The sequence below is a fragment of the Congzhengia sp. genome (assembly GCF_037235575.1).
Classification (GTDB): domain Bacteria; phylum Bacillota; class Clostridia; order UBA1381; family UBA9506; genus Congzhengia; species Congzhengia minquanensis.
The window spans coordinates 57,672-172,564 of sequence record NZ_JAXUNN010000030.1 but is presented as its reverse complement, the minus strand read 5'-3'; the positions used below and the strand labels follow the sequence as shown (position 1 = coordinate 172,564).

At 46.0% G+C, this 114,893-nt stretch carries 110 protein-coding genes, 2 tRNA genes, 1 other RNA gene, 1 riboswitch and 1 other annotated feature (2 of these 115 cut by a window edge); of the genes, 62 read left to right on the top strand and 51 right to left on the bottom strand.

What is annotated here, in order from left to right; translation table 11 throughout:
- The 3 genes from WIG73_RS06865 to WIG73_RS06855 form a co-directional block, all read left to right on the top strand.
- Window positions 1-530, top strand: partial view of a septum site-determining protein MinC gene (locus tag WIG73_RS06865; RefSeq protein WP_337399843.1) — the 3' portion only. Its footprint begins 94 nt before the window's first position; the window shows 530 of its 624 coding nt (coding positions 95-624); the start codon falls outside the window, past its left edge; it ends in the stop codon at window positions 528-530.
- Window positions 531-669: 139 nt separating this feature from the next.
- Window positions 670-1,074, top strand: a complete 405-nt coding sequence (gene mgsA, locus WIG73_RS06860) for a methylglyoxal synthase (RefSeq protein ID WP_337399842.1) — start codon at window positions 670-672, stop codon at window positions 1,072-1,074.
- Between the two features lie 27 nt (window positions 1,075-1,101).
- The gene (locus WIG73_RS06855; protein WP_337399841.1) at window positions 1,102-2,136 is read left to right on the top strand and encodes a cellulase family glycosylhydrolase; all 1,035 of its coding nucleotides are present in this window, start codon (window positions 1,102-1,104) and stop codon (window positions 2,134-2,136) included.
- 107 nt (window positions 2,137-2,243) lie between these two features.
- Here WIG73_RS06855 and WIG73_RS06850 read toward each other — a convergent pair whose 3' ends face one another.
- Entirely contained in the window at window positions 2,244-4,652 is a 2,409-nt protein-coding gene (locus tag WIG73_RS06850; RefSeq protein ID WP_337399840.1) for an S-layer homology domain-containing protein, read from the bottom strand.
- A 151-nt stretch (window positions 4,653-4,803) separates the two neighbouring features.
- On the opposite strand from WIG73_RS06850, the gene WIG73_RS06845 reads away from it, so the two are divergent.
- Window positions 4,804-5,745: an aldo/keto reductase gene (locus tag WIG73_RS06845; protein WP_337399839.1), complete on the top strand. Its 942-nt coding sequence runs from the start codon at window positions 4,804-4,806 to the stop codon at window positions 5,743-5,745.
- A gap of 42 nt (window positions 5,746-5,787) precedes the next feature.
- On the opposite strand, the gene WIG73_RS06840 is transcribed toward WIG73_RS06845, so the two are convergent.
- Window positions 5,788-7,566 carry a hypothetical protein gene (locus tag WIG73_RS06840; RefSeq protein ID WP_337399838.1) on the bottom strand — a complete coding sequence of 593 codons (1,779 nt, stop codon included), beginning with the start codon at window positions 7,564-7,566 and terminating at the stop codon, window positions 5,788-5,790.
- A gap of 103 nt (window positions 7,567-7,669) precedes the next feature.
- Here WIG73_RS06840 and WIG73_RS06835 point away from each other — a divergent pair, with 103 nt between their 5' ends.
- A complete protein-coding gene (locus tag WIG73_RS06835; RefSeq protein WP_249313455.1) occupies window positions 7,670-8,479 on the top strand; it encodes a helix-turn-helix domain-containing protein in 810 nt (269 codons plus the stop codon).
- A gap of 45 nt (window positions 8,480-8,524) precedes the next feature.
- Here the strand turns inward: WIG73_RS06835 and rplL are convergent, their stop codons facing one another.
- The 9 genes from rplL to hprK all read right to left on the bottom strand — a co-directional run bounded on the left by rplL (window position 8,525) and on the right by hprK (window position 14,122).
- Window positions 8,525-8,899: a 50S ribosomal protein L7/L12 gene (rplL, locus tag WIG73_RS06830; RefSeq protein ID WP_177677577.1), complete on the bottom strand. Its 375-nt coding sequence runs from the start codon at window positions 8,897-8,899 to the stop codon at window positions 8,525-8,527.
- A gap of 54 nt (window positions 8,900-8,953) precedes the next feature.
- Window positions 8,954-9,454 (bottom strand): 50S ribosomal protein L10, encoded by a 501-nt coding sequence (gene rplJ, locus WIG73_RS06825; RefSeq protein WP_177677579.1) that lies wholly within the window; start codon window positions 9,452-9,454, stop codon window positions 8,954-8,956.
- Between the two features lie 19 nt (window positions 9,455-9,473).
- Window positions 9,474-9,602 (bottom strand) — a sequence feature (ribosomal protein L10 leader region).
- 36 nt (window positions 9,603-9,638) lie between these two features.
- Window positions 9,639-10,334: a 50S ribosomal protein L1 gene (gene rplA, locus WIG73_RS06820; protein ID WP_177677581.1), complete on the bottom strand. Its 696-nt coding sequence runs from the start codon at window positions 10,332-10,334 to the stop codon at window positions 9,639-9,641.
- A 64-nt stretch (window positions 10,335-10,398) separates the two neighbouring features.
- Window positions 10,399-10,824 (bottom strand): 50S ribosomal protein L11, encoded by a 426-nt coding sequence (gene rplK, locus WIG73_RS06815; RefSeq protein ID WP_249313457.1) that lies wholly within the window; start codon window positions 10,822-10,824, stop codon window positions 10,399-10,401.
- Window positions 10,825-11,003: 179 nt separating this feature from the next.
- The gene (gene nusG / locus WIG73_RS06810) at window positions 11,004-11,525 is read right to left on the bottom strand and encodes a transcription termination/antitermination protein NusG (protein WP_249313645.1); all 522 of its coding nucleotides are present in this window, start codon (window positions 11,523-11,525) and stop codon (window positions 11,004-11,006) included.
- An 88-nt stretch (window positions 11,526-11,613) separates the two neighbouring features.
- A complete protein-coding gene (gene secE, locus WIG73_RS06805) occupies window positions 11,614-11,826 on the bottom strand; it encodes a preprotein translocase subunit SecE (protein WP_177677585.1) in 213 nt (70 codons plus the stop codon).
- A 36-nt stretch (window positions 11,827-11,862) separates the two neighbouring features.
- Window positions 11,863-12,012, bottom strand: coding sequence for a 50S ribosomal protein L33 (rpmG, locus tag WIG73_RS06800; RefSeq protein ID WP_177677587.1), 150 nt, complete (start codon window positions 12,010-12,012; stop codon window positions 11,863-11,865).
- A 250-nt stretch (window positions 12,013-12,262) separates the two neighbouring features.
- Complete coding sequence (murB, locus tag WIG73_RS06795) at window positions 12,263-13,171, bottom strand: UDP-N-acetylmuramate dehydrogenase (RefSeq protein WP_337399836.1); 909 nt, start codon at window positions 13,169-13,171, stop codon at window positions 12,263-12,265.
- Window positions 13,172-13,198: 27 nt separating this feature from the next.
- Window positions 13,199-14,122: an HPr(Ser) kinase/phosphatase gene (gene hprK / locus WIG73_RS06790; RefSeq protein WP_249313459.1), complete on the bottom strand. Its 924-nt coding sequence runs from the start codon at window positions 14,120-14,122 to the stop codon at window positions 13,199-13,201.
- A gap of 392 nt (window positions 14,123-14,514) precedes the next feature.
- On the opposite strand from hprK, the gene WIG73_RS06785 reads away from it, so the two are divergent.
- The 12 genes from WIG73_RS06785 (at window position 14,515) to WIG73_RS06730 (ending at window position 26,956) form a co-directional block, all read left to right on the top strand.
- Window positions 14,515-14,784: an ACT domain-containing protein gene (locus WIG73_RS06785; protein ID WP_177680704.1), complete on the top strand. Its 270-nt coding sequence runs from the start codon at window positions 14,515-14,517 to the stop codon at window positions 14,782-14,784.
- 11 nt (window positions 14,785-14,795) lie between these two features.
- Window positions 14,796-16,154: a PFL family protein gene (locus WIG73_RS06780; RefSeq protein WP_337399833.1), complete on the top strand. Its 1,359-nt coding sequence runs from the start codon at window positions 14,796-14,798 to the stop codon at window positions 16,152-16,154.
- Window positions 16,155-16,181: 27 nt separating this feature from the next.
- Window positions 16,182-16,493, top strand: coding sequence for a hypothetical protein (locus WIG73_RS06775; RefSeq protein WP_337399832.1), 312 nt, complete (start codon window positions 16,182-16,184; stop codon window positions 16,491-16,493).
- Window positions 16,494-16,507: 14 nt separating this feature from the next.
- Complete coding sequence (locus WIG73_RS06770; RefSeq protein ID WP_337399884.1) at window positions 16,508-17,560, top strand: V-type ATPase subunit; 1,053 nt, start codon at window positions 16,508-16,510, stop codon at window positions 17,558-17,560.
- Window positions 17,561-17,578: 18 nt separating this feature from the next.
- Window positions 17,579-19,513 carry a V-type ATPase 116kDa subunit family protein gene (locus WIG73_RS06765; RefSeq protein WP_337399831.1) on the top strand — a complete coding sequence of 645 codons (1,935 nt, stop codon included), beginning with the start codon at window positions 17,579-17,581 and terminating at the stop codon, window positions 19,511-19,513.
- Between the two features lie 29 nt (window positions 19,514-19,542).
- Entirely contained in the window at window positions 19,543-19,965 is a 423-nt protein-coding gene (locus WIG73_RS06760) for an ATP synthase subunit C (protein ID WP_337399830.1), read from the top strand.
- Between the two features lie 13 nt (window positions 19,966-19,978).
- The gene (locus tag WIG73_RS06755; RefSeq protein ID WP_337399829.1) at window positions 19,979-20,287 is read left to right on the top strand and encodes a V-type ATP synthase subunit F; all 309 of its coding nucleotides are present in this window, start codon (window positions 19,979-19,981) and stop codon (window positions 20,285-20,287) included.
- Between the two features lie 17 nt (window positions 20,288-20,304).
- On the top strand, window positions 20,305-20,895 hold the full coding sequence (locus WIG73_RS06750) for a V-type ATP synthase subunit E (RefSeq protein WP_337399828.1): 591 nt from the start codon (window positions 20,305-20,307) through the stop codon (window positions 20,893-20,895).
- 18 nt (window positions 20,896-20,913) lie between these two features.
- Complete coding sequence (locus WIG73_RS06745; RefSeq protein WP_337399827.1) at window positions 20,914-22,683, top strand: V-type ATP synthase subunit A; 1,770 nt, start codon at window positions 20,914-20,916, stop codon at window positions 22,681-22,683.
- A gap of 12 nt (window positions 22,684-22,695) precedes the next feature.
- Window positions 22,696-24,072 carry a V-type ATP synthase subunit B gene (locus WIG73_RS06740; RefSeq protein ID WP_337399826.1) on the top strand — a complete coding sequence of 459 codons (1,377 nt, stop codon included), beginning with the start codon at window positions 22,696-22,698 and terminating at the stop codon, window positions 24,070-24,072.
- A gap of 24 nt (window positions 24,073-24,096) precedes the next feature.
- On the top strand, window positions 24,097-24,723 hold the full coding sequence (locus WIG73_RS06735) for a V-type ATP synthase subunit D (RefSeq protein WP_337399825.1): 627 nt from the start codon (window positions 24,097-24,099) through the stop codon (window positions 24,721-24,723).
- Window positions 24,724-24,826: 103 nt separating this feature from the next.
- The gene (locus tag WIG73_RS06730) at window positions 24,827-26,956 is read left to right on the top strand and encodes a right-handed parallel beta-helix repeat-containing protein (RefSeq protein WP_337399824.1); all 2,130 of its coding nucleotides are present in this window, start codon (window positions 24,827-24,829) and stop codon (window positions 26,954-26,956) included.
- A 37-nt stretch (window positions 26,957-26,993) separates the two neighbouring features.
- Here the strand turns inward: WIG73_RS06730 and WIG73_RS06725 are convergent, their stop codons facing one another.
- From WIG73_RS06725 to WIG73_RS06695, 7 genes are all read right to left on the bottom strand, one after another.
- On the bottom strand, window positions 26,994-27,689 hold the full coding sequence (locus WIG73_RS06725; protein ID WP_337399823.1) for a DNA alkylation repair protein: 696 nt from the start codon (window positions 27,687-27,689) through the stop codon (window positions 26,994-26,996).
- Between the two features lie 13 nt (window positions 27,690-27,702).
- On the bottom strand, window positions 27,703-28,230 hold the full coding sequence (locus tag WIG73_RS06720; RefSeq protein WP_337399822.1) for a GNAT family N-acetyltransferase: 528 nt from the start codon (window positions 28,228-28,230) through the stop codon (window positions 27,703-27,705).
- Between the two features lie 182 nt (window positions 28,231-28,412).
- Window positions 28,413-28,487, bottom strand: a tRNA-Glu gene (locus WIG73_RS06715).
- A 28-nt stretch (window positions 28,488-28,515) separates the two neighbouring features.
- Window positions 28,516-28,592, bottom strand: a tRNA-Met gene (locus tag WIG73_RS06710).
- A gap of 125 nt (window positions 28,593-28,717) precedes the next feature.
- Window positions 28,718-29,623, bottom strand: a complete 906-nt coding sequence (locus WIG73_RS06705) for a hypothetical protein (RefSeq protein ID WP_337399821.1) — start codon at window positions 29,621-29,623, stop codon at window positions 28,718-28,720.
- 134 nt (window positions 29,624-29,757) lie between these two features.
- Entirely contained in the window at window positions 29,758-30,873 is a 1,116-nt protein-coding gene (locus tag WIG73_RS06700) for a Gfo/Idh/MocA family oxidoreductase (protein WP_337399819.1), read from the bottom strand.
- A gap of 32 nt (window positions 30,874-30,905) precedes the next feature.
- A complete protein-coding gene (locus WIG73_RS06695) occupies window positions 30,906-31,643 on the bottom strand; it encodes a TIM barrel protein (RefSeq protein WP_337399818.1) in 738 nt (245 codons plus the stop codon).
- 230 nt (window positions 31,644-31,873) lie between these two features.
- On the opposite strand from WIG73_RS06695, the gene WIG73_RS06690 reads away from it, so the two are divergent.
- The 13 genes from WIG73_RS06690 (at window position 31,874) to WIG73_RS06630 (ending at window position 41,819) form a co-directional block, all read left to right on the top strand.
- Window positions 31,874-32,716 (top strand): sulfide/dihydroorotate dehydrogenase-like FAD/NAD-binding protein, encoded by an 843-nt coding sequence (locus WIG73_RS06690; protein WP_177680740.1) that lies wholly within the window; start codon window positions 31,874-31,876, stop codon window positions 32,714-32,716.
- Between the two features lie 2 nt (window positions 32,717-32,718).
- Complete coding sequence (gene gltA / locus WIG73_RS06685) at window positions 32,719-34,116, top strand: NADPH-dependent glutamate synthase (protein ID WP_177680742.1); 1,398 nt, start codon at window positions 32,719-32,721, stop codon at window positions 34,114-34,116.
- A gap of 51 nt (window positions 34,117-34,167) precedes the next feature.
- Window positions 34,168-34,605, top strand: a complete 438-nt coding sequence (gene aac(6') / locus WIG73_RS06680) for an aminoglycoside 6'-N-acetyltransferase (protein ID WP_337399816.1) — start codon at window positions 34,168-34,170, stop codon at window positions 34,603-34,605.
- Window positions 34,606-34,669: 64 nt separating this feature from the next.
- Complete coding sequence (locus WIG73_RS06675; RefSeq protein ID WP_337399815.1) at window positions 34,670-35,212, top strand: GNAT family protein; 543 nt, start codon at window positions 34,670-34,672, stop codon at window positions 35,210-35,212.
- A 14-nt stretch (window positions 35,213-35,226) separates the two neighbouring features.
- The gene (locus WIG73_RS06670) at window positions 35,227-35,646 is read left to right on the top strand and encodes a VOC family protein (RefSeq protein ID WP_337399814.1); all 420 of its coding nucleotides are present in this window, start codon (window positions 35,227-35,229) and stop codon (window positions 35,644-35,646) included.
- 139 nt (window positions 35,647-35,785) lie between these two features.
- Window positions 35,786-35,885, top strand: an RNA gene (gene ffs, locus WIG73_RS06665) — signal recognition particle sRNA small type.
- Between the two features lie 20 nt (window positions 35,886-35,905).
- Complete coding sequence (gene dnaX / locus WIG73_RS06660) at window positions 35,906-37,672, top strand: DNA polymerase III subunit gamma/tau (protein ID WP_337399813.1); 1,767 nt, start codon at window positions 35,906-35,908, stop codon at window positions 37,670-37,672.
- 21 nt (window positions 37,673-37,693) lie between these two features.
- A complete protein-coding gene (locus tag WIG73_RS06655; protein ID WP_337399812.1) occupies window positions 37,694-38,038 on the top strand; it encodes a YbaB/EbfC family nucleoid-associated protein in 345 nt (114 codons plus the stop codon).
- A gap of 21 nt (window positions 38,039-38,059) precedes the next feature.
- Window positions 38,060-39,184 (top strand): glycosyltransferase, encoded by a 1,125-nt coding sequence (locus tag WIG73_RS06650; RefSeq protein WP_337399811.1) that lies wholly within the window; start codon window positions 38,060-38,062, stop codon window positions 39,182-39,184.
- A 78-nt stretch (window positions 39,185-39,262) separates the two neighbouring features.
- Window positions 39,263-39,592 carry a cyclic-di-AMP receptor gene (locus tag WIG73_RS06645; RefSeq protein WP_177680755.1) on the top strand — a complete coding sequence of 110 codons (330 nt, stop codon included), beginning with the start codon at window positions 39,263-39,265 and terminating at the stop codon, window positions 39,590-39,592.
- Window positions 39,593-39,594: 2 nt separating this feature from the next.
- Window positions 39,595-40,611 carry a DNA polymerase III subunit gene (locus tag WIG73_RS06640; RefSeq protein WP_337399810.1) on the top strand — a complete coding sequence of 339 codons (1,017 nt, stop codon included), beginning with the start codon at window positions 39,595-39,597 and terminating at the stop codon, window positions 40,609-40,611.
- Window positions 40,583-41,467 carry a stage 0 sporulation family protein gene (locus WIG73_RS06635; RefSeq protein ID WP_337399808.1) on the top strand — a complete coding sequence of 295 codons (885 nt, stop codon included), beginning with the start codon at window positions 40,583-40,585 and terminating at the stop codon, window positions 41,465-41,467. Before WIG73_RS06640 ends, WIG73_RS06635 begins: the two co-directional genes overlap by 29 nt.
- Window positions 41,468-41,498: 31 nt before the next feature.
- Entirely contained in the window at window positions 41,499-41,819 is a 321-nt protein-coding gene (locus WIG73_RS06630) for a hypothetical protein (RefSeq protein ID WP_249313479.1), read from the top strand.
- Window positions 41,820-41,842: 23 nt separating this feature from the next.
- Here WIG73_RS06630 and WIG73_RS06625 read toward each other — a convergent pair whose 3' ends face one another.
- Entirely contained in the window at window positions 41,843-42,664 is an 822-nt protein-coding gene (locus WIG73_RS06625; protein WP_337399807.1) for an AraC family transcriptional regulator, read from the bottom strand.
- A 117-nt stretch (window positions 42,665-42,781) separates the two neighbouring features.
- On the opposite strand from WIG73_RS06625, the gene WIG73_RS06620 reads away from it, so the two are divergent.
- Complete coding sequence (locus WIG73_RS06620; protein WP_337399805.1) at window positions 42,782-44,476, top strand: glycoside hydrolase; 1,695 nt, start codon at window positions 42,782-42,784, stop codon at window positions 44,474-44,476.
- A gap of 206 nt (window positions 44,477-44,682) precedes the next feature.
- Window positions 44,683-45,339 (top strand): hypothetical protein, encoded by a 657-nt coding sequence (locus tag WIG73_RS06615; protein WP_337399804.1) that lies wholly within the window; start codon window positions 44,683-44,685, stop codon window positions 45,337-45,339.
- A gap of 53 nt (window positions 45,340-45,392) precedes the next feature.
- Here WIG73_RS06615 and WIG73_RS06610 read toward each other — a convergent pair whose 3' ends face one another.
- The 4 genes from WIG73_RS06610 to WIG73_RS06595 form a co-directional block, all read right to left on the bottom strand.
- Window positions 45,393-46,271, bottom strand: a complete 879-nt coding sequence (locus WIG73_RS06610; protein ID WP_337399803.1) for a choline/ethanolamine kinase family protein — start codon at window positions 46,269-46,271, stop codon at window positions 45,393-45,395.
- Between the two features lie 64 nt (window positions 46,272-46,335).
- Window positions 46,336-47,343 carry a UDP-glucose 4-epimerase GalE gene (gene galE, locus WIG73_RS06605; RefSeq protein WP_337399801.1) on the bottom strand — a complete coding sequence of 336 codons (1,008 nt, stop codon included), beginning with the start codon at window positions 47,341-47,343 and terminating at the stop codon, window positions 46,336-46,338.
- 29 nt (window positions 47,344-47,372) lie between these two features.
- Window positions 47,373-48,899, bottom strand: a complete 1,527-nt coding sequence (locus tag WIG73_RS06600) for a WG repeat-containing protein (protein WP_337399799.1) — start codon at window positions 48,897-48,899, stop codon at window positions 47,373-47,375.
- A gap of 34 nt (window positions 48,900-48,933) precedes the next feature.
- Window positions 48,934-50,028: an ATP-dependent 6-phosphofructokinase gene (locus WIG73_RS06595; protein WP_177679878.1), complete on the bottom strand. Its 1,095-nt coding sequence runs from the start codon at window positions 50,026-50,028 to the stop codon at window positions 48,934-48,936.
- 137 nt (window positions 50,029-50,165) lie between these two features.
- Between WIG73_RS06595 and WIG73_RS06590 the strand changes: the two genes are divergently transcribed.
- From WIG73_RS06590 to mltG, 4 genes are read left to right on the top strand one after another with little or no spacing between them, the layout of a single operon-like run.
- Window positions 50,166-51,191, top strand: coding sequence for an L-threonylcarbamoyladenylate synthase (locus WIG73_RS06590; RefSeq protein ID WP_337399797.1), 1,026 nt, complete (start codon window positions 50,166-50,168; stop codon window positions 51,189-51,191).
- On the top strand, window positions 51,179-51,640 hold the full coding sequence (gene rimI / locus WIG73_RS06585) for a ribosomal protein S18-alanine N-acetyltransferase (RefSeq protein WP_249313488.1): 462 nt from the start codon (window positions 51,179-51,181) through the stop codon (window positions 51,638-51,640). Before WIG73_RS06590 ends, rimI begins: the two co-directional genes overlap by 13 nt.
- Window positions 51,628-52,635, top strand: coding sequence for a tRNA (adenosine(37)-N6)-threonylcarbamoyltransferase complex transferase subunit TsaD (gene tsaD, locus WIG73_RS06580; RefSeq protein ID WP_337399795.1), 1,008 nt, complete (start codon window positions 51,628-51,630; stop codon window positions 52,633-52,635). Before rimI ends, tsaD begins: the two co-directional genes overlap by 13 nt.
- A gap of 29 nt (window positions 52,636-52,664) precedes the next feature.
- Complete coding sequence (gene mltG / locus WIG73_RS06575) at window positions 52,665-53,993, top strand: endolytic transglycosylase MltG (RefSeq protein WP_337399794.1); 1,329 nt, start codon at window positions 52,665-52,667, stop codon at window positions 53,991-53,993.
- A gap of 48 nt (window positions 53,994-54,041) precedes the next feature.
- On the opposite strand, the gene WIG73_RS06570 is transcribed toward mltG, so the two are convergent.
- From WIG73_RS06570 to WIG73_RS06535, 8 genes are all read right to left on the bottom strand, one after another.
- Window positions 54,042-57,092: a glycoside hydrolase family 38 C-terminal domain-containing protein gene (locus tag WIG73_RS06570; protein WP_337399793.1), complete on the bottom strand. Its 3,051-nt coding sequence runs from the start codon at window positions 57,090-57,092 to the stop codon at window positions 54,042-54,044.
- Window positions 57,093-57,110: 18 nt separating this feature from the next.
- A complete protein-coding gene (gene recA / locus WIG73_RS06565; RefSeq protein WP_283245457.1) occupies window positions 57,111-58,184 on the bottom strand; it encodes a recombinase RecA in 1,074 nt (357 codons plus the stop codon).
- Between the two features lie 62 nt (window positions 58,185-58,246).
- The gene (locus tag WIG73_RS06560) at window positions 58,247-59,473 is read right to left on the bottom strand and encodes a competence/damage-inducible protein A (RefSeq protein ID WP_337399791.1); all 1,227 of its coding nucleotides are present in this window, start codon (window positions 59,471-59,473) and stop codon (window positions 58,247-58,249) included.
- Window positions 59,474-59,542: 69 nt separating this feature from the next.
- A complete protein-coding gene (locus tag WIG73_RS06555; RefSeq protein WP_249313493.1) occupies window positions 59,543-60,043 on the bottom strand; it encodes a DUF6106 family protein in 501 nt (166 codons plus the stop codon).
- Window positions 60,044-60,070: 27 nt separating this feature from the next.
- On the bottom strand, window positions 60,071-60,613 hold the full coding sequence (locus WIG73_RS06550; protein ID WP_337399790.1) for a 5-formyltetrahydrofolate cyclo-ligase: 543 nt from the start codon (window positions 60,611-60,613) through the stop codon (window positions 60,071-60,073).
- Complete coding sequence (locus tag WIG73_RS06545; RefSeq protein WP_337399789.1) at window positions 60,610-61,392, bottom strand: TIGR00282 family metallophosphoesterase; 783 nt, start codon at window positions 61,390-61,392, stop codon at window positions 60,610-60,612. Before WIG73_RS06545 ends, WIG73_RS06550 begins: the two co-directional genes overlap by 4 nt.
- An 11-nt stretch (window positions 61,393-61,403) precedes the next feature.
- On the bottom strand, window positions 61,404-62,552 hold the full coding sequence (locus WIG73_RS06540; protein WP_337399788.1) for a cysteine desulfurase family protein: 1,149 nt from the start codon (window positions 62,550-62,552) through the stop codon (window positions 61,404-61,406).
- Window positions 62,553-62,567: 15 nt separating this feature from the next.
- A complete protein-coding gene (locus WIG73_RS06535) occupies window positions 62,568-63,077 on the bottom strand; it encodes a folate family ECF transporter S component (protein WP_337399787.1) in 510 nt (169 codons plus the stop codon).
- Between the two features lie 74 nt (window positions 63,078-63,151).
- Window positions 63,152-63,258, bottom strand: a riboswitch (THF riboswitch).
- A 284-nt stretch (window positions 63,259-63,542) separates the two neighbouring features.
- Between WIG73_RS06535 and WIG73_RS06530 the strand changes: the two genes are divergently transcribed.
- The 4 genes from WIG73_RS06530 (at window position 63,543) to WIG73_RS06515 (ending at window position 69,616) form a co-directional block, all read left to right on the top strand.
- Window positions 63,543-64,757 carry a copper amine oxidase N-terminal domain-containing protein gene (locus WIG73_RS06530; RefSeq protein ID WP_337399786.1) on the top strand — a complete coding sequence of 405 codons (1,215 nt, stop codon included), beginning with the start codon at window positions 63,543-63,545 and terminating at the stop codon, window positions 64,755-64,757.
- Between the two features lie 63 nt (window positions 64,758-64,820).
- A complete protein-coding gene (locus WIG73_RS06525; RefSeq protein ID WP_337399785.1) occupies window positions 64,821-65,648 on the top strand; it encodes a carboxypeptidase-like regulatory domain-containing protein in 828 nt (275 codons plus the stop codon).
- A gap of 156 nt (window positions 65,649-65,804) precedes the next feature.
- Window positions 65,805-67,067 (top strand): glycosyltransferase, encoded by a 1,263-nt coding sequence (locus WIG73_RS06520; RefSeq protein WP_177679037.1) that lies wholly within the window; start codon window positions 65,805-65,807, stop codon window positions 67,065-67,067.
- 38 nt (window positions 67,068-67,105) lie between these two features.
- Complete coding sequence (locus WIG73_RS06515) at window positions 67,106-69,616, top strand: GDSL-type esterase/lipase family protein (protein ID WP_337399784.1); 2,511 nt, start codon at window positions 67,106-67,108, stop codon at window positions 69,614-69,616.
- Between the two features lie 108 nt (window positions 69,617-69,724).
- Here WIG73_RS06515 and WIG73_RS06510 read toward each other — a convergent pair whose 3' ends face one another.
- Window positions 69,725-69,973 carry a helix-turn-helix transcriptional regulator gene (locus tag WIG73_RS06510; RefSeq protein WP_177679033.1) on the bottom strand — a complete coding sequence of 83 codons (249 nt, stop codon included), beginning with the start codon at window positions 69,971-69,973 and terminating at the stop codon, window positions 69,725-69,727.
- 105 nt (window positions 69,974-70,078) lie between these two features.
- Here WIG73_RS06510 and WIG73_RS06505 point away from each other — a divergent pair, with 105 nt between their 5' ends.
- Window positions 70,079-70,414 carry a TM2 domain-containing protein gene (locus tag WIG73_RS06505; RefSeq protein ID WP_249313502.1) on the top strand — a complete coding sequence of 112 codons (336 nt, stop codon included), beginning with the start codon at window positions 70,079-70,081 and terminating at the stop codon, window positions 70,412-70,414.
- A 409-nt stretch (window positions 70,415-70,823) separates the two neighbouring features.
- On the opposite strand, the gene WIG73_RS06500 is transcribed toward WIG73_RS06505, so the two are convergent.
- Genes WIG73_RS06500 through WIG73_RS06485 form a run of 4 tightly spaced genes read right to left on the bottom strand, consistent with a single transcriptional unit; the run spans window position 70,824 to window position 74,021 of the window.
- Window positions 70,824-71,285 carry a pyridoxamine 5'-phosphate oxidase family protein gene (locus tag WIG73_RS06500; protein WP_337399783.1) on the bottom strand — a complete coding sequence of 154 codons (462 nt, stop codon included), beginning with the start codon at window positions 71,283-71,285 and terminating at the stop codon, window positions 70,824-70,826.
- A gap of 16 nt (window positions 71,286-71,301) precedes the next feature.
- A complete protein-coding gene (locus tag WIG73_RS06495; protein ID WP_337399782.1) occupies window positions 71,302-71,958 on the bottom strand; it encodes a pentapeptide repeat-containing protein in 657 nt (218 codons plus the stop codon).
- Between the two features lie 17 nt (window positions 71,959-71,975).
- A complete protein-coding gene (locus tag WIG73_RS06490; RefSeq protein WP_337399781.1) occupies window positions 71,976-72,482 on the bottom strand; it encodes a DNA-3-methyladenine glycosylase in 507 nt (168 codons plus the stop codon).
- Window positions 72,483-72,494: 12 nt separating this feature from the next.
- A complete protein-coding gene (locus tag WIG73_RS06485) occupies window positions 72,495-74,021 on the bottom strand; it encodes a lipopolysaccharide biosynthesis protein (RefSeq protein WP_337399780.1) in 1,527 nt (508 codons plus the stop codon).
- 212 nt (window positions 74,022-74,233) lie between these two features.
- On the opposite strand from WIG73_RS06485, the gene WIG73_RS06480 reads away from it, so the two are divergent.
- From WIG73_RS06480 to WIG73_RS06455, 6 genes are all read left to right on the top strand, one after another.
- Entirely contained in the window at window positions 74,234-75,052 is an 819-nt protein-coding gene (locus WIG73_RS06480) for a transporter substrate-binding domain-containing protein (protein ID WP_337399779.1), read from the top strand.
- Between the two features lie 78 nt (window positions 75,053-75,130).
- Entirely contained in the window at window positions 75,131-75,826 is a 696-nt protein-coding gene (locus WIG73_RS06475; protein WP_177680188.1) for an amino acid ABC transporter permease, read from the top strand.
- 21 nt (window positions 75,827-75,847) lie between these two features.
- Window positions 75,848-76,648, top strand: coding sequence for an amino acid ABC transporter ATP-binding protein (locus WIG73_RS06470; RefSeq protein WP_337399778.1), 801 nt, complete (start codon window positions 75,848-75,850; stop codon window positions 76,646-76,648).
- Entirely contained in the window at window positions 76,648-76,938 is a 291-nt protein-coding gene (locus WIG73_RS06465; RefSeq protein WP_337399777.1) for a YerC/YecD family TrpR-related protein, read from the top strand. Before WIG73_RS06470 ends, WIG73_RS06465 begins: the two co-directional genes overlap by 1 nt.
- A gap of 156 nt (window positions 76,939-77,094) precedes the next feature.
- Window positions 77,095-78,003: an ABC transporter permease gene (locus WIG73_RS06460; RefSeq protein WP_177680186.1), complete on the top strand. Its 909-nt coding sequence runs from the start codon at window positions 77,095-77,097 to the stop codon at window positions 78,001-78,003.
- A gap of 5 nt (window positions 78,004-78,008) precedes the next feature.
- Entirely contained in the window at window positions 78,009-78,806 is a 798-nt protein-coding gene (locus tag WIG73_RS06455; protein WP_337399883.1) for an ATP-binding cassette domain-containing protein, read from the top strand.
- 49 nt (window positions 78,807-78,855) lie between these two features.
- Here the strand turns inward: WIG73_RS06455 and nifJ are convergent, their stop codons facing one another.
- From nifJ to aroQ, 3 genes are all read right to left on the bottom strand, one after another.
- Window positions 78,856-82,371 (bottom strand): pyruvate:ferredoxin (flavodoxin) oxidoreductase, encoded by a 3,516-nt coding sequence (nifJ, locus tag WIG73_RS06450; RefSeq protein WP_337399776.1) that lies wholly within the window; start codon window positions 82,369-82,371, stop codon window positions 78,856-78,858.
- A 392-nt stretch (window positions 82,372-82,763) separates the two neighbouring features.
- On the bottom strand, window positions 82,764-83,474 hold the full coding sequence (locus WIG73_RS06445) for a ComF family protein (protein ID WP_337399775.1): 711 nt from the start codon (window positions 83,472-83,474) through the stop codon (window positions 82,764-82,766).
- Complete coding sequence (gene aroQ, locus WIG73_RS06440) at window positions 83,464-83,904, bottom strand: type II 3-dehydroquinate dehydratase (protein ID WP_249313510.1); 441 nt, start codon at window positions 83,902-83,904, stop codon at window positions 83,464-83,466. The genes WIG73_RS06445 and aroQ overlap by 11 nt, the downstream gene beginning before the upstream one ends.
- 175 nt (window positions 83,905-84,079) lie before the next feature.
- On the opposite strand from aroQ, the gene WIG73_RS06435 reads away from it, so the two are divergent.
- From WIG73_RS06435 to WIG73_RS06425, 3 genes are all read left to right on the top strand, one after another.
- Window positions 84,080-85,696, top strand: a complete 1,617-nt coding sequence (locus WIG73_RS06435; protein ID WP_337399774.1) for a CTP synthase — start codon at window positions 84,080-84,082, stop codon at window positions 85,694-85,696.
- A 264-nt stretch (window positions 85,697-85,960) separates the two neighbouring features.
- On the top strand, window positions 85,961-88,819 hold the full coding sequence (locus WIG73_RS06430; protein ID WP_337399773.1) for an S-layer homology domain-containing protein: 2,859 nt from the start codon (window positions 85,961-85,963) through the stop codon (window positions 88,817-88,819).
- 148 nt (window positions 88,820-88,967) lie between these two features.
- The gene (locus tag WIG73_RS06425; RefSeq protein WP_337399772.1) at window positions 88,968-90,530 is read left to right on the top strand and encodes a hypothetical protein; all 1,563 of its coding nucleotides are present in this window, start codon (window positions 88,968-88,970) and stop codon (window positions 90,528-90,530) included.
- 46 nt (window positions 90,531-90,576) lie between these two features.
- Here WIG73_RS06425 and queA read toward each other — a convergent pair whose 3' ends face one another.
- The gene (gene queA / locus WIG73_RS06420; protein ID WP_337399882.1) at window positions 90,577-91,602 is read right to left on the bottom strand and encodes a tRNA preQ1(34) S-adenosylmethionine ribosyltransferase-isomerase QueA; all 1,026 of its coding nucleotides are present in this window, start codon (window positions 91,600-91,602) and stop codon (window positions 90,577-90,579) included.
- A 1-nt stretch (window position 91,603) separates the two neighbouring features.
- On the bottom strand, window positions 91,604-92,461 hold the full coding sequence (locus WIG73_RS06415) for a MurR/RpiR family transcriptional regulator (protein ID WP_337399771.1): 858 nt from the start codon (window positions 92,459-92,461) through the stop codon (window positions 91,604-91,606).
- Between the two features lie 264 nt (window positions 92,462-92,725).
- On the opposite strand from WIG73_RS06415, the gene WIG73_RS06410 reads away from it, so the two are divergent.
- From WIG73_RS06410 to WIG73_RS06375, 8 genes are all read left to right on the top strand, one after another.
- Window positions 92,726-93,049 carry an OadG family transporter subunit gene (locus WIG73_RS06410; RefSeq protein WP_177680269.1) on the top strand — a complete coding sequence of 108 codons (324 nt, stop codon included), beginning with the start codon at window positions 92,726-92,728 and terminating at the stop codon, window positions 93,047-93,049.
- Between the two features lie 36 nt (window positions 93,050-93,085).
- Complete coding sequence (locus WIG73_RS06405; protein ID WP_177680288.1) at window positions 93,086-93,451, top strand: biotin/lipoyl-containing protein; 366 nt, start codon at window positions 93,086-93,088, stop codon at window positions 93,449-93,451.
- Window positions 93,452-93,935: 484 nt separating this feature from the next.
- Window positions 93,936-95,117, top strand: a complete 1,182-nt coding sequence (locus WIG73_RS06400) for a sodium ion-translocating decarboxylase subunit beta (RefSeq protein WP_249313651.1) — start codon at window positions 93,936-93,938, stop codon at window positions 95,115-95,117.
- Between the two features lie 77 nt (window positions 95,118-95,194).
- On the top strand, window positions 95,195-96,652 hold the full coding sequence (locus WIG73_RS06395; RefSeq protein WP_337399770.1) for an oxaloacetate decarboxylase subunit alpha: 1,458 nt from the start codon (window positions 95,195-95,197) through the stop codon (window positions 96,650-96,652).
- A gap of 61 nt (window positions 96,653-96,713) precedes the next feature.
- Complete coding sequence (locus WIG73_RS06390) at window positions 96,714-97,487, top strand: GNAT family N-acetyltransferase (RefSeq protein WP_337399769.1); 774 nt, start codon at window positions 96,714-96,716, stop codon at window positions 97,485-97,487.
- A gap of 76 nt (window positions 97,488-97,563) precedes the next feature.
- A complete protein-coding gene (locus WIG73_RS06385; protein ID WP_337399767.1) occupies window positions 97,564-98,268 on the top strand; it encodes an SDR family oxidoreductase in 705 nt (234 codons plus the stop codon).
- 6 nt (window positions 98,269-98,274) lie between these two features.
- On the top strand, window positions 98,275-99,138 hold the full coding sequence (locus WIG73_RS06380; protein ID WP_337399765.1) for an AraC family transcriptional regulator: 864 nt from the start codon (window positions 98,275-98,277) through the stop codon (window positions 99,136-99,138).
- Window positions 99,125-100,498 carry an FAD-dependent oxidoreductase gene (locus WIG73_RS06375; protein ID WP_337399763.1) on the top strand — a complete coding sequence of 458 codons (1,374 nt, stop codon included), beginning with the start codon at window positions 99,125-99,127 and terminating at the stop codon, window positions 100,496-100,498. The genes WIG73_RS06380 and WIG73_RS06375 overlap by 14 nt, the downstream gene beginning before the upstream one ends.
- Window positions 100,499-100,521: 23 nt before the next feature.
- Here WIG73_RS06375 and WIG73_RS06370 read toward each other — a convergent pair whose 3' ends face one another.
- The gene (locus WIG73_RS06370; protein WP_337399761.1) at window positions 100,522-101,166 is read right to left on the bottom strand and encodes a Crp/Fnr family transcriptional regulator; all 645 of its coding nucleotides are present in this window, start codon (window positions 101,164-101,166) and stop codon (window positions 100,522-100,524) included.
- A 162-nt stretch (window positions 101,167-101,328) separates the two neighbouring features.
- Here WIG73_RS06370 and nrdD point away from each other — a divergent pair, with 162 nt between their 5' ends.
- From nrdD to dut, 3 genes are read left to right on the top strand one after another with little or no spacing between them, the layout of a single operon-like run.
- Window positions 101,329-103,455, top strand: a complete 2,127-nt coding sequence (gene nrdD, locus WIG73_RS06365) for an anaerobic ribonucleoside-triphosphate reductase (RefSeq protein ID WP_337399760.1) — start codon at window positions 101,329-101,331, stop codon at window positions 103,453-103,455.
- A gap of 21 nt (window positions 103,456-103,476) precedes the next feature.
- Complete coding sequence (gene nrdG / locus WIG73_RS06360) at window positions 103,477-104,004, top strand: anaerobic ribonucleoside-triphosphate reductase activating protein (protein WP_337399759.1); 528 nt, start codon at window positions 103,477-103,479, stop codon at window positions 104,002-104,004.
- A gap of 23 nt (window positions 104,005-104,027) precedes the next feature.
- Window positions 104,028-104,474 carry a dUTP diphosphatase gene (gene dut / locus WIG73_RS06355; protein ID WP_177680278.1) on the top strand — a complete coding sequence of 149 codons (447 nt, stop codon included), beginning with the start codon at window positions 104,028-104,030 and terminating at the stop codon, window positions 104,472-104,474.
- Window positions 104,475-104,530: 56 nt separating this feature from the next.
- Here the strand turns inward: dut and WIG73_RS06350 are convergent, their stop codons facing one another.
- From WIG73_RS06350 to WIG73_RS06310, 9 genes are all read right to left on the bottom strand, one after another.
- Window positions 104,531-105,400: a glycoside hydrolase family 43 protein gene (locus tag WIG73_RS06350; RefSeq protein ID WP_337399758.1), complete on the bottom strand. Its 870-nt coding sequence runs from the start codon at window positions 105,398-105,400 to the stop codon at window positions 104,531-104,533.
- Between the two features lie 14 nt (window positions 105,401-105,414).
- Complete coding sequence (locus tag WIG73_RS06345; protein ID WP_337399757.1) at window positions 105,415-106,149, bottom strand: DUF4886 domain-containing protein; 735 nt, start codon at window positions 106,147-106,149, stop codon at window positions 105,415-105,417.
- A 31-nt stretch (window positions 106,150-106,180) separates the two neighbouring features.
- Window positions 106,181-106,447: a pro-sigmaK processing inhibitor BofA family protein gene (locus WIG73_RS06340; RefSeq protein ID WP_337399756.1), complete on the bottom strand. Its 267-nt coding sequence runs from the start codon at window positions 106,445-106,447 to the stop codon at window positions 106,181-106,183.
- On the bottom strand, window positions 106,444-106,746 hold the full coding sequence (locus tag WIG73_RS06335) for a DUF2508 family protein (protein ID WP_249313526.1): 303 nt from the start codon (window positions 106,744-106,746) through the stop codon (window positions 106,444-106,446). Before WIG73_RS06335 ends, WIG73_RS06340 begins: the two co-directional genes overlap by 4 nt.
- A gap of 66 nt (window positions 106,747-106,812) precedes the next feature.
- Window positions 106,813-108,057, bottom strand: a complete 1,245-nt coding sequence (locus WIG73_RS06330) for a metallophosphoesterase (RefSeq protein ID WP_337399755.1) — start codon at window positions 108,055-108,057, stop codon at window positions 106,813-106,815.
- 129 nt (window positions 108,058-108,186) lie between these two features.
- Window positions 108,187-108,357, bottom strand: coding sequence for a 4Fe-4S binding protein (locus WIG73_RS06325; protein ID WP_177680284.1), 171 nt, complete (start codon window positions 108,355-108,357; stop codon window positions 108,187-108,189).
- Window positions 108,358-108,449: 92 nt separating this feature from the next.
- Window positions 108,450-109,364, bottom strand: a complete 915-nt coding sequence (locus tag WIG73_RS06320) for an LCP family protein (RefSeq protein ID WP_337399754.1) — start codon at window positions 109,362-109,364, stop codon at window positions 108,450-108,452.
- Window positions 109,365-109,391: 27 nt separating this feature from the next.
- Window positions 109,392-110,465 (bottom strand): LCP family protein, encoded by a 1,074-nt coding sequence (locus tag WIG73_RS06315; protein WP_177680286.1) that lies wholly within the window; start codon window positions 110,463-110,465, stop codon window positions 109,392-109,394.
- A gap of 283 nt (window positions 110,466-110,748) precedes the next feature.
- Window positions 110,749-113,166 (bottom strand): glycoside hydrolase family 38 C-terminal domain-containing protein, encoded by a 2,418-nt coding sequence (locus tag WIG73_RS06310; RefSeq protein ID WP_337399753.1) that lies wholly within the window; start codon window positions 113,164-113,166, stop codon window positions 110,749-110,751.
- A 135-nt stretch (window positions 113,167-113,301) separates the two neighbouring features.
- On the opposite strand from WIG73_RS06310, the gene WIG73_RS06305 reads away from it, so the two are divergent.
- A protein-coding gene (locus WIG73_RS06305) for a lectin like domain-containing protein (protein WP_337399752.1) crosses the window boundary here: on the top strand, window positions 113,302-114,893 show its 5' portion. Its footprint extends 910 nt past the window's final position; 1,592 of the gene's 2,502 nt are visible here — the first part of the coding sequence; its start codon is at window positions 113,302-113,304; its stop codon lies off the right edge, out of view.

Genomic DNA, 114,893 nt, shown 5'->3' with positions numbered 1-114,893 from the left:
CTGCCTCGAAAGAGTTTTTTAAAGACATTGCGCTGGAGGTCTTTTTAACCAGCAACTCCCTTACCGAAGCTGAGGTTTATCTGCTTCAGCCCGCGGTGCGCGAGGCCCTGTGCGAAACAGACGTTACGTTTATTGAAACAGAACCGAAAATGATTCCGAAAAAGCATTCTCCCTTAGACGAATTGGGTCCGAATGAAGGTATTACAAAGTTTTGCAGAAAGACGGTGAAAGCCGGCGAAACGGTGGAATATGACAACAACTTGGTTGTCATCGGTGATGTGGAAGCCGGTGCAAAGGTGGTTGCCGGCGGAAATGTGTTTATTTTAGGCTCTTTATATGGCAGCGTGCACGCCGGTGCCGGCGGCAGAAAAGACGCCGCTGTGGTTGCAATGAAGCTTATGCCCGAGCGGCTTTTAATCTGCGATTTGTCGGTTAAAGTAAAGCAAAGTGCAATTAAGCGGTTGTTTTCTAATGTGCCGGAAATTGCCTATATTGCCGGAAATGCTATAAAAATTGAACAATATACATAAAAAAGAAGTTAAATAATTGTGAACTTTATATGAAATAAACAAAAAAAACGAAATTTGCTGTGGACTTCATACCTTTTCTATGGTATAATATCCACGAAAAGATTCATTTACTTAAAAATTGCAGACAGGAGGGTATGGAATGAATATAGCGTTGATTGCGCATGATAAGAAAAAGGAATTGATGGTGCAGTTCTGCATTGCATATAAAGGAATTCTTGCCAAGCACATGCTGTGTGCCACAGGAACTACCGGCGGGTTGGTGTCAGACGCAACGGGCCTTTCCGTCCACAGGTTTTTGTCTGGCCCCCAGGGCGGCGACCAGCAGATCGGGGCGAGAATTGCCTATAACGAAATAGATTTGGTGCTGTTTTTCCGCGACCCTTTAACGGCGCAGCCTCACGAGCCGGATGTTTCGGCTTTATTAAGGCTTTGCGACGTGCACAACGTGCCGCTGGCTACCAATGTTGCCACAGCGGAGGTTTTGGTGCGGGGGTTAGAACGCGGCGATTTAGATTGGCGCGACATTGTAAATCCTAAGGAATAAGTTATCCTAAAAAGGAGGCTGCATTGAATGTATCAGCAAACAGTTTTTCCCCGGTGGAGAGGTTTTAACCTGTTGAACATGTTTTGTTCAGGGCAGTCCCCGATAAACAGAGGCCGGGCAAACGGGTATTTTTTGGAAGACGATTTTAAAATGATTTCTGATTTCGGGTTCGATTTTGTGCGGCTTCCCCTTTCCTACCGGGTATGGAGCAGTGTAGACAATCCATATGAAATTGATGAACAAAAAATCAGTCCGTTAGATGACGCTGTATATTTCGGGAAAAAATATCATCTTCATGTGAATATCTGTATGCATCGTCTTCCGGGCTATTGTGTCAATAACGATGAACTGGAAAAAATGGATCTTTGGAACGATGATGAGGCGTTAAATGCCTCTAAATTTGTATGGACATCAATTGCAAAACGCTACAAGGACATATCCTCTGAAAATCTCAGCTTTAATGTGGTAAACGAACCGGTTTCTGAGGTCGCTCTTGAACAATATAATAAAGTTACAAGAAGAATTATACGTGCAGTCCAGGAAATATCCGCCGACAGGCTGTTTATTATCGATGGCGTCAATTACGGCGAGCTTCCGCCTGTTGATCAAATGTTAAACCGTGAAAACTGCGGCTACAGCTGTCGCGGGTATGTTCCGCAGGGATTAACGCATTACGGTTCATATAACCAAACGTGCTACAACAATCTTCCGCCAAAATGGCCCGGAGCCATCCGATATGAAAATGACGATAAAGAAGTAACGCTTTGGAACCGTGATAAGCTGGAACGATTGTTTGGTGCATGGGCGGCGTTGGCAGAATGCTTTAACGTTGGTGTTCACTGCGGCGAAATGGGCTGCTTCAGCAAAACGCCACATCCTGTAACACTTGCTTGGTATGAAGATATAATGGAGGTTCTGAAAGAGCATAACATCGGATATGCACTTTGGAATTTCGCCGGAGACTTTGGAATAGCAGACAGCAACAGAAGCGATGTTACATACAAAAAAATCGGCCATAGAATGATTGATGAAAAGCTTCTGAAGCTTTTGCAAAAATATTAAAGCCGAAAATCGGCCATAAAAAACAATATAATATAAACAAATCCTTCCTGTAAAATGTAGATCAAATCCTTATTACAGGGAGGATTTCTTATTTTCAGTACAAAACCTCATGGGTTATTCGCTTTTTTGTTATTCGCCTTTTTCCGCTTACTGATTTTTACAAGAACATAAGAGAGGAACAACAGCACAATGGTAATTAAAATGCAAAGCGCCGCCCGAAATTCAAAGTCAAAGGTTTCCTGCACGTTCGAGACGGCGCTGTCTGCGCCGGATTGCAGGGACGGCACAGTGGTAACAGGCGAAACGTCGTAAAGCAGCATAAACGTTTTGTAAAGAATTTCCGCTCCCTCTGCCCGCGTAACCGCTCCGGACGGAGAAAAAGCCCCCACATTGTTCACCAGGCCACACTGGGCTGCAACGGCAATATCCGGCCGCGCCCACTGGGAAATTTGGTCTGTATCGGTAAAGTTTAAATATGCCTCGTCGTTTTCAGGATATGTATATCCTTTTTTTTCCGTCAGCGTTCTGCCGCAAAAGGTAACCACCTGTTCCTTGGAAGCCGGCTCGCTGCCGCGAAACGTTCCGTCCGCATAGCCCGCCGCAATGTTTTGTTCCTCAGCGGAGGCAACATAGCGGTAAAATTCGCTGTTTTCCGGCACATCGGAAAACGCCGACTTTGCATCCACGTTGGTAGCATAAAACATTTTTACCAAAGCGGCCGTAAAATCATAGCGGCTTAGGGTAGCCTCCGGTTTAAAATTGTTATGCTTGTCCAGAGTAAAAATCCCTTTCGATACCATAAAGCGAATGGCCTCCTTTGTGCCGGAGGGCACGCCGCCAATGTCATTCATGGTGATGTCGTTTTCCACAATGTCATAGTCGCCGGAATAGTTGGTTGAAAATTCAATGGTTTTGTTCTTGGGGTCGAACTGCCCGCCCCAGTTGTCCGTACCGCCCTTAAAGCTGGCCATAACGGTGGAATATTCGCTTTGAGCAGGAACGATAAACCACACGGGCGCGTTAATATAGTCAATGGTCTGGTTGTTTTTGTCTGTGAACACAACAGAAAAAACATCACCATTTTTCTTAAATTCAATGCAGAACAAATCAAAAGAAGCTTCCAAATTTGCCAGGTCAGACGCGGTGATGTAAATGCCCAGGTTGTCGCTGAGCATCAGCCGAATTCCAGATACGCCGGCAAGCTTCTGAGCTACGCCCTTTTCATATTCAATTCTGACAGGCTGTGACAGGTCAATATCAGCGCAAACCAGCTCCGGAATGGTGCGCGCTTTCCTGATTTGGGAAACCCCCTGGGAATCGCACAGCTTTAACAACCGCTCCATACAGTCCGCCGCATTTTCCGCAATAAACGAAACCCCATAGTCATTTACTGTCACCGTGTTGTTTTTTGCTCTGATTTCCGTCCGTGAGCTTCTGTTTACCGCATGCTCCATATATTCTGAAATGGCCCTTTTCCCGTTTTCGTTGGCAGTTTTTCCGGAGGAGGACAAAACTGCAGATAAATAGTTAACATAATCGTCAATTCCGCGGAACGACATGGTTTTCGTATAATCAATATAAACGTTTGAGGCCTCGTTTTCCTGGGTTTTCAAACCAGAAAGATACGAAATGTCAAGCTCGCTCTCATGGCCGTAAATCACAGCGGCGCCCGGCTCACCGGAGGTGCTGTCAGCGTTGGTTACCACAGCATATTGTTTTGCATAGGGGAAGACAAATGATGCCTGCGCAGCGTCGTTTACATAAAACTGAACAAACACGTCTGTGCCGCTCAGCCGCGAAATTTTGTCAAAGCTTGCAAACAGGCCGTCTCCAACTGCTTTTTTTATTGCTTCCCGCTGCTGTTTTGAAAAGTCCGATGTGTCGTCGGAAAGGGAACTTAAAAAACGATACCGCTTCAAAAAGCTTTCGATGGCTTCAATTTTAGACCCGGCGGCGTCAATTTCCTTTGCTGATAATACACAGAGCGTAAAAGGTTTTAATGTAAATCCGGCAAGATAGTCGGCAACCAGGCTTGTGCAGTCTGGCACGCTTTGGGGAGTTTCACCGCTGCCTTTAAAGGTGCCGGTGCGGTCGCTGTGCTCAATTGCCAAAACCTCCACACGAGGCACCCCATCTGAAAAGCTCATTTTATAGGTTACAACATCTGAACCATCTGCAATCTGGCCCATAAACTCCGTCAGGTTTGTCAGGCTGTTCCGTGCTGTTTTCAGGTTTTCAAAATATTGAACCGGAATATCTTTGTTGTCCGTGGTTTTTATTACCGAATTGTTTTGAAACGTATAGGCCGAAATAAATGTATTATCTCCGGCAATGAGTTCCGGTGTGCCATCATAATTTAAGTCGGCCAAAATATATTTTGTTTGGCTTTTGGTCGGAATTTGGCTGATAATTCTTGTATATTCCGCTTCCCACGGCTGTTCGTTTTCAGAAAATACGCCTGCAGGAAAAGACAGCATAATCAAAACAAACAGGAATATTGCAATGAGCTTTTTCAATTCAATTCCTCCATCAATTCATTCATTCTTCAATTATATATTTTTTTGTTATAAAAATCAATGTTTTTCGCAAAAAAGAGGCCAAGCGTTTCAATTTTATTGACACCAAAATCTCCCTTTGATATAATAAACAGGAAAGGAAGTGGGTTACATGATAAAGCTTTTTAACGGAATTAATGAGGTCACCTTGCAGAGGCTGACGTTCGGCCCGAACACTTATGGCGACGAGGAGAATATGGATAAATATTTAATGTTTCTCGACATGTACACCGAGGCCGGCGGAAGCAGTGTTGACACGGCAAGGGTTTACAGCGGCGGTCAGACCGAGGAGGCCATTGGCAGATGGTTTAAAACCCGAAAAAACCGCGATAAAATTGTTCTCACAACAAAGGGAGGGCATCCGCCGGCAGGGGATATGCATAAGCCCCGGCTGGACAGGGAAAATATCTTTTCTGACATAAAGGCCAGCCTGGCGGCGCTGGGCACAGATTACACCGATGTGTATCTGCTTCACCGGGACTGCCGCGAAATGCCCGTGGGCGAAATTGTAGACACCTTAGACGAACTTGTGAAAACAGGGTTGGCAAAGGTGTGCGGCGTGTCGAACTGGAGAACGGACAGAATAAAAGAGGCAAATGAATATGCAAAGCAGCACAGCAAGGCGCGCATCTGTGTGAGCCAGATAAACTATTCCCTGGCAGAAACCACGCCGGAGCGATTGGGAGACGATACCTTAGTGTGCATGACCGATGCAGAATTCAATGCCTATATGGAAATGAAGCTTCCGGTTATGGCGTTTTCTTCCCAGGCAAAGGGCTTTTTTGCAAAGCTTGCTGCTGGGGAGGATTTAAAAAGCAAAGCAATAGAACGGTTTTTAACAGAGGAAAACTTAAAGCGGTTTGAGCGGGTAAAAGAAGTGGCAGCACAAACGGGTCTGTCGCCGTCTGCGGTGGCGCTGAGCTTTCTTACCTGCAATCCCCTGCCCATATCGGCTGTGTTTTCCTGCAGAACACAGGAGCAAATGAAAGACACGTTAACGGCAATGAATGCAAAGCTGGATGAAAAAACAGTGGCATATTTAGAAAAGGGCTGAACATAAAAAAAAGCGGCATAGATTTTTCTATGCCGCTTTTTTTTATTGCACCTTAATTTTAAGTGTGACCTGCTGATTTTTAGGAATAGGAACACGTAAATGTGCGGACAAAAAGCCGCCGCAGGGGTGGAAAATCCGCTTGCCAATGGAGGTGTCGTGTGTGATAGGCTGAGAACATGTAATGGTAATAACGGCATTTTCGCGTTTTAACTGTGCTGCAGGGCCGCATACCGTTAAAGCTTCGGTATTTCTTGCAATCAGCGGAAGAATATAAACCGCGTCCTCTGCTGTGGTTGCCGCACAAATTTCAAATATACTGTCGCCAAGCTTATATGTAATCTGAAACCGTTCCGTTCCGCGCAGAAGAAAATTTTTTAAAACGCCTTGCGCGTTGTAAACCAGGGTAGTTTTATCCTCTGACGCTGTAATATTTGCAGTGGTGTCCAGGGTGTTTCTAAACACTTCTTTTCCGCGCTTCAGTTCTAATCTCGGAGTTTGACAAATATCGTTAAAATATGGCGGGACTTGCATATTCAAGTTCTCAACCAAATCATATTCGTTTATACTGGCCGCTAAAATTACGCCTGCCTTATCATTCCAAAGCATGGTCAGGGCGCCTCCTGTGGGTGTTGTTGATGCATTTAATGCATTAAAATCATAACAGGAAAAGGACGCTTTAAAATGGCCTTTCGCGGCCAGCGTTACATTCACAGAAGAAAACGTTTTCATCCCCTTGCTGGTTTCTCTGGGCAGCAGTAGGTCTTTATCCCGCTTCATTTTTGATTCAATCAGCGGAATCAGCGACTTGGCATGGCAGAAGGTGTGGTGAATGCACGTCGGAAGCCGCGCGTCTGCATAGTGTGGCCCGCCGGTCAGCAGGCCATTATGGGTACTTTTTTTATAAAGTAAAAAGTTTCTGTGTGCAGCTTCTGCATACAGCGCATTGCGGTCTGACAAATAAGCGTAGGCACCCTGACAGCCATCAGAGGTTCTGCTGCCGTAATAGGTCCATTTGGCGCTGCGTGATCCCCAGCTGTTGTCCCATGCGCCGTCTGGCAGCATAAAGGACAGATGCGCGTCCATGGAGCGAAGTAAGGCTTGCTCCACAGTTCGGTCTTCACCAATATATTTTAAATATACCGCAAGGTTTGGCAGCGATTCCTCCACATTGTAGCCTAAGTCCACACCCCGGCAGCCCCGCGGAGTGATGCCGTAAGAATCAAGCCCTTGGGTTTCGCCGAAAATTAAACCGTCCTCCCCAATATGGTTTATGGCATAAAGCGCCAGCTCGCGTGCCCTTTGTTTATATTTTTCCTCACCTTTCACTGCCCATGCAACAGCCATTGCGGCGGCAGCCGCAATCCGGTAATTGATGTTGCAGCTTAGATTTTCGTTAAAATTTTTATAAATAAAATCTAAGGTTTCACAATATGATGCATTCCATTCCTCCCATTCGATAGGGCAAATTACATCCTTACAATGATAAAGAAGCTCGCCCAGCTGTATGTTAAAAAAGACGGTGGTTGCAAACCAAAGACAATTGGGGTCGTTTAAAAAGAAGCCTCCCGGTCTGTGGGTGTTGTGTTTTGTCCAGCAATACACGTCCTTTGCCGCTTCGTAATATTTTTTATCCCCTGTTTTTTTATATAGATAAATAAGAGGGTACATGCAATCGTTAATTCTTCCGTGAATTCTGCCGCAGGCAGGACAAAAAATACCGCCGTAAATGGCAGGGGATTGCGGCTCTTTCATTTGTAATTTTATAAGAGTGTCACACCAGGTTTTTAAAATCTTAAAATAGTCGTTTTTTTCATAATTCATGTAATATCACTCCTTAAGGTCAATTATACTTTAAAATACGAAAAAGTACAATTGACAGCAGTATCATAAAATTGTATAATAGTCCCATAGAAGGAGATGCAGTATGGAAAAAACAAAAAATGTAGATGTAATGCTTGAAAGAGAGCTGCCAACGCCTTTTCGGATGTTCCATTTATTTGAGCGCAAGCCGCACTATGAGATGGACTTTCACCAGCATGAAACATTTTACCATGTTAATTTGGTGCTGTCAGGGGAGGTTCGGGTAATCTGTAAAAATGAAACGGCAAACATACACCAAAACCAGGTTTTTGTAGTGCCTCCAGGGCTTATTCACAAGCTTCAGTCAAACGGCGGATACAGACAATTCGGAATTGATTTGACGCTGGAACATAAGCAAGAAGAACTTGCCGTTCTTGCCAGGGGAGCATTTGAAAATCAGTTTACCGTTACGCCGGTTCGGTCTGTAACGGAACGTTTTTCATCTCTTGAAGAGAAAATGCGGAATCCCATGCCGCTGAATTTGCTAAATTTATTAAATTTTGCAGAACGGATTGTAATTGATACCATGGAGGCAGTATTAAACCAAAAGAAAGAGTCATTTTCAGAAAAAGTTACAAAAATTTTGCAGGAGCGTGACCCATTTCGTTTAACGGTGACGGACATTTGCCGGCTTTTAAATTATTCCAAAAGCCAGATTGAGCGGATTTCGAATAGGGAATTGGGCTGTGGCATGATGGAATATATCAACAATATCAGGATGAATGAAATCTGTACATTGCTTCGGTGGTCTGACATGCCCCTTGCGCAAATTGCAGAAAAAACGGGACTTTATGATGCGAGTCATCTAATTACATTTTTTAAGCGGCACATGGGAACGACACCCGGCAGATACAGAAAAGACAGGCAAAAATAAACCGTGCGGCTTTTTGCTGCCGCACGGTTTTTAGATGTAATAAAATTATTTCAATGTAACTTTTGCGCCAACTTCTTCAAGTTTTGCTTTGATTTCGTCAGCTGTTTCTTTACTTGCAGCTTCCTTAATTACTTTCGGAGCGCCGTCAACCATTTCTTTTGCTTCTTTTAAGCCAAGGCCGGTAACTTCACGAACAACCTTAATAACCTTAACCTTTTCGCCGCCAACTTCTGTCAGTTCAACATCGAACTCTGTTTTTTCTTCTGCAGCAGCAGCTCCGGGAGCAGCTGCACCGGCAACAGCTACAGGAGCTGCCGCGCTAACGCCGAATTCCTCTTCAATTGCTTTCACCAGTTCTGATAATTCCAGAACGGAAAGCGCTTTAATTTCTTCAATCATAGCAGTAATCTTTTCGCTCATTTTAATTTTCCTCCTAATTTAAATTCGTAAAAATACGTTAAATTGTTTTTTCGTTTAAGCTGTTTCTTTCTGTTCACGAACAGCGTCGATTGCCCTTGCAAGGCCTGCAATTGTTGCGTTCAAGCCACCTGCCAGCATAGCATAAAGCGTGTCTTTCGAGGGGATTTTGCTCAATGCGTCAATCTCTTCTAACGACATAGCCCTGCCTTCCATAAAGCCGGCTTTAATTTCAAACACTTCGTTATCTTTTGCAAATTCAGCTAAAACGCGCGCCGGAGCGACAACATCTTCAAAACTGAGGGCCAAAGCCGTGGGGCCATTTAAAATTTCGTCGAATTCGTTAAAGCCCGCGTCGTTTGCCGCACGTTTTGTCAGGGTGTTTTTCACAACCGCATATTCAATGTTTGCTTCACGCAGCTTGTTTCTAAGCTGTGTGTCTTCCTCAACCGTTAAACCGCAGTAGTCGACAAAAACGCCGGCAGCCGCTGTTTTCAGCTTTTCAGAAAGGTCAGCAACCATTTGCTGTTTCTGCTGTAAAACTTTTTCACTTGGCATGATTTTTCACCTCACTGTGTAATAAAAAATAAAAGGCTTTTCTCCGCAAACGAAGAAAAGCCCTAAATCACCTTTAAAGCGTTTCCTCGGCGGGCAAATTTAAGCCGATAAAGGCGCCTGCTGTCTGCGGAAAATATTTTACTAAATCAAGTATACCAGAAATTTGTTTCTGTGTCAAGCAAAATTAGTCAGACAGTTTTGTCTGGTTAATTTTAACGCCGGGGCCCATGGTAGAAGCTACGACACAGCTTTTAATATACTGGCCCTTTGCTGCCGCCGGCTTTGCCTTAATGATGGCAGAAAGAAGAGCGTTAAAGTTTTCGCAAAGCTTTTCTTTGCCAAACGAAACCTTACCCACCGGGCAGTGGATGATGTTGGTTTTGTCCAAACGGTATTCCACTTTACCGGATTTAATCTCGTTAACGGCCTTTGTAACGTCCATTGTAACCGTGCCGGCTTTCGGGCTGGGCATTAAGCCTTTCGGGCCCAAAACCTTACCTAAACGGCCTACAACGCCCATCATATCGGGTGTTGCAACAACAACGTCGTAATCAAACCAGTTCTCGTTCTGAATTCTGGGAATCAGTTCCTCAGCACCTACAAAGTCTGCGCCTGCGGCCTGTGCCTCGTCAGCTTTCTCACCTTTGGCAAACACCAAAACACGGGCAACCTTACCTGTGCCGTGGGGCAAAACGATGGCGCCGCGAACCTGCTGGTCTGCATGTCTTGAGTCAACGCCCAAACGAACGTGAACCTCAACGGTTTCGTCAAATTTTGCTTTAGAAGCTTTTACAACCAGGTCCAAAGCTTCGTCAGAGTCATAGAGCTTTGATTTTTCGATGAGCTTTGCGCTCTCTTTATAATTTTTTCCTCTAAACATTCTGTTTCCTCCTTCTGTGGTCAAACAAGCGAATGTTCGCTCTCCCACTTAATTAAAAATCGAATTAGTCTTCGACAGTAATGCCCATGCTTCTTGCAGTTCCTGCAATCATGCTCATGGCAGCTTCAATGGATGCTGCGTTTAAGTCAGGCATTTTCTGTTCAGCAATCTGTTTTACAGCGTCTTTGCTGACCGTAGCAACCTTTGTTTTGTTGGGCGTACCCGAAGCCTTGTCGATTTTAGCGGCTTTCTTTAACAGTACAGCCGCCGGGGGAGTTTTTGTGATGAATGTGAAAGACCTGTCAGCATAAACTGTGATAACAACAGGGATAATTAATCCTGCGTCCTTTGCTGTTTTTTCATTAAACTCCTTCGTGAACTGAACGATGTTTACACCGTGCTGACCCAAAGCAGGACCAACCGGGGGAGCCGGAGTAGCTTTGCCTGCCGGAATCTGCAGCTTGATGTAACCTGTGATTTTCTGTGCCATTTTGTGCACCTCCTCTTTAACAAATGTGGTAATGGCGAACAGGATTTTTAAATTTCCCGTCCTCCCACACGCGGAAAACCCCGCGCAGGGCAGCAAATACACTGCCCGAAAAGGCATTTGCCCGAAAGCAGACCGCCTTTATAAAAGCCGGCGGAAGCCCGCCTGCGTTTTTAACAACATTAGTTTAACACTTCAATTTGTGAAAAGTCAAGTTCAACTGGCGTTTCGCGGCCGAACATGGAAACGATAACGCGAACGGTTTGTTTTTCGGTGTTAATTTCGTCCACCACGCCAACAAAGTCGGCAAATGCACCGTCGGTAACGCGGACAGACGAGCCTGCGCTGAAATTAACCTCAACAACCCTGCGTTCAATTCCCATGGAATGAACCTCTTCCTCGGTTAAAGGAACGGGTTTCGAGCCGGGGCCAACAAACCCCGTAACGCCGCGTGTGTTGCGGATTACATACCAGCTGTCGTCTGTCATAATCATTTTCACCATGACATAGCCGGGCAAGAGCTTTCTTTGCACAACCTTTTGTTCGTTGCCCTTCTGCTCCACAACCTCTTCCATCGGAACCTGCACCTCTAAAATCAAATCCTGTAGGCCGCGGTTTTCAATGGTCTTTTCCAAATCCGTCTGAACTTTTTTTTCATATCCTGAAAATGTATGAATAACATACCATTTTGCGTCTTCAGCCATATTTGTCCAAAAGAAGCAAAGCCTCTTTTTGCCTCCTTTTCCCATGCGCTTTTTTCTTCACAGCGTCATGTGTTATTAAAACAGCTGTCTACTTCATAAATGAGAGCAGATACGTGAACCCGAGGTCAATTAAAGAAATAAATACGCCCAGCAAAATAATGAATGTAATTACAACGCCGGTGTTATTTCTAACTTGTTTAAAGCTTGGCCAAACGATTTTTTTGAATTCAGACTTCATTTCACGAAAATAGGTTGCAACTTTGCCGGGGCCCTTTTTTGCTTTCTGTGTAGCTTCTGCCATATTGTTCACATCCTTACAATTAGTTTAAACGGATACCTATTTTGTTTCCCTGTGCAGCGTGTGCTTTTTGCAGAATCTGCAGTATTTGTTAAGCTCCAGTCTGTCGGGTGTATTCTTTTTTTCCTTCATGGTGTCGTAATTTCTCTGTTTGCATTCTGAACATGCAAGAGTAATTCTTGTTCTCATATGGAACGCCTCCTAAGCATTTTTGTTATTCTGATCCGTTATAGGTGTTTTTTTTTGTGAGCAAAAAAAAAAGAACCTATCCACTTCAAGCACCCTATACTATACCATAAACACAGGTTTAAGTCAAGTGTTTTTTTGCAAAAAACCAGATATTTTTGCGCTTTTCCAGGTGTTGTGGCAAGGTGCACGCCGCCTTCAAGATGTTGTGTGGAAGCCGTGCGGAATTAAATAAAATTCCGCACGGCATTCTCTATCTTCCAATCACTTTTACTTCCGGCTCCAGCGCCACACCAAACTTTGAAAATACAGTTTCCTGCACTTTTGCAATCAGCCGCACCACGTCTTCACAGGTTGCGCCGCCGTTGTTCACAATAAAGCCCGCATGCTTTTCTGAAACACCTGCGCCGCCTACGCCTGCTCCTTTCAGTCCCGCGTCTTCAATGAGCTTCGCGGCAAAAAAGCCCTCCGGCCGCTTGAAGGTGCTGCCGGCGCTGGGTTTTTCCAGCGGCTGTTTCTCTTTCCTTCGGGCGTTTAAATCCCGCATGGAAGCCAAAATCTCGTCCGGATTTTTAGGCGACAGGCTCATTTTGGCAGACAGAATGAATTTTCCGCCTGCGGAAAACACGCTGTGCCGGTAAGAAAAATCGTGCTCGCTGCCGGAAACGGTTTGCATGTCGCCGTTTTCATCTAAAAACCTTGTCTGAGTCACAACATCTTTCATTTCCCCGTCATAGGCCCCGGCGTTCATAAAGACAGCGCCGCCTAAGCTGCCCGGAATTCCCGAGGCAAACTCCAGCCCGGAAAGAGCGGCCCGCTGCGCGGTTTTTGCAAGCTTTGCCAAGGATGTGGCCGCGCCAGCTTCCAGTTCGGTGCCGGAAACCTTGGCATAGTCAAACGCGCCGGACAGCCGGAACACCACGCCGTCAATCCCAGCGTCGCTGACCAAAAGGTTGGAGCCTGCGCCAATCAGCAGAAACGGCACGTTTTTGCTCCTGCACAGCTTTACAAGGCGGGAAAACGCTTCCTCCCCCGCCGGTTCCACAAATAGGTCCGCCGGACCGCCGATTTGAAAGGTGGTATATCGGGACATAGGAACGCTTCGTTCCACATTTACCGGCTGAATTGCCAAAACTTCCTGAACAAACGATTCTGTGACCATAAAAAATTCCTTTCTATGTTATATAACTTATACGCCCATCTGGTCTAAAAGCCTGTCGTTTAATTCCTGTGCGGCGTTATAGCCCATTTTGCGCTGCCTCTGGTTCATGGCGGCAACCTCCACGATAATGGCCAGGTTCCGGCCGGGCTTAATGGGAATGGTAAGCGACGGCACTTTTATGCCTAAAATATCGGTGTGCTCTGTTTCAATTCCCAGCCTGTCATAGGCTTTGCCGTTCTGCCAGTTTTCCAGGTTAATGACCAAATCAATGTTTTCCGTATCTTTTACAGAACCCATACCAAAAATACGCTTTACATCCACAATTCCTATGCCGCGAAGCTCAATAAAATGCCTGATAATTTCCGGTGCGCTGCCCACCAGCGATTTGTTCGACACCCGTTTAATTTCCACCGCGTCGTCGGCAACCAGCCTGTGTCCCCTTTTCACCAGCTCCATGGCGGTTTCCGATTTTCCAACGCCGCTTTCTCCCAAAAGCAAAATCCCCTCGCCGTAAACCTCCACCAAAACGCCGTGGAGCTGTGTCATTGGGGCCAAGGCCACGTTTAAATAGAGAATGATGGCGCTCATAAACCGGGATGTGCTGGATTTTGTGCGCATTACCGGACGGCGGTATTTCTCCGCGCAGGCAATCAGCTCCGGAAACGGCTCTAAATTCCGGGTTAAAATTACCACGGGAATGGGCTCTTTCATTAAACTTTCCAGTGCGGAAAACCGTTCCTCAGAGGAAAGGGATTCCAAATATGTATATTCAACCTTGCCAATGAGCTGAATCCTGTTGGGGTCAAAATATTCATAAAATCCGGCCAGCTGCAGGCTGGGGCGGTTTACGTCGGCAACGGTAATCTCCACATTTTCATACCCTTCCGGCGTACAGATTAAATCTAAACCATATTCTTGAATAATTGCGGACAGCTTCACAGAATGTGCCATAAAAATCAAATCCTTTCTTTGCATTTTGCAAATGCTCACTTATCTATCATTATACACTAAATTAAAACATTTTAAAAGAGCAAATTTTATTTATGTATCAACATAAAAAACAGACATATGGCATTAGGTGCCTTAAATTTAGGCAAACAGCTCTAAATGACCAAAAAACAGACAAAAGCTGGTTCTTTGTCTGTTGCCGCAAAGAGAAATGACTGTTATAATTAAGAAAGAAAAAGATGGTAAAAAGTGCATAAAAAACAAAAAGATGGTTTTGATACTTTGTTAGAAATTTAACTGGACTTTTAATTTTAAAAGTAGTATTATAAAATGTATTAATTAACATAGGAAGAAAATAATAAAATTACGCATTTTAGCGAAGTTAGGAGTAAACAATGAAAGCAGTTATTACCGTAGTAGGAAAAGACCGCACAGGAATTATTGCCAAAGTGAGCGGTTATTTGGCAGACCGCAGTATCAATATCCTTGATATCTCACAGACAATTATGCAGGATTTGTTCACTATGATAATGCTCGTGGACACGCAGGAGTCGGGTATTCAGGCAAAGGAGCTGAGCGCTGATTTAAAGAAAATCGGCGAGGAGCTTTCCCTTACCATCAACATTCAGCATGAAGGTTTGTTTACCTCCATGCACAGGGTGTAAGGAGGAGACCAATGCTTGACAGAAACGATATTATGGAAACCATCAAGATGATTTCGGAAGAACATCTTGATATTAGAACCGTCACAATGGGAATTTCCCTTTTAAGCTGCGCCGGAAGCGACGCCGACGCTGTGTGCGAAAAAGTATATGAAAAAATTACAAATGCAGCAAAAGATTTGGTGGCGGTTGCAGAGGACATTTCCGTCCGCTACGGAATTCCGATTATTAATAAACGGATTTCCGTTACGCCGGTGTCTTTTGTGCTGCAGTCTGAAAATCCGGCGGATTATGTAAAGCTGGCCAAAGCGTTAGACCGGGCGGCAAAAACGACCGGTGTTAACTTCATCGGCGGGTTTTCCGCCCTTGTGCACAAGGGAATGACGAAAAGCGAGCAGGCCTTAATTTCCGCAATTCCTGAGGCACTTTCCCAAACAGAGCTGGTTTGCTCCAGCGTAAACGTGGGCACCACCAAGGCGGGCATTAACATGGACGCAGTGGCGCTGATGGGCAAAATTATAAAACAAACCGCTGCGTTCACAACTGACACCGACGGGTTCGGCTGCGCAAAACTGGTTGTGTTCTGCAACAGCGTAGAGGACAATCCGTTTATGGCCGGCGCATATCACGGTGTAGGAGAAGCAGAATATATTATAAATGTTGGCGTAAGCGGCCCCGGCGTGGTAAAGTGTGCGTTAGAAAAGGTGAAGGGCGCAGACTTTGAGATTGTGGCGGAAACCATTAAACGCACGGCGTTTAAAATTACCAGAATGGGCCAGCTGGTAGCCCGGGAGGCCTCACGCATGTTAGGTGTTCCCTTTGGCATTGTGGATTTGTCTTTAGCGCCCACGCCAGCCGTTGGCGACAGCGTAGCATATATTTTAGAGGAAATGGGTTTGGAACAGTGCGGCACCCATGGCACAACTGCGGCTTTGGCACTTTTAAACGACGCAGTGAAAAAGGGCGGCATTATGGCTTCTTCCTTTGTGGGCGGCCTTTCCGGCGCGTTTATTCCCGTCAGCGAAGACGCAGGCATGATTGAGGCGGCCAAAGCAGGAACCCTGTCATTAGAAAAGTTAGAGGCCATGACCTGCGTTTGCAGCGTGGGGCTTGACATGATTTGTATTCCCGGCGAAACAAGCGCCGAAACAATTTCCGCAATCATTGCAGACGAGGCGGCAATTGGAATGGTGAACAGCAAAACAACCGCAGTGCGGATTATTCCGGCTCCCGGCAAAAAGGTAGGAGACATTGTGGAGTTCGGCGGTCTTTTGGGCACCGGGCCCGTGATGGCTGTGAATGATAAAAAAAGCGCAGACTTTATTAAACGGGGCGGAAGAATTCCGGCTCCGCTGCACAGCTTTAGAAATTAAGACAATGATCCATAGGAGGTGGACGGTTTGCAAAAGGTTTTAAACAGCATCTTTTTCATTGAGAAAAAAGCACAGGAGATGGTGGAAGACGCCCAAAGAGAGTGTGAATCTATTTTTGAAGACGCAAAAAAAGAAAGAGAAACCATCAAACAGGACATTGTAAAGCGGCAAAACGCCAGACTGGAAAAGATTAAAGCATATGAAGAAGACCATGCCAGCGCCAAACGAGATAAAATTACCGCGCAGAGCCGCAGGGAGCTTGAAAAGATCAATGCAATTTACGAAAAAAATAAAGATTTCTGGATCGAAAGCATTTTTGAAAAAGTAACTGGGCGGTGAGGAATTTGCTGAAAATGAAAAACCTGACGAAATATGGCCCAATGCTGGCGAAGGTGAGCGTGCTGAACCGCGGTTTGCTTAAAGACACCGACTATGAGGAACTGATGAACAAAACCAGCGTTTCCGAGGTTGCGTCATTTTTAAAAAACCAAACGGTTTATTCCGTGGTTTTGGCCGGCAGCAACGAGTCGCTCATGCACCGTGAGGAGTTGGAGGAACGCTTAAACAACGCATTCGCGGTGGACTTTGAAAAGATTTACAGCTTAGAGGATGCGGGCAACAAAAAGTTTTTGTCGTATGTGTTTATCCGGTCTGAAGTGGAAGTTTTAAAAAATATTTTAAGACGAATTGAAAACGGGCGGCCGGATATTACCATCTCTGTTCCTTCGTTTTACCGCCGGCACTATTCCATTGATGTGGAAAAATTAGCAAAGTCAAAAAGTGTTCGGGAGTTTTTGGAGAATTTAAGCGGCTCGCGCTATGAAATGCAAATCCGGCCGCACCTCACCATGGAGGAGCACCAAAACATTTTCAGCGTGGAGTCGGCCTTGGATATGTATTACTACACGCAAATCAGAAAACTGACCGACGAGCTTACAAACAAGGCGGACAAAAACGTGATTGCACAAGCCGTCGGCGCAGAGATTGACGCGCTGAACCTGATGTGGATTTACAGACTGAAAAAATATTTCGGCACAAACAAGGATTTGACCTATGCCTTTTTAATTCCAAACAAGTTCCGGCTGAAAAAAAATGAAATCATTGAATTCGTTCAGACGGAAACCGTGGCAGATTTTCTTGCGCTTGCGGTAAAAACTCCTTATGGAGGGCTTTTCAGCGGCGGCGCAGAGGACGTTTTTTTAGGACACAGGTATAAAAATTTTGTATATAATCTTCACAGAAAGCTGCAGATGGAACATCCGTTTACGCTGACGACAGAGGTTTCCTATCTGCACTTTAAAGAACAGGAGATAAAAAATATTACGTCAATTGCCGAAGGGATCCGATACGGGCTTCCCCCGGACCGAATGAAACGTTATGTGGTCGGCTATTTAGGCGTGGAATAGATAAGGGAGGGAAGACTTTTGTCGGTTGAGAAAATGAAGCTCATCAGCGTGGTCGGTCCGATTCAGGAGTTTGACCGCGTCGTGTCGGAGCACATATTAAGCTTCGACATTCATTTGGAAAACGCCGTCACCCTTTTGAACAAAACGAAGGGGATTTATCCATTTTCAGAGGAGAACGAATGGAACAACTATATTGCGAAAACGGAAGAGATATTTTCCAGCGCGGGGGTTGACATTCCAAACGGCAATGATGATGGGGCAACGCTTTCCGAACAGGCCATCAGCGATACGATTGACACGGTTTTATCGGAGCTTTCTGACAAACAGAGTGCAATCGCCGAAATGGACAAAAGAATTGCAGACTGCGAAACAAACATTCAGCAGCTGGAGCATCTGCTCAATTTGGACGTGAATTTAGAAGATGTGTTCGATTTCCGGTTCGTAAAGTTCCGGTTTGGCAGAATGCCCAAGGCAAGCTATAAAAAAATGCTGGCCTATTTAAACGATATTGACGCGTTCTTTATTGAGGGCAGCACAGACGAAACTTATGTCTACGGCGTATATTTCATGCCGGCGGCCAGCGAGGAGAAGATCGACGCAATTTTTTCATCGCTTTATTATGAAAGAATTATGATAACCGGCGAGGCAAGCGGAAAGCCAGACGAGGCGTTCGCCTACTTTAAACAGGAGCTGGAAACGCTGAGGCGAAAGCAGGAGAACGAGAAGAAAAACATAGCCGCTTTGATTGACGGCCACTTGCCAGACCTTGCAAAGGTCTATCTAAGTTTAAAAAAATATTCCGCGGCAGAGGGTGTGAAACGGCTTTCCGCCCATACAAAGGAATCGTTTTACGTCATGGGCTGGGTGTCGAAAAGGGACTTAAGGGCCATTGAGGCAAAACTGGACAAAGAGCCAAAGGTAATGGTAGTAGAGGAAGACCCGGAGATTGTAAACCGCTCTACCCCGCCGATTAAGCTGAAAAACAGCAGGTTTTTTAAGCCCTTTGAACTATTTATCAAAATGTATGGCCTGCCGTCGTACACCGAAATTGACCCCACAAAAATTGTTGCGCTGACCTATATTTTAATGTTCGGCATCATGTTCGGCGACGTGGGACATGGATTCATTTTAGCCGTTGGCGGGTTTATTTTGTATAAGGTGAAAAAAATGGACCTTGCGGGCATTATGGCAGCCGCCGGTGCGGTTTCAACTGTTTTTGGATTTATTTACGGCGCGCTGTTCGGCAACGAAGAAATTTTGCGGGCCAACCCCGTAACCGCCCGTTTTGCATTGCTTGAACCCATGAAGGACATTAATACAATTCTAATCGGCGCAGTGGCGCTGGGCGTAGTTATTATTTTGTTTTCCATGACATTGGGCATTATCAACAGCTTTAAGCGGGGAGAGCCCGGCGCCGCTCTGTTCGGCCAGAACGGCATTGCGGGACTGGTGTTTTATGTTTCCGTCCTGGTGCTGGCGGTAAACATGCTGATGGGAAAATCGGCTGGGCTGGTGCCTGAAATATCAATTGCTGTGACGCTTATCATCATTTTCTTAAAGGAGCCGCTTACTAAGCTTTCGGAGGGTAAAAAGAACTGGAAGCCGGAAAGCGTTGGGGAGTTTTTGTTAGAGTCGTTTTTCGAGTTGTTTGAAATTATCCTCTCCTTTGCAACAAACACCATTTCCTACGTCCGTCTCGGCGCTTTTGCAATGGCTCACGCCAGCATGATGAGCGTTGTGTTTATCATTGGAAACATGGCGGGTCCCGGCGTGGGATATGCAATTGTTATGATTTTGGGCAATGCCCTTGTAATGGGTCTTGAGGGTTTGATTGTTGGAATTCAGGCGCTGAGGCTTGAGTTTTATGAAATGTTCTCCCGTTACTACACCGGCGACGGCAGGGAGTTTGTCAGTGTGAAAGACAGCTATGCGCTGTCAGTCAATAAAAAGTAATTATTTTATTTAAATTGGAGGAATTTAAAATGGCTATTAAAATTATTACAGCAATCTTAGTACTCAGTATTCTTGTTCCTTTCGCCGTGTACTTTATGGGAGAAAAGACTTATAAAAAGGGAAAACGGTGTATGCTGACGAATATTGCAACTTTTTTCACAACGCTTGCCGCTTCTACGTTTATGATGTTCTCCGGCACGGTTTTTGCTGAGGGCACAGCTGCCGCAGGCATCGGCACAGGCGCCGGCTTAGGCTTTCTTGCCGCAGGTTTAGCCACCGGCCTTTCCTCTGTGGGTGCAGGCATTGCGGTTGCCGCCGCAGCTTCTACGGCCATCGGCGCCATCAGCGAAGATCCGAAGCTGATGGGTAAATCCTTAATTTTCGTTGCGCTGGCAGAAGGTATTGCGCTTTACGGCCTGTTGGTTTCGTTCAGTATTTTGGCAAGACTTTAAGGAGTGTTTGTTTATGAAACTATATCTGTTAAGCGACAATATTGATACGTTAACCGGCATGAGACTGGCCGGCGTGGACGGCATTGTGGCTCACACGGCAGACGAGGTGCTCTCTGCCATGAAACATGTGCTGGAGGACAGCAGCATCGGCATTTTGCTGGTTACAAAAAAATTGTATTTGGAATTCAGCGAAAAATTATTGGAAATATTGGCGGAGCACTCCACTCCGCTCATTGTGCAAATCCCGGACCGTCACGGGGCCGAGGGCAGCGGGAACGCAATCGCCGCCTACATAAAGGAAGCGACGGGAATTCAAATTTAAGGTTGGGAGGCGGATTTATGTTATCGTCTGAGGAAAAGCTCCAGCGGTTTTCCGAATCGGTGTATAAAGATGCGCAAAACCAGTGTAACGCACTGATAGAAGAGGCGAAAAAAAAGGCCGGCGCCGAAACCGATATCTTTGAAACTGAGTGCCTGGAGGCAGCTTATAAAACAATTAAAAAACAGATGTCGGTTATTTTAAGAACTACAAACGAAAAGGTGTCGAAAGCAGAAATCGAGTCAAAAAGCGCCCTCCTTTTAAAACGTGAGGAAATTATGAAAGAAGTGTTTACAGGCGTGCTTCAAAAAGTTTCCGCATGGAAACAGACAAAGGACTATGAAAATTACCTTTTAGACGCGGCAGAAAAAGCAAAGAATTTAGGCGGGGAAAATGGCATAACCGTGTACCTCACGTCATCCGACGCGCAGTTTGCGGCCCGGATTGAGGAGGTTAGCGGTGTGAAAACTGCTGTTTCCGACACAGACGATTTGATTGGCGGCATTTGCGTGTTGGTAAACAACACCAACAAGGTGTTTGACTTATCCTTTGCAATGAGACTCAGTGAGGCCAGGGAGGAGTTTTTAAAATCCAGCGGGCTGACGCTTTAACAGGAAGGTGTGAGTGATTTGGAAACAGCGAAAGGCTATATATATGGAATTAACGGTCCCGTGGTAAAGGTTTCCGGAAGTCCGGACTTCGGAATGCTTCAAATGGTGAAGGTGGGAAACGAAGGGCTAATCGGAGAGGTTATCAGGATTGACAAAGAACATACAATCGTTCAGGTTTACGAGTCTACAACGGGCCTCGCCCCGGGCGAGCCGGTTGTGTCAACCGGAGTTCCCATGTCCGTAACCCTTGCTCCGGGCTTAGTGGGCAACATTTTTGATGGAATTGAACGTCCCCTAAAGGTGCTGGAAGAGAAAAGCGGCGCGTTTATTGAGCGCGGTTTAAACATCTCTGCGGTAGACATGGAGCGGCAGTGGGACACAGAAATTTGTGTGAAAAAAGGCGACGAGGTGCACCCCGGCACAGTCATTGCAAAGGTACCGGAAACCACGCTGATTACCCACAAGATTATGGTGCCGAACGGCGTAACCGGAAAGGTAATCAAAACGGCGGAGAGCGGAAAACATGCGGTTTGTGATGTTTTGGCCGTAATTGAAGACGCCGGCGGAAAACAAACAGAGCTTACCATGTGCCAAACGTGGCCCATCCGAACGGCGCGGCCATCTAAGGAACGCAAGCCCATTTCAAAGCCGTTAATTACGGGACAGCGAGTAATCGACACGCTGCTTCCGGTGGCAAAGGGCGGAACGGCGGCAGTGCCCGGCGGATTTGGAACAGGAAAAACCATGACTCAGCACCAGCTTGCAAAGTGGTGCGACGCGGACTTGATTGTGTACATTGGCTGCGGCGAGCGCGGAAATGAAATGACCCAGGTGCTGCAGGACTTTTCAAAGCTCATTGACCCAAAATCGGGAAAACCGTTGATGGACAGAACCATTTTAATTGCCAACACCTCCAACATGCCGGTTGCAGCCCGTGAGGCGTCTATCTACACGGGCATCACCATTGCGGAATACTTCCGGGACATGGGCTGCCACGTGGCTATTATGGCAGACTCTACCTCCCGCTGGGCAGAAGCCCTGCGTGAAATTTCCGGCAGGCTGGAAGAAATGCCGGCAGAAGAAGGCTTCCCGGCATATCTTTCCTCACGGCTTTCCGGTTTTTACGAGCGGGCGGGCTATGTGGAAAACTTAAACGGAACCGAAGGGTCTGTTACCATTATCGGTGCGGTTTCGCCCCAGGGCGGCGACTTTTCCGAGCCGGTTACCCAAAACACCAAGCGGTTTGTGCGCTGTTTTTGGGCTTTAGACAAACAGCTTGCTTACGCGCGGCACTATCCGGCCATTAACTGGCTTACCAGCTACAGCGAGTATTTAGACGACCTGTCACAGTGGTATGAGGATAACGTAGACGAACGGTTTTTAGAATACAGAAGCCGCCTGGCAGCCATTTTGCAGGACGAAAGCAAGCTGATGGAAATTGTAAAGCTCATTGGCTCAGATGTGCTGCACGACGAGCAGAAGCTGGTTTTAGAGGTTGCTAAAACCATTCGTCTGGGCATTTTGCAGCAGAATGCGTTTCATAAAGACGACACCTATGTGCCTTTAGAGAAACAGTTTGATATGATGGAGCTTGTCCTCTACCTAAACGATAAGGCGAAAGAGGTTGTGTCGAAACAAATTCCGTTTTCACGCCTCACAGAAACCCACATTTTTGAGGACGTTATCCGAATGAAATATGACATTGCCAACAATGAGCTCTATAAATTCGATGAGTATAAGCAGAAAATTGACGAAATCTGCCGGCGCGTCGTGGAAGAAAATATATAAGGGGGCATCTTTATGTCAGTTGAATATATGGGCCTGAGTGAAATTCACGGCCCGCTTGTGGTGTTAGACGGCGTAAAAGACGCCTTCTTTGAAGAAATTGTTGAAATAAAGGTAAATGGGAAAATCCGTACGGGAAGAATCATTGAAATTACAGGTGAAACGGTGATTGTTCAGATGTTTGAAAACACCGACCAGTTCTCACTGACCAATACCAGAACACGGCTTTTGGAAAAGCCTTTGATGATGCCACTGGCCAAAGAAATTTTAGGCAGAACCTTTAACGGAAGCGGCAAACCCATTGACGGGCTGGGCGACGTGTTTCCGGAAAAACAGGAGGACGTAAACGGAAAGCCCATTAACCCGGTTTCAAGGCACTATCCCAGAAACTTTATTCAGACGGGCATTTCTTCTATTGACTGTTTATGCACCTTAATCCGCGGGCAAAAGCTGCCGATTTTTTCAGGCAACGGCCTGCCCCACGACGATTTGGCGGTGCAGATTGTGCGCCAGGCGCAGCTGGCGGAGGAGGACGGCACGGAATTTGCCGTAGTCTTCGCGGCCATGGGCGTGAAAAACGACGTAGCGGACTATTTTAAGCGCTCCTTTGAAGAAAGCGGCGTGTTAGACAGGGTTGTTATGTTTTTAAACCTTTCCAACGACCCGGTGGCAGAGCGGATTATTACGCCCCGTGCGGCGCTTACCGCGGCGGAATATCTGGCGTTTGAGCATAATATGCACATTTTGGTGATTTTAACCGATATGACGGCCTATGCCGAAGCCTTGCGTGAAATTTCGTCTTCAAAGGGCGAAATCCCGTCCAGAAAGGGCTTTCCGGGCTATCTTTACAGCGATTTGGCCTCCCTGTTTGAACGGGCGGGCATTATTAACACGTCTCAGGGGTCGGTTACGCAAATTCCCATTTTAACCATGCCCAACGACGATATTACCCACCCCATTCCCGACCTTACCGGATACATCACAGAGGGGCAGATTGCCTTAGACCGCGGGCTGAACCTAAAGGGAATCTATCCGCCGGTGGCAATTTTGCCGTCGCTTTCCCGTCTGATGAAGGACGGCATAGGAGAAGGCTTTACCGGAGAGGACCACCCGGATTTGTCAAACCAGTTGTTTGCGTCCTATGCCAAGGTGCAGGAGGTGCGGTCTCTTGCTTCGGTTATCGGCGAGGATGAGCTTTCCGCCATTGACAAGGAATATTTAAAATTTGGAAACGCGTTTGAAAACCAGTTTTTAAACCAGGGCAAGAACGAAAACAGAACCATTTCCGCTACCCTCTCGTTAGGCTGGCAGCTTTTGGGACTTCTCCCCAAAGAGGAACTGGACAGAGTGAGCCCCGAGATTCTGGAAAAGTATTATCCCAAAAACGCGTAAACTTTTTAAAGGCAGGGAAGATAGATGGATATTACATTGTTTCCCACAAAAGGAAACCTCATGCTGGCGCAGAATACTTTAGCGCTGTCTAAGCAGGGGTATGAGCTTTTGGATAAAAAACGAAATATACTCATGCGCGAAATGATGGCCTTAATTGACAAAGCAAAGGCGCTTCATTCCCGGATTGCAGTTATTTTTTCCGACGCATACCGTGCATTGGAATCCGCCAACGTGTCGATTGGCATTCACACCGTTGAGGACATAGGATTCGCCATTCCGGTGGACGAGAACATTAAAATTAAGTTCAGAAGCGTTATGGGCGTGGAGCTTCCCGTGGTTTCCAAAAAGGAAAGCGAAACGGCGCCCATGTATGGCCTTGCCATGACCAATTCCGCCTTAGACGAGGCTGTGGCAAAGTTTATGAAAGTGAAAGAACTGACGCTGGAGCTGGCAGAAATTGAAACCTCGGTTTACCGGCTGGCGGTAAACATTGGAAAAACCCAAAAACGGGCAAACTCGTTAAAAAATATTATGATTCCCAAGTATGAGGGAATTGTGAAAAACATTCAGGACGTGCTGGACGAAAAGGAGCGCGAGGAGTTTTCCCGCCTGAAAATTATAAAAAAACAAAAAGAAAACAGTATCGAGTAACATGGGCGCAGTTTTTTGGCTGCGCCGCTTTTTATGTGGTTGACAGGCAGTTTCAAATGTGATACATTAAACGGGAAACTGAAAAAAGAGGAGTGCTGAAACCATGTATAAACTTTATGTTTCAAATTCAGGAAACGACAATAACCCCGGCACCATTGAGCAGCCGGTAAAAACCTTAGAAAAGGCCAAAGAGCTTGTAAAAATGTTAAAAAAGGATAGCGGCATTACCGTTTTTATCCGCGGGGGACGATATTTCTTTAAAGAGTCCCTCACGTTTGACGAGGGCGACAGCGGAACTGCGTCCTGCAAAATCTCATATCGGGCATACGAAAACGAAACGGTATATTTTGACGGCGGCGCGGTGTTAGACGCAAAGCAGGCGGTGCCTGTGAAGGATGAAGAAATCAGAAACAGGATTATTGACAAAAGCGCGTTAAACAACATTTTGGAGCTGGATTTGTCCGGCGTAATCAGCGAGTTTGCCGACTACGGCACAAGGGGGTTCCGGCGCCCTTACGTCCCTGCACAAAACGAGCTGTTCATTGACGGGGAAAGCTGCGATACGGCAAGATACCCCAATAAGGGCGAGAAGGAAATTCCCCTTAAAACGGTTCTTGACAGCGGCAGCAGCCCGTGTGACAAAGAATTTGACATGCGTCCCGCTACCTTTGTTTATGAAGACAGCCGGTGCGATTTATGGGGGAAAGCCAAAAACTTTTATATTTCCGGCATTTTTAACTGGTGCTTTGCAGACGATACCATGAAAATTGCAAAAATTGATACGGAAGCAAAGACCATGACAACTGAGCTGCCTCACCTTCCCAGCATGGCGGCGCGGGACTACACCAGCTGGTATGCAGTAAATTTGTTGGAGGAAATTGATGTTCCCGGTGAATATTATGTTGACAGGGAAACGAAAAAGGTGTATTTTTATCCCAAAAAGGACATTACCAATTCCTTAATTCAAATTTCCGTGCTGGCAGAACCAATGGTGGTGATGGAAAACACATCGTTCATTGAATTTGACGGAATTGTGTTTGAAAACGCCCGGGGCACCGGCGTTTACATAGAGCGGGGCCAGAACTGCGCAGTCCGCAATTCGGTATTCAGAAATTTGGGCATGGTTGCGGTGCAGATTGGCCGGGGCGCAACCCCGCTGCCCGAAGGGCGCCACACTGCCCACGGTGAATTTGACGAAGGCGTAAATCCGCCTGAGGGAGCAAGCCGCATCATCGGTTCGTGGCACGAAATGCTTTACCAGTATGCGGCGTGGAACAACGAGGGCGGTAAAAACCACGGCGTGGTGAACTGTGAAATTTATAACTGCGGAACCGGCGGAATTATGCTTGGCGGCGGTGACAGAAAAAGCCTCACCCCTGCAAACAATTATGTTGAAAACTGCGAAATTCACGATGTAAACCGGTTAGACCAAACCTATAAGGCGGGCATAAATATCTCCGGCGTGGGAAACCGCATTGCAAACTGCGAAATTTACGATTTGCCGGGCTTCGCCATTTATCTTCATGGAAACGATCATATCATTGAATACAACAAAATTCATGATGTTGTGAAAAACGTTGCAGATGCCGGCGCAATTTATATGGGGCGGGATTTGAGCGAGGTTGGAAACGTTATCAGATATAACTTTATTTATAACATTACCGGCCTTGACACAGAGGCAAACGGCGTTTGCGCGGTCTATTTTGATGATTTCTGCTCGTTTAATGCGGTGTATGAAAATTATTTTTATAATATCAAGCAAAAAAAGACCATTTCCCCCTTCGGCGTTGTGTTCTGGAACTGCGGAGGTCAGTCGTCGGTAAACAATAATATCTTTTTAGACTGCACGCTGGCGCTGTCGCCGAAAGACAGCGGCATGCGGGGCGTTCACAAAATGCTGCAAAGCGATGCACTGCAATACAAGCGTGTGGCCACTAAGGATAAAGACGATTTTTCGGGCGTTGATGTGACAAGCGAGGTTTATCGGCGCAAATATCCGTATGTATATGAGATGTTTATGGGAACCTATCAGGATAATCCCGTGATTTGGAGCAACCTCATCATCAACGGCAATTACGAGCCGTTTAAAGACATTCAAAATCTTGATTTGACGTTAATAGACGACACGCTAAGTGTTTATCAGTATCGATATGTTTACGATATTTTAATGGGCATAGAGGAAGACATTGTGTCTTTCCATATTGTTGACTTTAATAAAATCGGCAGGAAATAAAAGGCGGCGCGGATTCTTCAAAAATCCGCGCCGCCTTTTATTTCTCTTTTAAGCTTTTTAAATATTGTTTCGTTTCTAAAGGAATGCGGTAGCTTTCCACAGCCTTTTGAATGGCCTTGTTGTGCACCCATTTGTCCAGCCGTTTATTTTTCAGGTACGGGAGTGCGTGGTCATACTGTTTAATCAGCGCAATACTGAAATACCAGGCGATTGCCATGTTTATGTAATATTCCTCCGACCGGATATCGGCAACCAAATCCAGCATTTCGGGACGGAACTCGCTGTCTAAATAATTTGCAAGCAGGGAGACTATCCCATACCGCACGGTATAGGTGTGACTGCTTTTCAGCCAGAGCTTTATTTTTTCATACACCTCGTTTGGGTGCTTTTTAAACAGCTTTGGAGAAAACAAATCGCAGGTGGCCCAGTTGTCAATGTAGGGCAGAAACTTTTCCGTATAGATAAGAGCCGTGTCAAAATCTTTAAATGTTTCAATTAAAAAGGCATGAAGGTTGTTTTCTTCAATATACTTGTGGGGCAGCGTTTCTAAAAATTCCATGGCTTCCGGCTGTTTGGAAAACACTTTCGCAAATTTCCGCAAAACAGGCGTGCGCACACCGATGTAGCAGTCTTTTTCAACGGTTGGAACCAGTTTTGCATGAAAGTCCCGATATTTTAAGTCCTGCAGGGCAAACAGCTGCGCCCGAATGTCCTGTTCCAGTTTTGTGTTCATAAATGGCCCCCTGTTAAAGTGTAATCCAGTAGATGTGCATGGGTTTTCCGTCGGCATAAGGTTTTGTCTCGGTTAAAATTCCTCCGCATTTTAAAATGGTTTTATAAGACGCGGTGTTATCTGCATAACATCCCAGCATTACTTTTTTAAGCCCAATGGATTTTGCGTAGGCAAGCGCCAGCTTCAGCATTTGCGTGGCATACCCGTTGCGGCGCTCAGACGGCCGAACGGCATAGCCAATATGCCCGCCGTATTCCGACAAAAACGCGTTGTTTAAATTGTGGCGAATGTCAATCATTCCAATTAGTCGATTGTCTTGCGGACGAACTGCAAAAAAGGTGTCTGCCACCACCCAGTCCGGCTGAACGGTTTCGGGGCGGCTATTTTTTTGTATATGTATCAGCCAGTCGTCAAACTCCAATTGATCGAACAGGGCGCTGCCGTTTATTACAGGTTCGCCAAAGCCAAAAAACTCCTGCTTAAAATCGTTTGCTTTGCTTTTCAGTGCAGAAGTGGGTCTAATTAAACTTAAGTCCTCCATAACATAAACCTTCTTTCTATAAAGAAAAACGGAGTAAGCAAAGCTTACAAAGACGCGAAGCGGCAGGGCTCCTGCAAAACGCCAACGAAGTGCGTTTTGTGGGAAAAAGGAGGAGTAGCGTCGCACGCGACTGATTTTTTATTGTATATAAAGAATCGGAGCAAGCAAAGCTTACTCCGACGTGGTGACCCGTACGAGAATCGAACTCGTGTTACCGCCGTGAAAGGGCGGTGTCTTAACCGCTTGACCAACGGGCCGAAAAAGACTGTTTTGCAGTCTTTTTAGTGGTAGCGGCAAGTGGACTTGAACCACCGACCTAACGGGTATGAACCGTTTGCTCTAGCCAGCTGAGCTATGCCGCCATAGTCTTAAAAAACCAACAAGTTGTATTTTACACTAAAAAGTACCATTTGTCAAGACTTTTTTTATCTTTTTCAGAAATGGGCAGCGGCATTTGGTTCCTCTGCTATATTAGTATGAACGGATTTTAGAATTTTATGTCTTCCCGATACTGTTCTGCGTCTTCCGAATAGCGGTAATCGTCTTTTTTTAAGGCCTTTAAAAAGCCTTTTATTTTCTTTATAAGCGCGCTGTTTTTATTAGACTTCACCGCGTTTTCAAAGGCCGTTTTCACTTCATCCTTTAAAATGCCTGTGTCTGTGTCAAATAATGGCGTGTTGTCGCTTCCAAAAAAAATCATTTGCGTAAAGGACTGATAAAGGGGGGTTAATTTTTCTGCAGTTTTTGTGTTGTCATAATCTGTTAAAAAACGTTCCTGCCTTACGGCGCGTTCAATCAGCTCGTCCCAGCTTATGGCCAGGCTGGCATTATGCAGGGGCGGCTGATTGGAATTCAGCTCTAAAATGCTGATATATTCAGACACCTCCGGCGTAATATTTTCCCCAAAATTTTTATAAAACGTATAGTCAATCACAGGAAAGCAAGCGCCGTCCGCCTGAATGAGTTTATATCCGCTGTTTTTGGCTTCTTCTACCAAAGCCGCAACTTCCGGCCGCGATACACCGACCGGGTCATTTATGTCCCCGCCTTGCATATACAGCTCCATGAGTTCCTTTTGCACGGAGCCGGTGTTAAACTTGTCCTCAAACAGTGGCAGCTTGTTTTTTTGAAACTCTTCAAACTGCAAAACCATTTGAGATGAAGCTTCTTCTGAAACCACATCTGCGTTGTTTTTGATAAACGAAGCGATGGCTTTTCCGTCGGCGTCTTTCCCGAAAATTAAGTTATTATATTCGTTTAAAACCGCCTGGTCGCTGCCGCTTTTTGCGTTGGCCTGCTGCGATTCCGACTGGTTTGCGTCCATTTGGTCTGTTGTGCCGCACCCTGTGAGACAAAGCATGACGAAAGTTAAACAAATTGCAATTTTTTTCATTTTCACACCCTCCTGAAACCAGTTTTATATTTTCCGCGTGAAAATATACATAAAATGAATGCACAGGTCAAAAATTCACAGTTTATACAAAATAAAAAAGGCATGGAATTTTCCATGCCTTTTTGAAAACAAATTTAAATTTCAGGAACTTCAATTTTAATTTCGTGTTTTAATTCCGAAGATTTTTTAATGCCGGACAAAATTGCCTGGTTATAAATAATCTGACTTGTGGGAACCGGTGCCTTTCCGCCTGTTTTAATTGCGTCTAAGAAAGAACGGACTTTCAGTTCCACACAGTTCACGTCGTTTTTCGGCAGCGGAATTTCTGTCACGGTCTGTTCGCCGGCAAGCTCATGGTAAATTTTTAAAGGCCCGCCCACACGGCCGTTCCAGCAGTCGGTAGACGGAATTCTCAAGCCGCCCTCCGTGCCGATAACCAGCGTGTCTCCCGGCGTATCAATGTTGATTGCCCAGGAGATACGAAAATCTAAAATTAAATCGTCTTCTAAACGGACAAAAGCCGCCGCAAAGTCGTCAACCTCAAATTTTTTCGCAACCTCAGCACCGCCGCGGCCTTCAAATGTTTTCGGATTGGTGCCGAAGAAGTTTGACGTGTAGCCCGTAACGGTTAGGGGTTTGGGATATCCCAGCGCATTCAATACCATGTCTAACGAATAGCACCCAATGTCGCCCAGGGCGCCAATGCCGCCGGTTGCGTCTTCAATGAACGTGGTTTTTTGAGCGCTGGCAGGAATACCCCTGCGTCTGCCGCCGCCGGTTTGAATATAATAAATTTTGCCCAAAACGCCGGACTGAATAATTTTTTTCACAAGCTGCATGCTGGGATCGAACCTGGGCTGAAAACCAATGGAAACAATTTTTCCGCTTTCCTTTTCCGCCTTCATAATTTCCAGACCCTCTTCAAGCTCTACGCACATGGGCTTTTCCAAAAGAACATTTACGCCTTTTTTCAGCGCATAAACCGTGCAAGGCTTGTGCATTCTGTTGTATGTACAAATGCTTACTGCGTCTAATTTTAAGCTTTCGTCGTCCAAAAGCTCTGCGTGGTCTTTGTAGTCGCATTTTACGTTATCCAGACCATATTCTTCAAAAAATGCTTTTGCTTTTCCTGGAACTAAATCTGCGCCGGCCACAATTTCCACATCGTCCATTTTCACATACTGGTTCATGTGGGAGTGGGCAATGCCGCCGGTTCCAATAATGCCGACCCTTAATTTTCTGTCATTCATGATAAAAAACCTCTTTTCCGCCTTTTGGCTGTTTAAATGGTGAGAAGGAATTCTGCGGAAACGCGCGCCATTTCAAGCTGGTCGCCGCGGCCCTCGTCCTCATAAATATATTCTACCGTGCCTGTTTTTGAGGTGATGTCAATAATTTTCCGGAAATCAATAACGCCGTCCCCTGCCCGTGCATCTTCTTTCGACTCGCAGGACAGCATTTGCTTTAAGTGAATGGTGGGCATTCTGTGTGCAAACTGCTTCACATATTCGTAAGGGTCTACATCTGCGCGGAGCACGTGGAACACGTCCAGCTGGGCTTTCACATATTCCGGGTCGGTAATTTCATAAAGGTAGTCAAGCGACCGTTTGCCATTTACTGTAAGCCAAAGCTCCGGCGCATGGTTGTGATAGCTTAACGTAAAGCCGTTTTCCTTCATTTTTTTACCTACACTGTTTAAGACCTCGGCGGTTTCCTCCACCTGAGACAGCGTGCCCATGGGGGCGGAGGGGCAGGTGATGTATTTTGCGCCGAGATAACCCATATATTCCATTTCAGCGTCAAGCTCGTCTTTTAAAATAGCATATCCCGTATGGGAGCTGACAGCCTTAAGCCCCGCATTGTCTAAATATTTTTTCATGTCTTTTGCAGATACGTCCCCCCGGCCTGCAAATTCCACGCCGGTATATCCCATTTTTGCCACTTCGTCCAGCACTTTTTCAAACCCCAGTTCGGTGATGGCGTCTCTGATAGAATAGAGCTGTAAAGAAATTTCTTTCATTTTTTCATGTCCCTTCTGCACAAGGTGCATATATTTTTGTTTTTCGCGTTTATTATACTACACTCACAGCAAAAGTCAATACAGTTTCCGCGTTTTTTTCGTTAATCTTGGCAAAAACTTAGTATTTACAAAAACCGTGCTGATGTGATATAATATACTATATTATATAAAAGAAGATAGTTGTGCCCCGTAGGGCCGTTATAAGAGTTTATTAAAAAGGGATGGTTACAGTGTTTAAAATTGTAAAAAAGAAAGAACTCAATCCCACCGTTACATTAATGGAGATTGAGGCGCCGTTGGTGGCAAAAAAAGCGGAGCCGGGACAGTTTATTATTTTAAGGGCAGATGCGGCTGGTGAACGGATTCCCCTCACCATTGCAGATTTTGACCGGGACAAAGGCACGGTTACGATTATATATCAAATTGTGGGCGCTACCACAAAGCATTTAAACAGCTTAAACGTTGGCGACAGCTTAACAGATTTTGTAGGGCCGTTGGGTCAGGCGACCCACACAGAGGGTTTGAAAAAAGTTGCCGTTGTAGGCGGCGGCGTTGGCTGCGCCATTGCATATCCCGTGACGAAAAAGCTTCACAATCTGGGGTGCGAGGTTCACGCAATTGTGGGCTTTCGCAGCAAGGATTTGTTAATATTAGAAGACGAATTCCGCGCGGCTTCCAACAAACTGGTTATCATGTCAGACGACGGCAGCGTAGGCGAAAAAGGTCTTGTTACCGACGCGCTGAAAAAACTGATTGACAGCGGCGAACAATATGACGAGGTTATCGCAATCGGCCCGCTTGTTATGATGAAATTTGTGGCGAAACTCACAAAAGAATATGGCATCAAAACGGTTGTCAGCATGAATCCCATTATGATTGACGGCACAGGAATGTGCGGCGGGTGCAGGCTGTCTGTCGGCGGGGAAATGAAATTTGCCTGTGTGGACGGTCCGGATTTTGACGGACACCTGGTGGACTTTGACGAGGCAATGGAGCGCGCCTCCATGTATAAAGACTTTGAAAAGCACGCATATGACGCCGAATGCAACCTGTTTCAGAAGGAGGTAAAATAAACATGCCGAACATGTCGCCGAAGAAAAACGAGATGCCAACCCAGGCACCGGACGTTAGAAATAAAAATTTTAAAGAAGTGGCGCTGGGATATACGCCGGAAACAGCAATAGACGAAGCAAAACGCTGCTTAAACTGTAAGCACAAGCCCTGTGTTGCCGGCTGCCCGGTGAAAATTCATATTCCTGCATTCATTGAAAAAATGGCCCAGGGAGATTTTGAAGGGGCATATGAGATTATTGCCCAATCCAGCTCATTGCCTGCGGTTTGCGGGCGCGTTTGTCCCCAGGAAACCCAGTGTGAGCAAAAGTGCGTTCGCGGCATTAAAGGCGAGCCTGTGGCCATTGGACGATTAGAGCGGTTTGCGGCAGATTACCACAACGCAAACTGTAAAACCGCGCCCCAAAAGCCGGAAAGCAACGGGCATAAGGTTGCGGTTATCGGTTCCGGCCCGTCTGGCCTTACCTGTGCCGGAGATTTGGCAAAGGCAGGCTATGAGGTTACGGTGTTTGAAGCACTGCATTTGGCCGGCGGCGTTTTGGTTTACGGAATTCCGGAATTCCGTCTGCCGAAGGCAATTGTGCAAAAGGAAATCGACACCTTAAAAGAGCTTGGCGTAACGGTTGAAACCAATGTGGTTATAGGAAAATCTACCTCAATTGACGAGCTGATGGAAAGCGGCTTCGAGGCGGTGTTCATTGGTTCTGGCGCGGGCCTTCCCCGGTTTATGGGAATTCCCGGCGAGAACTTAAAGGGCGTTTATTCCGCCAATGAGTTTTTAACCCGTGTTAATTTAATGAAGGCTTATAAAGACGAACCTTCCACACCGATTATGCACGCAAGCAAGGTTGCGGTTGTGGGCGGCGGCAACGTTGCAATGGACGCCGCGCGGTGCGCCAAACGGCTTGGGGCAAAGGATGTATATATTGTATATCGGCGCTCCATGGAAGAGCTGCCTGCAAGAGCGGAAGAGGTTGAGCACGCGCAGGAGGAAGGCATTATCTTTAAACTGCTGACCAACCCCACAGAAATTCTTCCCGATGAAAATAGGTTTGTGGGCGGGATGAAATGCGTTGAAATGGAACTGGGCGAACCCGATGCCTCCGGCCGACGCAGGCCAGTGGTGAAAGAGGGGTCTGAATTTGTGCTGGATGTAGACTGTGTAATTATGTCTATCGGCACGTCGCCCAACCCGCTGATTAAATCCACTACGGAGGGTTTGGCCGTTCACAAATGGGGCGGCATTATTGCCGACGAGGAAACGGGTAAAACCTCCCGCGAGGGGGTTTATGCCGGCGGCGATGCGGTAACAGGCGCGGCAACGGTGATTTTGGCAATGGGCGCGGGAAAAGACGCGGCAAAAGCCATTGACGAATATATTCAGTCGAAAAACAAGGAATAAAAAAATTCGGGCGCGGGTTTCCGCGCCCATTTTTGCTTAGGAGGACGGAACATGGATTTTAGAAAGGCAGGGCCGGAGGACATCACAGAACTTGCGCGCCTGGCATCTACATTGTGGAACAGCCACACCACAGAGGAACTGGAGAAAGAATTGAGCGAGATTTTAAATTCCGGAGAAGCTGCTGTTTTTGTGGCCGCCGGGCAGGGCCCTCTTTTGGGGTTTGCCCAGTGCCAGCTGCGGCATGACTATGTGGAGGGCACATCATTTTCGCCGGTGGGATATTTAGAGGGCGTTTATGTGGAGGACGCCTGCCGCGGGATGGGCGTTGCCAGAACACTGCTTGAAATGTGCGAAAACTGGGCAAGACAGCGGGGATGCAAAGAGTTTGCCAGCGACTGTGAACTTGATAACAATGGCAGTTTTCAATTTCACATCCATTCGGGCTTCCGCGAAGCAAACAGAATTATCTGCTTTACAAAACAACTGTAACCTGCCTTGACTTTGCGTGTGGTGTTTGTTATACTAAGGAAAACAGGAAACGGAGAGGGACAATATGTTAGGGGTTCCTGAACTTACAGATTATAATGTGCTGTTAAGAGGCTCAAAGCCAAGTGATATTGACGACCGATTTCAATGCGGCCGGCACCACGAGTTTGTTCATATGTGCGGCGGTGCATCCTTGAAAGTGCCGGAATATCCGCCGCGCTCCGTGTGGGAAAGATGGTATGAAAACCAAAAAAACACACCCTTTTCATGGGTGATTGATATGGGCGGTCGCTGTATTGGAACGGCAGGCTTTCATCAATTGAATGAGGCGGATAAAAGCGCGAGGTATCGGATTGGCATTTTTGACCCGGCATATCACGGTATGGGGATTGGTACTGCGGCAACGAAACTGTTGCTAAAGTATGGTTTTGAAACAATGCACCTGCACCGCATAGATTTAAAAGTGTTAGAATATAACCGCAGGGCAATTCGGTGTTACGAAAAATGCGGGTTTCAGCAGGAGGGTGTGCTTCGTGAAAGCGCCTACATTGACGGAAAATTTTATGCGGACATTTTAATGGGCATTTTAGACCGAGAATTTCATGAATAGAAAGGCGGATATTTATGGCGAACGGCAAAATTGCAGGCTGCGGGTTTCACCATGTGGCACTGCAAACATCAAGTTTTGAAAGATCGTTGACGTTTTACATTGAGGGACTGGGCTTTCAGCTCCGCACTAAATGGACGTCCGGCACAGGAAAGCAGCTGGCGTTAATTGACATTGGCGACGGAAACTATTTTGAGTTGTTTTCAGACGGCGAAGCAGGAGAAGAATCTGAGCCGAAGGCGGGCAGCTTTTTCCACCTGGCACTTCGCGTAAACGACACCCGCGCTGCGTTTGAACGTGCGGTTGAGCATGGAGGGATTCCTCACGTGGAACCGAAAGACGCGGTTTTAGGTGAACGCGGCGAAATCACTGCCTCTCTGTCCTTTGTCAAGGGGCCGGACGGCGAACAGATTGAATTTTTCCAGGAAAACGCTTAAATTCGGGAATTTGAAAAAAACAGTTGAATAGTTTTTAAAATTATGATATAATATAAACCTAAGGAATGAGAAATCATTCCTACCGCAGGCTTTTCAGCACTGCGGAAATCAATTTTGCGTTCAGCGCGTAAGCGTTGTCTGCCGGGACCCGCACAACTTGAGCCCGCGAACCTCGTCAGGTGGGGAACCAAGCAGCGATAAGCGGTGCCTTGGGTGTGTTGCGGATTCTCCCGGCGTGAACGCAGATTTAAAAAAGTGTATGATGTTACACAAAGCGGCAGGCTTTGTGCCAATAAAACCGCGCAGAATTGACGCGGCTTTTTTCAGTTTAGAAGCAAATTTGTTTTGCGGAGGTGGGCGTGTGGCATATCAGGCCATATACAGACGGTGGCGGCCGACAGTGTTTGACGATGTTGTGGGTCAGGAGCATATTACAAAAACCTTGAAAAACCAGATTATGAACAACTCCGCAGCGCACGCATACCTTTTTTGCGGAACCAGGGGAACAGGAAAAACCTCCACAGCCAAAATTCTGGCAAGGGCGGTGAACTGTTTAAACCCGAAAGACGGAAATCCCTGCAACGAATGCAGTGTTTGCCGCGGCCTGCTGGACGAGTCTATTTTAGACGTAACTGAGCTCGACGGCGCTTCGAAAAACAAGGTGGAAAACATCCGCGATATTATTGACGACGTGATGTTCCTTCCCTCTGTGGCACGTAAAAAGGTTTATATTATTGACGAGGTGCACATGGTGACGCAGCAGGCCTTTAACGCCCTGTTAAAAACGCTGGAGGAGCCGCCGGAGCATGTGATGTTCATTCTTGCCACCACAGAATTAAACAAGGTGCCCATTACAGTGCTTTCCAGATGCCAGCAGTTTGAGTTTCGTCGGATTACGAATAAAGACATATCCGGGCGGATGGAGAAAATTTTAGCCGCAGACGGCTATGAGGCAGAAGGCGCGGCCCTTTCCTTAATTGCTGAGCTGGGAGACGGATCCATGCGCGATTCTTTAAGCGTTTTAGACAAGTGCGTCGGCGCGTCAGACGGTAAGCTTGCCTATGACGACGTGGTAAAGATTGTAGGAATTGCAGACAATGATGCGCTTTATTCCCTGTCTGTGTGCATTGCATCAGGGGACACAAAGGCGGCCCTTGAAAAGATTGATGAAGTGATTGAAAAGGGCAAGGAGCTGGGCCTGTTTGCAGAACGGCTGATGAAATATCTGCGGGACGTTCTGGTGGTAAAAATTACAGGAAACGCCGAGGAGTTTCTAAACACATCGGCGGAAAATAGAAACAAAATAGAAGAGCTGACCGAGCAGTTTTCAAAAGAGCGGTTGATTCGCGCAATCGACCTTTTGTGTGCGGCTTCGGCCCAAGCCAGATATTCTGGCTTTCCGCGCACCCTTTATGAGATGGCGCTGGTGAAAATGTGTGAACCGGAAATGGAGGAAACGGAAGAGGCCCTGTTAGACAGGATTTCTGTTTTAGAACAGAAGGTGAAAGAAGGCGTTATTCCAATTTCGGCCGCGCCTGCTGACGGCGGCCCACGCCAGGCGGCCGATGCGCCGCCATGGGATACGCAAGAAGATTTAAAAGTGAACCAAAGGGCAGACACGGCTTTGCCGGTGAAAAAGGAAAAAGCAAAACCGGCTGAGGAACACACAGACCAACCAGCCGCTCCGGCGGCAGGGGGAACAGATGCAGCTTCCCGCTGGCCGGAAATTATGAATTATGTAAAATCTCACGGTGGCATGCCGATTTTTCCGCACCTGGCATTGGTTCAGGCCAAAATGGTAAACGGAAAGCTGTGTGTTGTGTTTGGCGATAATGCGCTGGTGTCGAAAAGCGTAATTTCAAAGCCGGCAAATGTGAAACTGATTGAAGAAGCGGCGAAAAGCGTTACGGGGGAGGACATTCCTGTTGCCTGCGTAACGTCCCGTGAAATCGGAATTGAGGGCGACGACCCGCTGAAAAAGCTGGAAGAATTGAGTAAAACTCATTCAGAAATAGAATTTATTTAAAACAATTTGGAGGAATTTTTCATGGCACAGGGAAATAAATTTACAGGCGGCGGAAATCATAAAATGAACACCGTTATCAAACAGGCTCAGATTATGCAGGAAGAAATGAACCGCGTACAGGAGGAGCTGGAGGAAAAAACCATTGAAACCGCAGCCGGAGGCGGCAAGGTAAAAGTGGTTATGAAGGGAACAAAGGAAATTACGTCCCTGAAAATAGACCCGGAAATCGTAGATCCGGAAGATACGGAAATGTTGGAAGATTTGGTTACAGTGGCGGTGAACGACGCGATCCGCCAGATAGAGGAAATGATGGAGGAAGGAATGAACTCCATAACCGGCGGGATGAATATCCCCGGTTTATTTTAATTTAAGGCGTGTGAGGCAAAAATGAAAATACTTTTTCTATCCGTTCCGACAGGCGGCGGCCACCACCAGGCCGCAAAAGCAATGGAAAGCTATTTTGCAGGCCGCAACGATGTGGAGTGCAGAATGTTGGACATAGCGGAAAACGTAAATAGTACCCTGGCGGAAGCGGTCTCGAAAGGGTACATTCTTTCCACCACCATTACGCCGAAAATTTATGGGTCGCTGTATGACCTTTTAGACATGAGAACAAGCCCCCAGGGAGAGGTGTCTAAAACAATTAAGTTTTTGTCTACGGCGTTCCGAAAAAAGCTGTATGCTTATATTGAGGCGTTCCGGCCGGATGTGATTGTGAGTACCCATCTTTTTGCTACCATCACAATAAACAGGATTGCAACACACCACCCCATAACGGCAAAGCTGATTTCAATTGTTACGGATTTTACCATACATCCTATGTGGGAGCAGGCAAAATCGGATTATTATATTACCGCGTCGGAACTTTTGTCCTACCAGGCAATTAAAAAGTGGGGCGCCGTTGAAAACGTTTTGCCTTTAGGAATTCCCATCAGCCCGAAGTTTTCAAAAAAGGTGCCGCCGGCAGAAGCAAGAAAAGCGCTTGGCATTGCTGACAAGTTCACAGTGCTTGTTATGATGGGCTCTATGGGTTATGGCACCCACACCCTCGACATGCTGAAAAAGCTGGATAGTTTAGAAGAAGATTTTCAAATTCTTGTGGTTTGCGGAAGCAACGACAAACTTAAAGCCAAGGTCGACAAAATGAAGCGCCGGAAGGATATTTTCACCTATGGTTTTGTGAACAATGTGGACGTTTTGATGGACGCCTGCAACTGTATTATTACAAAACCGGGCGGGCTTTCCACTTCCGAAGCGCTGGCCAAACGGCTGCCGATTTTAATGCTCGACCCCATTCCGGGTCAGGAGAACAGAAACAAGGAGTTTATGCTAAACAACGGCATTGCGCTAAATTTAAGCGAAACATTTGGCGCAGATGAAGCGATTTACCAGCTCATTCATTATCCGTTTAAGGCAATGCGCCTTTCAGAAAATACACAGCATTTTGCAAAACCGCATGCCGCCCGGGACTTAGGGGAGTTTATGCTTGAAATTTGCAGCAGTGAAGAATGAAACTTGCATTTTTGTTTGGTTTTTAACATAAGGATATTTCAGATGATTTTTATCAAATAAAATAAAGGAGGAGTTGTAATGAAACTTGTATTTGCAATTGTGAGCAACGACGACGGCAACACCGTAATGAGGGAACTGAACAAAGCAGGGTTTTCAGTAACAAAAATGGCGTCTACAGGCGGATTTCTGCGGGCCGGCAACACAACGCTTTTGGTGGGGACAGACGAGGAAAAAATTCAGTCTGTGATTGATGTCATCTCCAAATACAGTGCAAAAAGGAAACAGGTTGTGTTCTCACCCGAACCGTATATCGGCGGAGCAGCCGGCTACACCTCTTTCCCCGCAGAAATTGAAGTGGGCGGCGCAACAATTTTTGTTGTAGATGTGGAAAGGTTTGAAAAAGTCTGATTATGGGTTTCGACGAGCTTTACGGCAATGAACCGGTGAAAAAAAGCCTGAAAAAAACACTGGAAACCGGGCATGTTTCAAATTCTTACGTGTTTGAAGGCATGGCCGGCGTGGGCAAACGGCTTTGTGCAGATCTTTTTGCCCAGGCGCTGGTCTGCGAGGGTGAATTCCCGAAAGACCGGCCCTGCGGCACTTGCCCCGCCTGTGTGAAGGCCAGGTCAAGAAACCACCCTGACATTATCCGTCTTGAGCAGGCGGCACAAAAAGCGTCTATTGGGGTGGACGATGTCAGGGAACAGATTTTAAGCGAGGTTTTTTTAAAACCCTATCTTGCAAGCCGCAGGGTGTTTATCATTGGCGACGGCGATGTGTTAAGTCCCGAGGCGCAAAATGCCCTGTTAAAGGTGCTGGAGGAGCCGCCGGAGTATGTAACGTTTCTCATTTGCGTCACCAAGCAGGACAAACTGCTTTCCACGGTGCTGTCCCGCAGCTGTGTTATGTCGTTTTTTCCGTTGCCGGTTGAAGAAGTCAATCGCTATTTAGCGATGCGGTTTGGCGGCGGCAAAACTGTGCAGCTGGCGGCGCGGCTATCCCAGGGCAGCATTGGTGCGGCGGTTGCATTTTTGTCTGATGACAGTGCAGGAAAACTTTTTGAAGGCAGCATAGAGCACGTTATTGCACTCAACCGCGACGCGGCAAAGGTGCGCGAAACGGCGGACTTTTTGATCGAGGAAAAAGAAAACATCGGAGAAATTACCGACTTTATGTTAACCTTTCTTAGGGACTGCGTTTTTGTGAAATCCGGCCTTGAAAACCGGGTGATTTACGACAACAAGCTGTCGCAGATGAGGGTTTTTACAGAAGGGGTCAGTAAAAAAGGATTGGTTTTGGCCTTTGACCGACTGACCGATTTTAAACTGAGGCTAAAACAGAATTTAAATTACAACGCGTCGGTTTCTGAAACCATGATGCGTATTTGGGAGGATTTCCATGACAAAGGTAGTGGGCATCAGGTTTAAGCCCGTTGGTAAGATTTATTATTTTAATCCGGAAGATTGTGCGCTCTCAGTGGGCGACGGCGTGATTGTTGAAACAACCCGCGGCGTGGAATTCGGCGAAGTGGTTTTGGTGGGCAAGGAAGTAGACGAGGAGAAATTCAACATGCCGATTAAAAGCATTTTGCGCAAGGCCACAGAGGACGACATTGCCCAGGTTGCGGACAACCGTGCCCGCACAAAAGAAGCGTTTGACATATGTCTTGAAAAAATTGCGGCAAACGGTTTGGACATGAATTTAATTGATGCGGAATATACATTTGATAGAAGCAAGGTTTTGTTTTATTTCACCGCAGACGGCAGGGTGGATTTCCGCCAGCTGGTGAAGGATTTGGCGGCTGTGTTCAGAACCAGAATTGAGCTTCGGCAAATTGGTGTGCGCGACGAAGCAAAGCTTTTGGGCGGTTTGGGAATTTGCGGCAGACCTCTTTGCTGTTCCCAGTTTCTGGGCGATTTTGAGCCGGTTTCCATTAAAATGGCTAAGGAACCGTCGCTGTCTTTGAACCCCACCAAAATTTCAGGGACCTGCGGAAGGCTCATGTGCTGCTTAAAATATGAGCAGGAGGCCTATGAAACATTAATTCACCGCACGCCTAACGTAGGCGCAGTGGTAGACACGCCTATGGGCCGGGGAACCGTTCTCAGCACACACCTGCTGCGCGGCGTTGTACAGGTAAAAATGAACGCGGACAACGACGCTGTGGTGAACGAATTTAAAGTGGACGACATTGTGATTATTAAGAACGCATCGCGTTCACAAAAACATAATGATGACGAACCCGTCGATATAAAAACACTCAAAGAACTGGAAAAAGACTGATTTTTTCAAACAAGAAATAGGAGGCAGAAAAATGGCAGCAGTAACGGAAAGAGAAAGCCTGATATACCGCGGAAAACCGCTGATTAGAGACGGCAATGTTCTTTATTTTGGAGACTTTAACGAAAATTTTATTACTAGGTTCACCATTTTAGATTCGGAAAAGGTGAACGACCTTGACATGGCGAGAAAGATTACCATTGAGTTGTTGGAAAAGCACGGAAGCGATATTTCCACCGCAAAGCTAACGAAAAAAGCAGAGCGCACAAGCATGTGGGCGGCTTTAGACATTGGCGTTTACTGGCTGGAAGATATTTTGGAAATGGAAAAGGAATTTTTAAAGTCACAGGCATAAGGATAGGAAGGCCCCCGGCGGAATTACCGCTGGGGGCCTTCTTTTTGCAAATTTCGAAACTGGCTGGGGCTTAGTCCTATTTTTTGACGAAAAAGCCTGGAAAAGTATAATTGATCTGAAAAGCCGGCAGACCTGGAAACCTCGGCAACGGGAATAGCTTGCTGTTGTAAAAGTTCCTTGGCACGTTCAAGCCGCAAAGACAGTATAAACTGCTTTGGTGATATACCGGTTTTTGATGCAAACAGTCTGGAAAAGTATGCCGAATTTAAATGCAGACTGTTTGCAATAGAGGAAACTGTAATTTGCTGGCTGTAATTATATCGAATAATTTTTATTGCGGATTGAACAATGTCATCCTGTTGATCAGAATTTGCGTTTTGAAACAAAATAGAAAAAAACTCGTAAAGCAGAGACAGGCTGTTTAACTTTCCTGATAATGTAAGATCTCCTGCTGATGCATAAATGCTTTCGAGTGCTGTTTCCACTTCTCTATAGCAATGTACGTTCATAACGGGGAATTTCCGCGTTACACCAAGCTTTTCAGTAAGACGGTCCGCGCCATTTCCATAAACACCAACCCACTGAATGCTCCAAAGGCCGCTGGCTTTATAATGAATCCGCTGTCCTGGGAACATAACTAAAAGGTCGTGAGGCTTCAAAAAAATATTTTTTTCTCCATATAGGCATGCGTTTCCGTTGTTGACAAGCACAAACAGATAGTGATTTCTGATTTCCGGCCCATACACATGATTTTTTGTGTTAATTCTTTTTCCGCTGTAGTAAATTCCTAGATCAGACGGAATGTCAAGTTCAAGCTGTTTTTCAAAAATTGTTGTGTCAATCATTTTTTATCACCAAAATGATTATATCATGAAATATCAAAAAAATCCATAAACATGTATCATTTGTTTATTTTCAATTTTGGTTCTTACATGTATACTAATGGTTAAGAGGTGGTTTAAATGAATTTTGTAAGCACAGAAAATGGATTTCGTTTAGAAAGAAATGGCACTTCATTTACATTTTCCGCAAAGAAAATACCTACTTGTTGTGAAGATTTTGTAAAACTTACCGTAAGGGGCACAATTCCGGTGCCGAAAATCATTTCAGGCGACAGGATTTTGCTCCCGGTAGACGAGGGAATTGCCCTTGCAGCTGAGGGGGAATATGAGTTCGGAAATATTTCGTCAGATTTTTGCAGCCGTGGCGGTACCATGAGTATGATTATTATTGAAAGAAACGGTCAATATTTGCTGTGCGCCTTAGACACCGGTGCGTATGCACGTTATGAGCTAATTAAGGAAAGCGGCCTGTACCAGTTGTCTATGTACTGCACAGAACCCTGTGAGGTTCAATATATTATTTGCAGTACATTGGCAGAAGCATGTCGGTATTACCGGCGGTTAAAGGCGCATTTGCTTAGCTTTCTTGAAAACAAAATTTCAGCTTTGCCTGAGTCAGAGACGCTCATAGGCGGCGCAATATTTTGGGTTTGGAATGATGATTATGAACGAGTGATGTACTCTGACGAAAATCCGGATATTTCACCCTGCGCGGCGGAGTTTATGCTTCAGGCTGCAGAAAAACTTTATGCAAGAGGTGTTAAAAAGGCACTTTTCGGTATTTTTTTCGGTCCGGACGGCAGGGCGGCAGCTCCGCTTTATAACAAGTTTGGATATATCAGTACGAAATATGACAACTATAACGATGTGCCCCGGCCGGATATGCTGAAATTTATTCCTAAAAACCGAATTTTAAACTGTGATTATTCCCAACGGCGCATAAAAGATTATCCAGACGGTGTTCAAACCGATGCCAACGGAGAATTAACCAAAGCTTGGGCGCTGAGAGGTTATGACGGAAAGATGCATGACCAAAATACCCTTTGCCCAAAGGTTGCAGCCCAAAGAATGAAAGAGGAAATCCCTGCCCAATGGGAGGAATTCCCCGCATATAAAGGACGTTTTATAGATGTATATGGTGGCGGAATTGCTTCGTGCAGCAGTAAAAAACACCCTGTAACGCGGGGAGAATGTATTCAAATTAAAAATAAAGCGTTTCGGTTTGTTTCAGACCTCGGACTTATCACCGGAACGGAAGATGGTTTTGAAGACATTATCGGCAGCATTCTTTACAACGAGGGCATGAACAGTCCGTTCCATTTTCGGTTTGATAAAATGGACTGCGGCAGACGCAAAGCACAGGATTATGGGGAAGAGGGTGCGGCGTTCCAGAAAAAATATATGCTGAATCCCGCGTGCCGTGTGCCGCTCTGGCATTTGGTCTATCATGACTGTGTTATTTCGTTCCCCTACTGGGGCGACGCGATTAATTCATGCCGCGAAACCATGCAGGACAAGGCGCTGTTTTCCTGCCTATACGGCTGCCCACCGCTATATTCTTTTTTCGCCGGAAACTTTGATGCGTTAGAGGAGGAAATTGTCAGGACATACCATATGATTGCGGAAGTCACAGAAAAAGTTACTACACTGCCAATGACAGATTTTGTATATCTGACCAAGGATTTCACTGTTCAGAAAACCGTCTTTGGTGGACGTTATACCGTAGTGGCAAACTTTTCAGAAAAAGATTTTGAATATAAGGGTGTGGTGGTGAAAGCGCACAATAAAACGTTTATTGAGGGTGACACCAAATGACATTTTTGCTCATTTTCATCCTCTGCGTAATTGCCGCATTAAAAATAACATTGCAAAGCATGTTTGCCAAACATGTGGCCTGCACAAATACGGATGGAATTTTATATAACGGCTTTATTTTTATGGCGGCATTTTTTATGTTTCTTCCTTCCGTACGGTACCGTATTTCATGGAATACATTTTTGTTCGGTTCGTTTTTCGGAGGGTTGAGTGTACTTTTTCAGATGACATACATACAGGCGTTGTCTAAAGGGCCGGTTTCACTTACTGTTTTAATTAATAATTTTGGAATGCTGATTCCGGTTTTTGTATCAGCCCTGGTTTTCAAAGAGCCGTTTACCGGGTGGCGAATTGCAGGAACCGTACTTACGGGGATATCTTTTTTGTTCAATGTCGAAATGACGGGAAGCGGCGGTATAGACAAAAGATGGCTGGTTCCTGCATTTGCAACCTTTACGGCAAACGGCTTGCTTTCTGTTACACAAAAGGTTTATACCGTAGTGGGCGTTGCAAATGAAATCGGCGGATTTGTATGTAGTGCATATTTCGCGGCAACAGTACTGTCTGGGTTAATTTATTTGGGACTAAGTATATCAGGCCAAAAAAAGACGTTTCGAATAAAGCCAAAAATTATTGCTTCTGCAGCGCTTATTGGTATAATTTTAGGGCTTTTTCAGGCGCTAAACACTTATGCTGCTGGCGTGATTGACGGAACACTGCTTTTTCCGTCTTATAACGGGGGTGTTACCCTGCTTTTAACAATTATTGGGGTATTGCTGTTTTGTGAAAGGCTGGATAAACGCCGGTGGATTGGCACCGGAACAGGAATTATAGCAATTGTATTAATGAGTATTCCGGTATAAATTCAAAGGTAAAAGGCTGCGGAGAAACAATTGTTTCTCCGCGGCCTTTTCACTCATTTCTTCGGCCTTCCGGACTTTAAAATGCTATCCATATGAAAATCGCCAAACTGAATATAATCGAACACCTCTTTTGGCACGTCACAGCTTTTCACATACGCCCAGGTGCCGTTCCACATCAGGTTAATGATAAAAAAGTCATACAGCTTTTCCAAAAGAAACGGCGTGCATTCACCGAAATAGAGGCGCAGAAGTTCTTTTTGCTTTTCAGGCGTTAAGCCTGGTGCAATGCAGGACAAATCAAAGAACACGTCGCCCATGCCGGCATATTCATAATCAAGCAAAAACAGCTGCCCGCTGTCTGACAGAACAAAGTTGTTTACAAAGGGATCGCCGTGACAAAGCCCAAAATGGAGTTTGGCATTAATGCTGTTGCGCTCCCTGCAAATCCTATATATTTCATAAGCGCGGGAAAACTCCGGGTGAAGGGGGATGTTGTGTTCTTTTAATACTTCCAGTCTGCGTTCCACGTCGCCATAGAAATCGAATGCAAATGCAGTTTTTTGCGTGTGCACGGTTTTTAAAACATGAACCATTTGCGCAAGCCGTTTCGGGTCGTTCAAGTCATCAGCTGCCAGTTCTCTGCCATGAATGTATTTGGTCACCATGTTGCCTGTTTCCAAATCGTAATAAAACAGGTTTGCACCGCAGGAAAGCTTTGAAACAAGATTTAACGCAGCCTCCTCGGCATGGCGGTTGATGGATAATATGCCTGCCTGACGAGTGCCGAGCCGCAAAATAAATTCTTCATCGCGGTAGGAACATTTATAGCTTTCGTTGGTGCTGCCCATTGGCTGTGGTGCAATTGCGCATTCTGAACGGTTCCAGCCCAAACGGCCTAAAAGCTGGCAAATGCGTTGCTCGGGTAAGGACATGGGTTTTATCGCCTCGATTCGTAGAACAAAAAAGCCTGCCGATTGGCGGGCTTTTTATTTATAATCATAATCCGTTGGGGTTTTGTTTCACAAAGTTCCAGCTGTCGCGGCACATGTCCTCAATGCCAAACTGTGCCTGCCAGCCCAAAAGCTCTTTTGCCTTTTTCGGATCTGCAAAGCACACGGCAATGTCGCCGGGTCTGCGGGGCGCAATTTTGTAGTTCACCTTTACATTGTTTGCCGTTTCAAAAGCGTGTACCATGTCTAAAACGCTGTAGCCAATGCCTGTTCCCAGGTTATATGCGTCAACGCCGGAGCCGCCGAGAACCTTTTCCACAGCCTTAATGTGGCCTTGCGCCAGGTCAACCACATGAATATAATCCCGCACACCGGTGCCGTCTTTCGTATCATAGTCATCCCCAAAAACGCTTAAAACTTCCAGTTTTCCGGCTGCAACCTGGGCAATGTATGGCATCAGGTTATTGGGAATCCCATTGGGGTCTTCGCCGATTAAGCCGCTTTTATGAGCGCCGATGGGGTTAAAGTAGCGCAAAAGCGCAACGCTCCACTCGTTGTCCGCCACAAAAATATCCTGCAAAATGTTTTCGATCATCAGCTTGGTGCTGCCGTAAGGATTCGTCGTATGTAACGGGAAATCCTCGCGGATGGGAACGGTTTTAGGACTTCCATAAACCGTGGCTGAAGAGCTGAACACAATTTTTTTCACGCCGGCCTCCTGCATAACCTGGCAGAGAATCAGCGTGCCCGTGATGTTGTTGTGATAGTAGCGGATTGGTTGGGCAACCGATTCGCCTACGGCCTTCAGGCCCGCAAAGTGGATGACAGCATCAATTTTGTTTTCTTTAAAAATGGTTTCCACGGCTGCTTTATCCAGCAAATCCGCTTCGTAAAATTTAAAATCCTTGCCTGTAATCTGTTTTATCCGGTTTAAAGCTTCTGGTTTGGAGTTGATAAAGTTATCAACAATCACAACCTCATAGCCGTTTTCCAACAGCTCCACGCAGGTGTGGCTTCCAATAAATCCGGCTCCGCCGGTAACTAAAATTGCCATATTCAAGTTTCAACCTTTCTAATCAATGTCTATTTATAATATATGTAAATATTTTGCTGTGTATCAATCCATTTTAATTCGCAGTTCAATCCATCGACCACGCTTCTGAGCGGCACCAAGGTAGAACCATTTAAAAGAACGGGGGCCTGCTGCATCGGCGTGGGTATTCCCGCTACATATCCAATTTTGCTTCCCACTGTCATGGAAATGGTTATGTAGTTCAAGCTAATATTAATTCTCTGGTTTTCCGCGTTCCAGGCAATGCTGCCGCCTAAAAGTTCCACTACGTCGCGAACGGGAATCATTGTCGTGCCGTCAATTAAAATAGGCGGGGCGGACAACGTCCGCTCATCAATACCTTTCAGCGCAATTTTAGAGCCAATTTTCATGGAAATGCAATTTTCCCTATCGGGAGTTAAGGGGCGTGTACTGTCAGACGCGGGATTTTGAATGGTTGGCCCGTCTGTGTTTGGCGAGGTTGTATTGTCTGGTGTAGGGGTAACCGTGGGGGTGGGCGTGTCAACTGCCGGCGGAGTGGTTTCTGCCGGTTTCACGTTTAATGTGAGATAGCCCCAAAGCACGCCGTCTAACGAATATGGCGCTCTGCCGTTGTGATATTCTCCGCAGTCTGCAAAGGTGGGAGGCACCAGCTCGGTTCCCGTTTCATCTATGTAGCCCCATTTGCCGTCTTTATAAACCCTTGCCACGCCGTCAGTATATTGATAGCAAAAATCATACTGCGTTTTTAAAATCCATTCGCCGTTGGCATGAATAAAGCCGCTGACCGTGCCAGCCTTGGCCGGATACCGATTGCTGTTGTCCGGCGGGCCGATATAATCGAAATCGAAAGAGGAGGTGCGCGTTCCCGCAGTGTCTATAATGCCATATTTGCCGTTTAAGCGGCACACCGCATAACCGTTTTTAAAATCACTTGCATAGTCGTAAGCAGGCTTCACGGAATATGCGCCGTAGCTGGTGATAAATCCCCATTTGCCGCCGAACTTCACAGCAGCGTAACCTTCGTGAAAGTCGAACGCCATTTCAAACTGGGGATGAATAATAATGTTTCCCTCCGTGTCGCTGTAACCATAAAGACCGTTTATCATGCCGCAGATAGCACCCTCAGACGGTGAGAAAGAATATGTAAACGGCGAATGAAAAATCACGTCGCCGTAAATATTGATATATGCATATTTGCCGTCTGATTTCTGCACCATTGCAACGCCGTTTTTAAAACAGCCCGCCGTAGTATATTGATATGGAATCAGCTCTGCTCCGGCGGGAGTGATGTAACCCCACTTGCCGCCCTTTTTTGCCGGAATATATTCAGATGTGATGTCTCCCATTGCCTCCCAGTTGTAGCCTGTAATGGCGGTGCCGTTGGTGTCGGCCAACGCCCATTTTGAATTTTTTGAAACCTTTGTTACACTGCTCTCAAAGGATTCCGCCATGTTGTATTGGGGGCTGCTTACCACCGTGTAGCCGGCTGCAGACGCAGACAGGCCTGCTGTGAAAATCAGCAGAAACACAAGCAATACTGTTATTGTTTTTTTCATAAACCTCACACCTTTGTATTCTACTTTTGCGCAATCAGTCGCCGAACGAAATGCCAATGCCTTTCGCAATGCTGACCAGCTCGCCGCTGGGATCAACCGCCTTATTTTTTCCGATAACGTCTTCTAAAGAGGCATATCCCATGTCGTCGCCCTTTAAGGTCACCATCATGCCGAATTTTCCCTGCATCAAAAGCTCAACTGCCGCGGCGCCGTATCGGGTGGATAAAATGCGGTCGTGAGCCGTAGGAGAGCCGCCTCGCTGAATGTGCCCCAAAATGGTGGACCGCGCTTCAAGCCCCACCAGGCTCTCCAGCTCTTCGGCAATTTTGTTGCCGATGCCGCCCAGACGAATGGGGTCGGGGCTGCCTTCAATCACCTTGTTCACATGAAGCTCGCCGGAAACAGATTTTGCGCCCTCTGCAACCACCACAACCGCAAAGTTTTTGCCGCGGCTGGCGCGTTCCTTTAACGAATCGGCCACTTTTTGAATATCGTAGGGGATTTCCGGAATTAAAATCGCGTCGGCGCCGCCGGAAATTCCGGCTGCCAAAGCAATCCAACCGGCATATCTTCCCATAACCTCCAAAACCATAATCCTGCTGTGGGAAAGCGCTGTGGAATGAAGCCGGTCTGCCGCTTCGCAGGCAACGCTCACCGCGGTGTCGAACCCGAAGGTATAGTCTGTGCAGCTTAAATCGTTGTCAATGGTTTTCGGCACGCCGACAACCTTTACGCCCTTGCGTGCAAAATCGCGCCCGCTGGTCAGCGTTCCGTCGCCGCCGATGATTACCATTGCGTCAATGCCATTTTTCTTCATGTTCTCCACACCAACGTCGGACACGTCTTTCTGCACCATTTTTCCGTTTTCTTCTACGGTGTAGTCAAATAAATTATCCTTGTTCGAGGAATAGAGCATGGTTCCGCCAATGGGCAGAATGCCCGAAACGGAATCTAAGGTTAGTTCTGTTACGTCGTTGTGATACAGTCCCTTGTAGCCGTGATTAAAGCCCACAACCTCCAGGCCGTATTTTAAAATTGCAGTTCTGACAACGGAACGGATAACGGGGTTTAAACCCGGACAGTCCCCTCCCGCTGTTAAAATTCCAATTTTTTTAATTTCTCTCTGCATAGTGCCTCCCTGATGTAAAAAATTTTCTGATAATTACTTCTATTTTAACCTATATTTAAGTAAATTTCAATAAAATATGAAAAAAAACTATTTTTTTTTCAAAAACAATGGTATAATGAAATACTGGGTGACTATGTATGACCTCAAAAATGATTAAAATTGAATCAACAGCTGATTTTGAAAAGCTGAGTGAGCCTGCAAAGGCACTGGCAGAAGGGAAGCTTGTTGCCTTTCCCACAGAAACGGTTTACGGCCTGGGCGGCAATGCGCTTGATGCACAGACGGTAAAAAAAATTTATGGAGCAAAGGGGCGGCCCTCCGACAACCCCTTAATTGTGCATGTGTCTTCAAAGGAAGATGTGTACAGTTTAGCGGAAACCGTGCCGGAGAATGCAGAAAAAATCCTGGACATACTTTGCCCAGGTCCCATAACGATTATACTAAACAAAAGCAATCTTGTTCCAGATGTGGTCACGGCAGGCGGAAAAACTGTCGCAATCCGCTTCCCTGAAAATGAAATTGCCCGGGAACTCATTAAAAAAAGCGGGGTGCCGGTGGCAGCGCCCTCGGCAAACCTGTCAGGACGGCCCAGCCCGACCACCGCAGCTCATGTGGCGGAGGATTTGTCAGATAAAATTGATTATATTATAGACGGCGGGCCATGCCGCGTGGGGCTTGAGTCCACAGTGATTGATCTAACCATCACCCCGCCGCGGATTTTGCGGCCCGGCGGCGTATCCCAGGAGACGTTAGCGGCCCTTTTGGGAGAGGTTACGGGCTATGCGCCCAGGGACGAGGACACAACGTCTCCCAAAAGTCCCGGAATGAAATATAAGCACTATGCGCCGAAGGCAGAAATGGTTGTGTTTGAAGGCAAAACCTGCCGGGACGCAATCCTGAAGCAGGTAACGGCCTGTAAGGACAAAAAGGTTTGCGTTTTAACTGCCGGACAGACGGATTTGTATGACTGTGATGTGATTGACTGCGGCAAAGAGCCGGTAGAATATGCAAAAGCGTTGTTTGGCGCACTGCGCGAGGCAGACGCCCTTGGGGCGGACGTAATTTTTGCAGAGCTTCCGTTTGCGCCCGGCGGCATTGTAACCGCCTTAAAAAACAGAATTTATAAATCCTGCGGAGGGAATGTGATAACGTGCAAATCGTAGATATGACGGCGGAGCACCTTGCTGATATTTTAACGGTGGAGGCGGAGTCCTTTCCCCACCCATGGACTGAAAAAATGTTTTTAGAAGAACTATCGGGCAAGTTTTCCGTTTACCGCGCTGCGGTGGAAGACGGCCGGGCCGTAGGCTACATGGGCATGTGGCTTTTGGCCGGAGAGGGGCACATAACCAACATTGCCGTGGCAAAGAATTTTCGCTGCCGTGGTTTGGGTTCGGCGCTGATGGACGATTTCATCTCTCTTGCAGAACAACAGTCTTTAACCCTAATGACACTGGAGGTCCGCGAATCGAATACAGGCGCGATTGCGCTGTATGAGAAAAAGGGGTTTGAAGAAGTGGGCCGGAGAAAAAACTATTACGACAACACGGAAGACGCGCTGATTATGACAAAATATTTTTCAATAACAGAGGGAACAAAATGGAGAATTTAATTTTAGCGATTGAATCGTCCTGCGATGAGACCTCCGCTGCTGTGGTAAAAAACGGCAGGCAGGTGCTGTCTAACATCATTTCGTCGCAGATTGACATACACAAAAAATTTGGCGGCGTGGTACCTGAGGTAGCCTCCCGCAACCATGTTTTAAATATATCCACCGTAGTGGCGGAGGCAATGGAAACGGCGGCAGTAAGTTATGATGACCTAAGCGCTGTGGCTGTAACCTACGGGCCGGGCCTTATCGGTGCGCTTTTGGTGGGCGTTTCCTACGCAAAGGCGGTCAGTGCGGCAAAAAATATTCCGCTGATTGCCGTAAACCACATTCATGGGCACATTGCCGCAAACTATATTACGCACCCCGATTTAGAGCCGCCCTTTGTTTGCCTGGTAGCTTCCGGCGGCCACAGCCATATTCTTCATGTTAAAACCTATACGGAATTTGAAATTTTGGGACGCACGCGGGACGACGCGGCAGGCGAGGCATTTGATAAAATCGCCCGGGTCATTGGGCTGGGCTATCCCGGCGGTCCGAAAGTTGAGGCTTTAGCAAAAGAGGGCAGCATAGACACGGTGACATTCCCCCAGGTGGAATTTTCAGACAACCCTTACGATTTCAGTTTCAGCGGGGTGAAAACCTCGGTTATCAACTATCTCCACACGAAAGAACAAAAGCAGGAGGAAGTGAACCGGGCGGACATTGCCGCAGGATTTCAAAAAGCGGTGGTGGAGGCGCTGACAAAGCATACACTGCGTGCCGCAGAGAATATGGGGGCAGACAAGCTTGTTCTGGCCGGCGGCGTCAGCGCAAACGGCGCACTGCGCGCCTCGTTTGAGGCGGCCGCCCGCGATAAACAGTTACAATTATTCTACCCGCAGCCGGTTTTGTGTACGGACAATGCCGCAATGATTGGCTGTGCCGGTTTTTATAAATATAAAAGCAACGACTTTGCCGACAGCTCATTAAACGCTGTAGCGAACTTAAAATTGTAAGTTTTGGCAAGGGAAAGGAAGTGTTTTGTTTGGACGAAAAGGAAAAAAACGAAACCCGCATAGAAGAACTGACAGGCGGCGAACCGTTCCATGCAGACTTAGGACAGACAGAAGAAAATCGTGAAACACCCAGCCCGGGGGAATTAGAAGCCCAGGAAAAGATGGAAAAAATTTTTAAAAGCGTTTCGCAAAACAGGCCGGAACCGGAAACCGCAACTCAGCCAGGGCCGGCTCCGGAAGATGAAGACGAAGCCGAACCTGAAAGCAATCAGGCCGAAATTGAGCTGATGACGGTGAGAAAGCCCACATCTCAGCAGAAAAGGGCCATGGAACGAAAAAGACAGGCGGCAAAGAAACGAAAAAACAAGCGGCTTGCGCTGAAACTATTCTTTGCGGCGCTGATTGTGGCAGTTGTTGTGGCAGGCGGATATTTTTACGCAGACTATATGCCCGGCGGCCAGAACGGCGAAGTGGTGGTTACCATTCCCGAGGGCGCAGGAACCGCACAGATAGCAAAAATTTTAAATAAAAACGGATTGGTAAATTCAAAGGGCTTTTACCGACTAATGTCCAAAGTCCGCGGCGTGGATGGAAAATATAATTTTGGCAAATTTAAGCTAAACAAAAACGCAGGATATGAGGACATTTTTAAGGCTCTGACTCAGTCCGGCGTGAATGTGGATGCGGTGAAGATTACCATTCCGGAGGGGTATGAAATATATAAAATTGCCGACACCCTGGCGGAAAAGGGATTAATCGACAAGGACAAGTTCTACTATTTGGTAGATTACGGCGATTTTGATTATGATTTCGTAAAGGACATTCCGGAGCGGGACAACCGCCTTGAGGGGTATTTGTTCCCCAGCACCTATGAGTTTACAGCAGGGGACGAGTATGGAATTATAAATGAAATGCTGGCCCAGTTCGACAAGGTGTATGAAAAATACAAAGGCCGCGCCAAAGAAATGAATATGACCATGGACGAAGCGGTGACGCTGGCGTCTATCATTGAGCGCGAGGCGCTGGGGGATGAGGATAGGAAGCTGGTTTCAAGCGTGTTCCATAACAGGATGGACAGCTCAAACTACCCTTACTTGCAGTCCTGCGCAACAGTGCAGTATGTTTTAAAGGAGCGCAAGCCTGTGCTTTCGGTTGAGGACACAAAAATTGACAGCCCCTATAACACCTATATTAACAAGGGCCTGCCCATAGGGCCTATTGCATCGCCGGGGGAAAAATCCATTGAGGCGGCGCTGTATCCTGAAGAAACGGATTATTTGTTCTTTGTTTTGGGCAGCGACAACAAACACCATTTTTCAAAGACCTATGAAGAACACATGCAAAATAAAAACGGCTGATAGGCCGCAAATAAAAGACGCCCGCCGAAAATCGGCGGGCGTCTTTTGTTATTTTATTTTTAATGTTACAATTTCAAAGGGTTTCACGTCAAAAGAAACGGTGTTATCCGCTACAGCTAACGTGCCTTGTTCCGTTTCCATTAAATCGCACACAAAAACCTCTGTAGCAGGAAAACCAAAGGTGAGACAAACCGTTTCACGGCGGTTGCCGTGCTCGTAAAGCCGAATGATGATCCCGTCGTCGTCTTCTGCCTTTTTCACCGTTTCAATAATAACATTTTCACTGTTTACGGAAACCAATGAAAATTCCTCCGGCAGACTGCCGTTTTGGGCAGTTATTTCACGGCATACAGGTTTTGCATTGAGTTTGTAGCTCTCCTGCACGGTGCGGCTTTCAGAAAGCGAACAGTTGTGCGGAAGCAGGGAATATGTAAATTCATGGTGCCCCTTGTCCGCCACTGGATTGGGCTCTGTGGGAGAGCGCAGCAGCGTGATGGTGATATCGGAACCGTTGGCGCCGTAGCCATATTTGCAGTCGTTTAAAATGCTGACGCCATAGTTCTCTTCTGAAACGTCCATCCATTTCTGGGCGCATACCTCAAACCGCGCATCGTCCCAGCTGGTGTTGGTGTGGGTGGGGCGCTTCACGCTGCCATACTGAATTTCGTAGGTGGCCTCGTTTGCGTGAAGGTCAAAAGGAAATTCCGCTTTTAACATCATGTGTTCTTCGTTCCAGTCGGCAGAAGTTACAAAATCAATCCGTTCGTCCTCGTTATACAGAAAAATTGTTTGGCAGATGGTGGATTTTCCAAACCGTTTTGTAAATTTTAAACCTGCCCGGGCCCCCTCGCAGACAATTTCCGGCGAAAGCACCTCATCTGCGCCATAGGTTTTGTCTTCATAATATTTGCTGATTTCCCACGCGTCATAGCAGAAGGGGAAATCTTCGTGGAAGTTAAACCGGTTTAGCTTGCAGCCTGCCTTCACCAGCTCCCGTCCGGCGCGTTTGTCAACGAACGAAATAATGTCGCCGCTTTCAAAGGTGATGGTGTAATATTGGTTGCTGATGGAGTTTTCGGAAACGGAAACCGTGCAGGGTTCCTCTTTTGCCGCAACCACTTTCCAGCCGAAAGGCGGAATGTTGTGAACGGTCTGTTGTTTGCCGCCAAGGTCCACCGTGCCGCTGAACGCAAAAGAGTGGGGGTTATATACAAGAATTCCGCTTTTCGTGCTGTTAATGTTCGCACAAAGAGCATCCATGGCAGTGCTAGAGAGGGTTTTCGCCGTGCTTAAAATCGTTTCATACTGTTGTTTCGAGTCCTCATATACCTCTCGAATGGAGGAGCCGGGAATAATATCGTGGAACTGGTTTAAGCAGATGATTTCCCAGGCGTTGTAAATTTCTTTTCCCGGATAAGACGCGCCCGTCAGCTTCATGGCTGTCGCAGCCAGCGCCTCTGTTTGGCGGTATAAAAATTCCGACCGGCGGTTATAGTTTTTGTTGGCCGCCATGGTGGTGTAGGTTCCCCGGTGAAACTCTAAGTATAGCTCGCCGCACCATCTTGGCGTTCTGCCTGTTTCCTCCGCATTTTGATCAAAGCTTTTTTTCACCCTGTCTAAAAACGCTCCGGCGGTGTCGGTTTTGGTTTTGGGAATACCCGGCAGACCAAAGGAAAGCCGCCGCTGATATTCTAACATTTCCCTGGTGGGGCCGCCGCCCCCGTCGCCGTAGCCATAGGTGATGCAGGCTTCGCTACTGTAACCCTTGTGTTCAAAGCGTTTCCAGGTGCCCAGCACCATGGAGGGCGTAATAAAGCCGTTATAGGTAGAATAGTTCTCCGGCTGGCTGTTGACACTTTTTGCGTCCTGCGCCGTAATAAAGTATGTAAAGATTTCCGTTCCGTCAATGCCCTCCCACATAAATGCGTCGTAGGGCATGCGGTTGGTGTCGTTCCAGCTGATTTTTGAGGTGACAAACGTTTCAATGCCGCTTTTTTTCATAATCTGCGGCAGTGCTGCACTGTAGCCGAACACGTCCGGCAGCCAGACGATTTTGCTGTCAACTCCAAATTCCTCTTTCATAAACCGTTTTCCCAAAAGCAGCTGCCGCACCAGGCTTTCACCGCCGGTAATGTTGCAGTCGGCCTCCAGCCACATGCCGCCTTCCGGCTCAAACCGTCCCTCGGCAATGCGTTGTTTCATTTTTTCATAAACCGCCGGCGCATGTTCTTTCACATATTGATAAAGCTGGGGCTGGGAAGACATGAATTTATATTCTGGATATTCCTCCATCAGTTTCAGCACCGTGGCAAAGCTTCTCTGGGCTTTTTCCACCGTTTGCGCCAACTGCCACCGCCATGCCACGTCAATGTGGGTGTGGCCGATGCAGGAGATGGTAACGCTGTCGTCTTTTCCGCAAACGCCGTTATAAAAGGAGTCGGCAAGATAGGCGGACGCCGCCTGAACGCTTTGATAAAACGCCGGCGAAGCAAGGTCGCGCATGTCGAGTTTGCGCGCGGCGTTGTCTAACGCACGCATTATGGTTATGTGGGTCAGACTGTCAACGTCATAAAGTTTTGCAGCCTCAAAGGGCACCTTTATGTCGTAATACAACGCTTCCACCGCGGTGTTTTTTACGATAATTCTGGGAATAAAGCGAACGGTGTCGCCGGAAAGACCTGCATAAAAGTAGCCGTATGCTTCATAGTCTGTGTTGGGGGCAACCTTCACTTCTGTGTGGTTGGTGTCCACCCCCTGAACAATTTCGCCGTTTAAAAACAGAAGCATTTGCGGATTTACCGCGTCCCACTGGCCCTCTCTGCCCGTTTGAAAGGAGAGGTAAACCGCCTCGTCCGGCGAAAGTTCAGGCGTTTTCAGCGAAAAATGGAGCCAGTAGTGACGGTCGTGGCAGACAAATTCCGTATCATCCTCCATCTGCTTCCACTCTGCCCCTTCAGGCGGCAGATTATCTTTCGTGTAACCACTTTCGGTATATGTAACATTTTTAATTTTTTGCGAACTGACAACAAGTTTTTCTTCTAAAACCGAGATGATTTTATTAATTTTTTTCACCAGCAATGCATCTGAAAAATGTTCCATAAACAATCTCCTTTTGTTTTATTCCTCAATGGGGGCGCTGTCTGCTTTTGCCTCATCTGATTCTGTTTCGTCATTATCAAAAAGAATATCGCGGATTTCAGACTCAACTTTATCCCGGACCTCCGGGTTATCCCGCAAATATTTTTTCGCATTTTCCCTGCCCTGGCCGATTCTGTCCTCTCCGTAATTATACCAGGTGCCGCTTTTGGAAATTACGCCGGCGGCCACGCCGATGTCTAGAATACAGCCCTCTTTGGAAATCCCCTCGCCATACATAATGTCGAACTCCGCTTCTTTAAACGGGGGGGCAACCTTGTTTTTCACAACCTTTGCCTTTGTTCTGGCGCCGATCACCTCGGTGCCCTGTTTTATAAGCTCTTGTTTTCTGATGTCGAGCCGAACACTGGCGTAAAATTTCAGCGCCCGTCCGCCGGTGGTCACCTCGGGATTGCCGTAGACCACACCAACTTTTTCGCGCAGCTGGTTAATAAAAATCGCAATGGTGTTAGTGCGGTTGATTACACCTGCCAGCTTGCGGAGAGCCTGGCTCATGAGACGGGCATGAAGACCCACATGGGAATCACCCATTTCGCCTTCAATTTCCGACTTCGGAACCAGCGCGGCAACCGAGTCGATTACAATAACGTCAATGGCGTTGCTTCGCACCAGCATTTCCGCAATTTCTAAAGCCTGTTCTCCCGTGTCCGGCTGAGAAACGATTAGGTCTTCAACATTCACCCCCAGCTTTTGTGCATAAACCGGGTCTAACGCGTGCTCCGCATCTACAAAGGCCACCTCGCCGCCCCGCTTCTGCGCCTCGGCAATCACATGGAGCGCAACGGTGGTTTTACCGGAGGATTCCGGCCCGTAAATCTCCACAATTCTGCCCTTTGGCAGGCCGCCGATTCCTAAGGCAATGTCTAAGCTTAACGCCCCTGTGGGCAGCGACTCAACATTTAAATGCTGTTTGTCGCCCAGTTTCATCACCGCGCCTTTGCCATAGCTTTTTTCAATTTGCAAAAGCGCCATTTCAATGGCTTCTTTCTTATCTTTTGAAATTCCAATTTCTTTGCTTTGCGTTGTTTTTGCCAATTGATATTCCTCCTTAAAGAACATTTGTTCGATATTCATTATAACCGTTTCTTTTTCCTTTGTCAAGACGAAATATTCAGTCTTTTTCTCAGTTCGTCAAAGGCGTTCAGCACCGTCATGAAACGGACGCGATCCCTGTTTCCTTTCAGCTGGCATTTTCTTACGCTGGTTTCGCCGTCTACGCAAACGCCAATGTAAACCAGTCCCACAGGTTTGTCTTTTGTTCCTCCGCCGGGGCCGGCAATTCCGGTGGCAGAAATGCCGATGTTAGCATTGGTTTTGTTGCATACGCCCTCTGCCATTGCCCTTGCGGTTTCCACGCTTACGGCTCCGAAAGATTTTAAAATCTTACCGGGCACGCCCAGATTTTTTTCCTTCGCGGCGTTGCTGTAGGTTACAAACCCCTCGCAAAAAATGTCCGACACGCCGGGAATGTCGCCAATGGCGGCGGCAATCATACCTACCGTGCAAGATTCCGCCGTGGCAACGGTGAGGCGGTTGTCAATCAAATATTGCACAACCTTTGTTTTTAAATCTGTTTCGCCTGTGCCGTAGACAAAATCGCCGAACCGGGAGCGGATTTCCTCTGCCGCCGGCGCAATGAGCCCGGCGCAGGCCGCTTCGCTTTCCGCCCTGGCCGTGATGCGCAGGGTTACGTCGCCGTTTTTCACATAAGGGGCAACGGTGGGATTGTCACTGGCGGCTAAATCGCGCACCGTTTCACCCACCTGCGCCTCGCCAATGCCAAACAGCCGAATGGTTTCAGAAACAATCACACAATTTGTTTTTTGTTTTAGCACCGGCAGACAAAAGTTTAAAAACATGGGCTCCAGTTCCGCCGGCGGGCCGGGCAGCAAAATCAGCATTTTTTCGTCTTTTTCCATTACAATGCCGGGAGCGGTTCCGTTGTCGTTGGTTAAAATGTACGCGTCCTCCGGCACATATGCCTGCTTTTTGTTGGTTTCCGGTGCATTTTTTGAAATGCGCGACAAAATTTTATCATAAATTTCCTGATGAAAAATTAAATTTTGTCCGAAAACCTCAGCCGCTGTTTCTTTGGTAATGTCGTCGTCAGTCGGCCCCAATCCGCCGGACAAAATCACGATGTCTGCCCGTTTCAGGGCGGCGTTGAGCGCATCTTTTAACCGCCCGGCGTTGTCGCCCACCACGGTCTGCGCATATACGCCAATTCCCAGCTGTGCCAGTTCCTTTGACAAAAACTGGGCGTTTGTGTTTAAAATGTCTCCTAACAGGAGCTCTGTTCCCACTGCAATAATTTCTGCCGTCATGATTTCACCTGCATATTCTAAAAGGATAATAAACCGGACCGGCACACGAAAAAGCCGGTCCGGTATGTATTAAATATTGATGTTTCTGGGGTTATATTTTTTCATATTTAAAAGAAGCTTTTCCGGCGGCTGAAAATAAAGGTCTGTTTTTTCGCCGCGGTCTGAAAACGTAACCACATATTTTCCCGGGCGTTTTTCGTCATAAACGGCGTCAACCACCTTATTCTGCGAGTCGCGTTTTTCCTTTACAGGGCCCATATACTCAATTTTTCTGCAGGGCACGGATATCAGCTTTGCCCGGCGGGCGCGGCCCTTAATTACGTCAATGTCTAAAACGCCGTTGGTAAAAATATATTCATATTCCAGTGAAAAATTGCGCCCGAAAATAACCGTTCCGTAAATCGCCGCCGCTACCAAAATGGGCATGGCGGAAATGAACGCCCGCTTTACAAACAGGCTGAAATAAATAATGGCAAAGCACACCGCTGCGCAGGCCAGAATCAGTCCGGCACGCTTTAAATTGTCAGACATGCTTTTCTTTTTCACCAAATATTCGCAAAACAAATCCATTTATCGTTTGCCGCCTTTCTATGTACCTTAAAATGCATACAATGCTTCTTCTGTAATAATAACGTTAAGAGGAATATCTGTAGGTTCTTCTTGAAAGTCTGTTTTCAGCAGACCATAAAACAGCCCGCAGGTAACCGCGCCTGTGCGGAGCAGAAACCGGTCGTAATACCCCCCGCCGTAGCCAAGCCTGTGCCCGCGGCTGTTAAAGCCGCAGCCGGGCACAAGAACTAAATCAATTTGTTCCGGCGGAACAAACGCTGTTTCAAAAGGCTCTAAAATGCCCATTTTTGACGGCTTCAGCTCCGCAAACGAACGGAATAAATAAGCGTCCATTTGCCCTTCGCCCCGGCACACCGGTGCGCAGACGGTTTTTCCCCCGGCAAGCATGATGGCAGCTAGGTTCAAGGTGTCCGGCTCACCGTTGTAGGAAAGATAGGTCATTACCGTTTTTGCATTTTTGTAAAACGGCTGGGCAAAAAGCGTTTGGCAAATGGCCTTATCGAAAGCAGCTTTGTTTTCTATCAGCGCACGCTTTTTCAGGTTTTCCTCCCGAAGCTGCTGTTTTGTCATATCGTTTCCCCCGGCAGAACGGAAAAAATTTCGCCTCCCGTGCATTTTCCGGTGGTTTCGTCCACGGTGAACACTGCCCCGTCAATTCTTGCGGGAGAATCCGCCAGCTCAAACCGCCTGGGTATGCAGCCAACAAACCGGTCAATCACAATTTCCTTATCCACCCCTAAACAGGAGTGGTGCGGGCCGGACATGCCAATGTCGGTGATATATCCCGTACCCCTTGGCAGCACCTGAATGTCAGAGGTCTGCACATGGGTGTGGGTTCCAAACACTACGCTGGCCTTCCCGTCTAAATAAAAACCCATGGCCCGCTTTTCGCTGGTGGCCTCTGCATGAAAGTCGACAATTTTAATGTCCGCTTTCATTTCTGACAGCGCTTTGTTCAGCGCCCTGAACGGACAGTCCACATTTTCTAAATAGATTCTGCCCAGCGCGTTAAAAACGCCAATCCGAACACCGTTTTTTTCTACTGTGCAAAAGCCGCGCCCCACAGTTTCAGGGGGATAGTTAATTGGCCGGATAATGTTTTGGTTGTGCTGCAAAAGTGCCGGCGCGTCCTTTTGGCGAAAGGTGTGGTTGCCCAGGGTTAAAACGTCTGCCCCGGCGTGAAGCAGCATTTCGGCCTTTCTTCTGGAAATACCGTTGGCGCTGCAGGCGTTTTCTCCGTTTACAACGCAAAAATCTGCCGCATATTTTCCCTTAATTTCGCCCAAACGCTCACAGACGGCTGCTGTTCCGCTGTCGCCCACCACGTCGCCGATTGTTAAAATTTTCATGAAACGAACTCCTAATTTCTTGTAAATTTGGAAAGGGCGGCCGCTTCTTCCTTCAAGACGGTGCAGAATGTGTCGATGTCCTGCTCGGTGCTGAATGCGCCTGTGCTCACCCGAATGGTTTCTTCAATCCTTTTTTTATCATACCCCATTGCCGCCAAAACATGCGACGGCGCCGGCCTGTTAGAGGAGCAGGCTGAGCCGGCGGAAATGCATATCCCGTGGGCCTCCAATGCGTGCAGCAGCACCTCTGCCCGCACATTGTTCACACGGAGGCTGATGATATGAGGCGCATAGTTTCCCTCTGCATTGTTCACAAAAAACGCCGTATTATCAGTAAGATTTGCAATTAGCCTGTCTTTTAAACGTGCAAGGTGTTCTCTTTTTTCTTTTGCATTTTGCGCGGTCAGCTCCAGCGCTTTGGCGAACCCGCAAATGCCGGGGGTGTTCAGCGTGCCGGACCTTAAGTCCATCTGCTGGTGCCCGCCCAATATCATGGGCTTAACGTGCACCCGTCTGGAAAAATAAAAACCGCCCACGCCCTTGGGGCCGTTAATTTTATGCCCGCTGAAAGACAGCATGTCCACACCGAGCTTGTCAACGTTAATATCCGCGTTCCCAAAGGCCTGCACACAGTCCGTATGAAAAAGAATATCAGAGTTTGCTTGTTTTATTTTTTTTGCAATTTCTGAAATTGGCTGAATGGCGCCGGTTTCATTATTTACATACATAACGGAAACAAGTTTTGTGTTTTCCCGAATGGCGCTGGCTACCTCGTTTGGATGAACAAAACCGTTTTCGTCCGTTCCAACGTAGGTGACTTCCGCACCCAGCCCCTCCAGAAAGCGAACCGGCTCTAAAACCGACGGGTGTTCAATCTTTGTGGTGATGATGTGCGGTCTGCGCTTTATGGCGTTTTGAAGCGTTCCGAAAAAGACTAAGTTGTTGCTCTCGGTCCCTCCCGAAGTGAACAAAAAGGTGCCGTCCTTTGCACCGACAGCTTCCATAGCGGTTTTGGCCGCCGCGTTGATTTTCTTTTCAGCAAGGTATCCTGCGGTGTGCATGGAGGAGGGATTGGCAAAAAATTCCCTGTTTATTGCTTCTGTTTCGTGTATCACTTCGTCAAAGGGCCGCGTGGTGGCCGCATTGTCCAAATAAATCATTCGTTTCACCTAATGTTAATTTCTGATTTTTTCAACTCTTGCGCCGACATATTTCCACAGATACTGAATCATAACAATTTTTACCGGAATCATCACAAGCGCATTAATGCTTCGGCCGGTCAGTACAACCGGGAACGTCATACTGGTATAAATATAATACCACAGCGCGCCTAGAAATGCGTCAATTACAATTGCCTGCAGAATGACACATGCCGCAATGTTTTTGCAGCTTTTTTCCCGGCCGTACAGAAACAGCCCGTAGGTAACGCCGTAAAGCGCGGCGGAAAGCCCAAACCCGGGCCAATAGCCTGCGCCCTGGATTACCGCGCCTAAAACGTCTGCAACCAAGGCACTGATGGTGCCGACAACCGGGCCATACAGCATGGAGCCAAAGGCAATGGGAAGAAACCCAAATCCAATGCGCACGGGCCCGACTGTAACTGACAAAAACCGTGTAATGACAATGTTTAACGCAACCAGCGCAGCTGCACCTGCCAAAGTGCTTACCGTAAAATGCTTTTTCATTTGGCTGAACCTCCTTTTCACATAAAATTTTTCGCTGCAAAAAAAGAGGCGAAACGCCAAAATTTTTATATTGCAGCAGCGGAATGCGGAAAAGACACCGCAAGCAATTTCTTTGTTGCTTTTCGTGCAGGCGACAACTTCCCGTTCGCCCGCCACTTAACGCGTCAGTTCCTACTCTGCTTTTTTGTAATTTCTTATTGCAAAAAACTACATACCTTATTATAATATATTTAATAAGGGTTTGTCTATAGAAAAAAATAAAAAAATCCGTTGTTTCATAAATAAACGTTGTAATTTTGCACAAATTATATGTTTTCTTTTTGGCAGATTGTTACAGATATAAAATTTAATAATTTTTTTTCAAAAAACAGTAGATTTTTTGTGAAACTTATGTTAAAATAGATGTAGTTATAAACAAAAGGATGTTTATTTTACAATTTTGGTTTGTTGTAAAGGAGGAGACGTATGACAAACTTACTAAAGAAAGCTCTTTCCGTGTGCATGGCGGCTACAATGCTGGTTACAGCATCCTGCATAACAGTTTTGGCGGATGACACACAAGACATTGCACCGGCAGCGGATGAAGTGAAAAACGAAGCAAAAGTGAAATTCACCATTGGCGAACCGGATGAAAACGGTATTTTTACAGCAAAGCTGTCTTTACATAATGTAACCTTTCTTGGTATGCAGTTCGGCATCACTTTTAATAAAGATGTAATTGTAGCTGTCAACGAAGAAGGGGTTCCTGCTAACGATTTGGATAGTGCAACGACATTTTATCCATTCAATTTCAATGGTTCAAATGTGACATTTAATACAGTTAATGATGTATTATCAAATGAAAAGGGCTTAATCCAGGTAGCATCAGTTATGATTCAGACACAGGGAACGCAATTAACTGTTGGTGATGAAGGCTTCGTTGCATATGAATTTTTGTTTAAAGTCATAGGAGAAGGTGAATATGGATTCGATTTAGCGGATTATCCGTATGCAAATTATGAAAAGGAAGCATTAGTTTCCGGTGCAGAAGGCGGCGTTCCGTTCCAATTTGAATTTGTATATCCGGAAAAAATGCCAGACAAAGACAACAATGAACATAATTATAATTTTGGTTCAGACCGATCTGAAAATGACGATACGCCCACACCAGACGCATCAAAAGATGAACAAAAGAAAGCAAGATTAAAGGATACTGCGGTTCTTCAAATCAATAATTACGCAGTTTCTGTAGAAGGCGTTATTAAATGGGTTGACAAAGATAATAAGAATGTGGTACCATATATAGAGAATGATAGAACAATGGTTCCCTTAAGATTTATCAGCGAAACCTTTGGTGCAGATATTGAGTGGATTCCTGAAACAAGAACAATTGAAATTGTGCTTGAGGATACAAAAATTACGATGCAGCTTGATAACAGAGATTATCAAATCAACGGTGAAGTCAAGGCAATGGATACTGCTCCGGTTATTCGGGAGGACAGAACATTCGTTCCTATCCGGTTTGTATCAGAAGCGTTGGAAAAAGCGGTATATTGGAACGGCAACACAGGCGTTGTTGTCGTTGCACCGCTGGACAATCCGTGGGACGATACGGACAGCCTTTCTCAGGAGCTTATGACACAGACACTTCTGGCACTGAAATGGCTTGGCGATGAGGCGTATTCCCATTTGAAAAACTAACTGGTTCATTATTAAAGCAAAAATATAAATTTATTTATTTAAAAATGAAAGGGGAAAACGAAAATGAAAAAAATGATTAGCTTTATTTTAGCCGCAGCTATGTCGGCTATGGTAGCAGTACCTGCGTTTGCTGCAGCGCCTGAAGCAGACACAGTAAGGGATGGAGAAAATGTTAACACATGGACAACATCCGGTCAAAGTGATAATTTTAAAGACAAAATGATGACTATGATTGCTTATGCTCCTAACGGTGAGGGAGAAATTACTGTTGACAGCATTCAGTACATTGACCAGACCACGGCAGATGCTTCTGGAGCATATTCATTTGACAGCTACATACCAAAAGATTTACCAACGGCAGGTGAATATACCGTAATAGTTGGCAGCGAGGTTCTGGACAATGCGATTGATGCTGGTAAAATTGAACAAATTAAAGTAACAGATGTTGCTGTAACAGGTACAATTACAACGCAAAGTAATGCTGCTAAAGCAACAATTGACTTCTGCGCAGCAGGTACAACAACACCTGTTGTTTCTGCAAAAACAACAGACGGCGCTTTTTCAGCCAATGTTGCTCCTGGAACATATGATGTAATTATCTCTCGCCCAGGTTATTTAAAGTATACGATTACTGGTGTTGTAATTGAAGATGCGTTAAGCCTTAAAGGCGTAAAACTTCTGCCTGGTGATATTGATGCAAATAATCTTGTAAACACAGACGACCTTACACCGATTATTAGCGGATTTGCTCAGAAAACAGGCGATGCGGGATATAATGTAATTTTAGACCTTGATGCAAATAACATTATTAACACAGACGATCTCGCACCTACAATCAGTAGCTTTGGTCAGAGATCAACTGTTATTGATTTTGCTGATTTCAACAAATAAGATTTAAAGTTTTTAAATTAATAAGCTGGCCTTAATTGTTAGGCCAGCTTATTTTTTATTTTAATATGTAATACAATCCATTGACAAACACCGATGAATATAGTATTATAATAATGATAAGTTGTGTGTTATTCTAAACAGGAGAAATTATTTATCATGAATTTAAATTTAGAAATCGTTCCTTATATTAACTATATTTTTGCGGTAATTTTTATTTTATGCGTTGGATATCAGTTCATTTACATCTTTGTCCCCTTTATGAAAGGCGGCAGAAAGCTTAAGACAAAGAAAATGTATCATTATGCCGTGCTGATTCCTGCCCGCAACGAAGAAAAGGTTATTCCGCATTTGATTGCCAGTATTAAGGGACAAACCTACCCGTCTGACATGATTGACATTTTTGTAATTGCCGACAACTGCACGGACAACACGGCGAAAGCCGCAATGGAGGCCGGAGCTTTCTGCGTTTATCAGCGGGAAAACAAAGAATTGGTGGGGAAAGGCTATGCCCTTGATTTTGCATTGGCCAAAATCCGTGAGGATTATCCCGACAATGACTATGCTGGTTATTTTGTTTTTGATGCGGATAATCTTTTAGATGAACGCTATATTGAAGAAATGAACAAAATGTTTTCCAATGGAAAACGCATCATCACTAGTTACCGCAACACAAAAAATTATGGAACCAGCTGGGTTTCAGCCGGATGCTCTTTGTGGTATCTGCGCGAATCCAGATTTTTAAACCACCCCCGCACACTTTTAAATACCAGCTGTGCTATCTCCGGTACGGGTTTTTTGGTGCACCGTGAGGTTTTGGAAAAGGTTGGGGGCTGGAAGTTTTTCTTATTAACAGAAGACATTGAATTTACCCTGCACCATGTGTTGGAGGGCGAATGTATTTCCTATTGCGACAAAGCAGTTCTTTATGATGAACAGCCGGTGAAATTCAAGCAGTCTTGGCGTCAGCGAATGCGTTGGACAAAGGGTTCCATGCAGGTTACGCAGAAATATTTTTTCAAAATGGTAAAAGGTATTTTTACCGGCAAGGGCTTTGCATGCTTTGACCTGGCTGTTGCAACAATGATTCCGCTTATTCTAACAGTTTTGGCATTTGCGGTTTATGTGGTATTTATTACGCTGGGCCTGATTTTCAGACTGAATGTTGACGTAATTCTACGTTCGCTTTTGGAAACCTTTGTTAACTCCTATTTTATGCTTTTGGGAATTGGCGCGGTTACAACCATCAGCGAGTGGACAAAAATTTTTGCTCCAATGCGGAAAAAGATTTTATATACGTTTACATTCCCGTTTTTTATGCTGACGTATATCCCGATTACAATTGTCGCACTGTTCACGAAAAATGTTTCTTGGAAACCGATTTACCATTTAGAAGCAAAATCGTTAAATGATGTAAGATAAATAATGATTTATTCTTAGATACAAAAGGAGACGAGAAAATGAAGAAATCAAAATCTATGTTGTGTTTGTTGCTTTCCTTGTTGATGATTTTTTCCTTATGCAGTGTGGTATCTGCTGAGGAAGTTGAAGCCAACCAGTGGGAGGCAACCCAAAAGGTAGTTGTCAGAGGGAAGTTGTCGGCAAACAATGCCGGCGAAGAAGTGACGCTTATGCTTTTTAAAAACGGAGAGGACTCTGTGTCGCAATCCTCCATTGGCTATATCGGCCAGCAGACGATTGCAGAAGACGGTTCTTACGCATTTTCGTTTAAATTTCAGGGAGACGCATCGCAGTATACGGCAAGACTGAACATGAACGGTAAAAATGTTGATAAGTCCATTACCTCGGCAACCGTGGAAAGCGAAATTATTAGCGCCACGGTTTCGGCTAAGTATAACTTTTCAACGGTAGACATTGCGGTTGAAATGGAAAACTATTTTGGTTTGGCAGACAAGCCGTATGTGATTATTGCCGCGGCTTACAGCGAAGCGGGAGTGCTTATCTCCACCGAATCGGTTCAATCCGGTGTGATTGCAAACGGAGTATCCTCTGAAGATGCGCAAATTAATATTCCCGAAAATGCCGCAAAGGTAAAAATATTTGTGTGGAGCGATTTTGCACGTGCGCTGCCATATGGAGACCTGGCAACGGTGTCTGTTGCAGGAAACGAGCCGGCTGCAGTGCATTTTATTGGCGACAGCCGCGGCATGACACATGCCGAAGAGGACAGTTTCCCGGTTCAGGGCTGGAGCTATTTTTTAGATGAAATATTTAACAGTAACATTACAGTGTATGATCATTCTGCAGAAGGCGCAACTGCTGCAAGCTTTATTTCCTCCGAGAAATGGGATGCTGTAAAAGCAGAACTTGCAGAGGGCGACTATGTTGTGGTTGCACTTGGATATGAAGATGCAACGAGCGACACGCCGGTGATTGAAATGGAAACGGCGCTTGAAACTTTACAGTCAGATGCAGAGGCAAAAGGTGCCGAAGTAATCTTTACAACACCTGTACCCACAGCGGGAACCGCTGATGAGAACAGTAATCTGACAGTTTACAGCGAAGCCATTCAATCGGTTGCAGAAAAAACACATGCGGTTTGTGTTGATGTGAATGGTCTGGTGAAAAAACAGTTCAGCAACCCGGAATTGGGATATCAGCCCTATGATTTATATTATATTTCACCGGCGGCCAAAACCCATTATACACAGTTTAAAGGGTTGTCGGCAAAGGCAGAGGCGCTGCTTTCTGCGGGCGACACTGCTATTTTGAATGAACGCGGTGCAAAGCTTGTTGCAGATAAATTTGCCCAGGGGCTTGCGTCCTGTACAACATCGTTAACCGGTTATTTAGTCGATTTCACAGATGCCAAAGCAAAGCCGGTTCGTTACCGCGAAATTCCACAGCTTTCTTACACAGATTCGAAAGGATCTAAAATTAAGGCGGTATTATTTTACGGAATGCCATATCATGGCTCTGAGTCTGAAGTATTTGCGTATGTTGGCGTTCCTGCCGGTGCGTCAGAGACGAACCCTGTGCCATCTATGGTGCTTGTTCACGGTGCTGCCGGCCACGCCTATAAAGATTGGGTTGAGCTTTGGTGCAGCAAGGGCTATGCGGCAATCTCTTTCTATTGGAGAGAGCCAAGCTCCAGTTATGACCATAAGCTTGCGGACGGGGTTACACCAGTGGACTATTACGCAGGCCCCAGAAGGTCGGATATCAGCACATCTGTTTTAACCGGCGACAAGGCAGACCACTTCATGGTGCATGCAACGTCTGATATTTCCCTTGCATATAACTTAATCAACTCCCTGCCTGAAGTGAAAAAGGGCGAAACGGGAATTACAGGCATATCTTGGGGCGGCATTATCTCCAGCCGCGGCATTGGCGAGGACACGCGGTTTAAGTTTGCAATGCCTGTTTATGGGTGCGGCAACTTAACGCTCTCTACTGGATCTATCCATCCGGACAGCATTTACGACGGGAAATATACCTTTGCAAACACAGTGAAAGCCGGTATGCCGGTATTCTGGATTAACGGTTCCAATGACACGTTCTTCTCGCTGCACGCCACATCACAGTGCTCATATGAAACGCTGTCACAGTTATGTATTAAGAACAACAATGGGTCCCACTCACAGCAGCATGGTTCGGGATCGACTGGAGATATTCCTGAGCTGTTCGCATATGCCGACTACATGCTCAAGGACGGTACGGCCCTGCCGACTGTCAGCAAGATTACCATGAACGGCCGTGCGGCAAGCTTCTCATATGAGTCGCCGATTTCCATCACGTCGGTAAAACTGTGGTATAATACTACTGGGATTGTATATGGGAATGGAATTGGCAAGCCGGGCACAACAGCTTGGACGTCTGTAAATATAACGCAGACAGCAGATGGCAATATTACTTATACTGTGCCGGACGATGCGGTTGGCATTTATTTTGAAGTGAAAGACGCAAACGGTCTTTGCAGAACAACGGACTATATTGAATTGAAAAAATAAAAACAAAAAATGCAGTTTTGAACGATAAAAGGCTATGCAATGTGTGCATAGCCTTTTTTGTTGCTGTTTCCTATTGTGATACGATAACATCTGTTTGGGAGCGGCATTTTATTCTTCCAGCAACTCGTCACATGAGGTTTTGAAGGTTTCAGCAAGCGCCTTCAGTTCAATGTCCGTTACAAACCGCTCTCCGCTTTCAATCCTCTGAACAGCGTTTTTATCTACATCAATCCCTTTCATCTGCAAACATTCGGCAAGAATTCGCTGTGACATTTTTGGGGTATGCTGCTTTCGTAATACGTATATTTTTTCGCCGCAAATGTTGTTTTTTCCCTTCGATGATTTATTTTTAAACATAAACTGCCTCCTTTTGACATTTAGTGCTTGACAAAAATATCTTAACATGATATGATATAGATAATGACATTCACTAAATGTCAAATGATGAATGAGGTGTATATTATGGATCAACAAAAAGTCGATATGTTTATTATGACCAATCAGAAATTTTTTCCTGCAGAAAAAATTATGTATTTAAAAGACAAATTAAGAACAATGGATGAAGAAAAATTTTCATTGATTTCCACCATTGATTTTAAAGACCCTACCACCATCCTTCTTGTATCCATATTTTTAGGGAGCCTTGGGATTGACAGATTTATGATTGGGGATACCGGCATGGGAATTTTAAAATTATTAACGCTTGGTGTTTGTGGAATTTTGACAATTGTAGACTGGTTTTCTATTTCAAAAAAAGTAAAAGATTTAAATTTTAATAATGTTATGTCACTTATTTAATAAACAGAATATTACCGTTGTCCTGCCAGCATTAAAACAATGTTTATTAATCTTGTTATTAATGGGCTTATGCATATGGTTTCAGTTTCCATGTATTTTTTATAAAATTACTGCAATTCCCTGCCCAACCTGCAAGATGACACGCGCGTTATTATCTTTATTAAAGGGTGATATCCGTGCATATGCCACGTATAATGTAATGGCGCTTCCGGTTGCCATTGCGTTTGTAGGACAGATATGGAATACATGTTATGGGAAATATAAAAAATGTTTTCATTATTATACGATTATTATTTTGACCATAAATTTATTTTATTATTTTGCCAGACTATTAAATATATGAAAAGGCGAACCGTATTATCGGAATTAATTCCGATAATACGGTTCGCCTTTGTTCATTATAAAATTTTTAAACCGTTCTTCGTTTGCCTGTTACGGAATCCAACGTGATTTTATACACCGTTAAAATGTTTGTGACAGACTGATCAAAAGGAAATCCTTCATAGCCACAGTGAGCAAGAAGAAGCCTGAGCCCGTGCATCATTTCGTCTCCATAAACCTTTTCCGCCGTGCCATAGCCAATGATGCTCTCGTAGACGGTGGTAACGCTTCGCTCTGTTTCAGCAAAGCCGTGGCAAATGTCTGCTTCCACACAGACCTTGTTGCTTTGTGCAATCAGGTCATGCTTTTTCCCCTCCTGTGCGCCGTGTATGTAAATGACAATTTTTCCGTTCGCCGTTTCATGCCCGAAGGACAGCGGAACAACATAGGGGTATTCCTGCCCGAAAAGTCCTAATCGAATGGTGTCGCACCGGTTTAAAACGTCTGTAATTTCTTCAAATGATTGAATTTCCCGTTGGCTTTTTCGCATGTTTACTCTCTCCTTTTTATAAATCTTCCACAATGACACCTAACAGCCGCGCCAAGTCTACCGCCTGAGCCGCATTTACCTTTGCGCCTTGCAGTTCAAAAGGAGGGCTTGATAAAACCGGCCCGGCAAACTCATTTTTTGCAAAGTCAATTCCTGCAAGGGGCGTTTTAAAAAAATTTATTTTAATCAGCCTGGAGTTTTGAAATTCCGTCTGTTTTAAACTGGATTCGGCAAAAGAGCTTTCCGTTAAGTCTGTTTCGCGAAACAAAACGTTGGTCAGCTTCGTGCCGCCAAAATCTGCAAACTGAATGCTAGACTGTAAAGCTGCAACATGCTTTAAAACAGAACCGTGAAAGTTGGTGCCAATGCATTTGCAGAACTGAAACTGGCACCGTTCGAAATAGGCGTCTTGCAAATTGCTGTTTGAAAAATTACAGTTTTGAAATTTGCAGTCGTAAAAGCTTGTCTTCTCAAAGATGCAGCGTTCAAAGGTACAACGTTCAAAAACGGCGCCGCTAACCTCTAATTTAAAAAAGTCTTGTTCATTCTCTGTTTGATCCGCCACATAAATTCCGGTGATCGGGGATTCCTCTGTCATGCAGCTTGCTGCGGCAGACGCAAAATCTGTAAGCTCTTGTAAAGCCAATGGAACTTTTGGGTTTAAAATGTTCATTGCTCCCTCCAAAGCGTTTATTTTATAACAAACCGCCACAGCTTGTTTCGGTATTCCGCGGTGGCATAATCTATTCCAATGCGTTTTGTTGCTTTGAACTTCGGCTTTGCGCCGTCGTCTTCAATCCAAATGCGGTTTGAGCTTAAGAAGCTTACACCATTCAGCGAACGGTCGATTTTCATTGCCCTTGTAAGCCTGCCCGGCCCGTTAAAGCCTTCAACGGCGCGAATTAAAACCGCCTGGGGGAAATCACGCGGTCCTGTAACCACGTTTAAAAGATTATGGATGCCGTAGCACAAGTAAATATAGGCGATGCCGCCTTCTTCATACAGGACGTTTGTCCGTTTGGTTCTGCCGCTCCTGGCGTGGCAAGCCGTATCAGATTCGCCGAAATAAGCTTCAGTTTCTGTAATGCGCCCGAACGTCACGCGGCCCTCTTCTGTTTGATGATATAGCACCTTTCCCAACAGCGCAGGTGCGGCAGTCAGCGCCGTCTGCAAATAAAAATCCTTTAACAGTTTCATTTTTTCACCACTTTATCTGTGTCTGGTTAAAATATTTATCAGCCACAAGCGTTCCCCTTTGTTTAGCACAAGAAATATTCCCAAAAAAAACGAAACAATGGATACAGCGAGGAACATGATAATAAAATTCATCCAGCCGGTTATGTAAAACAGTTGTTTTATGGCGAAAAACAAAACCGTCATGGTAACAATCAGCAACACAGTTTTAAAAATTGGTTTATAAAATGTGCTCTTTGCAAGCTTTAAACACTTTGCCGCAGCTTGGGGCAGGAAGAACACAGACATTAACACATTATACAGCACGCTCGTTCCCACAATGATGAACATGCGGGTGGTCCTATCCTGCACCACAGCCATAGAGATGAAAACGGTGATAATGGAAAGGGCAGCAGTAATGAAAAGCCCCAGAGCAGAAGTTTTTACGCGGTTGGTTACGGTGAAGACATTCCAAAGATTTTGCGTGGAAAGGGAAAACACAAACGCCGCGCCGGAGACAGCGGAAAGAAGCCACAACAGGTTTGCGTCTTCCGTGGGCGTCCAGAGCCTGTAAAATGCGTCGCCGAAAACCCCCAGAATGACAATGGGAATTGCGGCGAGAATTCCAAGCAGTTTAATGGAGAAAACACCGTTTTCTGCAATTTTTTTCATATCGCCCTTTGCATATTCTTCCGTAATCCGCGGTAAAAATACGCTGGATAGAATAACAAAAACAGAAAAACATGTGTTGGGCATGGCCTTGGAAACAGACACCACGCCCATTTCCGACTTTCCTACAAACAGATTCACCAGCACCAGGTCTAATCCGGTGGATAAAATAGTTGCGATTTTTGTCAGGCAGTTCCAGCTTCCCGAGGCAAACAGGGTTTTTACTGCGCCTTTGTCAAAATATTTTTTTGAAACTGTAAGATTTGGAAGATATTTTTTTGTATAATAAAAATTGGTGATGAACACGTATAGCGTTAAAATACAATAAGAAACGCCGACATAATAGACCTTTGGCGGAAAGAGTGCATAGCACGCCACCAAAAACAGCGCCCTTAACCCAACAGATTCCGCACTGCGAAAGGATTCTTTGTCAATTCTGTTTTTCGCAAACAGGGCAACAGAAAAAGAGGAGCTTTGAACGCTGATTAAAAAGTTTATGAACACAAAAGACCACAGCAGCCGCACGTCTGTTAAAATCTCTTTCGAGATGTGCAATAGCTTGTCCAGAAAAATAACAACACCGCCAAAGGGCAGGAGCAAAATCAGGCACATGAGAAAATTGACAATCATAACAGAGGAAAAGTATTGGTTCGCTTTTTCTTCGTCCCCCTTGTGCAGACTGATGGCAATAAACCGCAGGGCCATGGAGTTTAGGGCCACCGTGGCAATTCTTGCGCAGTCTACAAAATCGTTGGCCAGGCCTACGAAGCCATATGCCTCGCTGCCCACATGCTGAATGATGTAGGGCGTAAGAAAAAAGCTTATCAGCAGGTTTAATCCCAGACTGAAAGCTTTGGCGGCCATATTTTTTGCAAAGCGTTTGCTCTCTCCCACAATTCGCGCCCCTTTCCTATATTATAACTATATCAAATTTTATTTCATTCGTCAAGTGTTATAGAAATTGAATAAAATGATGGGCTAAATATATGTTAAATTTGTGCAATAAGTCAAAATTGATGTCTTTTTTTAAATTACTCTTGACTTTATTGCGCTAAAGTGGTAAAGTAATAGGTGTTGAGATTAAATTTATGCAAGGAGAATGTAAAATGAAATTAAAAAAATTAGTAGCACTTACGTTATCAGTACTTATGGCAGGTGCATTATTCGCCGGCTGTGGGGCAAAACCGGCAAACGCGCCAGCGTCTTCTGCTCCCTCCGGAGAATCTGACCTTAGCTATATCACAGATAAGGGCAAAATGATTATTGGTATTACCGATTATGAGCCTATGGACTATAGAGACGCCAACGGCGAGTGGACCGGGTTTGACGCTGAATTTGCAAAGGCTGTTTGTGAAAAGCTGGGCGTTGAGCCGGAATTTATTGAAATTGACTGGGACAACAAAGCCCTGGAGCTGGACGCGAAGTCAATCGACTGCGTATGGAACGGCATGACACTGACAGAAGAAGTTGAGAAGGCAATGGAATGCACAGACGCATATGTTGAAAATTCACAGGTTGTTGTAATGGCAAAGGACAAGGTTGATTCGTTTCAAGATGCTGACAGCATGAAAGAACTGAAATTTGTTGCAGAAGCTGGCTCTGCCGGCGAGAAGGCAATTAAAGAAGCTGGGCTTGACGCGGCTTATACAGCTGTCGGAACACAGACCGACGCTTTAATGGAAGTTGCTTCCGGTTCCTCCGATGCCTGCGTAATCGACATTACTATGGCAAATGCAATGACAGGAGAAGGCACAAGCTATGCAAACTTAAAAGGCGGCATTGCCCTGACAACAGAAGAATATGTTATCGGCTTTAGAAAAGGCTCAGACGCTGCGAAGAAAGTAAACGAGCTGATGGCTGAAATGAAGGCAGACGGTACATTGGAAGCTTTGGCTTCAAAATATGAGCTGACGCTTGCAAAATAAGCAGTTACAGAATTTGCAGAGCAGACAGTGTTTTGTCTGCTCTGCTTTTATCATTTTTTAAAATGAGGGAATAAACTTATGTTTTTAACGGTTACCATGTCCCTTTTAGAGGGATTTTCCACGACGTTTAAAATCTTTTTTTTAACGCTTGTTTTTGCGCTGCCGCTGGGACTCATTATCAGCTTTGGTTCCATGAGCAAAATCAGGCCCATTAAATGGCTTGTTAAAACCTTTGTTTGGATCATTCGCGGCACGCCGCTGATGCTTCAGCTTATTGTGATTTATTACGGCCCGGGCATGATTGGAAACTGGGCTCAGGGTTTGGACTACTCCAATTTTTTGGTGGAGTTCATTGCCTCATGGAAGGTTTTCGACCGATTCGTGGCGGTTATGATTGCGTTCGTTATCAACTATGCCTGTTATTTTTCTGAGATTTACCGGGGCGGAATTGAGTCGATTGCGAAGGGCCAGTATGAAGCGGGCCAGGTTTTGGGCATGACAAAACCGCAGATTTTTTTCCGCGTGGTGCTGTTTCAGGTAATCAAGCGGATTGTGCCGCCCATGAGCAACGAAATTATTACCCTGGTGAAGGATACCTCTTTAGCAAGAATTATTGCGGTGTATGAAATTATCTGGTCGGCACAGGTTTACATAAAGTCGGCAGGCCTTTTGTGGCCCCTGTTTTACACAGGCGCATTTTATTTGCTGTTCTGCGGCCTGCTCACCATTTTGTTTGGCAAGCTGGAAAAGAAACTGGATTATTACAAGGGTTAAAAGTCGGAGGAATGTTTGGCTATGGCAATTTTAGAAATTAAAAATTTAATGAAAAGCTTTGACAAAACCGAAGTTTTAAAGGACGTTTCCTTTTCCATGGAGCCGGGCGAGGTTGTGTCGGTGATTGGCTCGTCGGGAAGCGGAAAAACCACACTTTTGCGGTGCATCAACTTTTTGGAAAAGGCAGATAAGGGCCAGATTGTTTTAAACGGCGAGGTTATTTTTGACGGGGCGGAAAAAAAGCGCATGTCAAACGATGAAATCCGGAAAAAGCAGCTTAAGTTTGGGTTTGTTTTTCAGTCCTTTCACCTGTTTCCGCAATACAGCGCGTTAGAAAACGTTGTGCTTGCGCCGAAGCTTTTGGCAAAGGAGCGCCCTGATTTTAAAGAAAACAAAAAGGCCATTTATGAAGAAATTGAAAAAAAGGCAAAGTCGTTAATGGACAGGGCAGGACTGTCGGCAAAATATGAAAACTATCCATGTGAGCTGTCCGGCGGACAGCAGCAGCGGGTAGCCATCTGCCGGGCGCTGGCGTTAAACCCTGAAATTATGCTGTTTGACGAGCCTACGTCTGCCTTAGACCCTGAAATTACCAATGAGGTGTTAAAGGTAATCAAATCGTTGGCAGACGATGGCATGACCATGATTATTGTGACCCATGAAATGTATTTTGCAAAAAATATTTCAGACCGGATTATTTTTATGGATAACGGCGTAATTGCAGAAGAGGGAACGCCCAAACAGATTTTTGAGGAGCCGAGAAACGCGCGCACCCGGGAGTTTATTGCAAGCTTTGCTTCCCAGAGGGGCTCGGTGTTGTAATGGAGCATTTAAGCGAAGAGGAATTAAATTTTTTGTATGATGTGATGCTGTCGCTGAAAAACAGGGAAGAATGCAAGCGGCTGTTCAGCGATTTGTGCACAGAGCGGGAACTGTCGGCCATGGCCCAGCGGCTTTCTGTGGCTAGGCTGCTAAAGCAGGGGAAAACGTTTACGGAAATTGAAGAGGAAACGGGAGCTTCCAGCGCGACCATTGCGCGGATTAACCGGTGCCTCCACTATGGTTCTGGCGGATATTCCCTGATGCTCGACGAGCTTACTGCTGAAGGTTAAGGGAGAATAATTTCATCTTGACAATTCTGCCGCTTCGTGCTATGATAAAGATTGAGCATAGCGCAGATGAGATGAGATTTGATAGCCGAGATAATTTATATCAGTGTTGTTTAAAGTCTGCCTGTGGCAGACTTTTGTTGTTTTGGAGGAAAAATTATGTTCATTCAAATCATTGGATCCCTTCAGCTGGGGCTTTTATACGCCGCCATGGCAATGGGGGTGTTTGTTACGTTCCGTATTTTAGACATTGCCGACCTGACTGTTGACGGAAGCTTTGTCACAGGCATGGCAACGGCGGCGGTGGTGACCATTGCGGCAAACAATCCGGTTTTAGGAATTTTGGCAGGCACCGCGGCCGGCGGACTGGCGGGGCTGATTACCGGCTTGCTTTTAACTAAGGTGAAGGTGCCGCCGATTTTGGCAGGCATTATTACTATGACGGGACTTTACAGCATTAACATGTTTATTATGGGTGAAAAGTCGAACCTTTCCTTAGTGGGGCAAGAAACTGTTTTTACCTGGGTTTGCAAAGCTTCGCCCTTAAATGATGAGATTGATAAGCTGATTTTATCGGCGCTTATCATTGCTGCGGTGGCAGCGATTTTGGCGGTGTTTTTTAAAACCCGCCCGGGCATGGCAATCCGCGCCACCGGAGACAATGAGGAAATGGTGCGCTCGTCTTCAATTAATGCAGATGTTTCAAAATGTTTGGGAATTGTAATTGCAAATGCCTGCGTTGGGCTTTCCGGGTCCTTAATCTGCCAGTATCAAATGTTTTCCGATGTGGGATATGGCACCGGCATGGTTGTAATCGGCCTGGCGTCCATCATCATCGGCGAGTCTATCTGCGGCCGGCGCGGCGTAGGCGTTGGAATTCTCTCGGCGTGTGTGGGTTCTGCGGTTTACCGCATTATCATTGCCCTTGCCCTGCGGTTTGAAATTTTCCCATCCTATGCCTTAAAGCTCATTTCTGCAGTGATTGTTGCGCTTTCCATTGCAATTCCCACAGCGAAAAAGGCAATTGGCAACGCAAGGATGAAATCCCAGAGGAGGAACGTGCAATGAACGACATGCTGGTGTTAAACAATATCAAGAAAATATTTTTTAAAGGGACGGTTAACGAAAAAGTGGCCCTTGAAAATTTAAACCTAAATGTTGCCCCCGGCGACTTTGTCACCATTTTGGGCTCCAACGGCGCAGGAAAGTCCACCATGTTCAACGCTATTTTGGGAGCATATCCGGTGGAGGAGGGAAACATTTTTTTAGACGGCGAGGACATTACGTTTAAAAAGGATTATAAGCGCGCGTTAGACATTGGCTGTATTTATCAGGATCCCATGCGCGGCACCAGTCCCCACATGACCATTGAAGAAAATTTGTCCCTGGCTTACACCAGAAAAGCGAAACGCTCGTTCTTTGCGGTGAATAAGCACGACAGCGCCTATTTCAAAGAATTGCTGGCAACGCTGGATTTAGGGTTGGAGAACCGTATGAAAACCCAGATTGGCCTGCTTTCCGGCGGGCAGCGCCAGGCGGTATCGCTTTTGATGTCTACCATTGCCGGGCCAAAGCTTTTGCTGTTGGATGAGCACACGGCGGCCTTAGATCCTGCAACCGCCAAAAAGGTTTTAAAAATTACAACGGAGATTGTTACGAAAAATGAAATAACCACCATGATGATTACTCACGACATGAATTATGCCCTTTCCTGCGGCAATCGCACCATTATGATGGACGAAGGGCAGATTATTTTAGACATCAAAGGCGAGGAACGCGCCAGCATGACGCCGGAGGGATTGGTTGAGCTATTCTCGGCTGAGCGGAAAAAGCAGCTTACCAATGACAGAATGATGTTTTCCATGCAGTAGAAAAACAAAAAGCCCCGCGTAATTTACGCGGGGCTTTCCATGTGTCTGTTTATTCAGCCATTTTCTTGTAGGTTTCGTATCTTTCCAGCAAGTCTTTTTCAGCTTTTGTGAAGAGTTCCTCTGCAACATCAGGATATGCCTGCTTGAGCATGAGGTATCTGTTTTCACCCTCCATGAATTCACGAACGGTGCCCTTGGGCTCTTTCGAGTCAAGAACAAACGGATTTTTGCCCTCTTCTTTCAGCTCAGGATTAAATCTCCACAAGTGCCAGTAACCGGTTTCAACCGCCTTTTTCTCTTCGGCGATGGAGTTTGCCATGTTACCCTTAGACTTAATTCCGTGGTTGATACACGGTGCATATGCAATAACCAAAGACGGGCCCGGATAAGCTTCCGCTTCTTTAATAGCCTTAATGGTCTGTGCCGGGTTTGCGCCCAGGGCAATCTGTGCAACATATACATAGCCATAGGTTGTGGCAATCATGCCCAAGTCTTTCTTCTTCACTTTCTTACCCGAAGCTGCAAATTTTGCAACTGCTGCTGTCGGTGTTGCTTTGGAAGACTGGCCGCCTGTGTTGGAGTAAACTTCGGTGTCTACAACAAAGATGTTGATATCTTCGCCGGAAGCAATTACGTGGTCTAAACCGCCGTAACCAATGTCATATGCCCAGCCGTCGCCGCCGAAGGCCCAGTTGGAACGTTTTACTAAGAAATCGGTTCTGTCGGCAATATCTTTCACGCCGGGAACGGACATGTCTGCGTCTTTTATCAGCGCTTCAATTTCTTTTGCAGCGGCTTTCGATGCGTCTGCATCGTTCATGCCTTCAATCCATGCCTTGAATGCATCGGCAAGCTTGCCGTCAACGCCTGCAGCAATGGCTTCTTCCATTTTAGCTTTTAATGTAGCTCTGATTTTTCTAACGGCAATTGCCATACCCAAGCCATATTCAGCGTTGTCTTCAAACAGCGAGTTTGCCCAAGCCGGGCCTTTGCCCTCTGCGTTTGTCGCGTACGGCATAGAAGGTGCGGAACCGCCCCAGATTGACGTACAGCCGGTTGCGTTTGCAATCATCATTCTGTCGCCGAAAAGCTGGGTGATGAGCTTGATGTAAGGTGTTTCGCCGCAGCCAGCGCAAGCGCCGGAGAACTCCAGCATGGGCTGACAGAACTGCGAACCCTTTACTGTGCCCTTGTTCATTAAATCGTCTTTTACAGGAACTGTCATGGCAAATTCCCAGTTGTGTGCTTCGTCTTCAACAGCCTTGTCAACCGGAACCATGGTGAGTGCGCCCACCGGGCAGGTGTTCGGGCAAACGCCGCATCCCAGGCAGTCTCTCGGGGAAACCTGAACGCGGAACTTAAGACCTTTCAGTTGCGGACCGGTTGCATCTTTTGCGTGGAAGGATTCAGGAGCGTTCGCAGCCTCTTCCTCCGTCATCAGTGTCGGGCGGATTGCCGCGTGGGGACAAACTAAAGAGCACATGTTGCACTGGATACATTTATCAATGTTCCATTCCGGAACGCTGACAGCCACCGTACGTTTTTCATATTTTGATGTACCCTGCATAAACGTACCGTCTTCCATACCCACAAAGGTGCTGACAGGAAGCTTGTTGCCCTGCTGTGCATTCACCGGTTCAACAATGTTCTTAATGAAATCGGGAACGTTTGCGTCGTCTTCTTTCGCTTCGTCTTTTGCGTCTTTCCAGGAAGCGGGAACGTCAATTTTCACAATGGCGGTTAACGCCTTGTCAACTGCTTCACAGTTCATGGCAACAATCTTGTCGCCCTTTTTGCCATAGGTCTTTTTAATTGCGTCTTTTAACAGCGGTACGGCTTCCTCAATCGGAATAACGTTTGCAAGCTTAAAGAACGCGGACTGTGTTACCATGTTAATTCTTCCGCCCAGACCAATGGAGGAAGCAATGTCTACAGCGTTTATAATATAGAAGTGAATGTCGTTTTCAGCAATATATCTCTTCATATGGCCCGGAAGCTTTTCATCCAATTCCTCAGGGGACCAAACGCAGTTTAAGAGGAAGGTGCCGCCCTTTTTCAGGCCCTCCAGCACGTCATACTGATAAATATAAGCCGGTTTGTGGCAGGCGATATAGTCCGCCTCGTCCAGCAGGTATGTAGATTTGATGGGCTTTTTACCAAACCGCAGGTGGGACATGGTTACGCCGCCGGATTTTTTCGAGTCGTAATCGAAATATGCCTGTGCGTAAAGGTCTGTATGGTCGCCGATGATTTTGATGGCGTCTTTGTTCGCGCCAACCGTACCGTCGGAACCGAAGCCCCAGAATTTGCAGCGTGTTGCGCCTTCGGGAGCAGCGTTGATTTTTTCTCCCAGGGGCAGTGAAAGGTTTGTAACATCGTCCATAATGCCGATGGTGAAGCCGTTAATCGGATTTGCTGCATCTAAGTTTGCAAACACTGCGGCAATCTGTGTGGGTGTGGTGTCTTTTGAACCCAAACCGTAACGTCCGCCTAAAATTTCAGGCGCGTCTTTTTTGCCTGTGAACAGGTTGCAGATGTCTAAGTAGAGCGGTTCGCCCAAAGAGCCCGGCTCTTTTGTTCTGTCCAGAACTGCAATTTTCTGAACGGTTTTCGGCAGAACGTCGAAGAAATATTTGGAAGAGAACGGTCTGTAAAGATGAACCTTCACAACGCCCACCTTTTCGCCTCTTGCGTTTAAGTAGTCAACGGTTTCTTCAATTGCTTCACAAACAGAACCCATTGCAACAATCACCTTTGTTGCGTCCGGTGCACCGTAGTAGTTAAACGGCTTATATTCTCTGCCTGTAATCTTTGTAATTTCCTTCATGTAGTCGGCAACAATGTCCGGAATTTTCTCGTAGAAGGTGTTGGAGGCTTCTCTGCCCTGGAAGTAAATATCCGAGTTCTGTGCGGTACCGCGGAGAACCGGGTGTTCCGGGTTCAGTGCGTTGTCTTTAAATGCCTTTAAAGCATCCCAGTCAACTAAGCTCTTTAAGTCTTCATAATCCATCACTTCAATTTTCTGGATTTCGTGAGATGTTCTGAATCCGTCGAAGAAGTGGAGGAACGGAACTCTGCCCTTAATGGAAGCTAAGTGAGCAACGCCGCCTAAATCCATTGTTTCCTGAACGCTGCCGGAAGCCAGCATTGCAAAGCCGGTCTGGCGGCAGGCCATAACGTCCTGATGGTCGCCGAAAATGTTCAGCGCGTGAGCGGCAAGTGCGCGGGCGCTTACGTGGAACACGGTGGGGAGCAGTTCGCCCGCAATCTTATACATATTCGGAATCATCAATAAAAGTCCCTGTGATGCAGTGAACGTAGTTGTCAGAGCACCACCCTGAAGGGAGCCGTGAACAGCGCCTGCAGCGCCTGCTTCAGACTGCATTTCAACAACTTCAACCGTTTCGCCGAAGATGTTCTTGAGTCCGTTCGCACTCCACTGGTCTACATATTCTGCCATTGTAGACGATGGTGTGATGGGATAGATAGCTGCGACTTCTGTAAATGCATAGGCGCAATGTGCAGCGGCGCAGTTACCGTCCATGGTTTTCATTTTTTTAGCCATTTTTATCCTCCTTAAAAGAATAAATTATTTATTTATCATTCATAGTGATAAACATATGAATATATACCTTATTTATTATAGCACAAACAATGATAAATTTCAAACAAAAAATTTTTCTGTTCCGCGAAAAAAACAGCCGTAAATGTGGGAGTTTGAAAATTTTTTTAAAATTTATATATAAAACGTACAAAGCGAGGGAACTTTTTAGCAACATTTCGCGTCTAATTAAACAGAAAGGCAAGTAAGGAAACTGCCGTAAACCCTGATAAAAAGACAAAAAATATAAAAAAATTTACTTGGCGGAACATGAAACAATAAAAGATTTTAGCAACAAAACAGCAAAAGCCAAAAAGTTTTAATGTTCCTTTCATTTTTCGTAAGTATACTTTTACTTAAGAACGCTGCCCGATATCCGTTTTCGCTAAAACGCAGGCAGTAACGCTCTTTGAAACAGCCGAGAGGGTTTTGGCGGCTTCCCGCATGGTTGCGCCGGTGGTGAAAATGTCGTCTACAAGAAGCACTTTTTTCCCGCGGACAGCATCGGGGCTGCTTAAAGCAAACGCCCCGCGAACATTGCGATCCCTTTGGTGCATGTCAAGCTCCGACTGCCGTTCGGTATCCCGGCACTTTTTAAGCGCGTTGGAAACGCAAGGGGCGTGAAATTGTTTGGCAATGTCCTTTGCAATTAATTCCGCTTGATTGAAGCCTCTTTCCCGAAGGCGCTCTTTTGACAGCGGCGTAGGAACCACAACATCAAAATCTGTGCAGCCGAAGGAAAGAAGTTGAGCGCACATCATCATTGCAAAAGAAGTGTGCAGGTCAGAACGGCCGCCGAATTTATAGCGGTGCAGCGAGTTGCGCAGGATTCCCTGATAGGAGACACAGGCAACTAACTGGCCGTAAGCGGGACTGTTGCTTAGGCACTTTCCGCAAAGTTCAGCGCCGGAAGGCAGGGGTGCAAGACAGGTCTTGCAAAAAGCGCCCGGTTTTAAAAGAGTTAAATGTTCTTTGCAGGAATTGCAGACAAACCGGTTTCTTCCGGCAGGTTTTTGGCACACTACACAGGGACTTGGAAATAAAAAGGAAAGAATTTTATCGAACATGGTTTTTTATCAGTTCCTCAACAGCCAGCACATATCCCTGTTTGCCCAATCCGCAGATTTGTTTCACGCAAACGGGCTCCAGCACCGATACGCTGCGGAACGGCTCCCTGGCATGAATGTCTGAAAGGTGTACCTCCACACAGGGCACCATAACGGAAGAAATCGCGTCGCGGATGGCGTAGCTGTAATGGGTGTAGGCACCGGCGTTTAAAATAATGCCGTCGCAGGCCTGATAACAGGACTGGATTGCGTCGATAATCGCCCCTTCCGAGTTGGACTGGAAACAGTCTGCCGCAAAGCCCTTTTTCTTTGCCTCGGAAACAACCAGCTGTTCAATGTCCGACAGCGTGTCATGCCCATATATTTCAGGCTGGCGGACGCCCAGCATATTCAAATTCGGACCATGAATCAGTTTTAATTTGTAATACATTTTATCGCCCCTATTCTGAAACGTTAAATTCTCTGTCATTAGCATAACACAGGGAACCCGCGAAATCAATAAAAAAACAATTATTTTGGCGAGAAAGCGAAAAAAATTCTTGACATTGGGGGCGGAACAGTTTAAAATAGATAAGGTAAATATATTTTTAGATGGAGGTGTGTTTATGCTGAAGTACATATTTGTTACCGGCGGTGTTGTGTCAGGTTTGGGCAAGGGAATTACGGCTGCGTCGCTGGGAAGACTTCTTAAGGCGCGCGGATACCGGGTTACCATTCAGAAGTTCGACCCCTATATTAATATTGATCCCGGAACCATGAGCCCTATCCAGCACGGCGAAGTTTTCGTAACAGACGATGGTGCAGAAACAGACCTTGATCTGGGACATTACGAACGGTTTATTGATGAGAATTTAAACGAAAACAGCAACGTTACAACCGGAAAGGTTTATTGGAGCGTTATTAATAAAGAAAGAACCGGCGATTATCTGGGCGGAACGGTTCAGGTTATCCCCCATATCACAAACGAGATTAAAGAGCGGATTTACCGCGCCGGAGCCCACGGCGGCACCGATGTGGTGATTACTGAAATCGGCGGCACCGTCGGCGACATTGAAAGCCTTCCGTTTTTAGAGTCTATCCGGCAGGTGGCAACAGAGGTCGGCAGAGAAAACGTGCTTTACATACACGTTGCGCTCATTCCGTTCCTGGGTAAAAATGGTGAATTAAAGTCAAAACCGGCCCAGCACAGCGTAAAAGAGCTGTTGGGAATTGGTATTCAGCCAGACATTGTGGTCTGCCGTGCAGAGCGTACGCTAGACGACGAAATTATTAATAAATTATCTTTGTTTTGCAACATTTCGCCGGAAGCAGTGATTCCGAATATGGACGCCGACGTGCTCTATGAAGTTCCGCTTATGCTGGAACGGGAAGGCCTGGCAAGGGTTGCGTTAAAGAAATTGGGGCTCAGGGATCCAAAACCAAACCTATACGACTGGGAAAAGTTCGTGGAACGGTCAAAAAACCTGAAAAAAAATGTCACAATCGCACTGGTTGGAAAATATGTTGTTTTGAGGGATGCTTATATCAGCGTTGTTGAATCCTTAAAACACGGCGGCGTGGTAAATAACGCCGATGTGCATATCAAGTGGGTGAACTCGGAGTTTATCACCGAGGAGAATATAGAAGAATGTCTTGGAAATGTGGACGGGATTATCATTCCCGGCGGTTTCGGTGACAGGGGAATTGAAGGAATGGTACTGTCCTGCCGCTACGCGCGGGAAAACGACATTCCGTACTTTGGAATTTGTCTCGGAATGCAGGTCGCTGTCATTGAATATGCCAGAAATGTGTTAGGCTTAAAAACGGCGAACTCAACGGAGTTTGACCCGGGAACGACCTCGCCGGTGATTGACATTATGCCTGGACAGAAAGACATTGATAAGCTCGGGGGCACCATGCGGCTGGGAAAATATCCGTGTGTTTTAGACGGGGAATCGGCTGCGTATAGGGCTTACGGCGAAACTGAAATTTCAGAGCGCCACAGACACAGGTATGAAGTCAACAATGCATACCGCGACAGGCTTGAGTCCAAAGGCATGACGTTTTCAGGGAAATCGCCCGACGGTTTGCTCTGTGAAATTACAGAGGTTCCGGCCAACAGCTGGTTTGTGGGCGTTCAGTTCCATCCGGAATTTAAATCCAGACCGAACAGGCCTCATCCGCTGTTTCGTGACTTTATTAAATTCAGTCTGTTAAATAAGGAAAAAGACCGGGAATGTTAGGTTTAGCAATACCGCACATTGTGCGTTTGCATAAAAAAGTTGCAATAAATATGTAATATTTGTAAGATTTTTTACATTTTTATTACAACTGTAAATTTTGCATTGACTATGCCGAAAACTAGTGGTATAATCAGTGTATAGTAATGATGGGCGTATAGCTTGTCGCATCGCCTTTGCTGTTTTTGAAAGAGGAACAGCTTTGGCGAAAACCACATCTCTTTCGATTTTAAATTAAATTTATTATAAGGGAGGATTTGAGACGTTATGAAAAATCTCAAAAAGTTAGTCTCCGTAATTGTTACGGTTGCTATGCTTATCAGCTCATTGGCTGCATTAAGCGTTGGCGCTGCAACAGGACAGTATGGAGACGTACAAGAATCAAATAGCTACTACAAAGCTATTAAAGTTCTTTCCGGTCTTGGTATTGTAGAGGGCGATGATGAAGGCAACTTCAACCCCACAAGCAATATCAAAAGATCAGAAATGGTCGCTATGGTTTGTAGAGCAATGGGCCAAGAAGATGTTGCAAAAGCATCTGGCGGAAGCTCATTTGACGATGTAGCTGCAGATCATTGGGCAGCAGGCTACATTGCATGGGGCGTTGCAGGCGACATCATTTATGGTGTTGGCGACAACAAATTTGACCCCGATGCAAATGTTAAATTCCAGGATGCAGTTGTTATGGTTCTCAGAGCGTTAGGTTATGAAAGAATTGCTCAGAGAAGCGAAAACGGCGGTTATCCCACAGGTTATCTGAAAGTTGCTTCTCAGAGAGGCGTTCTTGCAAGCACAAACTTTGACGGTGCTACAGCTGCTACAAGAGAAGTAGTTGCTCAGGTTATCTACAATGCATTAACCACACCTTTGGTAGACGTTTCTTACTATGCGCCGAACCCGAAAGATGACGAATATGTTGTTTATGATGGTAAAAACGGCACAGACTTAAGAACACTTCTTACCTACACAAATGAAATTTACAAGGTAAAAGCTACTGTAGAAAACACAGCAAAGACAGAAGAAAACCTCCGTAAGGATGTTGACAACCCGAAAGTAGAACTTGATATAATCGGTACATATGATTATTATTGGGACGAAATTTTAGACAATCAGTTCTCTTCTAAAAATTCAACAATTAAACCGTATGTAGGCGAAACTGAAGTTGGCGACTACCTGGGTTACACAGTTGAAGCGTATATCGTTGAAAATGACAATGAAGAATGGGAACTCTTAGCAGTTGTTGTTGACTCTAAGTCGACAGACTCAGAAACTGTTTCTGCTAACTTTGAGGCATATGATGAGAAGAGTGGCACATTCGAGTACTATGAAGATCTTAACGATTCAAAAACCGTTAAGATTGATACGAAGACAGGCGATGACCTCTCTGTATATTACAATGGTTCACGGATTAACGAGTCAGAAATTGATGGCTTTGGCGGCCTTGAAAATCTGTTAGTTAATGTTGCTAATTCTATTACTTTCATGGGACCGAAGAATGACGATTATGATAAGATCTTTGTTACAGACTATGCTTATGCACAGGTTGACAGCGTAAGAGTTGACGAACAGTTCGTTAAATTTACATCAGGCGGTTTATCATTAGATCCAGATGACAGAGGCAATGATACTTTCATCTACAACCTCTATGATGCTGATGGCAATGCTATTACATTAGAAGATGTTCAGGAAGATGATATCTTTAATATTGTTGCTCCGTTAGTTGGTGGTAAGAAAGATCCGTTAGATGACAATGTTCCTTACATGGACATCTATGTAACAAATGAAACTGTAACAGGAACAGTTGATGAAGAAGTAGAGAAAGATTACAAATACGTGATTGCAGGCGAAGAATATATCATTGATCAAAATGCAACCCTCAAAGTTGGTGATGAAGGTATCTTCTATATCACAATTGACGGCCTTGTATTTGATTCTGACGCTGCTTCTGTAGTAAACAAGAATTATTCCTTTATCGTTACATATGGTAATGATATAGTTTTCAGTGTTAAAACACATATGCTTAAGCTGTTTACTGCTGACGGTGCTCTTGAAACCTACACAGTAGCTCCCACTTTAAAGGTTTATGATGGAGATGAATCTAAAACCTATAAAAGAAATGACAAAACGCAGGATGCATTCTTCGAAACGATTGAAGATCTAGTTGCTGACGAAGAAACGGAAAAAGCTGCAAAAGATAAGCTTGGTGATAGAATTGTTACATTTAGGACCAATGACAGTAATGAAATCTCAGAGCTTAGATTTGCAAAGAAGGGTGCTAATTTTAATGTAACATCTTCTGACAGCTATAAATATAATGATGACACACAGGTATTTGGTGGCTTGGATTTAAATGATGATTCCAAACTCTTTGTTGCCCCGGTATCAAAGATTGCTACCGATGCTTACAATGTGGATGAAGATGATCTAGAAATTGCTTCCTTCTCTTCTTTAGACGAAGATAAGAATGGTGGATATTCTGCATTCTTATACGGTTTTGACAGAGATGAGTACCTTGGTGCAGCACTTGTTAGTGAAGAAATTGATGGTACACTGAAGAAGTCTCACTTAGCTGTTGTTAAGACAAGATCTACAGGTCTTGATGCTGACGGTTCAGACATTGATAAATACACATTCGTTCAGAGCGGCGAAACCGTTACAATGGGCGTTGATTATGACGAGATGGACGCAGTTGAAACAATGGATACAGGTGACGTTTTCCGTTACACCAAGAATGGTGATGGTGAAATCAAGAAGACAAACTTCATCTATGATGCATCAACAAGAAGCTTTGATGCTGGCGATTTCACTTATGCTAAGTATGATGAAAATGATGTTGCAATTGTTTACGGTGAAGTAACAGACATCAGAAGCAATAAGATGACTGTTGACGCTGTAGATGTAGATGTTGAAGGCGGCCTGAAGCTTACGTTGAATGAAACAGATGGTAACACCTATGCTTTAGTTGACGAAAGCAGATTGACCAGCACAAACAAATCTGCGGCTGTTAAAGTACTAAATAGTTCTGCAAGCATTAAATCTTCTTATGGCAGCAATGAATACTTCGTTGTAGCACTTATTGGTGAAACATCTAGATATGAAGATTGTGTACAGATTTTGCACAAATAAGTTTAATTAGATTTTATAATCTGAGAAAGAGGATACTTCGGTATCCTCTTTTTTATGCAATTTCAAAAGAAAATCTGTATATTCCAGTTGAGCTTTACACCATTTATGTGATATAATTCTTTTGTATTAAAATTGCAGGAGGAGTAAAATGGCAAGGAGTTTAAAATGTACGATATGCATTTTTATGTGCATTTACATGATTTTTGGAATTCAAGCGGTTACAGCGGAACCAGAAGTTATCATTTGGGAGCCGACAGCGCGGGTAGTAATTAAAGGAGCTGTTGACAGTGCAAAAGCAGGAGAGCCGGTGACGGTTATACTGTTGGATAAAGAAGCAGACCCGCAGAATTATCAGTCAGATGATGTCGGATTTCTTGACCAAATAATCGTGAGTGAGGATGGCGGCTATCAGTTTTCGTTTACACTCAACAAGGCAATTGAGCGGTATAAGCTGGTGATGTATCTTGCCGGTGAAAACATTACAAAGAGTGTAATTTCTGCTACCACAAACAACAAGCTGATATCTGCGCAGGTCGATATAACGCGCGGTGTTACGGCAGCGGACATTTTAGTGAATTTTACAAACGATTTACAAGTTGAAAACTCTACATATGTAGTTATTGCTTCCTATTATGATGAAAGCAATAAATTGCTTTTGGTGGAGTCTACTCCGGTGAAGGATCTGTCGAATACATTTCAATCGTCGGACCGCATTACAACGCAATATCCAGATGGAGCAAAGTATTTAAAGGTGTTTGTCTGGGATTCAACGGAAACAATGATTCCCCTTGCAGCTCCGGCAAAATCAGACCTTGATGAAGTGAAAACAATTGCGTGCTGGGGCGATAGCCTGACTTATGGACGGAACCAGGGCACCGACTGTTCCTATCCGAAAGTGCTTGCAGAGCTAACGGGCCTTGAGGTTTATAACATGGGCGTGGGCGGTGAAACGGCCACAACAATTGCCGCAAGGCAGGGTGCTTTGGACATTGTCATTGACAAGGCCTTTACGATTCCGGCAGACAAAACCCCGGTTGAAATTACATTTAAGTCCTCCGACGGCGGCGTAGTAACTCCTAGAAATGCAAGCGCTGGCGGCTGGAATCCCTGCACCATTAACGGTGTGGAGGGAACGTTGTCAATTAGTATTAATACGGAGGTGTGGCCCCGTGTGTTAAACTGGGCCAAGTTCACAAGAACAACGCCCGGTACGGCAGTATCTGTTTCTGCTGGTACAAAACTGGTGCCCCAGGCGCAGTCTGGCAATGGCGATATCAATATCTTTTTTACCGGCACAAACGGTGGTTGGACGCCTGCAAACACCAACGCAAACGACAATTCGCCTGAAGATGTTGCGGCTTTGGTTGCGCTGATTCAGAAGCAAATTGCCCATACAAAGTCTGATAAGTATGTAGTTATTGGCCTGACCAACGGTGGAACTTATGCATGGGACAGTTTGAACGCCGCGCTGGCCCAGGCATTTGGGAACCGATTTTTAGACGCAAAAGCCTATTTGGCTTCGATGCAGGCGCTAAATGACGCAGGCATTGTGCCTACTGAAACAGATTTGCAGTTTTTAGGGGAAGGAAAAATACCTTTGTCACTCAACTGCTCACCAGAGGACACAACGCATTTAAGCGATGTTGGCTATACGCTTTTGGCAAAACAGGTTTATCAGAAACTGCTGGAGCTTGGTTTTATTTCAAAATAAAAAGCAAAACGCACTGCGAATTCCGCGGTGCGTTTTTTCTGAATATTTATAAAATAAGCATTGCGTCGCCAAAGCTAAAGAAGCGGTATTGTTCCTGAACTGCTTCGCGGTAAGCGGCCAAAACATGCTCTTTGCCTGCCAGGGCGGACACAAGCATGATTAACGTGGACTTCGGCAGATGAAAATTTGTAATTAACCCGTCTAGGCATTTAAACCGATAACCGGGATAAATAAAAATGTTTGTATATCCTGAGGCGGGCGCGAGAAAACCGTTTTCATCCGCTATGGACTCGACCACACGGGTTGACGTTGTGCCGACGCAAATCACTTTCCCTCCGCTGCGTTTGGTGCTGTTAATGATTTCTGCGGTTTCATTTGTTACATGGTAGTATTCAGAATGCATTAAATGGTCGGTCACTTTGTCTGCCTTTACAGGCCGAAAGGTGCCCAGCCCAACATGAAGCGTAACAAACGCCAGCTTTACGCCCTTTGCCTTAACCGCCTCCAGCATTTCCTCGTTAAAGTGCAGGCCGGCGGTTGGGGCTGCGGCGGAACCGTCATGCTTGGCATAAACCGTTTGGTAACGGTTGCGGTCGGCAAGTTTTTCATGAATATAAGGCGGCAGGGGCGTTTCGCCAAGTTCTGATAGGATTTCGTTAAAAATACCGTTATAATAAAACTTTACCAGCCGGTTTCCGCCTTCGGTAATTTCTAAAATTTCAGCTTTCAGCCGTCCGTCTCCAAAAGAAATAACATGACCCGGTCTGCATTTTTTTCCGGGTTTTAAAATTACATCCCACACATCATTATCCTTTTGCGCCAGCAGAAGGAACTCAACCGGGGCCTTTGTATCCTCCCGCTGACCAAACAGGCGGGCCGGAATGACCTTTGTGTCGTTAAGCACCAGGCAGTCGCCTGGATTTAAATAGGAAAGAATATCGCGAAAATGCTTGTGCTCAGTTTTTCCTGTGACCTTGTCCAAAACCAAAAGACGTGAGGCAGGCCGGTCTGCAAGCGGGGTTTGCGCAATTAGTTCCTCCGGCAGGTCATAATCAAAATCTGTTACCAACATCTCATTTTTCTCCATTGTCATACACCTCGTTATCCTGCCAAATGCTTTCCAGTTTTTTTAATGTTTTGCTGGCTTCGTCCTTTCGTTTCATTCCGATTGCCACAACCAGCGCATTTAAAACAGAAAGCGGCGCAACCAGAGAGTCCACAAAGGACTCCATGTCGCTTTTGGCAAGCAATGTATGGTCGGATAGCTCTAAAATAGGGGAGTTTTCCCCGTCGGTAACGCCAATTACCGCCGCGCCCATTTTTTTTGCGTAGCGCAGTGCCCGCACGGTTCTAAGGGAATACCGCGGGAAGCTGATGCCGATAACTACATCGCCGCTTTGCACGCGGAACATTTGCTCAAAAATTTCCCCTGCGCTGGCGGTGTTCACCAGGTGAATGTTTGAAAACATATGGTTTAAATAGTATCCTAAAAACCCGGCCAGGGAGGAGGCGCTGCGCAGACCGATAATATAAATATTTTCGGCGTTTAAAATTTTGTCGATGGCACCGAGAAACGCCTGGCGGTCGATTTGTGCAAGGGTGGTTTTAATTTTATCAATATCGGCGTTTAGAACAGACGTTAAAATGTCTGTGCCGCGGTATAAGTCATAGGCCCGGTCCATGCGCTGAACACTGGTCAGCCGGGACTTTGCATAGTCCTTCAGCGCCTGCTGAAAGTGCTGATATTTTCCGTAGCCAAGCTCTGAAGAAAACCGCACCACCGTGGCCTCACTGACCCCAGCCGCCAAAGAGAGCTGTTCAACGTTCATAAACGCAGCCTTATCGTAATTTTTTCGTATGTATTCGGCGATTAGCTTGTGCCGTTTGCTCATTGATGAAAAGTCCTTGTCAATTTGTGTAAGAATATCCATGCCGTTTGCCTTTCTTTATCCATTTTCATATAATATCATATCGGTTTTTTAGTAAAATTACAATAGGAATGGCCTATTTTTTTTTACTTTTTCGCTTTTTTATTCAAAAATATAAAAATTTGTAAATTCATATTGATATTTTCTTGTCATTTTGATAAAATGATATATAAGCGCATAGGATTGGCTTTTTCTGGAGAGGTTGTGGAAACTGCTTGTTTTATGCAGACGGTAAAGGCGAAATCTATGAAGGGAGGTTGGCATGTAATGACAATTTCATTGAAGGCAGCGGAACAAATTGGAGATTTTACAGTGTTTGGTTTCGGTTTTGGTCTTGTTTTTGTAGGTCTTATATGCATCATTTTAATTTGCAGCATTGTTGGCGCCCTGTGTAAAAGCCTGATTAAAGACAAGGGCAACGGCGCAGATACTGCTGCAGTGCAGGATGCAGGAAATTTGGCGCCTGCAGCTGTAAGCGGCGGCTATCAGGATAAAGGCGAATTTGTGGCGGCGGTTTCTGCAGTGATTGCGGAGGAACTTGGCACAGACGTAACCGGAATTCGGGTACTTTCTATTAAAAAATTATCATAATAACAATTTATGGAATGAAAGGAAATGACTGAAACGATGAAAAAGTATAAAGTAAATGTAAACGGAACCGATTATGAAATTGCAATTGAACTGATGGACGGCAATGCTAAAGCAGAGGAATTAAAATCTGCTCCCAAAGCAGCACCTGAAGCGCCAAAGGCACCTGCTGCACCTGCTGCAGCCGGCGCTGGTGAAAAGGTTACATGTCCGATGCCGGGCAACATTTTAGCTGTGAACGTGAACGTGGGCGACAGCGTAAAAGAGGGCCAGGTTCTTATGGTTTTAGAAGCAATGAAAATGGAAAATGAAATTATGGCACCGTGCAGCGGAAAAATTACATCTGTTGGCGTTACAAAAGGCGCGACCGTTGAAAGCGGCGCACTGCTTTGCACAATCGAATAATTGGGAAGGGGCTAAAAACATGAGCAAAAAAATATTTTCTGCTTGTCTTTTGGTTTTAGTTGTTCTTTCCTGTTCACTCACTGCATTTTGCGCAGATAATTCGGAGTCTTCTGTTATCGCTGTGAAATCCGCAGACTATAATGATTTGGATAAGAAAATTACTTTAACAATCGAAAATACAGGCAATGAAGACATTGCAGACTCTGTTTTGCAGTTTGATTACAACGAGTCTGAAATTAAAATTAACAACTATCAGGGCGGCATTATGACCGGCGAAATTGCCGCAGGCGCCGCTGTTGATATTATTCTTTCTGCAGAAGTTACAAATTTTACAGGCAATTTGCCGCAGATGGGATTTGTATTTCAGTACATAACGGCAACTGGCGGCACCATTGATTTGTCGCAGGAGTCAGCTTCCAGCGTTAAAATGGTTACAGTGCAGAACATTTTTGCAGACACGGAGTCTGCCGGCGGAGTGTCGCTGATGAAGGCCATTGGGGGATTTTTAGGCGACACGGGCTTTGCACTGATTGCAAACAACTGGAAAGTTTTGATTATGATTTTAATTTCCTTTGTTTTAATGTATCTTGCAATTGTGAAAAAGTTTGAACCCTTGCTGCTCCTCCCCATTGCATTTGGTATGCTGCTCACCAACCTGCCCGGCGCAGGAATGTATAATGCGGAATTATTTGCAGACGGCCATGTTCATTGGGAGATGTTCGGCGGAAAGGGCAACATTACGCCGGGGCTTTTGGATTATTTATACTTAGGCGTAAAGCTGGGAATTTATCCCTGTCTGATATTCATTGGTGTCGGCGCAATGACGGACTTTGGCCCTTTAATTGCAAACCCCAAGAGCCTGCTTTTGGGCGCAGCTGCACAGCTGGGTATTTTCTTAACCTTTTTTGGCACAAGAATATTGTTTGGATTTACACCTTTTGAAGCGGCGTCAACCGGCATCATCGGCGGTGCAGACGGCCCGACGGCAATTTTTGTTACGTCGAAGCTGGCGCCGGAACTGCTTGGCCCGATAGCCGTTGCGGCGTATTCTTACATGGCGCTGGTTCCGGTTATTCAGCCGCCGATTATGAAGCTGTTAACGACGAAAAAGGAACGTATGATTGAAATGAAACAGCTTCGCGAGGTTTCCAAAACGGAGAAAATTATATTCCCCATTGTGGTTACAGCGTTTGTTTCGCTGCTTCTTCCCTCTGCCGCAGCATTAATCGGAAGCTTAATGCTTGGCAACCTTCTGCGGGAATGCGGCGTGGCCGAGCGTTTGAGTAAAACCGTTCAGAACGAGCTGATGAACATTGTTACTGTTTTCTTGGGTATTTCTGTTGGCGCAACTGCTACGGCTGACATTTTCCTGACAATGAAGACCATTCAGATTATTATCATGGGAGTTGTCGCATTTGGATTTGGAACTGCGGGCGGTGTGCTGCTCGCGAAGATTATGAACCTGTTCTTAAAGAACAAAATCAATCCGCTTATTGGCTCTGCCGGTGTTTCGGCTGTTCCCATGGCGGCCCGTGTGTCGCAGGTTGTGGGACAGAAAGAAAACCCGAGGAACTTCCTTCTCATGCATGCCATGGGCCCCAATGTTGCCGGTGTTATCGGCTCTGCAATTGCGGCCGGTGCATTTTTAACACTGTTCATGAGATAAAGCGAAGCCTTAGGCGCACCTTATCGCCCCACTGGTAAGGAACGGTAAATTTTGTGGGAGAAAGGCATGATTTCGTTATGGCAAACACAAAAAACAAGTTATATATCACTGACACCATTCTCCGTGACGCCCATCAGTCCCAGGCGGCAACCAGAATGAGAATTGAAGATATGCTGCCGGCTTGCTCAATTTTAGACGATATTGGATATTGGTCTTTAGAGTGCTGGGGCGGCGCAACGTTTGACGCGTGCATGCGGTTTTTGAACGAAGACCCATGGGAGCGGCTGAGAACGTTAAAAAAAGCAATGCCGAAAACAAAGCTTCAAATGCTGTTCCGCGGACAGAATATTTTAGGATATAAACACTATGCGGACGATGTTGTGGAGGCGTTTTGCAGAAAATCCATTGAAAACGGCATTGATGTAGTTCGAATTTTCGATGCGCTGAACGACACCAGAAACATGCAGGCCGCCATAAAGTTTGTAAAGGCAAACGGCGGCATGGTTGAGGCGGCGCTTAGCTACACCGTTAGCCCGGTGCACAATGAGGACTATTTTGTGAAGCTGGCAATTGAGCTTGAAAAAATGGGCGCAGACGTAATCTGCATTAAAGACATGGCAAACCTTTTACTGCCCTTTAACGCATACAGCCTGGTGAAAAAGCTCAAGGAAAATGTGGGCGTTCCCATTCATCTGCACACGCATAATACCACCGGCACGGGAGATATGACCTATCTCATGGCGTCACAGGCCGGCGTTGACATTGTGGACTGCGCCCTGTCGCCTTTGGGCAACGGTACTTCGAACCCGGCCACGGAAAGCCTGGTTGCAACCTTGCAGGGAACAGACCGCGATACAGGCCTTGACTTAACCAAGTTAAGCAAAGCTGCGGCGCACTTCAGAGGCGTTGCGGCAAAGCTTCAGGCAGAAGGGATTTTAGATCCCAAGGTTTTGCGGGTAGACACCAATACGCTGCTGTATCAGGTGCCCGGCGGTATGCTTTCCAATCTGATTTCACAGCTCAAGCAGGCCAACGCTGAGGATAAATATTACGACGTTTTAGAAGAAGTTCCTCGTGTTAGAAAAGACTTTGGCTATCCCCCGCTGGTTACTCCTACCAGCCAGATTGTTGGTTCTCAGGCCGTTTTAAACGTGCTTGCAGGGGAACGGTATAAGATGGTTACGAAAGAGTCTAAGGGCTTACTTCGCGGCGAATATGGCAGGCTTCCTGCTCCTGTGAACGAGGAAGTGAGAAAGAAAGCCATTGGCGATGACGAGGTAATTACAGTTCGCCCGGCGGATTTAATTGCGCCGGAGCTTGAAAAATATAAAGAAGAAACAAAGGGCATTGCAAAGTGCGAGGAGGATGTGTTAAGTTACGCCCTGTTCCCGCAGGTTGCCCAGAAGTTTTTTGCTGAACGCGGCAAGCCGAAGGCGGAAGGCAAAACAGAGCCGAAAGCGGCCGACGCAAAGCAGGAGGCAAAGGTGGATGAAACCGGAGCTAGGATTCTTTATGTTGAAGACGTTTCAAACTAATGTAACGATAAAGCGGAAGCAAATGGCTTCCGCTTTTTTGCTATCTAAAAAGGAGGGCAACATGACAAACAAAGAGATTTATGATATTGCCAGAAAACAGTCGGCCATTGACATTGGCTGCAGCGCGGAAGATTTTTTAAAACAGGAAAACAAAGTGGTAATTTCAAAGAAAAATCCCCGGGCCAGAAAATATTTAGAGCTGCCGTTTTTTTGCAGCCTGGTTTCCTACGGGAATAATATTGTGGCCGCGGTTGACGAGCGTGCCGCAGAGCTTGCAGGCGATTATATCAACAAATATTCCATTGAACAGTGCTTTGAGACGCCATGTCTGCACGTTTTAGAGAAAAGCCTTGCGCCCTTTGGCATAAAAATTTGCTTCATGGCGGAATATTTTCTGCCGGATGTAAATGTATTGCGCGAGCTTCCCTGCCCCTATGAGGTTCGGATGTTAAAGCCGAAGGATTTTGAAGGGCTTTATCTGCCCCAGTGGAGCAACGCGCTGTGCGAAAAGCGCAAACAGTTAGACGTGCTGGCGGCAGGCGCATTTTATCATGGGGAACTGATTGGTCTTGCGGGCTGTTCGGCAGACTGTGGGGAGATGTATCAAATCGGCATTGACGTTCTGCCAAAGTACAGACGGCAGGGGGTGGCCAGTGCGCTGACGTCGAAGCTGGCCTTAGAAATTCTTGCATTGGGAAAGGTGCCGTTTTACTGCGCCGCGTGGTCGAATATTAAATCGGTGAACAATGCCATAAAATGCGGTTTCCGCCCGGCGTGGGTAGAGCTTACGGCAAAACCGGAGGCGTTTGTTTGGCAAATGACCTTAAGAGAGTAACTAAAAAATGCAAGAAATGTATTGCTAAGTCTTAAAAAAGATTATATAATTCATTATAATAAAAGGAGTGATTGTAATGGGCAGAATTGTTGTTATAACAGGCGCCACAAGCGGTTATGGTTTGGCCGCGGCAAAAAAGTTTAAGGAAAACGGCGATACGGTTATTGTTGCTTCGAGAAATGCTGAAAAAGTAAAACAAACTGTTGCCCAGTATTCGTTTGACTGCGGGTTTTCCATTGATGTTACGAGCTACAGCCAGTGGCTTGAATTAAAGGATTATGTAATTGACAAATTTGGAAAGATAGACCTTCTTGTAAACAACGCTGGCGGCGGCGTTGCTATTAAGGAAACAACGGAGTTTGAACCGGCAGAAATTGACCACATTTTGAAGCTTAACCTCAACAGCGTTATATATGGCTCTAAATTGTTCGGCACAGTAATGAAGCATCAACGAAGCGGCATGATCATCAATATTTCCTCGGTCTGCGCCAGGCATTGCTGGGGCGGATGGAGTGTTTATGCCGCGGCAAAGGCAGGCGTGCTTAACTTTACCAAAGGCTTGTATGTTGAGCTTCAGCCTTATCATGTAAGGGCGACCTGTATTATTCCGGCCGCCGCAAGCACAGGCTTTCAAAAAGGTGCGGGAATTGATGCGGTAGAGGAATCGTTATCCGCAGAGGATATTGCAAACGCTGTATTTTATGCTGCAAACCAGCCGGAAGGCGCCGTTGTGGAAGAAATGACCGTGTGGGGAACATCCCAGCGCGTTGAGCCGCTTTAAGGAATTATGATGAATCAGAATTTGCATAAGTTTCACGAAATAATAGAATATATTGAACAACATCTGTTATCGGACATCGATGCCGCTGCGCTTGCACGGATGGCAAATTTATCGGTTTATGAATTCAGGAGAGTTTTTTCCTTTCTTGCAGGAGTTCCAATTGGGGAATATATCAGAAAAAGGCGGCTTTCCCAGGCTGCCGAGGAATTGCAGGCAGAAGGGGTTAGCATAACCGATGCTGCATTAAAATATGGTTATCATTCGCCGTCCTCTTTTACAAGGGCATTTAAAGAATTTCATGGTTTTGCTCCTGAAAATATAAAAAGAAACGAAAACAATTTGAAAATGTTTACCAGGCTGGAACTGAGTTTATGTATGACGGGTGGAACGAACCTATCTTACCGCGCCGTTCATGATGACGAATTTTATGTTTGTGGCGTGGTGGGGGAATCAGATCTTTCAGACAGCGAATGCTGTGAACATGTATGGAATAAGTTTTATGAGAGCGAGCATGCAGACAGCATTTTAAAACAAAGCGGCAAAAAACTGTATGCTGTGTATCAAAATGGAAAGAAATCTGTAACCTGCCATATCGGCGCCAGATCAGCAATTGGCGGGCAGTTTGATTTTGTGCAAATTCCGGCAGGGCTGTGGCTGTGCTTTGATGTTTTTGGCTCTGAAGACGCTAAAATCAATGCTTTTTATCACAATATCCTTTTTGAATTTTTTAAATCTAGCCGTTATAAGAGAGATGAGAAAGTTCCCAATCTTGAAATTTTTCCCGTAAATATGGAGGAAGATAATTTTAAATGGGAGATTAGAATTCCGGTGAAGCCGAAAGGCAAGGTGAAAGAGTATGAAAACGATTAAAACAGATGTGTGCGTGGTAGGGGCAGGTGCAGGCGGGTTCGGATGCGTTTACAGATTATTGAAAAACGGCATCAACACCGTTGTTGTTGAAAAAAACAAGGACTTTGGCGGCACCGCAGTTTTTTGCGGGGTCGACGGTTGGGAGCCGGGTGTCAGTTTAGACGGTGCGCATCTTCTTTTAAAAGAGGAACTGCAAAAAATGAACCAGGGCGCGGCAGTGCTGGAAGCAGTTCCGAACTGTAATTTGTTCTTTCCCGAGAACGGAATGAACTGGGAAAATCATTCGTTTGAGCAATATCCCTGGGGATTGTCTATGCCGTCGAACTTTCATTATTCCGATACGTTAAAAAGGTGCAGAAGCCTGAGAAAAGACGGCAGCATGAAACGGTTTCAATTTGAAGGAGCCGCAATGACCAAGGCCATGCATCAAGTTCTTGCTCCGTATCAGAATAAGCTTTCGGCCCTTTTTGGATATGAATTTTATGCGTGCGAAAAATCTGGGCGAAACATTCGATCTGTGACAGTGAAAAACGGTGGGGAAAGCATTCGGATTGTGGCGGATTTCTATATTGATGCAACCGGCGACATCATTCTTTCGAGAGAAGCAGGCTGTGCGGTGGCAATGGGGAGTGAGTCTAAATATCGTTACCAGGAACCGTCGGCAGGGGAAAAAGACAGCAGGCAGATGAATGCCGTTACCTATGTGTTTCGGGTATCGCCAGCAGCGAACCCAAACCACATTGATGAAATGCCGGTACGATATCAGAAAGTCGATATTTCAGCGTGGAAAGCGTATAAAATGAAACGCACTGTTTCCTGCTTTTGCCTTTACCCAAATCACGATATTAATGTCAATATGCTACCTACCATGGAGGGGGCAGAATATATAGACTTCGGCGAAGCAGCAGATGAAGTTGGTAAAGCAAGGGTTTATTCGTACTGGAAGTATCTCCAAACGGAAAAAAACATGAACGGCTATTCGCTGACGAAGATTTTTTCTGCCGGGGTTCGCGAAAGCTACCGGCTGATTGGAAAATATGTGTTAAATGAAAATGACGTCAGGGCAGGACTGTTCAGCCAGCCCAAAAGGGGACGAACCGTTGCAATTGCCGACCATGCACTGGACGTTCATGGAACCAGCGGCATGTGCAGGGAACTGGAATATCCTTACGAAATCCCTCTTGAATGCACGATGCCGAGGGAGGTTGACAATCTTTTTGTGGCATCAAGAGGCGCCTCGTTCAGTCATATTGCGGCGGCAAGCGCACGGCTGACCAGAACGATACTGTCGCTTGGAGAAGGTGTGGGAGAATATGTTGCTGAACAAATTAACAGCGGGCTCTATTTCAAAAATGTATAGTTCTGCATAGATTTCCATTTTTGTTAGATTTTTTTGCAAAGCTCAATTTTTTTTCCTTTGGATTTTATGAGCCCTTCCTCCCGCATTTTTTTCATTTCCCGCTGCATGGCGCTTCTGTCAATGCTCAAATAGTCTGCCAGCGTGTAGAGGGAAAAGGGCAGGGTGAAGTTGCTTAATTGTTTTTCCCTGGCCTGGATTTCGAAAAAGGCCATGAGTTTGCCTCGCAGGCTGCGCTTGCTCAGCACCTCAATGTGGTTTGCCTGGGCGCGGAGCTTTTCTGTGAGCAGGCAAAGCATGTTGTCTAAAAAAATGGTATGGCTTTCGCAGGCGTTTACGCATTGGGAAATGACTTTCCGATATTTAAAAAACATTACCTCGCAATTTGCTGCGGCGATTACGGCCGGTTCGTCAATGCCGGAATAGGGCGCAAACAGCTGGCCGAAAACAGAATTCTCATCATACCGTTCCAAAATCATTCTGTTGCCGTCGTAGTCGTAAGTTACCAGCTCCGCCGTGCCGGAAAGGACAACGCCAATATCTTCGGAATTTCCGTTATATGACATTATTGTTTCAGTTATATTAAATTTTTCTTCCTTTGCGCCCAGGCAAGTCATCATTTTTTGGGCCTCAGAATCGCTCAAACCACTGAAAACAGCCGATTTTAACACACTTTTGAACCTCCCTATATAGTGTGCATATCTATGCACAACACCTATATTTTGTATTATAGCAGATATAAGTTGCATTTGCAACTTTTTTTTTGGTTGTTTTATTGTATAATTGTAACTGCTACGCAAGAGAAGTAATTTGGTTAAGAGGAGCTGTGTAAAATGTTAGTAATAAAAAGAGACGGAAGGACCGTTGATTATGACAGAGTGAAGATTGAGGTCGCAATCCGCAAGGCGAACGCCGAGGTGGAGGAAAGCGAGCGTGCAACGGACCAGGAAATTGAATTGATTTTATCTTACATTGAATCCAAAAAATGTAAACGTATGCTGGTTGAGGATATTCAGGATATTATTGAACAGAAACTCATGGAAATGGGCCATTTTGTCCTTTCCAAAACCTATATTATATATCGGTATTCCCGTGCGCTGGTTCGTAAGGCAAACACTACGGACGAGTCGATTCTGAGTCTGATTAAAAACGCCAATAAAGATGTTATGGAGGAAAACTCCAACAAAAACGCAGTTGCTGCATCTACACAGCGGGATTTGATTGCAGGCGAGGTGTCGAAAGATTTAACAAAGCGCATTTTGCTGCCGGAGAAAATTTCCAAGGCGCATGAAGAAGGAATTTTGCATTTCCACGACGCGGACTATTTTATTCAGCCGATTTTTAACTGCTGTTTGATTGACATTGGAAACATGTTAGACAACGGCACGGTAATGAACGGCAAGCTGATTGAAACGCCGAAAAGCTTTCAGGTGGCCTGCACCATTGTGACGCAGATTATTGCCGCCGTGGCCAGCAGCCAGTATGGCGGCCAGTCGGTGGACATTCGCCATTTGGGCAAATATTTAAGAAAGAGCCACGACAAATTTAAAAAGAGCATTGCAAAAGCCAGCGGTGGCGAGCTTTCTGAGGAGATGCTGGAAAAACTGGCTATGAACCGCACAAAGGACGAGCTTCGTTCGGGCGTTCAGACCATTCAGTATCAGATTAACACGCTCATGACCACAAACGGCCAGTCTCCGTTTGTGACGCTGTTCTTGAATTTAGATAAAGATGACGAATATTTAAAAGAAAATGCCATGATTGTGGAGGAAATTCTCCGCCAGAGGCTCGAGGGCATTAAAAACGAAGCTGGCGTTTATGTTACGCCTGCGTTCCCGAAACTGGTTTATGTTTTAGACGAGCACAATTGCTTAAAGGGCGGCGAGTATGACTACATAACCAGGCTGGCGGTGCAATGTTCGGTAAAAAGAATGTATCCCGATTACATTTCTGCAAAACAGATGCGCGAAAACTATGAGGGCAACGTGTTTGGCCCCATGGGCTGCAGAAGCTTTTTGGCGCCGTGGAAAGACGAAAACGGCAACTATAAATTTGAGGGCCGCTTTAACCAGGGCGTTGTGAGCATTAACCTGCCCCAGATGGGCTTAATTGCAAAAGGCGACGAGGATTTGTTCTGGAAACTGTTTGACGAAAGGCTTCAGCTTTGCTTTGAGGCACTTATGTGCCGTCACCGTGCGCTTTTGGGCACAAAGTCTGATGTGAGTCCGGTGCATTGGCAGTATGGCGCCATTGCCCGTCTGAAAAAGGGTGAAGTGATTGACAAATATCTAAAAGACGGCTACTCCTCCATTTCGTTGGGCTACATCGGCCTGTACGAGGTGACGAAGCTGATGAAAGGCGTATCTCATACAACGCCGGAGGGACAGGAATTTGCTCTCAGGGTGATGAACCGATTAAGAAAGGCAACAGATACCTGGAAGAAAGAAACCGGCATTGGATTTGCCCTTTACGGCACACCGGCAGAGTCTTTGTGCTATCGGTTTGCAAGAATAGACAAGCTGAAATTCGGCAGCGTGACAGACGTTACCGACAAGGGCTATTACACCAACTCCTATCATGTGGACGTGCGCGAGGATATTGACGCATTCTCCAAGTTCAAGTTTGAAAGCCAGTTCCAAAAAATCTCCTCCGGCGGCGCAATTTCATATGTGGAAATTCCCAACATGCGCCATAACACCGAGGCCATTGAGGACGTAGTTCGGTTTATTTACGACAACATTCAATACGCTGAGTTCAACACCAAGAGCGACTATTGCCAGGTTTGCGGATTTGACGGGGAAATTATTATCAATGAAGACAACGAGTGGGAATGTCCTGCTTGCCACAACAAAGACCATGCAAAAATGAACGTAACCCGCAGAACCTGCGGTTACCTGGGCGAAAATTTCTGGAATGTGGGCAAAACAAAGGAAATTAAAGCAAGGGTGCTGCATCTGTAATAATAAAAAGGATTGAAATAAATGAATTATTCAGCCATTAAAACTCACGATGTGGCAAACGGCATTGGCGTTCGGGTTTCGCTGTTCGTCAGCGGTTGCACTCACCACTGTAAGGACTGTTTTAACGCCGAAACCTGGGATTTTGCCTTTGGTGACCCGTTTGGCGACACGCAGGTACAGCAAATTTTAGAGGCTCTAAAGCCTGACTATATCAAAGGGTTTTCACTCTTGGGCGGTGAGCCCTTTGAGCCGCAAAATCAGCACGTTTTGGCACCGCTGCTGAAAAAAATTAAGCAGGCCTATCCCAACAAGACAATCTGGTGCTACAGCGGATATTTGCTGGACACGGAGCTTTTAAGTAAAAGCCGCGCCAGGTGCGAGGTGACAGATGAAATGCTGTCTTGCATTGACATATTGGTAGACGGCGAGTTTGTAGCGGAGAAAAAGGATTTAAACCTGCGGTTTCGCGGAAGCTCAAATCAGCGGATTATAGACGTGCCTGCAACGCTTCAGGCCGGCAAGGTAGTTTTGTCGAAAGAATTTATGTAAAATAGAAAGGTAATTCGATATTTATGGATCACAGACAAGTGAAATTCACGAAGTTAGACAGCCGGGCCAGTGCTCCGGAATGCGGCACGCCCTATGCGGCAGGCGCTGACCTGCGCGCTGTAAGTGACGAGCCCATTACAATTCGGCCCAATGAAACGGTGCTGGTGCACACAGGGCTTGCAATGGAAATACCCGAAGGACTGGTGGGCCTGGTATATGCACGGAGCGGGCTTGCCTCGAAGCGCGGACTTGCTCCGGCAAACTGTGTCGGCGTAATCGACAGCGACTACCGCGGTGAAATTATGGTGGCGCTTCACAACCATTCAGCAGAAACGCAGACCATTGAAAGCGGCGAGCGGATTGCACAGCTTGTCATTGCCCCTTACATTTCTGCGGAGTTCATTGAAGCCGGCAGCCTGTCTGACACAGACAGGGGCCAGGGCGGATTTGGCTCTACAGGAACAAAATAAATTAAATTTAATTTAAAACCGCGGGGAAATCAATTGATCGATTTCCCCGCGGTTTTTTAGTTAGAAATTTTTAATTCGCTGCCTGAATCTATTACATCAAAAAGCACCGGACGTTCCATAGGATTGTTGTTGGGCCTGTGAAGGATGAGCTTCAACCCGCCTTCAAAGGTTTGAAACAACATGCCGTGGCCGCCGTCGCGGTCAAGCAGCAGCGGGTGGCTGTGCGTCCAGTTTCCGTCAATTTCGTCATTGTCTGAGGTGGCGACGGCCTGCACATAAGCATCTTTGGTATTAAAGCTGGACCACAAAAGAAACAATCTGCCGCTTTTGTTTCTGTAGAAAAACGGCCCGTCGGTAACATACCCGTCTGTTTCAGCCACATTTTTCGACCAGGAGGGGTCGGAGGCGTGAAACAAAAGCATTGGCTCGCCTATGGTATGTTTTAAATCCTCCGTAAGCTTTAAGGCGCACATCTCGCCGTCTGTCACTTGGGTCCATTCGTGGCAAAACACAATGTAGGGCGTGTTGTCTTTCGTGATATAAAGCGTTCCGTCAAGGCACTCCCAGCCGTGCGGGGTAATGGCCTTGTCGCTGTGCTCTTCAAAGGGGCCTTTCGGGCTGTCGGCCACCAAAATTTGTGTGCCCCGGTGGTCTGTTTCGCTTTTAAACGAAGCAAACATATAAAATTTTCCCTGATAAAAATGAACCTCCGGTGCCCAAAAGTTTTTTGTGCCCCAAAAATCAGAGTCTGGCTCAAAACACGAAATCGGCTCAGTCCAATTCTCTAAATCAGAGCTTATGTAAACGTCAAACCCCAGTGGGCTTGTCGTTTCCCAGGCATTTTTACCCCGGGTGCCATAGAGGTAATAGGTTCCTTCATGGGGCAGGATAAAGGGATCGCGGATATGGATTTCGTTAAACTTCATAGCTGCTTCCCTCCTTATCTGTAGCTTTCCACTGCCTCGTGGGCAATTTCCTGCATGAGGGAAATGGTGTCTAAGTCAGTTGGAACGTCTAAGTCGCAGAAGGAGTTTCCCACCACGCTTTTTTCTGTGAGGGCTTCAAACCAGGTGGCGGCGAGCAGATACCGGCCCGGCCCTAAAGACGCGTGAAACGTGTCGCGGTGGGTGTTGTGAAAGCCGTGCCTAACCGCCAGATGCATGCTCTCGCCGGACGGGATAATCCGGTCGGCCGAAATTGCTTTTGCCGCTTTCCCATAGGCGGTTTTAATGTCTGAGAACATTTGGGTGCTTGTTTCATAGCCCATCTCTTCTGTCAGTCTTGCGCTTCCGTCCTCATAGGCCCAGGTTTGATGAATGACCTGTTTTGCGCAGGGCGCATGAAAGGTCACATAGGCAGACAGCGCGTCTAAATAGGGCTGATAAGTTTTATAGTCGGGACTTTTGTGGCTCACCTGCTGCAGGGTTACAAAGTCCCACTCGTCGCTCTGCAGCGCGTCTTTAATAGAAACGGAAAAGCCCGTTGTTTCCCCGCCGAACTCAAGGGAATAGGCTCGTTCGTCGTTGTTCATGTTTTTAAAATGCCGTGACAGCGGGCAACCCCCTATGTATAAATTCACGACTTTCATATCTTCGCCAGACGCCTGTGCGATTTTTCTTAAATATCTGGTAGCGTCTTGAGAAAAACTGTTTCCAATTGCCAATACTTTCATCATTTGTTCCCTTTTCCTTTCTTCTTATGTAAGTTTAAACCTGATAAATGAGTTTCACAATTGCCATCAGTGCCACGCCGGGCAGGCCCAAAATACCGGCAATGGAGGCGCTGGCAATGTTAATGCCAATGGCAAATGAACAAAATGCAAAGAGTTTGTTGAATATGTAAAGCCCCGCCCAGCCGGCGGCGGAGTTTAAAATCAGGAGAAAAAGCCCCTTAACAGGTTTGATGAATGCAATCGCCAAAAACAGGGCCACTGCGGCGGTGACAATGCAGGCGATCAAAACAGGCGTGCTCATATTGTTTCCTCCAAAAATGGCAGTGACGTCAGATGAATGGATTTTGCAAGCTTGATATAGCGGTTAAAATTCAGTTCAGCCGCTTTCAGGCGGTAAATGCAATATTCCTTTGCATCTGCGTCGGTAATCAGGTTTAAATTCTGCCGAATGGAATCGAACTCCGATTTTGCTGCAGAAAGCTCGGATAAAAAGGCTTCCCGTTCCCGTTCCTGTTCCTTTTCCTCCTTGGTTTTTCTTACATATTCCATTAATTTTTCCGTTATTTTAATCCGGCGTACTTGTCCCGTAACTGATTCCATGTGCATAACCTCCTCTTGTTATCAGTATAATCAGTGCGGGACTAAAATATTCCAAAGTTAACAAATTTAATCCACTTCAAAAGCACAGCAAAGCGAAGTTTCGCCGTGCGCAAAAAAGCAGTTCATGGGGAACACCCGCAGCTGATAGGAACCTGCCGTTAAGCCGGGCAGTTCAAAAGTGATTTCAGGCGCATAATTTTTACCGCGGGTGAGGTTATAAAAATCAGATGCAACGGTTTTGGCCAGCACCTCGTTGCCGTTTTCGTCCGTCACAATGAGCTTATAATATTCCACACAAACGTCGAAGCTTAAAAACCGTTGACGGATTGTGGCAAATACACATTCGCCGTCCTTGCGGACGCAAACAGAAGCTTCCGGTGAAAATTCCGGACGTTTTGCCTCAAACCGCCGTTTCTTTCCATAGGGGAAAATGCCGTTTTCGGCTTCGTTTAAATCAATTACCCAGGGGCGTCCAACTACTTTTTGGGAAACCAAATCCACTTTAAACACCTTTACCACTTTGCCCGTTACTTCTATGAACAGGCTTTGGGAGAAGCCAAAAACGGGTTTGGTTTCATAGTCGCACCCTTCCAATGTGAGGTATCCTACGGCGCAGACCGGGGCGCTTACAGACGTAAATCCCTCCTGGAAAATTGCCTTTTCGTCTAAGACATGGGTATGCTGGTGACCTGAGATGTGAATAATTCTGGGCCGTTTTGTCAGAAAGCTCCGAAATTCTTCTGAAAAGGAGGAAGGTTCTTTCCTTGCATTTGCCACTGTGTTGTGCAGTGGGATGTGGGAAACAAAAAACACGGGATTCTCCGGGTCGGTGGAAAGGGCGATGCTTAATTCGTTCATGGCCCATTTTTCGGTTTCTGGCGAAGATTCCATTGCCCAGGACAGAACGGGGTATTTTATAAAATGAAAGCCGTTTAAGATAACGTGCTCCATTGCCGGCTGGCCTGTTTTTGCAAGCCAGGTGTTAAGCGCCTTATTGGTTAAGGCGGGGTCGGTGTTGCCCTGGGGGTATTCGTGATTTCCAAGCACAAAAATTTTTGGTGTGTCTGCTGGAATTGTGCTTTCTATCGTGTTTAAAATAAAGTCGTAGTTAGACGTGTAAATGTTTCGGCACACGGAGTCCTCCCAGCTGTCCAGCTGATAGGCAATGTCGCCTGTAAAGAGAAATAAATCGCTTTTGGGCAGTTTCTTCGTGTGGAACTCCAGAGCGTTTTTAAATTTATTTTCACCGGCGCCGAACTGTGTTACATGTACGTCGCTGATGACGCTGATTCTTAAATCTGGTTTAGGCATAAGAGGCACCGCTCCTTTTTTTATTTACTTAATCTTAGCACAGCAGTTTTAAAAAGTCAATAACAAACCCAAAAAGCGGCAGAAAGAAAGACCGCGGGGGAGTTCCCCGCGGTCTTTGCGTCTGTTTTATTATTCCGGTTTCGGAGCGTCAACAGGACATACGTTTGCGCAGTTTCCGCATTCGATGCAGGTATCAGCGTCAATTACGTATTTGTCGTCCCCAGCGCTGATGCAAGACACGGGACATTCCCCGGCGCATGCGCCGCAGCTGATGCAGTCGTCTGTAATTATGTAAGCCATGAATGAATACACCTCCTTTTAAAGGATATCGGGCCGAGCAATGGTAGCCGGGCCGCAAAGTATTTAAGATTTAAAAAATCTTTAAAACAACATCAGTCAATCACCTTTTCGTTGATTGGATTGCTGCCGGAAGACGTGCTTTCGCCGTCTGAGTAGCCAAACTGGGTGCGAACCAAATTTTCTGTGGCCGCCTCGTCGCAAAGATAATACGACACGCCGCCAATCATTTTCGGCGCTCCGGGCAGTGTGTAGGAGTTAAACTCAACCTTGTCGCTGTCGCGGAACTTCCAGGCATATTTTAACATATACATAACAGACATGTCTGTTTCCACATTTTTGCTGATTTCCTTAACCACAGGAACCGCCTTAAAAATATATTTCGGGCTTAGCTTTTGGTTTATCAGCTCTTTTAAAAACGCCTGCTGCATATCAATCCGGCCAAGGTCGCCGGTGGCATATCCTTTCCGGAACCTTAAAAGCCCTTCTGCGTCAGCACCGTTTAACGTTTGTTTTCCCTTTTTTAAGTGAATGTGTAAATCCTGGGCCGGGTCGTCGTAATCCATGTCCATGGGCACGTCAAACTCCACGCCGCCTAATATGTCAATAATGTTCCGCAGGCCTTCAAAATTTACCTTGCAGAAGTTATGTATCGGCATTCCTGTTAGGTCTTTCACGGTTTCAATTAAAAGTTCCTCGCCGTTTTGTTTGCCGATGCAGGCGTTAATTTTGCCGTGGGAACCTTTTTTAAACTCAACTCTGGTATCCCGCGGGATAGACATTAAGTTCACCGTTTTTTCTTTGGGGTCTAAAGAAAACAGCATGTTCACGTCGGAACGGGTGCCGTCTTTGTCCACTCCTACTACCAAAACGTTAATTTTTCCGGTGCCGGAGCTGTCTAATGCGTCTTGAAAGCCGGTGTTGGACGAAAACAGTTGAAACACCACAAAGATGATAGCCAGCACCGCTAAGGTAATGACCAGCGACAGAATAAATTTTCTTTTGTTCATGTTTTAAACCTCCAAGAGCGGGCGTCTTTAGTCTATTTCCGTAGCCGGCTTCCTTGATTGTGCAGGCGCCTTTGAAGCAGACCCAGAGCCGTCTGTGGTTTTCGGCGCAGCGGAAGCGCTGGGCTGTGCGCTTGAAGACGGGGAAGAAGATGCCTTGGCGCGCTGCTCCAGCGCCTTTGCCTCGTCTTCCGGATAGCCAAACTCCTCTAAAACCAGTTTTTTTGTTTCAGAGGGACTGTAGATATAGTAAGAAACTTTATTTTCATACCGGTCGGTTCCGGGCAGCAGGTATGTTTTCAGTTCTGTTGTGTCTGCTGACTTTAACATACTGATAAATTCAAGGGCTGTTTTTACCGTAAAGTTCGTATGCACATATTTATACGCCGCATTAATCAGCTCCGGCGCTTTTAAAATATACTGCGGCTGCATTTTCTGACGGAACAGCTCCGACAAAAAGGCCTGCTGTGCGCCAATTCTTCCAATGTCGCCCTTGTAGTAATCACCGGGGGCGTAAACCTCGGCTCCCTTGTTGTTATGGCGGAACCGCACAAAATCGTGAGCCGCCTGCCCGTCTAAATGCTGTTGGCCGGCCTTTAGATGAATGTGCAAATCCTGGGCCGGGTCGTCATAGTCCATGTCAAAGGGAACGTTATAATCGACGCCGCCTAAAATATCAATAATTTCCTTAAATCCGTCAAAATTAATCTCACAGTAGTAGTGAATGGGCATTTTCGTAATGGTTTTAATGGTTTCAATCATAAATTGTTCGCGGTTTTTCATGCCCATGCAGGCATTAATTTTCATCACTTTCCCATTGTTCAGCGTGATTTTGGTGTCACGGGGAATAGACATGAGCTTAATCTCTTTTTGCACGTTGTCCACATTTACCACCATAATGGTATCGGAGCGCTGGCCGCCCTCGTCCACGCCCAAGAGGAGCATGTTCAGCTTCCCTTCCATGGGAGGCTTGTCAAGCAGGTTTGCAATATCGTCGTCCAGCGCCGTCATATGGGACATTTTTCCGAAGTAGATGCCTAAGTTTATAGATGCAAACGCTAAAAACGCCGTCACAAATATCACAACAAACTTTTTTATATTCATATGTGAAAATCCAAAGCCTTTCTGCCCGCAAATATGAAACAACAAGCGCCTTTATCGTGCGGGCAGATAAGGCACGGCAAAAAATTATATGCATTTTTTCAGCAAAAGATGAAACCAAATTATAGTTTTGCCAAATAAAGGATTTTCATACGCACGTATAATACCATTACACCTGCATATTTAGACACTTTATTATACTATAAGTTTATTAAATAACTATTAATAAAATATTAATAATTGGTTTCTGCAATGGAAAAATTGGCAAATTTTTTGGTTTTGTAACCTATTCACACAATTTTTTGCCGTCCGTTTTCAACAATTTCAGCTCAAATTTGCCAAAATGCAGCGTTTCGCGAATTCCAAGGCTTGGAATAGAAATTTCGGCGTCCTGTTCGTGTTCCGTTGTGTTAAACAGATGCAGGGCGAAGCCGTCCGGCGTCTGTTTGTAGGAGGACACAAGCACGTCTTTGCTGGAGCACAGAATGGAAGAAGCAGAGGGTGCTCCTTCGCCTGACGGGAAAAGAGACATAATCTGCGGCTGTTCGTTAAAGCACTGGGCCTGGGCGTCGATGTTCTCAAACGGTGCAAGCCGCAGGGAAAAATGCCGTTCTCCCATGTCGATGTGGGAAAGAAAACGATTTTTCGGTGCAATTTCACGGTCTAAAATGGGGTGGGCGGAGTAAGCCGGGGTTCTGAGCAAAGAAAGCTTAATCGCGCCGTTTTCAAAGGAGCCGCCATATATTCCGCGGTTGATTGCGCAAAGGCCGCCTTTTCCCTCTTTGATTCCGCACCATTTGTGGAACGTCACCTCAGCGCCGCCGTTTTCAAGCTCCTGTGTGCCGAAGGCCGTTTGCCCATAGGCCGTGCCGAGTTTGTGTCCCGTGTCAATTCTATATTTTATCATTTTATTGGCATTTGCAGAAAACAGGGTAATATCAACGTCTAAGTAAATATCGTGTTTGGGTATGGTATATTCCACCACGGCGTAGGTTTTGTCATAACGGAAAATGGCCTGAATTTTCGTCCGCAGACTGCCGTTTTCAATCACCCTGACATTGCGGAGCGTTTCTTCCCTGTGGCCAATGAAGTCTGCCGCTTCCTCATTTGATATTAGGGAAAAGACACCGGCAAAATCCTGAAAAGACGATACTGTCATGCCCCAGGGATCTTCGTTGTCAGAGAAAACCTCCAAAACGCCGGTTTCACCGGCAATCATATCGCTGCCGTCTATCTGATATGTTTGAATCAGCCCGGTTTTGGTGCTGATTTCTACCCTCAGCCTGCCGGCGTCTATCACAATTGCATCGTTTTCTTCCGGCTGGGACAGCATTTTATAATCCTTTACCACCGAAAGGGAACAGTTAAACCGGGTGATGCCGGAGGGGGCGAGCGTGCCGCGGAACGACACCTTCTGAATCCAGTCTAAATGGAACGTGCAGGAGGGTTTTTCATTTTGGCAGACCAACGCATTCCCATTTTCGTCATACACACAGGCCACGGTTTGCTCGCCGTCGTTCCAGTTCTGGTTTTCCAGCATAAATTCAATTTCAAAGTCGCCCTCCACCGCATATGGGTGGGGGTTAAAGGCCATGATTGGAATTTGCTTATCCATTGGCTTTTTCTGTCCGCTGCAAAGGGCAAAAAAGGCTTTTGCCTGCAAACGGTCTAACGTTTCCTCAGCATGGGACATAAGTCTTAAACTGTCTTCTTCCGCCTGCTTAATGGCCGAGCCGGGCAGAATGTCGTGGAACTGGGAAAACGCAAGGTCTTCTTTTGCACGTTTCATTTGCGCGCCGTCAAATTCCGTGCCGTTTTGCAGGGCGGCACAGGCCATCATTTTTTCTGTTACCATCAGCTTGTTTTCCAAAGACCTGTGGGCCTGTTTTATGCGCACCTGGGAGGTGTAGCACCCCACCATGGTGTGGCACAGGGAGGTTTTTTTAACAGGCAGGTTTTGTTTGTTTAAACCGCTGAAATAGCTGTCTGCGTCGGAGTGGACGATTTCCGCTTTGTCCTTCCTTTCGTCTATGAGCGCGTTAATTTCGTTTAAATCGATTTCCGACGGGCCGCCGCCGTGGTTTCCAATGCCCCACAAAATTAAGCCGGTTTCGTGCTCGGGGTATTTGTTCAAATAATCTTCTATTTTTTGACGCGCAGTGCCTTTTAACGTGTTATAGCCGCCGAAAATATTGTGTGCGCAGATTTCGCTGCCGTCAAATCCAACCCACTTAAAATCAAACAGGGCCTCCTCGTTAGGACGCATGTAAATATAGTTTTGATAGCCGCATTTCGCAAGAATTTGCACCAAGCCCCGGGTATGGCCAAAGGGGTCGAAATTAATAGCGGTTTTAAAGCTTACGCCGAATTTTTCTTTAAAATATTCCTGGCCAAGCTCAATTTGGTTTAAAAAGCTTTCGCCTGAGAGCATGGTGCAGTCTGGTTGCAAATACCAGCCGCCCATAATTTTCCACTTTCCGGCGGCCACCAAAGCCTGAATTTTTTGGAAAAGCTCCGGCTCATATTCTTCCACCCATTTATATAAAACCGCCTCGTTGTGGTTAAACACAAACCCGTCATATTTTTCGCAGAAGTTTACTGCCACGCGAAAGGTAGAAACCGCTTCGGCCGCGCCCTCTTTCCACTGCCACAGCCAAACCGGGTCTAAGTGCGCGTTGCACAAAAGATGGATTTTTGGTTTCATAAAGTCGTCCTCCTGAAAATCATATTATATTATCTTTTTCATATCATAAATGACATGCTTTGTCAACCTTTTTTTTGATTCCCCACTTGGAAAACCAAACGGTTTGTGGTAAGATAAAGACAAGGAGGTGTCAGCATGAAAAAGTTGTTTACATTGGCTCTTGCCGCGGCGCTGGTTTGCTTCATGGTTTTACCCGTGGGCGCCGCCGCAAAACCGGTAAGTGAATTATGTGAATACAGCGGCTCGCCCGATTCATTTTGGGTAACGGAAAATTACGACGGAGCAGCCCCAAAAACAAGGGCAAAGGCCGCGTCCGGCCTGCCGGAAACGTTTGATTTACGAAATGCCGGCGGCGTTTCTTTTGTCAGCAGTGTGAAAAATCAGGGAAATACCAACTCCTGTTGGGCGTTTACCTCGCTATCCTGCCTGGAAACGTTTTTAAGGCGCAAGACATTTGAAAGCAGCGGTGAGCTTATTGGTTACGACTTCTCGGAGCGCCACTTAGAGCACGCCACCTATCCTGCTATGCAAGACGGCACGAACCCCTATGCGCCAGCCTGCCGCAGCGCCAACGCCGGGGGAAACGTGGTTTCCGCCGCAGGATATTTTCAAAACGGACTGGGGCCGGTGCCGGAAAGCAGCATGCCCTTTGAAAACAAAATGGACACGTTAAGCCGGGCAGACATTCAAATAGCGCCGGCGGCAGCGGTGCGCGCCATGCGCTATTTTCCGAAATTTACGAGCAATATTTTTGACTATAACTACCATGAGCTGATTACCGGAATTAAAGAGGAAATTTACCGCGGCGGAGGCGTTTCAGCGGTGATGAACACCAACGTCGGCGGATATAATGCAGACGGCACGGCGTATCATTCCGCCGAACGGACGGGCACGGCAAACCACGCCATAACGCTCATCGGCTGGGACGACAATTTCAGACGTGAAAACTTTGGGGCGGACAAGCCGGAGGGAAACGGCGCGTGGATTGTGCGGGACTCTGCCGGGGAGAGCGCCCATGACGGCGGATATTTTTATCTGTCCTATGAAAGTGTTGACACCTATAACATGTGCTTTTCTGTGACAGACGCGGCAGACAGCATCCCTTACGACAACGTGTACAGCGTAACCTCTGGCACCTGGGCCTATGGGAGGGGGTATGAAAACAACGACGATATGGCATATGCCGCAAACATCTATGCGAAACAGCCGGTGCCGGAGCTTTTGACAGACGTTGGATTAAGTTTCCGCGGATATACGGAATATGAGATTTATTTGAACGCAAACAATCAGGATTTAACGCCGGAAAACCTTACTCTGGCGGCAAAGGGCACCCAGGACCATATGGGATTTGCGACAGTGACGCTTCCTGAGCCGGTTTTGCTTACGGGAACGGAATTTGCAATTGTGATCAAATATGTCACGCCGGGCTATTCCTACAGTGTGCCGGTGTCAATTCCGCCTTTCTGCCCTGAAATCTCCCAGGGGTGTTCCTATCTTTCTCCCGATGGGGAAACCTGGGAGGACACAGCGCTGTCTGACTGTGTGGTGGGAATTTACGGCTATACGAAAGACTGCGGTGAGAAATCGGCGGTAAGTTTTTCAAAACTGGGAAAAACGTATGTCACAGTTTATGACGAGGGAGGACGCCTCATTCGCCCGAAAGCCGACGGAAGCTACGCGCTCGCCGCCGGGACATACCGCTACATTGCAGAGGAACAGGCTTTGGG

What these genes read in the sequence shown, in the direction of transcription:
- WIG73_RS06350 (WP_337399758.1), bottom strand. Translation starts at nt 105,400, where the DNA reads ATGAAGTTTAACGAAATCCATATCCGCGATCCCTTTATCCTGCCCCAT.
- WIG73_RS06395 (WP_337399770.1), top strand. Translation starts at nt 95,195, where the DNA reads ATGGCAAACACAAAAAACAAGTTATATATCACTGACACCATTCTCCGT.
- WIG73_RS06500 (WP_337399783.1), bottom strand. Translation starts at nt 71,285, where the DNA reads ATGCGAAAAAGCCAACGGGAAATTCAATCATTTGAAGAAATTACAGAC.
- WIG73_RS06390 (WP_337399769.1), top strand. Translation starts at nt 96,714, where the DNA reads ATGACAAACAAAGAGATTTATGATATTGCCAGAAAACAGTCGGCCATT.
- WIG73_RS06335 (WP_249313526.1), bottom strand. Translation starts at nt 106,746, where the DNA reads ATGGAATCAGTTACGGGACAAGTACGCCGGATTAAAATAACGGAAAAA.
- rplL (WP_177677577.1), bottom strand. Translation starts at nt 8,899, where the DNA reads ATGAGCGAAAAGATTACTGCTATGATTGAAGAAATTAAAGCGCTTTCC.
- WIG73_RS06835 (WP_249313455.1), top strand. Translation starts at nt 7,670, where the DNA reads ATGGAAAAAACAAAAAATGTAGATGTAATGCTTGAAAGAGAGCTGCCA.
- WIG73_RS06855 (WP_337399841.1), top strand. Translation starts at nt 1,102, where the DNA reads ATGTATCAGCAAACAGTTTTTCCCCGGTGGAGAGGTTTTAACCTGTTG.
- hprK (WP_249313459.1), bottom strand. Translation starts at nt 14,122, where the DNA reads ATGGCACATTCTGTGAAGCTGTCCGCAATTATTCAAGAATATGGTTTA.
- WIG73_RS06720 (WP_337399822.1), bottom strand. Translation starts at nt 28,230, where the DNA reads ATGGAGGACTTAAGTTTAATTAGACCCACTTCTGCACTGAAAAGCAAA.
- WIG73_RS06725 (WP_337399823.1), bottom strand. Translation starts at nt 27,689, where the DNA reads ATGAACACAAAACTGGAACAGGACATTCGGGCGCAGCTGTTTGCCCTG.
- WIG73_RS06375 (WP_337399763.1), top strand. Translation starts at nt 99,125, where the DNA reads ATGAAAACGATTAAAACAGATGTGTGCGTGGTAGGGGCAGGTGCAGGC.
- WIG73_RS06510 (WP_177679033.1), bottom strand. Translation starts at nt 69,973, where the DNA reads ATGTTTAAAAATAAATCATCGAAGGGAAAAAACAACATTTGCGGCGAA.
- WIG73_RS06540 (WP_337399788.1), bottom strand. Translation starts at nt 62,552, where the DNA reads ATGATTTATTTGGACAATGCGGCCACCACGCGGCCCTTTGACGAAGTG.
- dnaX (WP_337399813.1), top strand. Translation starts at nt 35,906, where the DNA reads ATGATGTTACACAAAGCGGCAGGCTTTGTGCCAATAAAACCGCGCAGA.
- dut (WP_177680278.1), top strand. Translation starts at nt 104,028, where the DNA reads ATGGATCACAGACAAGTGAAATTCACGAAGTTAGACAGCCGGGCCAGT.
- rplJ (WP_177677579.1), bottom strand. Translation starts at nt 9,454, where the DNA reads ATGCCAAGTGAAAAAGTTTTACAGCAGAAACAGCAAATGGTTGCTGAC.
- WIG73_RS06700 (WP_337399819.1), bottom strand. Translation starts at nt 30,873, where the DNA reads ATGAATGACAGAAAATTAAGGGTCGGCATTATTGGAACCGGCGGCATT.
- WIG73_RS06465 (WP_337399777.1), top strand. Translation starts at nt 76,648, where the DNA reads ATGGAGCATTTAAGCGAAGAGGAATTAAATTTTTTGTATGATGTGATG.
- galE (WP_337399801.1), bottom strand. Translation starts at nt 47,343, where the DNA reads ATGGCAATTTTAGTTACCGGCGGAGCCGGATTTATTGGAAGCCACACC.
- WIG73_RS06415 (WP_337399771.1), bottom strand. Translation starts at nt 92,461, where the DNA reads ATGGATATTCTTACACAAATTGACAAGGACTTTTCATCAATGAGCAAA.
- WIG73_RS06740 (WP_337399826.1), top strand. Translation starts at nt 22,696, where the DNA reads ATGTCAGTTGAATATATGGGCCTGAGTGAAATTCACGGCCCGCTTGTG.
- nifJ (WP_337399776.1), bottom strand. Translation starts at nt 82,371, where the DNA reads ATGGCTAAAAAAATGAAAACCATGGACGGTAACTGCGCCGCTGCACAT.
- WIG73_RS06325 (WP_177680284.1), bottom strand. Translation starts at nt 108,357, where the DNA reads ATGGCTTACATAATTACAGACGACTGCATCAGCTGCGGCGCATGCGCC.
- WIG73_RS06385 (WP_337399767.1), top strand. Translation starts at nt 97,564, where the DNA reads ATGGGCAGAATTGTTGTTATAACAGGCGCCACAAGCGGTTATGGTTTG.
- nusG (WP_249313645.1), bottom strand. Translation starts at nt 11,525, where the DNA reads ATGGCTGAAGACGCAAAATGGTATGTTATTCATACATTTTCAGGATAT.
- WIG73_RS06400 (WP_249313651.1), top strand. Translation starts at nt 93,936, where the DNA reads ATGAAGGCCATTGGGGGATTTTTAGGCGACACGGGCTTTGCACTGATT.
- nrdG (WP_337399759.1), top strand. Translation starts at nt 103,477, where the DNA reads ATGAATTATTCAGCCATTAAAACTCACGATGTGGCAAACGGCATTGGC.
- WIG73_RS06490 (WP_337399781.1), bottom strand. Translation starts at nt 72,482, where the DNA reads ATGAAACTGTTAAAGGATTTTTATTTGCAGACGGCGCTGACTGCCGCA.
- WIG73_RS06555 (WP_249313493.1), bottom strand. Translation starts at nt 60,043, where the DNA reads ATGGATTTGTTTTGCGAATATTTGGTGAAAAAGAAAAGCATGTCTGAC.
- WIG73_RS06320 (WP_337399754.1), bottom strand. Translation starts at nt 109,364, where the DNA reads ATGAACAAAAGAAAATTTATTCTGTCGCTGGTCATTACCTTAGCGGTG.
- WIG73_RS06645 (WP_177680755.1), top strand. Translation starts at nt 39,263, where the DNA reads ATGAAACTTGTATTTGCAATTGTGAGCAACGACGACGGCAACACCGTA.
- WIG73_RS06380 (WP_337399765.1), top strand. Translation starts at nt 98,275, where the DNA reads ATGATGAATCAGAATTTGCATAAGTTTCACGAAATAATAGAATATATT.
- tsaD (WP_337399795.1), top strand. Translation starts at nt 51,628, where the DNA reads ATGGAGAATTTAATTTTAGCGATTGAATCGTCCTGCGATGAGACCTCC.
- WIG73_RS06315 (WP_177680286.1), bottom strand. Translation starts at nt 110,465, where the DNA reads ATGAATATAAAAAAGTTTGTTGTGATATTTGTGACGGCGTTTTTAGCG.
- WIG73_RS06515 (WP_337399784.1), top strand. Translation starts at nt 67,106, where the DNA reads ATGAAGAAATCAAAATCTATGTTGTGTTTGTTGCTTTCCTTGTTGATG.
- WIG73_RS06600 (WP_337399799.1), bottom strand. Translation starts at nt 48,899, where the DNA reads ATGAAAAAAACAATAACAGTATTGCTTGTGTTTCTGCTGATTTTCACA.
- nrdD (WP_337399760.1), top strand. Translation starts at nt 101,329, where the DNA reads ATGTTAGTAATAAAAAGAGACGGAAGGACCGTTGATTATGACAGAGTG.
- WIG73_RS06405 (WP_177680288.1), top strand. Translation starts at nt 93,086, where the DNA reads ATGAAAAAGTATAAAGTAAATGTAAACGGAACCGATTATGAAATTGCA.
- secE (WP_177677585.1), bottom strand. Translation starts at nt 11,826, where the DNA reads ATGGCAGAAGCTACACAGAAAGCAAAAAAGGGCCCCGGCAAAGTTGCA.
- gltA (WP_177680742.1), top strand. Translation starts at nt 32,719, where the DNA reads ATGCCGAACATGTCGCCGAAGAAAAACGAGATGCCAACCCAGGCACCG.
- WIG73_RS06330 (WP_337399755.1), bottom strand. Translation starts at nt 108,057, where the DNA reads ATGCCTAAACCAGATTTAAGAATCAGCGTCATCAGCGACGTACATGTA.
- WIG73_RS06750 (WP_337399828.1), top strand. Translation starts at nt 20,305, where the DNA reads ATGTTATCGTCTGAGGAAAAGCTCCAGCGGTTTTCCGAATCGGTGTAT.
- WIG73_RS06435 (WP_337399774.1), top strand. Translation starts at nt 84,080, where the DNA reads ATGCTGAAGTACATATTTGTTACCGGCGGTGTTGTGTCAGGTTTGGGC.
- WIG73_RS06550 (WP_337399790.1), bottom strand. Translation starts at nt 60,613, where the DNA reads ATGACAAAACAGCAGCTTCGGGAGGAAAACCTGAAAAAGCGTGCGCTG.
- WIG73_RS06530 (WP_337399786.1), top strand. Translation starts at nt 63,543, where the DNA reads ATGACAAACTTACTAAAGAAAGCTCTTTCCGTGTGCATGGCGGCTACA.
- WIG73_RS06495 (WP_337399782.1), bottom strand. Translation starts at nt 71,958, where the DNA reads ATGAACATTTTAAACCCAAAAGTTCCATTGGCTTTACAAGAGCTTACA.
- WIG73_RS06445 (WP_337399775.1), bottom strand. Translation starts at nt 83,474, where the DNA reads ATGTTCGATAAAATTCTTTCCTTTTTATTTCCAAGTCCCTGTGTAGTG.
- WIG73_RS06455 (WP_337399883.1), top strand. Translation starts at nt 78,009, where the DNA reads ATGCTGGTGTTAAACAATATCAAGAAAATATTTTTTAAAGGGACGGTT.
- WIG73_RS06525 (WP_337399785.1), top strand. Translation starts at nt 64,821, where the DNA reads ATGAAAAAAATGATTAGCTTTATTTTAGCCGCAGCTATGTCGGCTATG.
- WIG73_RS06625 (WP_337399807.1), bottom strand. Translation starts at nt 42,664, where the DNA reads ATGATTGACACAACAATTTTTGAAAAACAGCTTGAACTTGACATTCCG.
- rpmG (WP_177677587.1), bottom strand. Translation starts at nt 12,012, where the DNA reads ATGAGAACAAGAATTACTCTTGCATGTTCAGAATGCAAACAGAGAAAT.
- WIG73_RS06535 (WP_337399787.1), bottom strand. Translation starts at nt 63,077, where the DNA reads ATGAAAAAGCATTTTACGGTAAGCACTTTGGCAGGTGCAGCTGCGCTG.
- WIG73_RS06595 (WP_177679878.1), bottom strand. Translation starts at nt 50,028, where the DNA reads ATGCAGAGAGAAATTAAAAAAATTGGAATTTTAACAGCGGGAGGGGAC.
- WIG73_RS06460 (WP_177680186.1), top strand. Translation starts at nt 77,095, where the DNA reads ATGTTCATTCAAATCATTGGATCCCTTCAGCTGGGGCTTTTATACGCC.
- WIG73_RS06430 (WP_337399773.1), top strand. Translation starts at nt 85,961, where the DNA reads ATGAAAAATCTCAAAAAGTTAGTCTCCGTAATTGTTACGGTTGCTATG.
- WIG73_RS06560 (WP_337399791.1), bottom strand. Translation starts at nt 59,473, where the DNA reads ATGACGGCAGAAATTATTGCAGTGGGAACAGAGCTCCTGTTAGGAGAC.
- WIG73_RS06755 (WP_337399829.1), top strand. Translation starts at nt 19,979, where the DNA reads ATGAAACTATATCTGTTAAGCGACAATATTGATACGTTAACCGGCATG.
- rplK (WP_249313457.1), bottom strand. Translation starts at nt 10,824, where the DNA reads ATGGCACAGAAAATCACAGGTTACATCAAGCTGCAGATTCCGGCAGGC.
- WIG73_RS06770 (WP_337399884.1), top strand. Translation starts at nt 16,508, where the DNA reads ATGAAAAACCTGACGAAATATGGCCCAATGCTGGCGAAGGTGAGCGTG.
- WIG73_RS06730 (WP_337399824.1), top strand. Translation starts at nt 24,827, where the DNA reads ATGTATAAACTTTATGTTTCAAATTCAGGAAACGACAATAACCCCGGC.
- murB (WP_337399836.1), bottom strand. Translation starts at nt 13,171, where the DNA reads ATGGTCACAGAATCGTTTGTTCAGGAAGTTTTGGCAATTCAGCCGGTA.
- WIG73_RS06630 (WP_249313479.1), top strand. Translation starts at nt 41,499, where the DNA reads ATGGCAGCAGTAACGGAAAGAGAAAGCCTGATATACCGCGGAAAACCG.
- WIG73_RS06345 (WP_337399757.1), bottom strand. Translation starts at nt 106,149, where the DNA reads ATGATGAAAGTATTGGCAATTGGAAACAGTTTTTCTCAAGACGCTACC.
- WIG73_RS06845 (WP_337399839.1), top strand. Translation starts at nt 4,804, where the DNA reads ATGATAAAGCTTTTTAACGGAATTAATGAGGTCACCTTGCAGAGGCTG.
- WIG73_RS06640 (WP_337399810.1), top strand. Translation starts at nt 39,595, where the DNA reads ATGGGTTTCGACGAGCTTTACGGCAATGAACCGGTGAAAAAAAGCCTG.
- WIG73_RS06635 (WP_337399808.1), top strand. Translation starts at nt 40,583, where the DNA reads ATGACAAAGGTAGTGGGCATCAGGTTTAAGCCCGTTGGTAAGATTTAT.
- WIG73_RS06475 (WP_177680188.1), top strand. Translation starts at nt 75,131, where the DNA reads ATGTTTTTAACGGTTACCATGTCCCTTTTAGAGGGATTTTCCACGACG.
- WIG73_RS06705 (WP_337399821.1), bottom strand. Translation starts at nt 29,623, where the DNA reads ATGAAAAAAATTGCAATTTGTTTAACTTTCGTCATGCTTTGTCTCACA.
- WIG73_RS06570 (WP_337399793.1), bottom strand. Translation starts at nt 57,092, where the DNA reads ATGGAACATTTTTCAGATGCATTGCTGGTGAAAAAAATTAATAAAATC.
- WIG73_RS06590 (WP_337399797.1), top strand. Translation starts at nt 50,166, where the DNA reads ATGACCTCAAAAATGATTAAAATTGAATCAACAGCTGATTTTGAAAAG.
- WIG73_RS06545 (WP_337399789.1), bottom strand. Translation starts at nt 61,392, where the DNA reads ATGAAAATTTTAACAATCGGCGACGTGGTGGGCGACAGCGGAACAGCA.
- WIG73_RS06505 (WP_249313502.1), top strand. Translation starts at nt 70,079, where the DNA reads ATGGATCAACAAAAAGTCGATATGTTTATTATGACCAATCAGAAATTT.
- WIG73_RS06310 (WP_337399753.1), bottom strand. Translation starts at nt 113,166, where the DNA reads ATGAAACCAAAAATCCATCTTTTGTGCAACGCGCACTTAGACCCGGTT.
- queA (WP_337399882.1), bottom strand. Translation starts at nt 91,602, where the DNA reads ATGTTGGTAACAGATTTTGATTATGACCTGCCGGAGGAACTAATTGCG.
- WIG73_RS06470 (WP_337399778.1), top strand. Translation starts at nt 75,848, where the DNA reads ATGGCAATTTTAGAAATTAAAAATTTAATGAAAAGCTTTGACAAAACC.
- aroQ (WP_249313510.1), bottom strand. Translation starts at nt 83,904, where the DNA reads ATGTATTACAAATTAAAACTGATTCATGGTCCGAATTTGAATATGCTG.
- mgsA (WP_337399842.1), top strand. Translation starts at nt 670, where the DNA reads ATGAATATAGCGTTGATTGCGCATGATAAGAAAAAGGAATTGATGGTG.
- WIG73_RS06340 (WP_337399756.1), bottom strand. Translation starts at nt 106,447, where the DNA reads ATGAGCACGCCTGTTTTGATCGCCTGCATTGTCACCGCCGCAGTGGCC.
- WIG73_RS06760 (WP_337399830.1), top strand. Translation starts at nt 19,543, where the DNA reads ATGGCTATTAAAATTATTACAGCAATCTTAGTACTCAGTATTCTTGTT.
- WIG73_RS06410 (WP_177680269.1), top strand. Translation starts at nt 92,726, where the DNA reads ATGACAATTTCATTGAAGGCAGCGGAACAAATTGGAGATTTTACAGTG.
- WIG73_RS06425 (WP_337399772.1), top strand. Translation starts at nt 88,968, where the DNA reads ATGGCAAGGAGTTTAAAATGTACGATATGCATTTTTATGTGCATTTAC.
- WIG73_RS06650 (WP_337399811.1), top strand. Translation starts at nt 38,060, where the DNA reads ATGAAAATACTTTTTCTATCCGTTCCGACAGGCGGCGGCCACCACCAG.
- WIG73_RS06780 (WP_337399833.1), top strand. Translation starts at nt 14,796, where the DNA reads ATGCTTGACAGAAACGATATTATGGAAACCATCAAGATGATTTCGGAA.
- WIG73_RS06620 (WP_337399805.1), top strand. Translation starts at nt 42,782, where the DNA reads ATGAATTTTGTAAGCACAGAAAATGGATTTCGTTTAGAAAGAAATGGC.
- WIG73_RS06840 (WP_337399838.1), bottom strand. Translation starts at nt 7,566, where the DNA reads ATGAATTATGAAAAAAACGACTATTTTAAGATTTTAAAAACCTGGTGT.
- WIG73_RS06655 (WP_337399812.1), top strand. Translation starts at nt 37,694, where the DNA reads ATGGCACAGGGAAATAAATTTACAGGCGGCGGAAATCATAAAATGAAC.
- WIG73_RS06610 (WP_337399803.1), bottom strand. Translation starts at nt 46,271, where the DNA reads ATGTCCTTACCCGAGCAACGCATTTGCCAGCTTTTAGGCCGTTTGGGC.
- WIG73_RS06675 (WP_337399815.1), top strand. Translation starts at nt 34,670, where the DNA reads ATGTTAGGGGTTCCTGAACTTACAGATTATAATGTGCTGTTAAGAGGC.
- rplA (WP_177677581.1), bottom strand. Translation starts at nt 10,334, where the DNA reads ATGTTTAGAGGAAAAAATTATAAAGAGAGCGCAAAGCTCATCGAAAAA.
- WIG73_RS06695 (WP_337399818.1), bottom strand. Translation starts at nt 31,643, where the DNA reads ATGAAAGAAATTTCTTTACAGCTCTATTCTATCAGAGACGCCATCACC.
- WIG73_RS06735 (WP_337399825.1), top strand. Translation starts at nt 24,097, where the DNA reads ATGGATATTACATTGTTTCCCACAAAAGGAAACCTCATGCTGGCGCAG.
- WIG73_RS06785 (WP_177680704.1), top strand. Translation starts at nt 14,515, where the DNA reads ATGAAAGCAGTTATTACCGTAGTAGGAAAAGACCGCACAGGAATTATT.
- WIG73_RS06480 (WP_337399779.1), top strand. Translation starts at nt 74,234, where the DNA reads ATGAAATTAAAAAAATTAGTAGCACTTACGTTATCAGTACTTATGGCA.
- WIG73_RS06670 (WP_337399814.1), top strand. Translation starts at nt 35,227, where the DNA reads ATGGCGAACGGCAAAATTGCAGGCTGCGGGTTTCACCATGTGGCACTG.
- WIG73_RS06520 (WP_177679037.1), top strand. Translation starts at nt 65,805, where the DNA reads ATGAATTTAAATTTAGAAATCGTTCCTTATATTAACTATATTTTTGCG.